99 protein-coding genes (2 of these 99 cut by a window edge) are annotated in these 115343 nt (G+C 68.5%); 52 read left to right on the top strand and 47 right to left on the bottom strand.

What is annotated here, in order from left to right; genetic code table 11:
- The 5 genes from queC to AC1D2O_RS10210 all read right to left on the bottom strand — a co-directional run.
- On the bottom strand, window positions 1-641 hold the 5' portion of the coding sequence (gene queC, locus AC1D2O_RS10190) for a 7-cyano-7-deazaguanine synthase QueC (RefSeq protein ID WP_478085699.1). The gene continues 61 nt to the left of window position 1, outside the view; the window shows 641 of its 702 coding nt (coding positions 1-641); it begins with the start codon at window positions 639-641; its stop codon lies off the left edge, out of view.
- 4 nt (window positions 642-645) lie between these two features.
- On the bottom strand, window positions 646-1083 hold the full coding sequence (locus AC1D2O_RS10195; RefSeq protein ID WP_478156892.1) for a TA system VapC family ribonuclease toxin: 438 nt from the start codon (window positions 1081-1083) through the stop codon (window positions 646-648).
- Window positions 1080-1307 carry a hypothetical protein gene (locus tag AC1D2O_RS10200; RefSeq protein WP_478085702.1) on the bottom strand — a complete coding sequence of 76 codons (228 nt, stop codon included), beginning with the start codon at window positions 1305-1307 and terminating at the stop codon, window positions 1080-1082. The genes AC1D2O_RS10195 and AC1D2O_RS10200 overlap by 4 nt, the downstream gene beginning before the upstream one ends.
- Window positions 1308-1379: 72 nt before the next feature.
- Window positions 1380-1844 (bottom strand): cyanophycin metabolism-associated DUF1854 family protein, encoded by a 465-nt coding sequence (locus AC1D2O_RS10205; RefSeq protein WP_478085703.1) that lies wholly within the window; start codon window positions 1842-1844, stop codon window positions 1380-1382.
- Window positions 1841-4120 carry a cyanophycin metabolism-associated ABC transporter gene (locus AC1D2O_RS10210; RefSeq protein WP_478156894.1) on the bottom strand — a complete coding sequence of 760 codons (2280 nt, stop codon included), beginning with the start codon at window positions 4118-4120 and terminating at the stop codon, window positions 1841-1843. Before AC1D2O_RS10210 ends, AC1D2O_RS10205 begins: the two co-directional genes overlap by 4 nt.
- 127 nt (window positions 4121-4247) lie before the next feature.
- Between AC1D2O_RS10210 and AC1D2O_RS10215 the strand changes: the two genes are divergently transcribed.
- From AC1D2O_RS10215 to AC1D2O_RS10250, 8 genes are all read left to right on the top strand, one after another.
- A complete protein-coding gene (locus AC1D2O_RS10215) occupies window positions 4248-6488 on the top strand; it encodes a cyanophycin synthetase (RefSeq protein ID WP_478156896.1) in 2241 nt (746 codons plus the stop codon).
- Window positions 6489-6523: 35 nt separating this feature from the next.
- Window positions 6524-9091, top strand: a complete 2568-nt coding sequence (gene cphA, locus AC1D2O_RS10220; protein ID WP_478085707.1) for a cyanophycin synthetase — start codon at window positions 6524-6526, stop codon at window positions 9089-9091.
- Between the two features lie 420 nt (window positions 9092-9511).
- On the top strand, window positions 9512-9871 hold the full coding sequence (locus tag AC1D2O_RS10225; protein WP_478085709.1) for a hypothetical protein: 360 nt from the start codon (window positions 9512-9514) through the stop codon (window positions 9869-9871).
- A 109-nt stretch (window positions 9872-9980) separates the two neighbouring features.
- Window positions 9981-10232 (top strand): hypothetical protein, encoded by a 252-nt coding sequence (locus AC1D2O_RS10230; protein WP_442286149.1) that lies wholly within the window; start codon window positions 9981-9983, stop codon window positions 10230-10232.
- Window positions 10233-10270: 38 nt separating this feature from the next.
- Window positions 10271-11767 (top strand): CYTH and CHAD domain-containing protein, encoded by a 1497-nt coding sequence (locus AC1D2O_RS10235; protein WP_478156898.1) that lies wholly within the window; start codon window positions 10271-10273, stop codon window positions 11765-11767.
- A 233-nt stretch (window positions 11768-12000) separates the two neighbouring features.
- Window positions 12001-12351 carry an alpha/beta hydrolase gene (locus tag AC1D2O_RS10240; protein WP_478085714.1) on the top strand — a complete coding sequence of 117 codons (351 nt, stop codon included), beginning with the start codon at window positions 12001-12003 and terminating at the stop codon, window positions 12349-12351.
- 260 nt (window positions 12352-12611) lie between these two features.
- Window positions 12612-13265: a response regulator transcription factor gene (locus AC1D2O_RS10245; protein WP_478085716.1), complete on the top strand. Its 654-nt coding sequence runs from the start codon at window positions 12612-12614 to the stop codon at window positions 13263-13265.
- A 126-nt stretch (window positions 13266-13391) separates the two neighbouring features.
- Window positions 13392-14357, top strand: coding sequence for a formylglycine-generating enzyme family protein (locus AC1D2O_RS10250; RefSeq protein ID WP_478085718.1), 966 nt, complete (start codon window positions 13392-13394; stop codon window positions 14355-14357).
- Between the two features lie 55 nt (window positions 14358-14412).
- Here AC1D2O_RS10250 and AC1D2O_RS10255 read toward each other — a convergent pair whose 3' ends face one another.
- The 4 genes from AC1D2O_RS10255 to AC1D2O_RS10270 are packed head-to-tail and all read right to left on the bottom strand — an operon-like array spanning window position 14413 to window position 16148.
- Window positions 14413-14853, bottom strand: coding sequence for an outer membrane lipoprotein (locus AC1D2O_RS10255; RefSeq protein ID WP_478085720.1), 441 nt, complete (start codon window positions 14851-14853; stop codon window positions 14413-14415).
- Between the two features lie 16 nt (window positions 14854-14869).
- Window positions 14870-15436, bottom strand: coding sequence for a hypothetical protein (locus AC1D2O_RS10260; RefSeq protein WP_478085721.1), 567 nt, complete (start codon window positions 15434-15436; stop codon window positions 14870-14872).
- Window positions 15437-15483: 47 nt separating this feature from the next.
- The gene (locus AC1D2O_RS10265; protein ID WP_478085722.1) at window positions 15484-15879 is read right to left on the bottom strand and encodes a hypothetical protein; all 396 of its coding nucleotides are present in this window, start codon (window positions 15877-15879) and stop codon (window positions 15484-15486) included.
- A gap of 11 nt (window positions 15880-15890) precedes the next feature.
- Complete coding sequence (locus tag AC1D2O_RS10270) at window positions 15891-16148, bottom strand: hypothetical protein (protein WP_478085723.1); 258 nt, start codon at window positions 16146-16148, stop codon at window positions 15891-15893.
- 247 nt (window positions 16149-16395) lie between these two features.
- On the opposite strand from AC1D2O_RS10270, the gene AC1D2O_RS10275 reads away from it, so the two are divergent.
- A complete protein-coding gene (locus AC1D2O_RS10275) occupies window positions 16396-16785 on the top strand; it encodes a hypothetical protein (protein ID WP_478085725.1) in 390 nt (129 codons plus the stop codon).
- 4 nt (window positions 16786-16789) lie between these two features.
- Here the strand turns inward: AC1D2O_RS10275 and AC1D2O_RS10280 are convergent, their stop codons facing one another.
- From AC1D2O_RS10280 to AC1D2O_RS10370, 19 genes are all read right to left on the bottom strand, one after another.
- Complete coding sequence (locus tag AC1D2O_RS10280) at window positions 16790-17668, bottom strand: hypothetical protein (protein WP_478085726.1); 879 nt, start codon at window positions 17666-17668, stop codon at window positions 16790-16792.
- A gap of 251 nt (window positions 17669-17919) precedes the next feature.
- Entirely contained in the window at window positions 17920-19365 is a 1446-nt protein-coding gene (locus tag AC1D2O_RS10285; protein ID WP_478085727.1) for an NAD-dependent succinate-semialdehyde dehydrogenase, read from the bottom strand.
- 57 nt (window positions 19366-19422) lie between these two features.
- Window positions 19423-20043, bottom strand: coding sequence for a hypothetical protein (locus AC1D2O_RS10290; RefSeq protein ID WP_478085728.1), 621 nt, complete (start codon window positions 20041-20043; stop codon window positions 19423-19425).
- Window positions 20044-20556: 513 nt separating this feature from the next.
- Window positions 20557-21603 (bottom strand): AI-2E family transporter, encoded by a 1047-nt coding sequence (locus AC1D2O_RS10295; RefSeq protein WP_478085730.1) that lies wholly within the window; start codon window positions 21601-21603, stop codon window positions 20557-20559.
- Between the two features lie 10 nt (window positions 21604-21613).
- Window positions 21614-23065, bottom strand: coding sequence for an efflux transporter outer membrane subunit (locus tag AC1D2O_RS10300; RefSeq protein ID WP_478156900.1), 1452 nt, complete (start codon window positions 23063-23065; stop codon window positions 21614-21616).
- A gap of 11 nt (window positions 23066-23076) precedes the next feature.
- Window positions 23077-24741 (bottom strand): proton-conducting transporter transmembrane domain-containing protein, encoded by a 1665-nt coding sequence (locus AC1D2O_RS10305; protein WP_478085732.1) that lies wholly within the window; start codon window positions 24739-24741, stop codon window positions 23077-23079.
- A complete protein-coding gene (locus AC1D2O_RS10310) occupies window positions 24738-26258 on the bottom strand; it encodes a complex I subunit 5 family protein (RefSeq protein ID WP_478085734.1) in 1521 nt (506 codons plus the stop codon). The genes AC1D2O_RS10305 and AC1D2O_RS10310 overlap by 4 nt, the downstream gene beginning before the upstream one ends.
- A 12-nt stretch (window positions 26259-26270) precedes the next feature.
- Window positions 26271-26615: an NADH-quinone oxidoreductase subunit K gene (locus tag AC1D2O_RS10315; protein WP_478085735.1), complete on the bottom strand. Its 345-nt coding sequence runs from the start codon at window positions 26613-26615 to the stop codon at window positions 26271-26273.
- The gene (locus AC1D2O_RS10320; RefSeq protein ID WP_478085737.1) at window positions 26612-27544 is read right to left on the bottom strand and encodes a hydrogenase subunit MbhD domain-containing protein; all 933 of its coding nucleotides are present in this window, start codon (window positions 27542-27544) and stop codon (window positions 26612-26614) included. The genes AC1D2O_RS10315 and AC1D2O_RS10320 overlap by 4 nt, the downstream gene beginning before the upstream one ends.
- Window positions 27541-27834, bottom strand: coding sequence for a cation:proton antiporter (locus AC1D2O_RS10325; protein ID WP_478085739.1), 294 nt, complete (start codon window positions 27832-27834; stop codon window positions 27541-27543). Before AC1D2O_RS10325 ends, AC1D2O_RS10320 begins: the two co-directional genes overlap by 4 nt.
- Window positions 27831-28115 (bottom strand): MrpF/PhaF family protein, encoded by a 285-nt coding sequence (locus AC1D2O_RS10330; RefSeq protein WP_478085740.1) that lies wholly within the window; start codon window positions 28113-28115, stop codon window positions 27831-27833. Before AC1D2O_RS10330 ends, AC1D2O_RS10325 begins: the two co-directional genes overlap by 4 nt.
- Window positions 28108-28617 carry a Na+/H+ antiporter subunit E gene (locus AC1D2O_RS10335; RefSeq protein WP_478085742.1) on the bottom strand — a complete coding sequence of 170 codons (510 nt, stop codon included), beginning with the start codon at window positions 28615-28617 and terminating at the stop codon, window positions 28108-28110. The genes AC1D2O_RS10330 and AC1D2O_RS10335 overlap by 8 nt, the downstream gene beginning before the upstream one ends.
- Window positions 28614-29189 (bottom strand): hypothetical protein, encoded by a 576-nt coding sequence (locus AC1D2O_RS10340; protein ID WP_478085743.1) that lies wholly within the window; start codon window positions 29187-29189, stop codon window positions 28614-28616. Before AC1D2O_RS10340 ends, AC1D2O_RS10335 begins: the two co-directional genes overlap by 4 nt.
- A 31-nt stretch (window positions 29190-29220) precedes the next feature.
- Window positions 29221-32286, bottom strand: coding sequence for an efflux RND transporter permease subunit (locus tag AC1D2O_RS10345; protein WP_478085745.1), 3066 nt, complete (start codon window positions 32284-32286; stop codon window positions 29221-29223).
- The gene (locus tag AC1D2O_RS10350; RefSeq protein ID WP_478085747.1) at window positions 32283-33386 is read right to left on the bottom strand and encodes an efflux RND transporter periplasmic adaptor subunit; all 1104 of its coding nucleotides are present in this window, start codon (window positions 33384-33386) and stop codon (window positions 32283-32285) included. The genes AC1D2O_RS10345 and AC1D2O_RS10350 overlap by 4 nt, the downstream gene beginning before the upstream one ends.
- Before the next feature lie 87 nt (window positions 33387-33473).
- A complete protein-coding gene (locus AC1D2O_RS10355) occupies window positions 33474-34733 on the bottom strand; it encodes an arginine deiminase (RefSeq protein WP_478156902.1) in 1260 nt (419 codons plus the stop codon).
- Between the two features lie 50 nt (window positions 34734-34783).
- Complete coding sequence (locus AC1D2O_RS10360; protein ID WP_478156903.1) at window positions 34784-36205, bottom strand: basic amino acid/polyamine antiporter; 1422 nt, start codon at window positions 36203-36205, stop codon at window positions 34784-34786.
- 223 nt (window positions 36206-36428) lie between these two features.
- Window positions 36429-37628: a tetratricopeptide repeat protein gene (locus tag AC1D2O_RS10365; RefSeq protein ID WP_478090101.1), complete on the bottom strand. Its 1200-nt coding sequence runs from the start codon at window positions 37626-37628 to the stop codon at window positions 36429-36431.
- Window positions 37629-37818: 190 nt separating this feature from the next.
- Window positions 37819-38301, bottom strand: a complete 483-nt coding sequence (locus AC1D2O_RS10370; RefSeq protein ID WP_478090100.1) for an Lrp/AsnC family transcriptional regulator — start codon at window positions 38299-38301, stop codon at window positions 37819-37821.
- 140 nt (window positions 38302-38441) lie between these two features.
- On the opposite strand from AC1D2O_RS10370, the gene AC1D2O_RS10375 reads away from it, so the two are divergent.
- On the top strand, window positions 38442-39638 hold the full coding sequence (locus AC1D2O_RS10375) for an amino acid aminotransferase (RefSeq protein ID WP_478090104.1): 1197 nt from the start codon (window positions 38442-38444) through the stop codon (window positions 39636-39638).
- The gene (locus AC1D2O_RS10380) at window positions 39635-40009 is read left to right on the top strand and encodes a RidA family protein (protein WP_478090099.1); all 375 of its coding nucleotides are present in this window, start codon (window positions 39635-39637) and stop codon (window positions 40007-40009) included. The genes AC1D2O_RS10375 and AC1D2O_RS10380 overlap by 4 nt, the downstream gene beginning before the upstream one ends.
- A gap of 7 nt (window positions 40010-40016) precedes the next feature.
- On the opposite strand, the gene AC1D2O_RS10385 is transcribed toward AC1D2O_RS10380, so the two are convergent.
- A complete protein-coding gene (locus AC1D2O_RS10385) occupies window positions 40017-40415 on the bottom strand; it encodes a tautomerase family protein (protein ID WP_478090098.1) in 399 nt (132 codons plus the stop codon).
- Window positions 40416-40523: 108 nt separating this feature from the next.
- On the opposite strand from AC1D2O_RS10385, the gene AC1D2O_RS10390 reads away from it, so the two are divergent.
- Window positions 40524-41393: a LysR substrate-binding domain-containing protein gene (locus AC1D2O_RS10390; RefSeq protein WP_478090097.1), complete on the top strand. Its 870-nt coding sequence runs from the start codon at window positions 40524-40526 to the stop codon at window positions 41391-41393.
- A gap of 54 nt (window positions 41394-41447) precedes the next feature.
- Here AC1D2O_RS10390 and AC1D2O_RS10395 read toward each other — a convergent pair whose 3' ends face one another.
- Window positions 41448-41654, bottom strand: a complete 207-nt coding sequence (locus tag AC1D2O_RS10395) for a hypothetical protein (RefSeq protein ID WP_478090096.1) — start codon at window positions 41652-41654, stop codon at window positions 41448-41450.
- Window positions 41655-41742: 88 nt separating this feature from the next.
- Here AC1D2O_RS10395 and AC1D2O_RS10400 point away from each other — a divergent pair, with 88 nt between their 5' ends.
- From AC1D2O_RS10400 to AC1D2O_RS10415, 4 genes are all read left to right on the top strand, one after another.
- Window positions 41743-42117 carry a murein hydrolase activator EnvC family protein gene (locus tag AC1D2O_RS10400; protein ID WP_478090095.1) on the top strand — a complete coding sequence of 125 codons (375 nt, stop codon included), beginning with the start codon at window positions 41743-41745 and terminating at the stop codon, window positions 42115-42117.
- Between the two features lie 138 nt (window positions 42118-42255).
- The gene (locus AC1D2O_RS10405; protein WP_478156905.1) at window positions 42256-42783 is read left to right on the top strand and encodes a DedA family protein; all 528 of its coding nucleotides are present in this window, start codon (window positions 42256-42258) and stop codon (window positions 42781-42783) included.
- Window positions 42784-43032: 249 nt separating this feature from the next.
- Window positions 43033-44496, top strand: a complete 1464-nt coding sequence (locus tag AC1D2O_RS10410; RefSeq protein ID WP_478090093.1) for a DUF1254 domain-containing protein — start codon at window positions 43033-43035, stop codon at window positions 44494-44496.
- Window positions 44463-45923: a DUF1214 domain-containing protein gene (locus tag AC1D2O_RS10415; protein WP_478090092.1), complete on the top strand. Its 1461-nt coding sequence runs from the start codon at window positions 44463-44465 to the stop codon at window positions 45921-45923. The genes AC1D2O_RS10410 and AC1D2O_RS10415 overlap by 34 nt, the downstream gene beginning before the upstream one ends.
- Before the next feature lie 65 nt (window positions 45924-45988).
- Here AC1D2O_RS10415 and glmS read toward each other — a convergent pair whose 3' ends face one another.
- Complete coding sequence (glmS, locus tag AC1D2O_RS10420) at window positions 45989-47869, bottom strand: glutamine--fructose-6-phosphate transaminase (isomerizing) (RefSeq protein ID WP_478156906.1); 1881 nt, start codon at window positions 47867-47869, stop codon at window positions 45989-45991.
- 133 nt (window positions 47870-48002) lie between these two features.
- Here glmS and AC1D2O_RS10425 point away from each other — a divergent pair, with 133 nt between their 5' ends.
- The gene (locus tag AC1D2O_RS10425) at window positions 48003-48482 is read left to right on the top strand and encodes an Lrp/AsnC family transcriptional regulator (protein ID WP_478156908.1); all 480 of its coding nucleotides are present in this window, start codon (window positions 48003-48005) and stop codon (window positions 48480-48482) included.
- 43 nt (window positions 48483-48525) lie between these two features.
- On the opposite strand, the gene glmU is transcribed toward AC1D2O_RS10425, so the two are convergent.
- Window positions 48526-49962, bottom strand: a complete 1437-nt coding sequence (gene glmU / locus AC1D2O_RS10430; protein WP_478156910.1) for a bifunctional UDP-N-acetylglucosamine diphosphorylase/glucosamine-1-phosphate N-acetyltransferase GlmU — start codon at window positions 49960-49962, stop codon at window positions 48526-48528.
- Here glmU and AC1D2O_RS10435 point away from each other — a divergent pair.
- The gene (locus tag AC1D2O_RS10435; protein ID WP_478090305.1) at window positions 49961-50845 is read left to right on the top strand and encodes a DUF6279 family lipoprotein; all 885 of its coding nucleotides are present in this window, start codon (window positions 49961-49963) and stop codon (window positions 50843-50845) included. The two genes, glmU and AC1D2O_RS10435, sit on opposite strands and share 2 nt — an antisense overlap.
- 24 nt (window positions 50846-50869) lie before the next feature.
- Here the strand turns inward: AC1D2O_RS10435 and AC1D2O_RS10440 are convergent, their stop codons facing one another.
- The 4 genes from AC1D2O_RS10440 to AC1D2O_RS10455 all read right to left on the bottom strand — a co-directional run bounded on the left by AC1D2O_RS10440 (window position 50870) and on the right by AC1D2O_RS10455 (window position 54132).
- Window positions 50870-51421: an acyltransferase gene (locus AC1D2O_RS10440; RefSeq protein WP_478090306.1), complete on the bottom strand. Its 552-nt coding sequence runs from the start codon at window positions 51419-51421 to the stop codon at window positions 50870-50872.
- A 30-nt stretch (window positions 51422-51451) separates the two neighbouring features.
- Window positions 51452-52264, bottom strand: a complete 813-nt coding sequence (locus AC1D2O_RS10445; RefSeq protein WP_478090307.1) for a glycosyltransferase family 2 protein — start codon at window positions 52262-52264, stop codon at window positions 51452-51454.
- Window positions 52261-53562, bottom strand: a complete 1302-nt coding sequence (locus tag AC1D2O_RS10450) for an MATE family efflux transporter (protein WP_478156912.1) — start codon at window positions 53560-53562, stop codon at window positions 52261-52263. The genes AC1D2O_RS10445 and AC1D2O_RS10450 overlap by 4 nt, the downstream gene beginning before the upstream one ends.
- A 255-nt stretch (window positions 53563-53817) precedes the next feature.
- A complete protein-coding gene (locus AC1D2O_RS10455) occupies window positions 53818-54132 on the bottom strand; it encodes a DUF2917 domain-containing protein (protein WP_478090309.1) in 315 nt (104 codons plus the stop codon).
- 148 nt (window positions 54133-54280) lie between these two features.
- Between AC1D2O_RS10455 and AC1D2O_RS10460 the strand changes: the two genes are divergently transcribed.
- Window positions 54281-55264: a LysR substrate-binding domain-containing protein gene (locus AC1D2O_RS10460; RefSeq protein WP_478090310.1), complete on the top strand. Its 984-nt coding sequence runs from the start codon at window positions 54281-54283 to the stop codon at window positions 55262-55264.
- 129 nt (window positions 55265-55393) lie between these two features.
- Here AC1D2O_RS10460 and AC1D2O_RS10465 read toward each other — a convergent pair whose 3' ends face one another.
- Window positions 55394-56011, bottom strand: a complete 618-nt coding sequence (locus AC1D2O_RS10465) for a 5-formyltetrahydrofolate cyclo-ligase (RefSeq protein ID WP_478090311.1) — start codon at window positions 56009-56011, stop codon at window positions 55394-55396.
- Window positions 56012-56020: 9 nt separating this feature from the next.
- Here AC1D2O_RS10465 and AC1D2O_RS10470 point away from each other — a divergent pair, with 9 nt between their 5' ends.
- The 7 genes from AC1D2O_RS10470 (at window position 56021) to otsA (ending at window position 64893) form a co-directional block, all read left to right on the top strand.
- On the top strand, window positions 56021-58042 hold the full coding sequence (locus tag AC1D2O_RS10470; protein ID WP_478090312.1) for a lytic transglycosylase domain-containing protein: 2022 nt from the start codon (window positions 56021-56023) through the stop codon (window positions 58040-58042).
- Between the two features lie 8 nt (window positions 58043-58050).
- Window positions 58051-58683, top strand: coding sequence for a mechanosensitive ion channel domain-containing protein (locus AC1D2O_RS10475; protein ID WP_478090313.1), 633 nt, complete (start codon window positions 58051-58053; stop codon window positions 58681-58683).
- An 85-nt stretch (window positions 58684-58768) separates the two neighbouring features.
- Window positions 58769-59452, top strand: coding sequence for a glutathione S-transferase family protein (locus AC1D2O_RS10480; protein ID WP_478090314.1), 684 nt, complete (start codon window positions 58769-58771; stop codon window positions 59450-59452).
- A 30-nt stretch (window positions 59453-59482) separates the two neighbouring features.
- On the top strand, window positions 59483-60745 hold the full coding sequence (locus AC1D2O_RS10485) for a multifunctional CCA addition/repair protein (RefSeq protein ID WP_478156913.1): 1263 nt from the start codon (window positions 59483-59485) through the stop codon (window positions 60743-60745).
- A 145-nt stretch (window positions 60746-60890) separates the two neighbouring features.
- Window positions 60891-61655, top strand: a complete 765-nt coding sequence (otsB, locus tag AC1D2O_RS10490; RefSeq protein ID WP_478088960.1) for a trehalose-phosphatase — start codon at window positions 60891-60893, stop codon at window positions 61653-61655.
- Window positions 61652-63511: a glycoside hydrolase family 15 protein gene (locus tag AC1D2O_RS10495; RefSeq protein WP_478156915.1), complete on the top strand. Its 1860-nt coding sequence runs from the start codon at window positions 61652-61654 to the stop codon at window positions 63509-63511. The genes otsB and AC1D2O_RS10495 overlap by 4 nt, the downstream gene beginning before the upstream one ends.
- The gene (otsA, locus tag AC1D2O_RS10500; RefSeq protein ID WP_478088962.1) at window positions 63508-64893 is read left to right on the top strand and encodes an alpha,alpha-trehalose-phosphate synthase (UDP-forming); all 1386 of its coding nucleotides are present in this window, start codon (window positions 63508-63510) and stop codon (window positions 64891-64893) included. The genes AC1D2O_RS10495 and otsA overlap by 4 nt, the downstream gene beginning before the upstream one ends.
- A 16-nt stretch (window positions 64894-64909) precedes the next feature.
- Here the strand turns inward: otsA and AC1D2O_RS10505 are convergent, their stop codons facing one another.
- A complete protein-coding gene (locus AC1D2O_RS10505; RefSeq protein WP_478088963.1) occupies window positions 64910-65239 on the bottom strand; it encodes a hypothetical protein in 330 nt (109 codons plus the stop codon).
- Between the two features lie 182 nt (window positions 65240-65421).
- Here AC1D2O_RS10505 and AC1D2O_RS10510 point away from each other — a divergent pair, with 182 nt between their 5' ends.
- A complete protein-coding gene (locus AC1D2O_RS10510; protein WP_478088964.1) occupies window positions 65422-66891 on the top strand; it encodes an aminotransferase-like domain-containing protein in 1470 nt (489 codons plus the stop codon).
- Window positions 66892-66969: 78 nt separating this feature from the next.
- Here the strand turns inward: AC1D2O_RS10510 and AC1D2O_RS10515 are convergent, their stop codons facing one another.
- From AC1D2O_RS10515 to AC1D2O_RS10530, 4 genes are all read right to left on the bottom strand, one after another.
- Window positions 66970-67896 (bottom strand): ROK family protein, encoded by a 927-nt coding sequence (locus tag AC1D2O_RS10515; RefSeq protein WP_478088965.1) that lies wholly within the window; start codon window positions 67894-67896, stop codon window positions 66970-66972.
- 66 nt (window positions 67897-67962) lie between these two features.
- A complete protein-coding gene (locus tag AC1D2O_RS10520) occupies window positions 67963-68157 on the bottom strand; it encodes a DUF2905 domain-containing protein (protein ID WP_478088966.1) in 195 nt (64 codons plus the stop codon).
- Window positions 68158-68166: 9 nt separating this feature from the next.
- The gene (gene hisN, locus AC1D2O_RS10525; RefSeq protein ID WP_478088967.1) at window positions 68167-68949 is read right to left on the bottom strand and encodes a histidinol-phosphatase; all 783 of its coding nucleotides are present in this window, start codon (window positions 68947-68949) and stop codon (window positions 68167-68169) included.
- Between the two features lie 35 nt (window positions 68950-68984).
- Window positions 68985-70076: a class I SAM-dependent methyltransferase gene (locus AC1D2O_RS10530; RefSeq protein ID WP_478088974.1), complete on the bottom strand. Its 1092-nt coding sequence runs from the start codon at window positions 70074-70076 to the stop codon at window positions 68985-68987.
- 23 nt (window positions 70077-70099) lie between these two features.
- On the opposite strand from AC1D2O_RS10530, the gene AC1D2O_RS10535 reads away from it, so the two are divergent.
- The 10 genes from AC1D2O_RS10535 to AC1D2O_RS10580 all read left to right on the top strand — a co-directional run bounded on the left by AC1D2O_RS10535 (window position 70100) and on the right by AC1D2O_RS10580 (window position 88804).
- A complete protein-coding gene (locus AC1D2O_RS10535; protein WP_478088968.1) occupies window positions 70100-70897 on the top strand; it encodes an SDR family oxidoreductase in 798 nt (265 codons plus the stop codon).
- The gene (locus AC1D2O_RS10540) at window positions 70894-71283 is read left to right on the top strand and encodes a dihydroneopterin aldolase (protein ID WP_478088969.1); all 390 of its coding nucleotides are present in this window, start codon (window positions 70894-70896) and stop codon (window positions 71281-71283) included. Before AC1D2O_RS10535 ends, AC1D2O_RS10540 begins: the two co-directional genes overlap by 4 nt.
- Window positions 71284-71518: 235 nt before the next feature.
- Window positions 71519-72442, top strand: coding sequence for a tRNA 2-thiocytidine(32) synthetase TtcA (gene ttcA / locus AC1D2O_RS10545; protein WP_478088970.1), 924 nt, complete (start codon window positions 71519-71521; stop codon window positions 72440-72442).
- Window positions 72443-72449: 7 nt separating this feature from the next.
- Window positions 72450-73079 carry a DUF4136 domain-containing protein gene (locus AC1D2O_RS10550; RefSeq protein WP_478156917.1) on the top strand — a complete coding sequence of 210 codons (630 nt, stop codon included), beginning with the start codon at window positions 72450-72452 and terminating at the stop codon, window positions 73077-73079.
- 31 nt (window positions 73080-73110) lie between these two features.
- Entirely contained in the window at window positions 73111-73746 is a 636-nt protein-coding gene (locus AC1D2O_RS10555; protein WP_478088972.1) for a histidine phosphatase family protein, read from the top strand.
- A gap of 362 nt (window positions 73747-74108) precedes the next feature.
- On the top strand, window positions 74109-81299 hold the full coding sequence (locus AC1D2O_RS10560) for an amino acid adenylation domain-containing protein (protein ID WP_478156919.1): 7191 nt from the start codon (window positions 74109-74111) through the stop codon (window positions 81297-81299).
- The gene (locus AC1D2O_RS10565) at window positions 81296-86299 is read left to right on the top strand and encodes an amino acid adenylation domain-containing protein (RefSeq protein WP_478156921.1); all 5004 of its coding nucleotides are present in this window, start codon (window positions 81296-81298) and stop codon (window positions 86297-86299) included. The genes AC1D2O_RS10560 and AC1D2O_RS10565 overlap by 4 nt, the downstream gene beginning before the upstream one ends.
- Before the next feature lie 6 nt (window positions 86300-86305).
- The gene (locus AC1D2O_RS10570) at window positions 86306-87028 is read left to right on the top strand and encodes a 4'-phosphopantetheinyl transferase family protein (RefSeq protein ID WP_478089840.1); all 723 of its coding nucleotides are present in this window, start codon (window positions 86306-86308) and stop codon (window positions 87026-87028) included.
- Window positions 87025-87831, top strand: coding sequence for an alpha/beta fold hydrolase (locus AC1D2O_RS10575; protein ID WP_478089841.1), 807 nt, complete (start codon window positions 87025-87027; stop codon window positions 87829-87831). The genes AC1D2O_RS10570 and AC1D2O_RS10575 overlap by 4 nt, the downstream gene beginning before the upstream one ends.
- A 25-nt stretch (window positions 87832-87856) precedes the next feature.
- Window positions 87857-88804, top strand: coding sequence for an alpha/beta fold hydrolase (locus AC1D2O_RS10580; RefSeq protein WP_478089842.1), 948 nt, complete (start codon window positions 87857-87859; stop codon window positions 88802-88804).
- An 18-nt stretch (window positions 88805-88822) separates the two neighbouring features.
- On the opposite strand, the gene AC1D2O_RS10585 is transcribed toward AC1D2O_RS10580, so the two are convergent.
- Both AC1D2O_RS10585 and AC1D2O_RS10590 read right to left on the bottom strand, forming a co-directional pair.
- Complete coding sequence (locus AC1D2O_RS10585) at window positions 88823-91969, bottom strand: efflux RND transporter permease subunit (RefSeq protein ID WP_478156923.1); 3147 nt, start codon at window positions 91967-91969, stop codon at window positions 88823-88825.
- Entirely contained in the window at window positions 91966-93195 is a 1230-nt protein-coding gene (locus tag AC1D2O_RS10590; RefSeq protein ID WP_478090122.1) for an efflux RND transporter periplasmic adaptor subunit, read from the bottom strand. Before AC1D2O_RS10590 ends, AC1D2O_RS10585 begins: the two co-directional genes overlap by 4 nt.
- Before the next feature lie 216 nt (window positions 93196-93411).
- Between AC1D2O_RS10590 and AC1D2O_RS10595 the strand changes: the two genes are divergently transcribed.
- The 7 genes from AC1D2O_RS10595 (at window position 93412) to mdoH (ending at window position 101335) form a co-directional block, all read left to right on the top strand.
- Window positions 93412-93909: a hypothetical protein gene (locus AC1D2O_RS10595; RefSeq protein WP_478090121.1), complete on the top strand. Its 498-nt coding sequence runs from the start codon at window positions 93412-93414 to the stop codon at window positions 93907-93909.
- A gap of 142 nt (window positions 93910-94051) precedes the next feature.
- Window positions 94052-95389, top strand: a complete 1338-nt coding sequence (gene miaB, locus AC1D2O_RS10600; RefSeq protein WP_478090120.1) for a tRNA (N6-isopentenyl adenosine(37)-C2)-methylthiotransferase MiaB — start codon at window positions 94052-94054, stop codon at window positions 95387-95389.
- Window positions 95389-96816 (top strand): sensor histidine kinase, encoded by a 1428-nt coding sequence (locus tag AC1D2O_RS10605; protein ID WP_478090119.1) that lies wholly within the window; start codon window positions 95389-95391, stop codon window positions 96814-96816. The genes miaB and AC1D2O_RS10605 overlap by 1 nt, the downstream gene beginning before the upstream one ends.
- Before the next feature lie 32 nt (window positions 96817-96848).
- Window positions 96849-97493 (top strand): hypothetical protein, encoded by a 645-nt coding sequence (locus AC1D2O_RS10610; protein WP_478156925.1) that lies wholly within the window; start codon window positions 96849-96851, stop codon window positions 97491-97493.
- Window positions 97494-97582: 89 nt separating this feature from the next.
- Window positions 97583-98920: a sigma 54-interacting transcriptional regulator gene (locus tag AC1D2O_RS10615; protein ID WP_478156948.1), complete on the top strand. Its 1338-nt coding sequence runs from the start codon at window positions 97583-97585 to the stop codon at window positions 98918-98920.
- 196 nt (window positions 98921-99116) lie between these two features.
- Complete coding sequence (locus AC1D2O_RS10620) at window positions 99117-99320, top strand: hypothetical protein (protein ID WP_478090117.1); 204 nt, start codon at window positions 99117-99119, stop codon at window positions 99318-99320.
- A gap of 5 nt (window positions 99321-99325) precedes the next feature.
- Window positions 99326-101335 (top strand): glucans biosynthesis glucosyltransferase MdoH, encoded by a 2010-nt coding sequence (mdoH, locus tag AC1D2O_RS10625; protein WP_478090116.1) that lies wholly within the window; start codon window positions 99326-99328, stop codon window positions 101333-101335.
- 64 nt (window positions 101336-101399) lie between these two features.
- Here the strand turns inward: mdoH and ffh are convergent, their stop codons facing one another.
- Entirely contained in the window at window positions 101400-102785 is a 1386-nt protein-coding gene (gene ffh / locus AC1D2O_RS10630; protein WP_478156927.1) for a signal recognition particle protein, read from the bottom strand.
- Between the two features lie 81 nt (window positions 102786-102866).
- Here ffh and AC1D2O_RS10635 point away from each other — a divergent pair, with 81 nt between their 5' ends.
- The 8 genes from AC1D2O_RS10635 (at window position 102867) to AC1D2O_RS10670 (ending at window position 113260) form a co-directional block, all read left to right on the top strand.
- Window positions 102867-103676, top strand: a complete 810-nt coding sequence (locus tag AC1D2O_RS10635; RefSeq protein ID WP_478090114.1) for a cytochrome C assembly family protein — start codon at window positions 102867-102869, stop codon at window positions 103674-103676.
- The gene (locus AC1D2O_RS10640) at window positions 103673-103909 is read left to right on the top strand and encodes a PP0621 family protein (RefSeq protein WP_478090113.1); all 237 of its coding nucleotides are present in this window, start codon (window positions 103673-103675) and stop codon (window positions 103907-103909) included. The genes AC1D2O_RS10635 and AC1D2O_RS10640 overlap by 4 nt, the downstream gene beginning before the upstream one ends.
- Window positions 103910-103931: 22 nt before the next feature.
- Window positions 103932-105620, top strand: a complete 1689-nt coding sequence (locus AC1D2O_RS10645; protein ID WP_478156929.1) for a sensor histidine kinase — start codon at window positions 103932-103934, stop codon at window positions 105618-105620.
- Window positions 105621-105624: 4 nt separating this feature from the next.
- Complete coding sequence (locus tag AC1D2O_RS10650; protein ID WP_478092579.1) at window positions 105625-107148, top strand: sigma-54-dependent transcriptional regulator; 1524 nt, start codon at window positions 105625-105627, stop codon at window positions 107146-107148.
- A gap of 151 nt (window positions 107149-107299) precedes the next feature.
- Window positions 107300-107896 carry a 1,6-anhydro-N-acetylmuramyl-L-alanine amidase AmpD gene (ampD, locus tag AC1D2O_RS10655; RefSeq protein WP_478092584.1) on the top strand — a complete coding sequence of 199 codons (597 nt, stop codon included), beginning with the start codon at window positions 107300-107302 and terminating at the stop codon, window positions 107894-107896.
- A gap of 357 nt (window positions 107897-108253) precedes the next feature.
- Complete coding sequence (locus AC1D2O_RS10660; RefSeq protein ID WP_478156931.1) at window positions 108254-111178, top strand: ribonucleoside-diphosphate reductase subunit alpha; 2925 nt, start codon at window positions 108254-108256, stop codon at window positions 111176-111178.
- A 149-nt stretch (window positions 111179-111327) separates the two neighbouring features.
- Entirely contained in the window at window positions 111328-112554 is a 1227-nt protein-coding gene (locus AC1D2O_RS10665; RefSeq protein ID WP_478094427.1) for a ribonucleotide-diphosphate reductase subunit beta, read from the top strand.
- Between the two features lie 199 nt (window positions 112555-112753).
- Window positions 112754-113260: a histone H1-like DNA-binding protein gene (locus AC1D2O_RS10670; RefSeq protein WP_442284989.1), complete on the top strand. Its 507-nt coding sequence runs from the start codon at window positions 112754-112756 to the stop codon at window positions 113258-113260.
- A 119-nt stretch (window positions 113261-113379) separates the two neighbouring features.
- Here the strand turns inward: AC1D2O_RS10670 and AC1D2O_RS10675 are convergent, their stop codons facing one another.
- Together AC1D2O_RS10675 and AC1D2O_RS10680 are read right to left on the bottom strand one after the other, a co-directional pair.
- Window positions 113380-114288, bottom strand: a complete 909-nt coding sequence (locus AC1D2O_RS10675) for a carbohydrate kinase family protein (protein ID WP_478156933.1) — start codon at window positions 114286-114288, stop codon at window positions 113380-113382.
- Between the two features lie 43 nt (window positions 114289-114331).
- A protein-coding gene (locus AC1D2O_RS10680) for a zinc-ribbon and DUF3426 domain-containing protein (RefSeq protein WP_478094430.1) crosses the window boundary here: on the bottom strand, window positions 114332-115343 show its 3' portion. Its footprint extends 218 nt past the window's final position; the window shows 1012 of its 1230 coding nt (coding positions 219-1230); its start codon lies off the right edge, out of view; its stop codon occupies window positions 114332-114334.

Consider the following 115343-nt stretch of genomic DNA (forward strand, 5'->3'; position numbering starts at 1 on the left):
GCGCCGCAGCCGTAGCCCCAGTCGTGGCGTTGCGTGCGGTCGCCGAGGTAGCAGGTGTGGGTGTCTTCGACGATCAGCTCGACGAGGGCATTGCCGCCCAGCCGATGCGCCAGGCCCCAAGTCGCCGCCTTGTCGATCCACATCAGCGGCGTCTCGATCACGAAACGCCGGTCCATGCCGAGCGAGAGCGCGATCTGCATCGCCTTCATGGTGTCGTCGCGGCAATCGGGGTAGCCCGAAAAATCCGTCTCGCAGACGCCGGTGACGATCACCTCGAGGCCGCGCCGGTAGGCGAGCGCGCCGGCCAGCGTGACGAACAGCAGGTTGCGCCCCGGCACGAAGGTATTGGGCAGGCCATTGGCCTGCATCTCGAAGGCGATGTCCTGCGTCAGCGAGGAGGCGCTGACCTGGCCCAGCACGTCGACCGTGAGCATGTGGTCGTCGCCGAGCCGCGGCGCCCACTGGGGGAAGCGCTCGCGCAGGCGCGCCAGGACCGTGAGGCGCGCATCGAGTTCGACGCGATGGCGCTGGCCGTAGTCGAAGCCGATGGTCTCCACGCGTTCGTACTTGGCAAGCGCATCGGCCAGGCAGGTGGTGGAGTCCTGGCCACCGGAGAAGAGGACGAGGGCGGTGGTGTGCATGGGGTCAGTCCGGAATCCTGATGTGGCGTTGCCGCTCGGCGGCGGTGGCGAGCAGCTGCGAGATGCCGCCGTCGAAGGTGATCAGCCTCACGCCATGGCGCATGGCCAGCGTGAGGAGCCAGGCATCGGTGATCTGCCGATGCCCGCGCAGGCCGCCGGTGCAACTGCCCAGCACCTGCTCGATGCCGAAATCCAGCGCGAGGAAGCGATGCTTCGGATGCGCGGTGTTGCGCAGCATGACTTCGGCGATCTCGCTGATTGAAATGGCCTGCCCCGAGAACGCCGGCTGCGAGATCACGCGCACGAAAGCGGCCTGCGTCAGCGCGGTGGTGGCCCAGCCGTCGCGCGCATGGCGCTGGAACCAGCGAATCATGCGCTCGTGGTGCTCGTGCGCCGGCCAACCCAATGCGATCAATGCATTGGCGTCCAGCAGCCAGCTCAAGGTGCGTCTTCCAGCAGGTCCTTGACCTGTCGGCTCGTGACACGGGGGGCATCCGGCGACAGGTCGAACACCCAGACGCCCGCCTTCTTGCGCACCGGCAGGCGTTCGCCGCCGCCGCGCCGGATCAGCTCGGAGATGGCTTGTCCGAGCTTCAGGGCACGTGCCTGCGCATAGGCCTGGGCCATTTCGAAGGCGTCGTCTTCCAGCGTGACTGTGGTGCGCATGGCTGATGCACTTTCAGGGATTTGATGCACTTCATTCTATTTGATGCACCCCAAAGCCACGCGTCGATGCCCCTACAGGAACCGCTCCAGCAACTTGCGCGATCCGCGGTCCAGCGTCTTCACGTCGGGAATGCGGAACTGCACCCCGTGCGCGCTGGCGATCAGCAGCGCACCGTCTTCGAGCCGGCGGATGTCCTCCTCGGCCTTCAGCACGAAGCGGGTCTCGCCGCGGTCGGTGTCGACGGTCCAGGTGCTGGGCACGCCGAAGCTCGACACCTTGTGCAGCTTCAGCAGCGTGGGCGCGAAGTCCCGGGCCGCGAGCTCGTGGCCGAGCAGCTCGCGCGTGGCTTCGGGCAGCCGGTCGAGGCGATCGATCCAGACCAGCTCGCGGCCGTCGAGACCGACCAGCGAGATGCCGTCGTCGGGCGCGGTCAGCGGGAAGGCCCGCACCGGCAGCACGCCGTCATGGCGCATGCCGCTGTCGTCCGTCAGCACCAGCCGGCCGAAGGCGTCGCGTTCGAGTTGAAAGTTGCTCATGCGTCCCCCGCCGGATGTGCCGCGTGCCCGCCCAGCGCCATTGCCACCGAGGCGCGCTCGGCCGCCGCCCCCGCGCTCTCGTCGTCGGCGTGCCGAAGCTGGGCCTGGTAGAGCCGCCAGTAGGCGCCCTGCTTCTCCATCAGCGCGTCGTGCGGCCCGACCTCGACGATCTCGCCGCGGTCCATCACGACCAGCCGATCGGCCTTGCGCAGTGTCGAGAGCCGGTGCGCGATCGCGATCGTGGTGCGTCCCTGCACCAGGTTGTCGAGCGCCTTCTGGATCTCCTTCTCGGTCTCGGTGTCGACCGCGGAGGTGGCCTCGTCGAGGATCAGGATGCGCGGGTCGATCAGCAAGGCACGCGCGATGCTGATGCGCTGCCGCTCGCCGCCCGAGAGCCCCTGGCCGCGCTCGCCGACCAGCGAGTCGTAGCCGTGCGCGAGCCGCAGGATGAAGTCGTGCGCATGGGCTGCGCGGGCCGCGGCCACGATCTCCTCGCGCGTCGCGTCGGGCTTGCCGTAGGCGATGTTCTGCGCGATGGTGCCGAAGAACAGGAACGGCTCCTGCAGCACCAGCCCGACGTGGCGCCGGTAATCGGCCACCGCGAAGCGGCGGATGTCGGTGCCGTCGACCTTGATGGCGCCGTCGGTGACGTCGTAGAAGCGGCAGATCAGGTTCACCAGCGTGCTCTTGCCCGAGCCGCTGTGGCCCACCAGGCCGATCATCTCGCCGGGCTCGATCACCAGGTCCAGGTCGCGGATCACCGCCCGGCTGCCGTAGCGGAAGCCCACGTCGGCCATCTCGATGCGCCCCTGCACGCGCTCCACCTTCACCGGGTTCGCGGGCTCCGGCACGTTGCTCACATGGTCCAGGATGTCGAAGATGCGCTTGGCGCCGGCGGCCGCCTTCTGCGTCACCGAGACGATCCGGCTCATCGAATCGAGCCGGGTGTAGAAGCGCCCGATGTAGGCGATGAAGGCGGTCAGCACGCCGACCGTGATGCGCCCGCGCGCCACCTGCCAGATGCCGAAGCCCCAGACCACCAGCAGGCCGATCTCGGTCAGCAGCGAGACGCTGGGCGTGAACAGCGACCAGGTCTTGTTGAGCTTGTCGTTGACCTGCAGGTTGTAGACGTTGGCGGCGTGGAAGCGCTTCGCCTCGCGCCGCTCCTGCGCGAAGGCCTTGACCACGCGGATGCCCGGAATGGTGTCCGCCAGCACGTTGGTGACCTCGCTCCAGACCCGGTCGATCTTCTCGAAGCCGGTGCGCAGCCGGTCGCGCACCACGTGGATCATCCAGGCGATGAACGGCAGCGGCACCAGCGTGACCACCGCCAGCAGCGGATTGATCGAGAACAGGATCACGGCGGTCATCGTGATCATCAGCACGTCGGTCAGGAAGTCGAGCGCGTGCAGCGACAGGAAGACGTTGATGCGGTCGGTCTCGGAGCCGATGCGCGCCATCAGGTCGCCGGTGCGCTTGCCGCCGAAGTAATCGAGCGGCAAGGTCAGCAAGTGTTCGTAGGTGGTGGTCCGCAGGTCGGCGCCGATGCGTTCCGACACCAGCGCCAGCAGGTAGGTGCGGGCCCAGCCCAGCGCCCAGCCGACCAGTGCCGCGGCCAGCAGCGCGCTGAGGAACATCACGACCTTGGCGACCGCGATCTGCTGCCCGTTCTGGAACGGGATCAGGATGTCGTCCATCAGCGGGATGGTCAGGTAGGGCGGCACCAGGGTCGCGGCGGTCGATGCCAGGGTCAGTAGAAACCCGGTGATCAGCTGCTTGCGGTAGGGCTTGGCGAAGCGGCCCAGGCGCAACAGCACCCAGGTCGAGGGCGGGGCCTGGAGCTCCGGTTCGCCGAGCGCCGCATCGTCCGCGTCGGCACCCGAAGGTGTCGCCTGCGCGACATCTTCAATCCTCGCCTCGAACAGTTTCTGCAGCCGCAGCGCTGCCGGCTGCTGGGCCAGGGTGTAGCGCCAGCGCGCCAGCCGGCCCCGGTCGTCCAGCAGATCGAGCGTCCCGACGCCGGCATGGTCGCCAAACTGGAGCTCCAGGCCCCCCGGCGAGGGAATCGGCCATTCGGTCCAGATTCCCCCGGCGCTGCAGGCCAACAGGCGGCGATCGGTCAGCGCCAGCAGGCCGGACTTAAACCGAAGTTCCTCATCGAGGTCAACCGGGAGGGTCGCCAGAACGTTTTCCGCGACTGAGAGCCGACTTTTCAGAGCGTCTGAGGCCTCCCCTGCTTCGCCCCCCGGGGCTCCGAATGGATCTTGATGTTGCATTGTGTTTCTGTACTTCCGGCCCTCCGACGGACCCTTTCTGGCGCACGTCGGGCGCCGATTCTGACTGATCGCCATGGGCGCGCTTGAAAGCGCCGTGGTGCTCGGCCAAAGCACATCGAACGTTTTCATGACCCGTTTCGACGACATCCGTCTGCTGCGCATCAACTATTTGCGCGGCCCGAACCTCTGGACCTACCGCCCCGTGCTCGAAGTCTGGCTCGACCTCGGCGCGCTCGAGGACCATCCTTCCAACACGATTCCCGGCTTCACCGAGCGCCTGACCACGCTGCTTCCGGCCCTGATCGAGCACCATTGCGGCGTCGGCGAGCGCGGCGGCTTCATCCAGCGCCTGACCGAAGGCACTTGGGCCGGCCACGTGCTGGAGCACGTCGTGATCGAGCTGCTGAACCTGGCCGGCATGCCGACCGGCTTCGGTCAGACCCGCAGCACCTCGCAGCACGGCGTCTACCGCATGGTGTTCAGGGCCCGCGACGAGCAGGTCGCCCGGGTGGCGCTGGCCGAGGGCCACCGCCTCCTCATGGCGGCGATCAACGGCGACCCGTTCGGCAGCGCCGACGTGCAGCGCGCGGTCGATGCGGTCAAGGCCAAGGTCGAGGACTGCTACCTCGGCCCGAGCACTGCCTGCATCGTGGGCGCCGCCACCGACCGCGGCATCCCGCATCTCAGGCTCAACAGCGGCAACCTGGTCCAGCTCGGCTACGGCGCCAACCAGCAACGCATCTGGACCGCCGAGACCGACTACACCAGCGCCATCGGCGAATCGATCGCCAGCGACAAGGAGCTCACCAAGTCGCTGCTCGCGAGTTGCGGCGTGCCGGTGCCCGAAGGCCAGGTGGTGGCCAATGCCGAGGAAGCCTGGGAAGCCGCCGAGGACATCGGGCTGCCGGTGGCGGTCAAGCCCTCGGACGCCAACCATGGCCGCGGCGTTTCGCTCGAACTCCACACGCGCGAGGAAGTCATCGCCGCCTTCGCGATCGCCGAGCCCGAAGGCAGCGACGTGATGGTCGAGCGCTTCATCCGCGGCTACGAGCACCGCCTGCTGGTGGTCGGCGGCCAGGTGGTCGCGGCCGCGCGCGGCGAGGTCATCACCGTCACCGGCGACGGCAGTTCGACCGTGGCCCAGCTGATCGACAGCCAGCTCAACAGCGACCCGCGGCGTGGTGCCGAGGAGGAATTCCCGCTCGATGTGATCGTGGTCGACACCGACGCCAAGCTGCAGCTCGAGCTCAAGCGCCAGGACCTGGACGCCGCGGCCGTGCCCGCCGCGGGCCGGGTGGTCACGATCCAGCGCAACGGCAACATGGCGATCGACTGCACCGACCAGGTGCATTCCGACGTCGCCCATGCGGCCGTGCTGGCCGCCCGCGTGGTCGGCCTGGACATCGCCGGCGTCGACCTGGTGGCGGAGGACATCTCCCGACCCCTCGGACCGCAGGGCGGCGCGATCGTCGAGGTCAACGCCGGCCCCGGCCTGCTGATGCACCTGAAGCCGGCCGTCGGCTCGCCGCGGCCCGTGGGCCGCGCGATCTGCGACCACCTGTTCCCGGACGACGCGCCCGGCCGCATCCCCGTGGTCGGCGTCGCCGGCTCGCAGGACACCGCCGTGCTCTCGCGCCTGGTGGCCTGGCTGATCGGCCTCGGCGGCCGCCACACCGGCCTGGCCTGCCGGGACGGCCTGTTCCTCGAGCGGCGCCGGGTCGATGCCCGCGACAGCGCCCACTGGGAAGCCGGCCACCGGCTGCTCGTGAACCGTGCCGTGCAGGCGGTGGTGATCGAGAACGGCGCCGAAACCATCCTGCGCGACGGCCTGGCCTACGACCGCTGCGAAGTCGGCATCGTGACCGACCTCGAAGGCGCCGAAGCGCTGGGCGAATTCGACATCACGGCCAGCGACCAGATGGTCAGGGTGCTGCGCACCCAGGTCGACGTGGTGCTGCCCGAAGGCACCGCGGTGCTCAACGCCGCCGATCCGCGGGTGGCCGGCCTGGCGCCGCTGTGCGATGGCGACGTGATCCTCTACTGCGCCGACCCGCAGGCCGCGGCGCTGGTCAAGCACCAGGCCGAAGGCGGCAAGGCGGTGCTCGTGCGCCAGGACCGCGTGGTGCTGGCCAACGGCAGCAGCGAATCCTTCCTGCCCGGCCTCGGCCGGCTGACCATCTGGCGTGCCACGCATGCCGGCGTCAGCCTCGACAGCCTGCTCGCCGCGGTCGCCGCGGCCTGGGCGCTGGGCATCCCGCTGAACCTGATCGGTGCCGGCGTCGAAGCCTTCGAAGCCGACCTGCAGGCGGCGCTCGCGTCGCTGCAGCTGTCCCAGACCCTTGTCTCGCCCGAACAACAATTTGCCTGACCGGCCGGACCCCTGGTCCGCCGGCACCCCACGCCATGGAAGTCACCCGCATCCGCGCCTTGCGCGGGCCCAATCTCTGGAGCCGCCACACCTGCATCGAGGCGATCGTCCGCTGCACGGGCGATGACACCGCGATCGAACGCCTGCCGGGCTTCGAGGACCGCCTGCGCGCGCTGTTCCCGACCATCGGCGAGTTGCACCCGATCGTGCTGGGCCAGCCGCTGGCGCTGGCCCACGTGCTCGAGAACGCCGCCATCGCCCTGCAGGCGCAGGCCGGCTGCCCGGTGAATTTCGGCCACACCTCGCGCACCCTCGAGGACGGCGTCTTCCAGGTCGCCTTCCAGTACAGCGAGGAGGCCGTCGGACGGCGCGCGCTCGAGCTGGCCAGGGCCCTGATCGACGCCGCCCACGCCGGCACCGAATTCGACGCCAACGCCGCCATCACCGAGCTTCGCGACCTCGACGAATCCGAGCGCCTCGGGCCGAGCACCGGCTCCATCGTGGATGCGGCGGTGGCACGCGGCATTCCGTACCGCCGCCTCACGCGCGGCAGCCTGGTCCAGTTCGGCTGGGGCTCGAAGCAGCGCCGCATCCAGGCCGCCGAGGTCGACAGCACCAGCGGCGTGGCCGAGGCAATCGCCCAGGACAAGGAACTCACCAAGCAGCTCCTCAATGCGGCCGGCGTGCCGGTGCCGCTGGGCCGGCCGGTGGCGGACGCCGCCGACGGCTGGGCCGCGGCGCTCGAAATCGGCCTGCCTGTGGTGGTCAAGCCGCAGGACGGCAACCAGGGCAAGGGCGTCACGGTCAACATCACGACCCAGGAGCAACTGCTCGCCGCCTACGACTCGGCCGCGGTCTACGGCGAGGTCATGGTCGAGAAGTTCCTGCCCGGCTTCGACTTCCGCCTGCTGGTGGTGGGCGACCGGCTGGTGGCCGCGGCCCGCCGCGATCCGCCGCAGGTGATCGGCGATGGCGTGAAGTCGGTCCGCGAACTGGTCGAAGGGGTCAACCAGGACCCGCGCCGCGGCGAAGGTCACGCGACCTCGCTGACCAAGATCCGGCTCGACGACATCGCCATCGGCCGCCTCGAGTCGCAGGGCCTGAAGCCCGACAGCGTGCCGACGCTCGGCCAGCGCGTGGTGCTGCGCAACAACGCGAATCTCTCCACCGGCGGCACCGCCACCGACGTGACCGACACCGTGCACCCGGAAGTGGCGGCACGCGCGATCGATGCGGCCCAGATGGTCGGCCTGCACATCTGCGGCGTCGACATGGTCTGCGAGAACGTGCTGCGTCCGCTCGAGGAACAGCACGGCGGCGTGGTCGAGGTCAATGCCGCGCCCGGCCTGCGGATGCACATCTCGCCTTCTTTCGGCCGCGGGCGCGCGGTCGGCGAGGCGGTGATGGACACGCTGTTCGCGCACGGCGACGACGGCCGCATCCCGGTGGTCGCCGTGACCGGCACCAACGGCAAGACCACCACCGCGCGCCTCATCAACCATTTGCTCGCCGGCAGCGGATTGCGCACCGGCATGACCAACACCGATGGCGTCTACGTCGACGGCCGGCAGACCGACAGCGGCGACTGCAGCGGCCCGAAGAGCGCGCGCAACGTGCTGCTGCATCCGGACGTCGATGCCGCGGTGTTCGAAGTCGCGCGCGGCGGCGTGCTGCGCGAAGGCCTGGGCTTCGACCGCTGCCAGGTGGCGGTGGTGACCAATATCGGCAGCGGCGACCACCTCGGCCTGAACTACATCACGACCGTCGAAGACCTGGCCGTGCTCAAGCGCGTGATCGTGCGCAACGTGGCGCCTGGCGGCTACGCGGTGCTCAACGCCACCGACCCCAACGTGGCCGCGATGGCGACCACCTGTCCCGGCAGCGTGATCTTCTTCGCTGCCGACCGCACGCATCCGGTGATGGCCACGCACCGCGCCCAGGGCAAGCGCACCGTCTACGTCGACCAGGACGCGGTGGTGGCCGCCGAAGGCTCCTGGCGCGAACGCATTCCGCTGCGCGACGTGCAGATCACGCGCAACGGCACCATCGGCTTCCAGGTCGACAACGTGATGGCCTCGGTGGCCGCGGCCTGGGCCGTAGGCCTGGACTGGGACACGATCCGCAGCGGCCTCGCGAGCTTCAAGAACGACGCCGCCGGCGTGCCCGGCCGCTTCAACGTGATGGACTACCGCGGCGCCACCGTGATCGCCGACTACGGCCACAACACCGACGCCATGCGTGCGCTGGTCGCCGCGGTCGACACCATGCCGGCGAAGAAGCGCTCGGTCGTGATCAGCGGCGCCGGCGACCGGCGCGACTGCGACATCCGCGACCAGACCGCGATCCTCGGCCAGGCCTTCGACGACGTGATCCTCTACCAGGATGCGGCGCAACGCGGCCGCGCCGACGGCGAGGTCATGGCGCTGCTGCGGCAGGGGCTGGAGGGCGCGGAGCGCACCCGCTTCATCGACGAGATTCGCGGCGAATTCATCGCCATCGACGCGGCCCTGGCCCGGCTGCAGCCCGGCGACCTGTCGCTGATCCTGGTCGACCAGGTCGAGGAAGCGCTGGCGCACCTGTCGAAACGGATCGCTGCAGGGTAATTGGCCCCCACGCTCCCCCACTGCGTGTGGGTCGCTGCCCCCCGAGGGGGCCGCAGGCCGCCTTGGGGCGGCCCGGCGCCGGCCTGGATGGCCCCCACGCTCCCCCACTTCGTGTGGGTCGCTGCCCCCCGAGGGGGCCGCAGGCCGCCTCGGGGCGGCCCGGCGCCGGCCTGGATGGCCCCCACGCTCCCCCACTTCGTGTGGGTCGCTGCCCCCCCGAGGGGGCCGCAGGCCGCCTTGGGGCGGCCCGGCGCCGGCCTGAGCCCCTGGTCCGGCAGCGGTCGGCTCTGTCCGACAGCAAGGTGCGCCTTCGTGCGCTCGCGCCCGGCCCTTCCGTCCCACACGCTTCCTTCTCCATCGGGCCACAGACTGAGGGCCTGGAGTGGCGCGAGTCCGCGCCACCATGGACAAGGAGTCACCATGAACACCGCACTGCATTCCTGTGTCGCCGCCCTGCTGGCCGCCGGCAGCCTCGCCGGCGCATCGGCCGCCTTCGCCGCCGGATCGCCTCCCGGCTCGCTGCCCTGCGACGGCATGCTGCAGGACAAGGCCGCGTGCCTGCGTGAACGAGGCGCAGCAGCCGAGACGGCCCGCCGAGGCGGCTTCCCCGCGCCCGATGCGGCCACTCTGCAGCAGAACGCGCTCGCGCGCTGCGCCCGGCAGCCGGAGAGCGACCACGAGGCCTGCGAGGCCCGGGTCATGGGAGGCGCTTCGACCACCCTGACCGGCAGCGTGCTGGGCGGCGGCGTGATTCGCCAGGCCGAAACGCCGGTTCGCTGAGGGCACAATGGCAGGGCAGGCCGCCCCATGCCTGCCATGAGACTGTCACAAAGCACCTGCAGACGCTGGCTATAGTCAGGGGAATGTACTAAAGGAGGAAGGTTTCCCTATGAACGCCATCAAGGTCGCCCGCCGATTCATCGAAACGGACCCGGCCAACGCGTCTGCAAAGATCCTCGCCCGATTGGTGCTGGCACTCGAATCCGAGGCCAGCTTCGAGCTGGTCACGCTCTATGAACTCGACTACAAGAGCTTCCAGCTGGCGATGGACATCCTCAGGGAATGGCGCCTCGACCGCTACTACGCCAGCAAGTCCAAGCTGTACGATCTGTCGCTGCAGGTCAGCGAACTGAAGGAGTGAAACCGGCGCCATCCGCGTTGAGGTCACCGAGTGGCCCAGTGACAGAGTTCGAGCTCAAATTCCAGGTCGACGCGCCCAACCGGGCCGCGGTGGAAGCGGCTGTCGCGCGGGGACGTTCCCACCGCGCGCGGCTGCGTGCCCGCTACTACGACACGGCGGACGGCGCACTGGCCGCCCGGCACATCGTGCTGCGCGTGCGCAAGGAAGACGGCGCCTGGATGCAGACCGCCAAGGCTCCGGGTGCGAGCCCGGTCGAGCGTCTGGAGCACAACGTCGAGCTGCCGCCCGTGCGGGCCAGCGAGGTGCCGCTGCCGCTGATCGGTCGGCACGACGGGACGCCGGTCGGCGAGCGGATCGCCCAGGCCCTGCGACAGGCCGGGCACGACCCGGCCGAGGCCGAGCTGATGCCGCTGTACGGCACCGACGTCTGGCGCACCACGCGCGAAATGCGCAGCGGCGACGCGCTGGTCGAACTGGCCTTCGATGTCGGTGAAGTGCGCAGCGGCGACCGCTCGCGGCCCCTGTGCGAACTCGAGATCGAGCTCAAGCTCGGCAGCGCTTCGTCGATGCTCGAGCTGGCCCGCCGCTGGCGCGGCCGCTACGGACTCTGGCTCGACACCGTGTCCAAGTCCGAGCATGGCGAGCGGCTGGCGCGAGGCCAGGCCTACGGCCCGCCGACCAAGGCCCGGGCGCCCCAGCTGGACGCCGATGCCGATGGGCCGCAGGTGTTTCGCGCCGTGCTCGACAGCTGCCTGGCGCAGATGCTTCCGAACGCCAGCGAGGTCGCGGCCGGCAGTCCCGATCCCGAGCACGTGCATCAATTGCGGGTCGGCATCCGGCGGCTGCGCACCGCGCTGCGAGAGATGGCCGACTTCGCGCCGGCCATCGACCCGGCATGGGAGCCCGTGCTGGCCGATACCTTCCGCGCGCTCGGCCGCCAGCGCGATCGCGACCACCTGCTGCGGGTGGTGCAGCCGCAGATGCTGGCGCACGGGGCACCGCCCTTCGAGTTCGAGGAGGCGTCCGGCGAGATCCCAGAATCGAAGACCGTGGTCCGGGCGCCGAGCTTCCAGGCGGTCCTGATGGACCTGATCGCCGCCGCCCTTCCGAGCGGCGCCGAGGGCGAGCCTGCGAAGAAAGGCACACCCGCACGCAAGGCGCTCCGGCTCCGGCTTTCGACGCTGCATCGGCAGGTGCTGCGAGACGGCAAGCGCTTCGACAGCCTCGAGCCGGCCAAGCAGCACCGCGTGCGCAAGCGCCTGAAGCGGCTGCGCTACCTGGGCGAGTTCGCGGCCTCCTTGTTCGGACGGCGCGCCGCGCAGCGCTTTCTGGAACAACTGGAACCGGCGCAGGATGCGCTCGGCGCGCACAACGACGCCCAGATGGCGATGACCGCCTGCCGCGACGGCGCCGCCTACGACGGCGCAGCCTGGTTCGCGGTCGGCTGGCTGGCGGCGAACCAGCCCGCCAGCGCCGCGCAGTGCCGCAAGGCGCTCGCCAAGGTCGCGGATCTGCGCCCGTTCTGGACGCGCTGAGCGGGGGGACCTCCGCGCCCCAGCGCAGCACCCGCAGCGGCCGCGATTGGCGGTAGTACGCGAAAGCCCCCGCTTTTCGGCGGCTACGCGCCGAAATTTCTTCTCATTGTTTCGACTTTGGCAACAGTGCGATTCTTTTTTATGCGGGTTTTTACCTATGTGCCAGGCTAGACTTGCCCGCACGGATCGCAAGAACGGTCCGGCCCGTTCAACCAAAGCCAGAAAGAAATCCAATGAAGACCTCGAAGATCCTCGCCGCCGCCGCCCTTTCGCTGCTCGCCGCCGCCGGTGCCCATGCCGAAATCTATGAAGGCGTGCACGCCCTGACCTCTGCCAGCAGCCGCGCCGAAGTGAGCGCCCAGGCCGCGGTCGCTGCCCGCAACGCCAATCCCTACGCCGAAGGCTATTCCAGCGGCGTGACCACCATCGCCAGCACCCGCGACCGCGCGTCGGTGCGCGAGGAAGCCGTTGCCGCCGCCCATGCCCCGAACCAGAACGTGCGCCGCGAATCCTTCGCCGGCAGCGTGATTCCGTCGCAATTCGGCGGTGCCCGCATCCGCACGACGCGTCAAGCCGCCCTGTAATTCGCGGCTCGCAGAAACAACCGGCCCGGCGAAAGCGGGGCCGGCTTTTTTTCGCCTTATGGTTCGGAATTCACAATTTCGTAAAGCGAATTAACTACATTCATAATCATTGAAGGTTCACTTACACCAAAGGGCAGCTTGTCACGCCCCTTGGCTCCGTGTTCAATGCACCTTCGCCGTCGGCGAATCGGGCCCCGCCGATGGAGCGAGAGCGCGGTGAACGTGGAGCGGCCTCTGGAGGTTTAGGAATGGGCAAGTTGATGGTTTCGGATACTGACGGTGAAACTCCCACGATTCGGCTGATCGACGATGACGTCTCGTTTCGGCGCGCGCTGCAGCGGCTCCTGCGCGAGGCTGGCCATCAGGTGGCCGAGTACGGCTCGGTCGGCGAGATGCTCCTCGAGGGCATCGGCAGCGCACCCGGCTGCCTGGTGCTGGACATCCACATGCCCGGTCCCAGCGGGCTCGATCTGCAGGAGATGATCGCCAGCCAGCCCGAACCCCTGCCCGTGATCTTCGTGACCGCCGAGGCCACGGTGCATGAAACGCTGCGCGCGATGAAGGCCGGCGCCGCGGATTTTCTTTTCAAGCCGGTGGACGGCGAGACCCTGCTGTCGGTCATCGGCAAGGCCATACAGGACGATGCCGCCCGGCGCCAGGCGCGGCGACGGCTGTGCGCGCTGCAGACCCGCTACTCCCGGCTCAGTCCGCGCGAACGGCAGGTCATGGAAATGGTGGTCAACGGTTCGCTCAACAAGCAGATCAGCGCCCAGCTCGGCGCCGCGGAGCGCACCGTCAAGGCCCATCGCGCGCACGTCATGGAAAAGATGGAGGTGAGTTCGCTGGCCGACCTCGTCCGGGCCGTGGGGCAGCTGGGCATGTCACCCGGCGACGCCAGCCACGCCGGCGCCTGAAAGCGAAGACCCGCCACCCACCTGCGCGGAACTTGGACCCACTTGCCCCGAAGGGCACCCGGGCATCTCCTTGGCTCGATGGCCAATGCCGGCAGACGACTCCTTTAATCTTCAGCCATGCCGCCCATGTCCGATTCCTCCGCCGCCCCCAAGACCGCCCCGCATCCCGCCATGGCGTGGATCCCCGACGGCAGTTTCCTGATGGGATCTGACCGGCACTATCCCGAGGAAGCGCCGGTGCACAAGGTGGCGGTGAAGGGGTTCTGGATCGACACCCACACCATGACCAACGCCGAGTTCAAGCGCTTCGTCGATGCGACCGGCCACGTCACGCTGGCCGAGCGTCCGGCCCGGGCCGAAGACTACCCCGGCGCCGACCCCGAACTGCTCGCGCCCTCCTCGGTGGTCTTCCAGAAGACCGCGGGACCGGTGGACATGGGCAACCCGCACAACTGGTGGACTTATCAACGGGGCGCCAACTGGCGCCATCCGCGCGGACCCGGCAGTTCGCTGCAGGGCCTGTGGAAGCATCCGGTGGTGCATGTCGCCTTCGAGGACGCCGAGGCCTACGCGGTCTGGGCCGGCAAGTCGCTGCCGACCGAGGCCGAGTGGGAGTTCGCGGCCCGCGGCGGGCTCGAGGGCGCCGAATACTGCTGGGGCGACGAATTCAAGGTGCGCGGCCGGTCGATGGCCAACACCTGGCAAGGCCAGTTTCCATGGCAGAACCTGCTCGAGGACGGCTACGAGTGGACCGCGCCGGTCGGCGCCTTCGCGCCCAACGGCTACGGTCTCTACGACATGGCGGGCAACGTCTGGGAATGGACCACCGACTGGTACCAGGAACACGGCCGCATCACCCACGCCTGCTGCACGCTGGACAACCCGCGCGGCGGCCCGGTCGAGGGCAGCTACGACCCGCGAACGCCCGGAGTGCGCATCCCGCGGCGCGTCATGAAGGGCGGGTCGCACCTGTGCGCACCGAACTACTGCCACCGCTACCGGCCGGCGGCCCGCATGGCACAGCCGATCGACACCTCGACCTGCCACCTGGGTTTCCGCTGCGTCGTGCGCGCCGAGCAGGCGCAATCCTGAAAGAGGACGGAGCTGATGAAGACCGTTCCGCCCACCCTGCCCTTGCCCTGAGCGGCTACTGGGGCAGGACGCGGGCGCCCTCGCCGCTGCCTTCGATGTAGACCCGCTGCCCGACGCGCAGCACCGGACCCGTCGGCTGCGTCACCGAGACCAGCACGCCGCTGTTGGTGCGCACCACGATCTGCTGGCCGGCGATCGGCTGCGAGTACCGGTTCGCGACCTCCGCGCCGGCGATGGTGCCGCCGATGGCGCCTGCAACCATCGCCACATCGCGTCCGGTGCCGCCGCCGATCAGGCTGCCGATGCCCAGGCCCGCGAGGCCGCCGACGACCGCGCCCACGCCGGTATGTTGCGAACTCTGGATCTGCGTCGGCGTGATCTGCTCGATGACGCCCTGGCGGATCGTCATCGATCCGGACTGCGAGCCGGGCGCGGCGCAGGCCGCCAGCGTCAGGACCAGGACGAAAGCCGCGATACGGGACAGAAAAGTCTTCATGATCTACCTCGCTCCTTCAAGTGATGGACTGGGGATTCTTCAGCCGAAAGCCGGTCACCAGCAAGGACAGGCCCACCGCCAGCGCAAAGGCGCCGATCAGCAGGCGGCGCCCGTCGGCGGTTCCGAAGCCGAACAGCAGGCCGATGCCCAACAGCAGCGTGCAGGCGCTCACGACCAGCACGGGCACGACCCCGCCGCCGCGCGGGGCCAACGACACTCGCCGGCCTGCCAGCGCGTAGGCCAGCCCGGCCGCGCCGAGCGCGATGCAGGCAGTGATGATGCCGCCGAAGAAGGCGACCGAGCCCAGGATGCGGCCCTCGATGTCCGGATAGGCGAGGGCCACCGCGCCGATCGCCAGGCGGATCAGCGCATCGACCAGCACCAGCACGAAGAGCCAGTTGAAGCGCGGCACCTTGGAGAGCGCGAAGGCCACTGCCAGCGCGAGAAGCCCGTCGACCAGAGCGAAGGTGCCGTTGCGCCCGAGCATCTGCGCCATCGACGATACCGGCGCCAACAGCATGACCAGCGCGAACATCGCGCCGAACGCGCCCCGAAGCAAAAGCAGGACCCGCAGCAAAGGCATGAACGCTACTCCTTATTCATATCCGACGACAGGATGTCGCCCGCAGATCAGCCGCCCGTCCATGGCTCCACCAGTTCCCACGGCGGCGTCTTGGACTTGGTGTTCTTGCAGAAGATGTAGCCGCCCGCGCCGAGCATCGTCTTGTGACGGTTCTCGATATGCGCCAGCCGGCACCCGGCGCGGCCCTTCGGATCCTCGGCCGGCGTGATGCTGCCGCTGTTGGAGGTGGCCGGGTTGTCCCAGCTGACCTTGACGCCGTCCGCACCCGTGTTCAGCGTGCCGTAGATGGTCTTCTTCATCAGATCCATGTCGGCCTTTCCGAACTTGGTGATCGGCGTGTCGCGCATCGAGTTGTAGATGCTCAACGGGGTGGCCGCTGCCGAGGCTGCGGCGGCCACCGCCACGGCCATCGCCAGCCCTTTCAATGTGTCGCTCGTTCGCATGACGAAAGTCCTTACTTGGGGAGAACGAAGTTGATCTGGAACCGGACGAACCAGTCGGAGGCATTGTCAGGCCGAATCACGTTGTAGCCGGCGCCGACAACGAAGTTCATCGGCACGAAGCCTTCGGGCCGGACCCGCAGCGTGACGATGTCGGCGATCGGGTTCGAGAGCTTCTTCTGCAGGTTCGAGTCGTCCTGCGCCCAGGCCCCACAGGCTGCCAACGATGCCGCCGCCATGGCAACCCGGATCGGGCGCTCCGCGATCAACATTTCGGTATCCTCATGAAGGCCGGCATGGCACTGTAGGCGACGAACCGATCTTGGGTGCGTCCGCAAAAGCTGCAAATTGGCCCAACGGGCAACGCCTGCTGCCCTTTCGGGCAATCGGGGTTTTCGCCGAAGTTTCAATTCTTGTGAGCACTTCCCGCAACGGCACCTATTGCCGATAAGACAGCAGGCCGGCGCCGCCGTACCATGAAGCGTGAGACAGATGCATTTCCAGCCAGCAGGGGGACTTATGAAGACACAACAACTCGAACTCGCAGCCATGCTGGCAGCCGTCGTCATGGCCGTGCCCCTGGCGGCAAGCGCCCAGCAGGCCGCGGACGCCGTGGTGCCGATCTCCGGCGAGCAGCAGGAGGCGGACTATCGCGTGATCGCCGCGCGTTGCGGCTCACCGGCCTTCGAGAAGGCCTTCTACAAGCAGTCCAGGGCCGCGGTCTCAGCAGGGCTGGTCACCAAGCACCGCGACCCGGTACAGGTCGAGAAGACCGTCACGGCGCTGCGACGCAGCCCCGTCGTGCTGGTCGCGACCCAGGCGGACTGCGCCGCCGAACTCAAGCGGTTGGCGGAACTGCAGAAGAGCCGCGGCGAGATGCTCAGGAGCGGGCGCGGACCAAGAAAATGATCCCCTACTGGGTCTTCATTCGCTTGTATTCATTGCGCTTCATGTCGAGGTAGTCGCTGCGCTCCACCTCGTGCAACTGGCGCGCATAGCGCTCGGTGCTGTCGAACCACTGCGCCAGGCGCGTCTGCAACTGGGCCTCGGCCGGCGCGTCGAGGTAGGAGTCGATCGCGAGGTAGTAGCGCATGGTGTTGCGCTCCACCACGCCGCGCACGCCGCCGACCAGTTCCGGCTGACCCGATCCGTCCTTGTCCTTCGTACTGAAGCCGACCTTGTCGCTGCCGATCGTCGCGAGGTAGCCCTGCATCGCGATCCGCGCCGCCGTGCCGTAGGCATAGGCGTAGGCCATGTGGATGAACGTCTTGCCGTTGGGCAGGGGCGTCGCCTCGAACTCGATGCGGTAGTCGCGGGTCGACAGCGGCCCCTTGTCGGCGCTCAGGCGCACGCTGAGGTAGTCCGCGGATACGGTCGCAGGTTGCCAGACGAAGTCGATGCGCTGCGCGTCCCCCAGCGGCTGGTCGAACTTTCGACCAACCGAGACCGCCAGGGTGGTCGCCGCCCCACCGCCGCGCACGGCGCAATGCTTGGTGTTCAGATGCAGCATCAGCACATCGCACCACACCGCCGGCTTGCTGAGCGAGGCGCTGACCTGCTCGAAGGGATGATCGACGAGCGCGAAGATGTCGCCGCTCAACTGGCCCGAGGCCTCGCTCGATTCGAGCACCAGCGGCCGCCCGAACACGTTCTTGTCGAACTGCGACTGGACGGCGCTGAACTTGGCCTGCAGCGCCGCGGCGCTGCCGAGCTGCTGTGACCAGGCCACGGCGGGCAGGAGCAGCAGCAGGCAAAGACACAGAACGACCCGGCGAAGCAAAGCGTTTTGCATGATGCCCGCCATTGTGTCCCCGTCCGGCCAGGAAAGAAATGCCGCTCGTCAACGTGGCCGGCGCAGCCAGGCCCGTCGGTGAAACACCGCGGAACCGGCTTCGCCGGGCCGCTGGTGTTGCCCCTGGTCGGGGGCTGAGGGCCGCGGCTCCAAGCCTGCCCGCGCAGGCTTGGACGGCCCGAAGAGCCGCTGCCTCTGGCAGCGACTCGAGGCGCCCGGACACGAAGTGCCGGGCAACCTGGGGGCGAGCCCTATACCGCCATGATGGAAACGGCTTTGGTGTTCAGGTAGTTTTCCATCGCCTCCGGTCCGCCCTCGGATCCGTAGCCGGAATCCTTGATGCCGCCGAAAGGCATTTCGGGCGAAGGCGCGGCCGGCTGATTGATCCACAGCATGCCCACTTCCATGCGCTGCGACAGCAGGTGCGCGTTCTTGATCGACTGCGTGAACGCGTAGCCGGCCAGGCCGAAAGGCAGGCGGTTGGCCTCGGTGATCGCCTCGTCAAGCGAGTCGAAGCCGCGGATGGCCGCGATCGGGCCGAAGGGCTCGTTGTTGAAGACGTCGGCCTCGAGCGACACATCGGTCAGCACGGTCGGCGCGAAGAAATTGCCGCTGCTGCCGACGCGCTCGCCACCGGTGGCGACCTTGGCGCCGGTGGCGCGGGCGTCTTCGAGCACTTTGGCCATGGCACTCAGGCGGCGCGCATTGGCCAGCGGGCCGAGCGTCGTGCCTTCGGCCAGGCCGTCCCCGAGCTTCAGGCTCTCGGCATGCTTCACCATCGCCTGGGCGAAGGCGTCGCGGATGCTGTTGTGCACCAGGAAGCGGGTCGGCGAGATGCAGACCTGCCCGGCATTGCGGAACTTGGCACCGCCCGAGGCCTTCACGGCCAGTTCGACGTCGGCGTCGGCCGCCACGATCACCGGGGCATGGCCGCCGAGCTCCATGGTGGCGCGCTTCATGTGCAGGCCGGCCAGGGCCGCGAGCTGCTTGCCCACCGGGGTCGACCCCGTGAAGGTGACCTTGCGGATGATCGGATGCGGGATCAAATAGCTCGAGATCTCGGCCGGATCGCCGAACACCAGGCCGACCACGCCCTTGGGCACGCCGGCATCGACGAAGGCCTGCAGCAGCGCGGCCGGCGAGGCCGGCGTTTCTTCCGGTGCCTTGACCAGGAAAGAGCAGCCGCTGGCCAGCGCCGCGCCGAGCTTGCGCACGATCTGGTTGATCGGGAAGTTCCAGGGCGTGAAAGCGGCCACGGGGCCCAGCGGCTCCTTCATGACCAGCTGTTGCGCCGCCAGGTTGCGCGAAGGCACGATGCGGCCATAGACGCGGCGGCCTTCGTCGGCGAACCATTCGATGATGTCGGCACCGGCGAGCACCTCGCCACGCGCTTCGACGAAAGGCTTGCCCTGCTCCTGCGTGAGGATGCGGGCGATCTCGGGTGCGCGCTCGCGCACCAGTGCGGCGGCGCGGCGCATGGTGACCGCGCGTTCGTTGGCCGGGATCCGGCGCCAGGCCTCGAAGCCCCGCTGGGCGGCGTCGAGGGCGCGGTCGAGGTCGGCGATCGCCGCAAAGGCGACCTTGCCAATCGGCTTGCCGGTGGCCGGGTTGATCACGTCCTGGGTCTTGCCGCTCGCGGCGTCACACCATTCGCCATCGATCAGCAGGCGGGTGTCGGGGTAGCTGGGGGTGGTCATGCGGAGTCCTTGAATTGCGAGGCCGCCTGGAAGCAGGGGGGCGGCCGCCGATCCTACCTAACTCCGCGGTCGCCGCGATTGCAGCGCCGGGTTGTTCGCGCGCACCCAATAGAACTGCTTTGCCACGGCCGCCGGCTCGATCCGCAGCCGCCGCACCGGCGTTGCGCCGATGAGGCCGTCGACCGAGCAATAGAGCGGCTGGCCCTCGGCGAGGTTTCGATGGGCATCGAGCATCGATCGCAGCGAGATCGCCGTGCTGTTGCGCCCGGTCTCGACCGAGCGCACGAAGAAGCGTTCGCGGGTCGCGACCAGTTGGCTGCGGGAGGTCGGATCGTCGCCGGCGCCGGCAAACCGGACACCCGTCCATGACGCCTCGACGTCGAAGGCCAGCATCACCGCATCGGGCGTGTCGATGCCCTTCAGCGATCCGCTCTGGGCGGCGGCCAGCCAGCCCAGCAGTTGCGGCGTGAGTTCGAAGCAGACCGAATCGGGGGCCGCGCCGGGCAGTCCGGGCACGTCGACGAAGACGCTCCTGCAACTGCGGCTCGCGCTTTCGATCCGTCGCGCCTGCTGCCGGCGCCGTCTCGCGCGCACGTGGGCGACGGCCGCGAATCCGGCCACCGGCGCGGCGACGGCGAGGACCTTGAAGGCATCGTAGCCATAGCCGGTCAAGGTCATCCCCGCCCCTTCCTCAGGCACGTGCCGCGGCTGTCGTACTCCGACCTGGGATTCACGCTGGCTCCTCGTCGCGACCTGCCGCCCCGACCGACACGGCGGGTGGCATGCGCTGACCGTATATCGGCGGCGCAGCGGAAAACTTGAAGGGCCGGCGTTGCACGGGCGTGACGCCGGCGTCCATTTCAGCGCGCCGATCCGCTCGCCTGCTGCAGGTTCACGATATTCTGAAAGCTGGCGCAATAGGCTCGCCCCCAGGTTGCCCGGCACTTCGTGTCCGGGCGCCCACCCCCTACCGGGGGCAACACCAGCGGACTGGCAAAGCCAGATCCGCGGTGTTTCACCAACGGGCCTGGCTGCGCCGGCCAATCAAACTCCATCGTGGTGCTTCTTTTCGGCTGCGCGGAGCGCGCCCCTTCGGGGGCAGCCGCGGAACCGGCTTCGCCGGGCCGCCGGCTGCGCCCCCGGAAGGGGGTGGGCGTCCCGACACGAAGTGCGGGACAACCTGGGGGAGAGCTAAGGCCTGCCGTTCTGCGATAGCAGGACGGCGATGGGACGGGTGCCGGGGAACTCCGAGAAGATGATGGTCATCATGGCGGTGATCGGCACCGCGAGGAAGGCGCCGGGCACGCCCCACAGGGCGACCCAGACGGCGAGGCTCACGAGGATCGCAAACGGACTCAGGTTGAGCGAGTTCCCCATCATGTAGGGGTCCAGGAAGTTGCCGATCAGGAACTGGACCACGGCCAGCATCATCATGATCTGGATGGCCTCGCCGGCGCCGCCGAACTGGGCCACGGCCATCAGCCCCGGCAGCACCACGCTCAGGAACGAGCCGATGTACGGAACATAGTTCAGCAAGGCGATCATCACCGCCCAGAAGCCGGCGAATTCAAGGCCGGCCAGGCGCATGATCACGTAGCTCAGCGCGCCGAGCAGCACGCCGAGGAAGGTTTTGAGCGCCAGATACATGCCTACCCGTGAATTGATGTCGGCGATGACCTGCTTGATGCGCTGCGCATGCTGCGGGCTGCGCGCGATGGCCGAGATCTTCACGTCGAGACGGCCGCGCTCGACCAGCAGGAAGCAGGCATACAGCGCGACCACGATCACGGTGGCGAACAGCGACGACAGCGACGACAGCGCCGAGCCGACCACCCGCTGCAGGCTCACCTGCGCCAGCAGGTCGCGCCGGAGCGTGGTCCATGTCGGCTCCGCCTCGACACGCATCAGCACCGCCACCCGCTGCACCGCCGCCAGCAGCGATTCCTGGTAGCGCGGCGCCATGGCGATCACGCTGTCCTTGTTGGCCAGGATGGTGTAGACCACCAGCCCCAGGCCGAGCGCGATGATCAGCACCGACAGGATCGAGATCACCAGCTGCGGCAAGGCCGGCCCCAGCAGCGGCACCCCGCCGATCAGGCGCGCCAGGCCGAGGATCACGTAGACCACGAAGACGCTGAACATGATCGGCACGAACACGTTGCGCCCGATGTAGAACACCCAGCCGATCATCAGCGCGATCGCGGTGCCGTAGACGAGCGTCTGGAATCGTTCGTTCATGCCGATGCCGTCAGCGCGTGCGCCTGTCCGCCATGTCGACCGGACGCGGCGTCTGCGAATCCGCGACATCCACCCAGCCGCCGCCCATCGCCTGGTACACGCCGATCGCCTGCGTATAGCGATTGGCCTGCAAGGTCACGAAGGCGAGTTCGGCAGCGAACAGTTCGTTGTCGGCCACCAGCACCTCGAGATAGCCGACCAGGCCGTTCTCGAACTTGAGCCTGGACAGCCGCGCGAATTCGCGCAGCGCCTTGACGCGCCCGCGCTGGAACTCGACCCCCTCGATGCTCTTCTGCGTGCCGATCAGCGCATTGTTGGTGTCGCGCAAGGCGCCCAGGACGGTCTGCTGGTAGACCAGCTCGGCCTGCGCCTTCTGTGCCTCGGCCGAGCGGACCTGCCCCTCGATGGCGCCGAAGGTGAAGATCGGACCGGTCAGGCCCGCGACCACCGACCACGCGGTGGCCGGACCGGTCAGGAAGTTGCTGAAGGAGGTGCTGGTGGAGCCCAGGGCGCCGGTCAACGAGAGGCTCGGATAGTAGAGCGAGCGAGCGACGCCGATGCTGGCGTTCGCGGCCACCAGGTTCTGCTCGGCCGCCAGGATGTCCGGACGCCGCTGCAGCAGGTCGGAAGGCAGGCCTGCCGGGATCAGCGGCGCAAGCAGTTCGTCGATGGTCCGCCCGCGCGGGATCGACGCCGGATCACGGCCCAGCAGGATCGAGATCTGGTTCTCCAGCGTCGCGATCTGCTGCTCGAAGGTGGGGATCGCGGTGAGCGCCTGCTGGTACTGGGAGCGCACCTGCATCACCTCGGTCTGCGACACCAGGCCGGACTTGAAGCGCAGCTCGAAGATGCGCGCGGTCTCGCCGAAGTTGGCGGCGGTGGACTTCGCGATCTCGAGTTGGCGGTCGAGTGCGCGCAGCGCGATATAGCTGGTCGCCACGCCTGTGACGAGCGTGAGCACGACGCCGCGCTGGGCCTGCTCGCTGGCATAGACCTGGGCCTGGGCGGCTTCGCTCATGCGCCGCACGCGGCCGAAGAGATCGATCTGCCAGGTTGCGTTCAGGCTCGCCTGATACAGCGAGAAATAGTTGCTGACGGGCTCCGGGATCGGCGGCTGGCCTTCGCGGCTGGCCCGCGTGCGGGCGGCCCCGGCGCCATAGCCGAGCTGCGGATAGGCCTGCGAATCGGTGGTGGTCAGGGCGCCGAGGAACTGGTCGATGCGTGCCGCCGCGACGCGAACGTCCAGGTTGTCGCGCAGCGCCGTCTCGATCAGCTGGTTCAGGGCGGGGTCGCCGAACTGCTCCCACCATTTCGTGTTGGCGACCTCGGCCGCCTTCGGGTAGTCGATCCGCCATGCGGTCGGCGACTGCACCGACGGCCGCACGAAGTCCGGCCCGACGGTGCAACCCGCAAGACCGACCAGGACCGCGGCGCAAACCGCTGCGAGCGTTAACTTCCTCATCTCGTTCTCCTTCAGCCGAGCGCCATCAGCGCGTAGCCGAACAGCAGTGACACTACCAGCAATGCGATGCTCGCCACGGCCCAGCGCCGCGCGAAAGTGTCGATCATTTCAAATGCACGGCCTCCCGCCGTGACGCCGCCGCCGAGCCGGCCCAGCGCGACGCCGACATCGCCCGCCGGAATGCGCGGCAGGTGTCGGCCGAGGCTGTCCAGGCCGAGCGCGATGGCGCCGCCGATCAGAACCGGCCACAGGGCCGCCCACAACGCGGACGGCGCCAGCGCCTGGGGCAGCGCGCCGAGCGGCAGTGCCAGGCACAGCGCCCACGGCAGCGCCACCGAGGCCAGCGCCATCGCCAGCCAGGCCCCGACCAGCACGGCCGGCGCGCGTGCGCCCGGGTCGATGGCGGTGTCCGCACTCAGCCGTCGCAGGAAATGGACCATCAGCAGCGTGGTGGCGATCGACGACACGACCGCCACGGTGGCGGCCAGGCCGCTGCCCATGAGGTCCTTGGCCGCGTACTTGGCCAGCGCGCCACCGGTCAGCGGCAGGCCGCCGAGCCCCAGGGCGATCACCGCGGCCGGCAGCAGCATCGGCCACAGGTGCCGGCGGCCGGTCAGCATGACCACGCCGACGGCGAGAAACAGCGCGCCCTTCACGAGCAGGTGGTGTGCGGCATAGAAGGCTGCGGCCAGCGCGGTGCCCGGGTCTCCGGCGGCCAGGCCCATGCCGATCACCGCCACCAGGAAGCCCATCTGGCTGACGCTGGAGTAGGCAAGAATCAGCTTGGGCTGGGTTTGCGTGAGGCCGATCGCGACGCCGTAAAGGGCGCCGAAGAGGCCGACCGCCGCCAGCGGCAGGCCGAAGTCCGGCAGCGCGACGTCCAGCGGCAGGAAGCGGATCAGGGCGATGATGCTGGCCTTGACCACCGCGCCACTCATCACCGCGGCGGCCGGGATCGGCGCGGCGCCGTAGGCGATCGGCATCCAGAAATGCAGCGGCACCAGGCCGGCCTTCATGCCGAGGCCGACGATCAGCAGCAGCAGCGTGAGATCGCGCCAGGGCGAGCCGGGCAGCGCCGCCGCGGCGTCGCGGATCAGCAGGCTGCCGTCGGGCGTGGCCTGGGCGAGCAGCAGCAAGCCGGCGAGCAGGAAGGCCTCGGCCAGCAGGGCGAGCCCGAGATAGAGAGCGCTGGCGCGCCAGGCATCGGGCCCGTCGCCCTGAAGCACGAGGCCGCTGGCGCCGACGCTCAGCACCGCGAGCAGGAAATAGAAGCCGATCAGGTCGGCCGCCAGGAAGACGCCGACACAGCCGGTCAGGGTCATCAGCCAGCAGACGATGACGCCATCGCGGTCGGGCCGGTCGCGCAGCCAGCGCGCGGCATAGGCGCCCGCGAAGATCCACAGCAGCGAAGCGACGGCCAGCAGCATCGCGCCCGGCACATCGAGCGCGAAGGTCAATGCGAAGAAGGCATTGCCCAGCACCAGCTCGGGCTCACTGCCGGCCAGCAAGGCCGCGGCCAGGGCCGGCACCGGTGCCAGCACGAACAGCGCCGGCAGGCGCCGCCGCAGCCGCGGGAACGCGCATGCGAGCAGCAACAGCAGCGGCACGCCGAGCGCCAGCGGCAACAGCACCGGTACCTCGAACACCACGGCGGCAAGCGTGACGGAACCGATCATCGCGCCCCCATCGACAGCCCGCCGGTGCGGCCGATCTGGGCCACGTCGACCGGCAGCAGCGCCGCCACGCCGAGCAGGAACGAGCACAGCGCGAGCGCCAGCACCGCCGCCTGCTGGTAGCGCGGAACGCGCGCCTTCGGCACCCAGCCGAGCGCGGCCGGCGCCATCGCGCGCACCACCACCATGAACACGTAGGCGCTGGTCAGCAGGCCGCCCGCCAGCATCACGACGACCCACCACCACTGGGCCGTGGCGATCGCGGCCGACAGCAGCAGCCACTTGGCGAGGAAGCCGCCCGAAGGCGGCAGCCCGATCAGCGAGGCGCCCGCCAGCGCGAAGGCCACCATGGTCATCGGCAGGGCCCGCCCGGCGCCGCGCAGGTCGGCGACGCGGTCATGGCCGAGCGTGCTGTAGATGAGTCCGGCCGCCATGAACATCGCGGCCTTGGCGGTCGCATGGGAGATCGCCTGCAGCAAGCCACCGGTGACCGCGACAGCGCTGTCGATCTGCGCGGCGTCGAGGCCCGCGACCAGCGGGAACATCAGGAACAGGTAGCCGATCTGGGCCACGGTCGAGTAGGCGATCAGCAGCTTCAGGCGGGCCTGGCGCAGGGCCACGACGTTGCCCACCAGGATCGCCGAGGCGCCCAGCGCCGCGAGCAGCTGCGCCGAGGGCAGCGTCACGACGCCGGCGAAGACGTCGACCCACAGGCGCACCACCAGGAACCAGGCGCCCTTGATCACCAGCGCGGACAACAGCGCGCTGGCCGCCGCGGGAGCGCCTGCATGCGCGGGCGGCAGCCACAGGTGAAGCGGAAAGAGCGCGGTCTTGGCCAGCAGCCCGGCGGTCATCAGCGCCGCGGCGGCCCACGCCACCGGTTCGGGTCCGACCCGGGCGGCCAGCAGCGAGATGTCGAGCGTGCCGTAGGCGCCGTAGAGCAGGAAGGCGCCGAGCAGATAGAACATCGAGCCGAGCAGCGCGTACAGAAGGTAGCGCAGTGCCGCCTGCAAGGTCTCGCCGCGGCCGTCGAGGCTGACCAATGGAACGCCGGCGAAGGTGAGCAATTCGAGCGCCACGTACAGAGTGAACACATCGCCGCTGACGAACACCAGATTGAGCGCGCCCCAGACGGCCAGCAGCAGCAGCCAGAAGGTCAGCGGGCCGCGCTTCTCGCGCACGCCGGCCGGCGTTGCGAAGTCGCCCCCCGCATAGACGCCGATGGCCGCGATCACCAGCGCCACGACCACCATCATGCAGACCGACAGTCCGTCCGCGCGCAGCGCCACGCCAAGGGGCGGCGCCCAGCCGCCGAGCAGGTAGACCAGCGCGTCGCCGGAGCTGATCAACGCATCGGCGATCAGGACCACCACGCCGATCCCGACGGCGATGGTCGCCCAGGCCACCCGCTGCGCATGGCGGCCGCCGAGCACCAGCCCGAGCATCACGCCGGCAAAGGGCAGCAGCACTGCCAGCACCAGCAGCAGGCCGCCGGGCGTCGTCGTCAAATCCACAGGCATCGAAAGCGGCACTCAGGGCTCTCCGTCCACAGGCTTCGCCGCGGCTGCACCGCCCTCGGCCGACAGCGAGCCGGAGCCCGTTTCCTCGAACAGGCGCAGCAGCAGCGCGACCGCCAGTGCCGAAGCTGCGAAAGCCACCACGATGGCGGTGATCAACAGCGCCTGCGGCACCGGGTCGCCGCCCATCCCGGCGGCCGCACCCCGGCGCGCGATGACCGCGCAGACCAGGAAGATGCCGTTGCCGATCAGGTTGAAGGCGAGCACCTTGCGCAGCGGCTGCGGGTTCACGATCAGGCCATAGAGCCCGAGGCCCACCAGCACGGCGGCACAAAGACCGAAGAGAGTCGTCGTGTTCATGGTCTTCGCGGCGCCCCGGTCAGCAGCAAGGCCAGCGTCACCGCCAGCGAGGGCATCAGCGCGGCCTCGATCACGATGATCAGCGGCTTCGCCAGACCTCCCGGATAGGCCAGGAAGGCGCCGGCGCTCCACGCGCCCAACAGGCCGATCGCGATGAACACCGCCGGCCCGCCGACCAGCGCCACGCGCAGCCAGGTCCCGCTGACCGCGGGCGCGTCCCGCAAGCCCGCCATCATGACGAGCAGCCACATCGCGGCCAGCACCGTGGCGCCCTGAAACTTGCCGCCCGGATGATCGGCACCGACCCACAGGATGTAGACCCCGACCACGATGCCGATCGGCGGCAGCACGCGCGCCAGCCAGGCCAGGATGCCGTTCGGGTCGGCGACCGGCGCCGGGCCCGGGCGTCCGCCCCAGAAGCGGTCGGGCGCCAGCGACCAGATGCCGATCAGGGCGAACAGCAGCACCACGGCCTCGAGCAGCGTGTCCATGGCGCGGAAGGCCAGCAGCACCGCGGTGATCGGGTTGCCGACACCCGTCGAGGCAATGTTCTGCACCACCTCGGGCGCCAGCGTGGGCCCGGGATCGGGCAGCAACAGCACGCAAGCGGCGATCACCGCGGCGACGGCCGCGGCCAGGATCGCGGCCAGCACGCGCGTGAGAAGGCCCGGCCGCTCGGCGCGGGCTGCCGCTTCGGTCTTGCGCAGCCGCGATGCGGCGCCGATCAGCAGCGCGCCGGTGAGGCCGGCACCGATCGCGGCCTCGGTCATCGCGACGTCGATCGCCGACAGCTGCAGCCACACCAGCGTGAGCAGCAGGCCATAAGGGATGAAGCCGGCCACGGCCGCGAAGGTGTCGCGCGCCACGATGGTCCAGAGCGCGAGCGACAGGAACAGGATCGCCAGCGCGATGTTGAGAGCAAGGCTCATGGCTTCGCTCCGCCGCGCGGCACGGCGCGCGCAATGAGCTGCGAGACCACCGCCGAAGCCAGCAGCACCAGCAGCCAGATCAGGATCAGCTTGATCGCCGCGCCCACGCTGCCGGCCTGCGGCAGCAAGCCCAGCACCACCAGGCCCAGCCCGAGGTTGTCGGCCTTGGTCAATGCGTGCAGCCGGGTGAAGGTGTCGGGAAAGCGCAGCAGGCCGACCGTGCCGGCCAGAAAGAAGAAGGCGCCGGCGGACACGGCCACGACGGTGAAGATATCGGCGGCCAGGTTCACGGACGGTCCTCGGCGTCGGTCGGCTCCGCAGCCGAGCCGGCCTTGACGAAGGCGATGGCGGCGAAGCCCGCCAGCAGCGCCAGGATCAGGGCCACGTCGATGACCGCGCCGACGTCGGCGGTCGCCGCGCCCAGCAGCAGGAAGGCGGCGATGCCGCCGGTTCCGAACAGCTGTGCCGCCATCATGCGATCGACATTGCCCGGCCCGCGCAGCACGCAAACCAAGCCGAGCGCGACCATCGCCAGCACGAAGGCAGTGGCGCCGAGCAGGAAGCTATGCATGGCTCCTCCCCGCGACCAGCACCTTCTCGAGCAGCGCTTCTTCCTCGGCCATCTGCTCGGCGACCGGTTCGCCAATGTCCAGGCAGTGATAGAGAACGCCGCCCTCGACGTCCCCGGCCGGCACCGAGCCCGGCAGCAGGCTGGTGATCGACGTGAATTCATTGCGCGCCAGGCCCGGCGGAAACTTGATCGCACAGACCACGAAGCCCGGCCGCAGCGGCATCCGCGGATGGAGCGCCCGGCGGGCGACGTCGACACCGGCCAGCACCGACTGCCACAGGAAATGCGGCACGAAACCGAGCAGCGCGCCGAGCCGCACATGGCCCGCCTCGGGCGGCAGCAGCCGCAGGCTGGCGAAGGTGCCGGCGACGACCGCAACCAGCCCGACCCCGAGGTCGGCCGGCTTGACGCTGGGCATCAGCACCAGCCAGAGCAGGAGAAACAGCAGGCCGCGAACCAGCGCCGTGGTGCGCCGCGCGTGCGCTGCGAAAGCGGGCTTCATGCGGTCGACCTCGTGCCGCCGCCGGCGCAGACCAGGCGGACGTCGAGTTCGCTCAGGCGCTCGTAGAGCCGGGCCTCGGCGCGCACCGGCCACCAGTCGTAGAGGAAGATCTCCATCGGCCGCCACAGCGCGACCCAGGCGCCGATCACCAGGCTGTCGTGGATCAGCGTCGCGTAGCGCCCCTTGCTGACGAAGCTGGCGATCGACTCGCCGACGATGGCGGCCGTGCCGACGAACAGCACGCCGATCAGGAGGCTGATGCGGCCGGTGCGGAACATCTTGCGCAAGCCGCGCCACGTGGCCAGCGCACGCTGGCGGAAGTACTCGTCGACGGCCTCCTTCAGCATCGCGGCATCGGCCGGCGTGACGCTCTCGGCATCGACGTGCACGACCAAGTCCAGCGGCCGGCCGGCCGGGACCTCCTGCGCCCACTCGACGATGTAGGCCTGCGCCTTGGGATCGAGGTCGCGCTTGCGGAAAGGCGCGGGATCCATCGAGTTGAACAGTTGCCTCAGCTCGGCCACATGCAGGTCGAGCACCACGGGCTTGGGAGGTGTTGCGGCTACCTGCATGGAGATCGACCGATGAGCCGGAGCCGCCCGCTCACGCCGGCTCGACCGCGCCCGCTGGCGGCATGGGTTTCTCGTTGCCGAACGCCAGCATGTACAGCGTCGGCAGGAAGACCAGCGTCAGCACGGTGGCGACCAGCAGCCCGCCCATGATCGCGAAGGCCATCGAGCCCCAGAACACCGTGGGCGCGATCGGGATCAGGCCGAGCACGGTCGAGATCGAGGTCAGCATCATGGGCCGCATCCGCGAGGTGGCCGCAGACACCACCGCGTCGAGCACGCCCTGCCCCTCCGCGCGGTTGGTCTCGATCTGGACGATCAGGATCACGCCGTTCTTGGCGATCATGCCGATCAGCGCCAGGATGCCCAGGATGGCGACGAAGCCCAGCGGCCGATTGAAGACCAGCAGCGTGATGACCACGCCGATCAGGCCCAGCGGCATCACGCAGACCACCATGGCGAGGCGCCGGAAACTCACCAGCAGCACCATCATGCTCAGCAGCATGAGCACGATCATCAGCGGCACCACGGCGAACACCGAGGCGCTCGACTCGGCGCTTTCCTCGGACAGGCCGCCGGTCTCGATCTTGTAGCCCTTGGGCAGCTTGGCGTTGAGTTCGACGATCTTGGGCGCCAGCGCCTCGACCACGGTGTCGGGCAACGCGCCGTGGATGACGTCGGCGCGCACCGTGAGCGTCGGCACCCGGTTGCGGCGCCAGACCAGCGGCGATTCCTGCTCTTCGGAGAAGGTCGCGAACTGGCTCAGCGGCACCATCCGGCCGCTGGCGGTGGGCACCTGCAGCGTGCTCAGGGTCTGCAGCGACAGGCGCTGCTCGGCGCTGGCCCGGGCCACCACGTTGACCAGGTAGATGTCGTCGCGCACCTGCGTGACCGGGGTGCCGGTCACGGTGGCGTTCATGATGCCGGCCAGCGCGGCGGAGCTGATGCCGAGCTGGCGCGCCTCGTCCTGGTTGATCCGGATCTGGATCTGCCGCGCGGGCTCCATCCAGTCGAAGTTGACATGCCGGGCTTGCGGATGCGACCCGAGGAGGCCGGCCAGCTCGAGCGAGATCCTGCGGACCTCGTCCTTGTCGGGCCCCATCACGCGGTACTGCAGCGGCCAGCCCACCGGCGGCCCGAGCTCCAGCGGCGAGATGCGCGCGACGAGGTCCGGGAACTGCTCGGCCAGCGCCTTCTCGAGCTTGAGCTGCAGCCGGTCGCGCGCCTCGAGGTCCTTGGCGACCACGATCACCTGGGCGAAGAAGGGGTTGGCCAGCTGCGCGTTGAGCGTGAGGATGAAGCGCACCGCGCCACGGCCCACGTAGGTGCTGAAGTGGTCGACGTCCGGGTCGTCCTTGAGCAGGGCCTCGAAGCGCTTGGCCTGCTCCTCGGTCGCATAGATCGAGGCGTTCTGGCGCAAGGTCAGGTCGACCGTGAGCTCGGGCCGGTCGGAGGCCGGGAAGAACTGCTGCGGCACGAAGCGCACCAGGAACATCGACGCCACGAAGGCCGCGAGCGTGAGCCCGATGGTCAGCCACTTGGCCCGGATCGCGCCCTTCAGGAAGCCGCTGAAGGCATTCAGGAACTTGCTGGGCTTGACCACCGCATCGGCCTTGGGCGTCTTGAGCAGCGCCTTGCCGACCAGCGGCGCGAAGATCACGGCGCCGAGCCAGGAGACGATCAGCGCGATCGCCACCACGGCGAAGATCGAGAAGGTGTACTCGCCCGCCGAGCTGCGCGCGAAGCCGATCGGCACGAAGCTCGAGATCGACACCAGCGTGCCGATCAGCATCGGCGCGGCCAGCGTTCGGTAGGCGAAGGTCGCGGCCTGGTCCTTGGTGTCGCCGGCCGCGAGCCGGTTCAGCATGGCGTCGACCGTAGTCATGGCGTCGTCGACCAGCAGCGTCAGCGCGATGATCAGCGCCCCGAGCGAGACCCGGTGCAGGTCGATGTGCACCAGGTCCATGACCGCGAACACGATCGCCAGCGTCAGCGGGATCGACAGCGCCACCACCGCCCCCGGGCGCATGCCCAAGCTCACGAAGCTGCACACCAGGATGATCGCGATGGCCTGCCACAGCGAGGCCATGAAGTCGTTGATCGCGACGTCGACCGTGACGGCCTGGTCGGCCACCAGCGTGGGCTCGATGCCGTGCGGCAGGTTGGCCGTGATGTCCGCCATCTCGGCCTTGATGTTGCGGCCCAGCGCCAGGATGTCGCCGGCGTCGCGCATCGCGATCGCGAGGCCGATGGCCGGCTTGCCGTTGACGCGGAACATCGGCTGCGGCGGATCGGTGAAGCCGCGCCGCACGGTCGCGATATCGCCCAGGCGGATGTTGCGCCCGCCCAGCACCAGATTGACCGCCTCGATGTCGCGCTCGGAATCGAAGGCGCCCGTGACGCGCATGAACATGCGCTCCTGCTCGGTGTGCAGGGTGCCGGCCGGGCGGATCACGTTCTGCTGCTGCAGTGCCGCCACGATCGCGCCGTAATCCAGCCGCAGGCCCGCGAGCCGCTCGGTCGAGAACTCGATGAAGATCTGCTCGTCCTGGGCGCCGAGCACCTCGATCTTCGAGACGTCGGGCACCTGCAGCAGGCGCGAGCGCGCCGACTCCACCTGGTCGCGCAGCTCGCGGAAGGTGTAGCCGTCGGCCGTGAAGGCATAGATGATGCCGAAGGTGCTGCCGAAGTCGTCGTTGAAGAAGGGGCCGACCACGCCCGAGGGCAGGGTCTGGCGCATGTCGCCGATGTTCTTGCGCACCTGGTACCAGATGTCGGCCACCTCGCCGGGCGGCGTCGACTGCTTCAGGTCGACGAAGATCGTGGTCTGGCCGGCCGTCGTGTAGCTGCGCACGCGGTCGAGGTGATGGGTTTCCTGCAGCGTGCGCTCGAGCCGCTCGGTGACCTGCGACAGGGTCTCGTCGACCGTGGCGCCGGGCCAGCCCGCGGCCACGATCATGGTGCGGAAGGTGAAGGTCGGGTCTTCGCCGCGACCCAGCTTCAGGAACGAAAAGGTGCCCGCGACGACCGCGATGATCATCAGGAACACCACCAGCGAGCGCTTCGAGAGCGCCCACTCCGACAGGTTCGGGCCGATCACTTCGCGGCCTCGAGCCAGCGGACCTTCTGCCCCGGCCGCAGCGCCTGCGCGCCGGCCGTGACGATCACGTCGCCCGGTGCGAGCCCCTTCGTGACCTGGACGCGGGACGCGTCATAGGCGCGGACCTCGACATTGCGCGCCGACACCGTGCCGGCCTTGGTATCGACGATCCAGACGGCGGTCTGCCCGCCGCTGCGCGTGAGCGCACTGGCCGGGATGTCGAGCGCCGCCTCGGTGTTGAGCTTCATGCGCCCCGTGACGGTGCTTCCCAGGCGCATGGCCGCGGGCGGATTGATCAGGCGGACCCGGACCGCGAAGGTGCCGGTGACCGGGTCGGCGCGCGGCGAGACCTCGCGCACCTTGCCGACCGCCGTGACGCTCGGGTCGCCGCCGAGCGCGACCGTGATGTCGGGATTGCTCGGCGCGATGTCCTTGATCTGCGCCGGCACGTCGAAGACGGCGTCGATCGCGCCCTCGCGCGCGACCTGCACCACCATCCGGCCGGCCCCCACCACTTCGCCGGGCTCCGCGCCGCGCGCCGTCACGACGCCGGCCACGTCGGAGAGCAGGCGGGTGTAGCTCAGGCGGTTCTGCGCGATGTCGACCAGCGACTGCGCCGAATTGATCTGCGACTGCGTGACCTTGAGCATCGCCTCGGATTGCTCGAAGGACGCGCGCGAGACCGCGTTCTCGGCCAGCAGGTCGCGCATCCGGTTGAACATGTTGCGCGCCTCCGCGCCCTGGGCCTGCGCCGCGGCCAGCTGGGCCCGTGCGGATTGCAGGCTGCTGTCCTCGTTCATCTGGTCGAGCCGGGCCAGCAGCTGGCCGGGCCTGACCCGGTCGCCGATGTCCACGTTGCGCTCGATCAGCCGGCCGTCGATCCGGAAGGACTGGTTGACCTCGCTCTGCGCCTGCACGCGTCCGGTCAGGGACACCGAGTCGCCGACCGTGCGGCGCTCGATCGTCATCGCCCGGACCGGCCGGATCTCGGGGGCCGGGGCCTCTTCGGCACGCCGGCAGGCCGACAACGACACCACGGCCGCGAGCGCGAGCAGCGCCGTGGTGCTCGGCAATTTACGAATGCGTTGGGCAGCAGACACGTGCTGTCTTCCTCTCTCTGTTGATCGATCGTCCGGGCGCCTCGCGGCAGCCCGTGTGTTCCCGCCGGCCTCGCGACCGGCCTTCCCTCAGAAGTCGACCGGATCGCGAATGATCGGGCAGGTCATGCAATGGCCGCCTCCGCGTCCACGACCCAGTTCGGCGCCCACGATCGTGACCACCTCGATGCCCTGCTTGCGCAGCAGCGTGTTGGTGTAGGTGTTGCGGTCGTATGCATAAACCACGCCCGGCGAGGCGCAGACCAGGTTCGCGCCGCTGTCCCACTGGGTGCGCTCGCGCTGGTAGTCGCTGCCGCCGGCCTCGACCACGCGCAGCTTCTTGAAGCCCAGCGCCTGGGCCACGACGTCCACGAAGGGCTTGTTCTCGGCATGCAGCTCGACGCCGCTCGGATGGCTGCTCGGGCGATAGGAGTAGGTGCGGGTCTGGTTCATGAAGTCCGGCGCCAGCAGCACGCAATCGCGGTCGGCGAAGGTGAACACGGTGTCCAGGTGCATCGCGGCGCGGATCTTCGGCATTGCCGCGACGATCACGCGTTCGGCCGCGCCCTTCTTGAACAGCGTGGCCGCCAGCTGGCTGATGGCCTGGCGCGAGGTGCGCTCGCTCATGCCGATCAGCACGTTGCCCTTGCCGATCGGCATCACGTCGCCGCCCTCGAGCGTCGCGAGGCCGTGGTCCTCGGTCGGGTCGCCCCACCAGACGTTGACCTTGCCGGCGAAGTCGGGGTGGAACTTGTAGATCGCGGTCGTGAGGATGGTCTCCTCGTGGCGCGCCGGCCAGTACAGCGGATTGAGCGTCACGCCGCCGTAGATCCAGCAGGTGGTGTCGCGCGTGTAGAGCGTGTTGGGCAGCGGCGGCAGCAGATACTCGGTGGCACCGGCGGCCTCGCGCACGACTGCGAGCGCCTTGCCGCCGACCGACTCGGGAAAGTCGTTGGTCGACAAGCCACCGATCAGCGTCTCGGCCAACGTGCGGTGGTCCAGCCCTTCGAGATAGCTGCGCAGTTCGTCGATGAAGCCGAGCCCGACCTGGTTGGGCACGACCTGGTTGTCGAGGATCCACTTCTTGCCCTCGGGCACCGCCACCGTCTCGGCCAGCAGGTTGTGCATCTCGACCACCTCGATGCCACGGTCGCGCATCTTGGTGACGAAGTCGAAGTGATCGCGCTTGGCGTTCTCGACCCACAGCACGTCGTCGAACAGCAGCTGGTCGCAGTTGCTCGGCGTCAGGCGCGAATGGGCCAGGCCCGGCGCGCACACCATCACCTTGCGCAGCTGCCCGACTTCCGAGTGCACGCCAAACTTTGTCTCTTTCACTTCCGTAGTCGCCATGATGACCTCCAAAAATTCGATGTCTGAAACGGTGTATCCAGTTGGTGTGACTAGATGGTGATGCTGCCGGTCGCGAGCCCGTGGATGCCCACCACGGCACCGATGATCGCGACGATGAAGATGGCCCACTCGACCGCCGAAAAGACGGTCAGCTTCTGTTCGCGCCGGGCCCAGATGTACAGCAGCGTGCCGGGCGCGTAAAGCACCGCCGACAGCAGGATGAACTTGAGGCCGCCGGCGTAGATCATGAAGATCGTGTAGACCACCGCGACCAAGGCCAGGATCAGGTCGCGCTTGCGCTCCTCGGGGCGCAGCTGGTAGCTCTCGCCGCGCTTGGAGATCATGAAGCCGTAGGCCGCCACGAACAGGTACGGGATCAACGACATCGCGCTGGTGAGGTTCAGCATCAGCGCGAAGGCGTCGGTCGAGAAGTAGGTGCTGATCACGAACAGCTGGATGATGATGTTGGTCAGCCACAACGCGTTGGCCGGCACCTTGTTCTTGTTCTCCTTGGCGAAGACCGCCGGCATGTCCTTGGTCTTGGCCGCGGTGAACAGCACCTCGGCGCAGATCAGCGACCAGGCCAGGTAGGCGCCGAGCACCGAGACGATCAGGCCGATGCTGATGAAGATCGCGCCCCAGGGCCCGACGACAGCCTCGAGCACACTGGCCATCGACGGCTGGCGCATGCCCGCGATGTCGGCGCGCTGCAATACGGCATAAGGCAGCATCGACACCAGCACCATCAGGCCGGTGACGCCGATGAAGCCGAGGATGGTGGCCTTGCCGACGTCCGTGCGCTCCTTGGCGAATCGCGAATAGACGCTCGCGCCCTCGATGCCGAGGAAGACGAACACCGTCACCAGCATGGTGGCCCGCACCTGCTCGAAGATCCCGCCCTCCAGGCCGCCCCCGTACAGGTTGGCGCTGAACAGGTCCATCTTGAAGGCGAAGATCAGGATCACGATGAACACCAGGATCGGGATGATCTTGGCCACCGTGACGATGCTGTTGATGAAGGCGGCCTGCTGCACGCCGCGCAGGATCATGAAGTGGAACAGCCAGATGCCGATCGACGCGACCCCGATCGCCATCACGGTGTTGCCGTCACCGAACACCGGGAAGAAGGCGCCGAGCGTGGACTTGATCAGCACCCAGTAGGAGACGTTGCCGATGCAGCTGCCGATCCAGTAGCCGAAGGCCGACAGGAAGCCCGGATAGTCGCCGAAGCCGGCCTTGGCATAGGCGAAGACGCCGGCGTCGAGGTTGGGCTTGCGCTCGGCGAGGGACTGGAACACCCGCGCCAGCATGTACATGCCGGTGCCCGCGATGAGCCATGCGATGACGGCGCCCAGCGGCCCGGTCGCGTTGGCGAAGGTCCGCGGGAGGGAAAAGATCCCCGCCCCCACCATGCCGCCCACCACCATCGCGGTGAGCTGCATGCGTGACATCTTTTGCTCGGTCGAAGCCATACCTACTCCTTGTTATTTCTTTTCGATCGATTCGACGCGTCTTCTGTTTTTCACACGAATTGAACGAGCCGCCCGATGGTTGGCGCCCATTAAATGTCGTCTCCGTGACAAAACAAACCGACCATCTTGCGATGAGGTGCGCTTGAGATTGCAAGCTGGAACTAGGATCAATGCGCTTATAGAGTTTGTCAAGGCGCACAAATCCAGGTCGAACATTGGCAAATCAGAAGCCCTTTCGGACGTTGAGCCAGAACTCGGTCGCGCTGTAATTGAAGCCGACCGAGTTGCTCTGATCGCGGATCCACAGGATCTCGGGCCGAAGCGTCCAGCTCGGCGCGAACTCCCAGACCAGATAGGCACCCACCTCGTAGAGGTTGTCCTTGCGCCGCAGCACGACGCTGTTGTCGAGCGTGTCCGGATGGAAATGCACCCGGTCGACGTTGTAGGCGTCGCGCTCCCACCAGGCGAAGGTGCCCCAGCCCAGCTTGTTGTTGATCGTGAAGTCCAACGCGGCCGTGGCGCCGTAGAAGCTGGAGTTGCCGTCCGGCCGGTCGGTCGCGAAGTGCTGACCGCCGTGCGCCGTGACCGTCAGGCTGCCGCTGCCGTCCAGCAGCGAGTGAACCCACCCGGCCGAGGCGTCCGCACTGGTGCGGTTTCGATCGCGCAAGCGGCCTTCGGGATATCGGCGCCGGCGGTACTCGGCGCCCAGCGTGAGCTGGTTGTCGGGGTCGATCCGGTAGCGGTAATCCGTGAAGAGCCCGGCATCATTGCGGTAGTCGCCATCGCCGCGATAGCTGGTGCGCCCCCTGACTCCGACCGCCAGATTGCTCTCGCCGAAGGAGCGGCTGCCCGCCAGGCGCCAGCGCAGGTCGGAGTCGTCCCGGCTGTCCGGGTTGTCGTAGTAGCGGAATCGATAGTCGAGGCTGCCATCGATCGCATAGCCGTTCTGCAGCGCGTAGTTGAGGCCGCCGCCCACGCGGGCGTTGTAGAAGGTGTCGCGGCGATCTCCGCCGCCGAGCGCGTCGGTGCCGCGCGTCGAGTTGACACGGTAGCGCCCGACGCCGGTCTCGGCATAGCCGAAACCCGTGAGTGCGCGTTTCTCGTCCAGCGCCTGATGCGCTGCCTGGTTGTAGATCTCGACCTGGCTCAAGAGGTCCTGCGGCAAGTTGTCGAAGCGCAACACCGTTTCGAACTCGATCTTGGCTTCCGCGTACTGCCCGAGCACGAAATAGGCGCGGCCGAGTTCCAGGTGCGCGGCGACGGTGTCGGGCGCCTGGGTCTCGGCGGCCTGAACGATCTCGCGGGCGCGTGCCGGATCCGGCTCGGCCGCAAACGCCACGGCGGCGCCCAGCAGCGCCATCGTGCCCATCAACACGCGCAGCGCGCTTTTGCCTGCTCCCTCCAGCCTCCTGCTTCGGCTCATTCACTCTTCTCCCAAGGCCCTTTGCCCCTTTTTTGGGCATTAAACACGGCCTCTTCTGCATGAGCAATTCAAACGAACAGAACAATTGCATATTGACAATTTGGCGGATACCTGCAATTGAGGGGTCTCGCCCTTATGCAAATGATTGCCGAACTAGACAGGGTTCCGACGCTGTGATTTGCCGCGAAAACTAGGCTGACTCGGGTGCGGGAATCGGCAAATCGTCGAAGCGCCGGAATTCCTGCAGCGAGAAGCTGCTTTGCACCTGGCGGACGCCCGGCAGGCGGTGCAGCTTGTTCGTCAACAGGTTCGAGTAAGCGTCCAGGTCCTCGGCGACCACCATCAGCAGGAAGTCCGCTGTGCCCGTGATGCCGTGGAACATCACGACCTGCGGGATCGCCAGCACCGCCTCGACGAACTCGGTCGAGCGCGACTCGTTCTGGAAGTCGATGCTGATGCTCACGAAGGCCACCACGCCGTAGCCGAGCGCTCGGCGATTGAGGCGCGCGTGGTAGCCGTCGATCAGCCCCGACTCCTCCATGCGCTTGATGCGGCGCCAGCACGGCGACTGCGACAAGCCCGTCATCTGCGCCAGCTCGCTGGTGGTCAGCCGTGCGTTCTGCTGCAGGGCCGCGAGCAGCCGCCGGTCGGCGTCGTCGGACTCGATGCGCATAAATGAACCTCCAAATTATAAAAAGTAGACAAAATTATGTGCCCTCAAGAATGAGCTTGGCATGACACTCCTCCATATGAAGAATTCGGGGTTCCCCCACGCCTCTTCAGGAAACTCCCATGCCCGCCTCTTCGTCGTCGCTGTTCAGCCATGTCCCGCCCTACGAGGGCGACCCCATCCTGTCGTTGATGGAGGCCTTCCAGACCGACCCGCGCCCGCACAAGGTCAGCCTGAGCATCGGGGTCTATTTCGACGACGAAGGGCGCCTGCCCGTGCTGCCCTCGGTGCGGCAGGCCGAGACCGCGCTGCTGCAGGAGATCAGCCCGCGCCCCTACCTGCCGATCGAGGGCATGGCCGACTACCGCTGCGCGGTCCAGCGCCTGCTCTTCGGCGCCGGGCACGAGGCCGTGACCAGCGGCCGAATCGCCACGCTTCAGACCCCCGGCGGCTCCGGCGGCCTCAAGGTCGGCGCCGACTTCCTGCGCCGCTACTTTCCCGCGTCCGGCCTCTGGATCAGCGACCCGACCTGGGACAACCACCGGGCCATCTTCGAAGGCGCCGGGCTCGCAGTCCGCACCTATCCGTACTACGACCCGGCCAGCGGCGGCCTCTGCTTCGACCGGATGCTGGCCAGCCTCGACGCGCTGCCGCGCCACAGCATCGTGCTGCTGCACGCGAGCTGCCACAACCCGACCGGCGTCGACCTCTCGCAGGCGCAGTGGGAAGCGCTGATCCCGGTGCTGCGCGAACGCGAACTGATCCCCTTCGTCGACATCGCCTACCAGGGCTTTGGCGACGGCCTCGACGAGGACGCCTTCGCGCTGCGCGCGCTGGCGGAGGCCGGCATCCAGTTCTTCGCCGCCAATTCGTTCTCGAAGAACTTCTCGATGTACGGCGAGCGCTGCGGCGGCCTCAGCGTGGTCTGCAACGACCGCGCGGCGGCCGAGACCGTGCTGGGCCAGTTGAAGGCGACCGTGCGCCGCAACTACTCGACGCCGCCCACGCACGGCGCGCGCGTGATCGCCCGCGTGCTGAACGACCCCGCGCTGTTCGCGCTCTGGACCGAGGAGACGGCCGCGATGCGCAAGCGCATCCGCGCCATGCGCGAACGCCTGCTCGCGGTGCTCGACGAGAAGTTCCAGGGACGGCGCGACTTCGGCTACCTGGTCACGCAGCGCGGCATGTTCAGCTACACCGGCCTGAGCGAGGCGCAGGTCGGGCAACTGCGCGACGAACACGCGGTCTACCTGGTGCGCTCGGGCCGGATGTGCCTGTCCGGACTGACCACCGGCAACGTGGACCACGTGGCGGCGTCGATGGCGGCCGTCCTGTCATGAAGCAGATCGTCGACACCGGCCTGCCGCCGCTCGCGCAGCCCTTCTCGTGGGCGGTGAAGGCCTCGGGCCTGCTGTTCACGGCCCACGGGCCGGTGCGCGCCGATGGCAGCATCGACACCGGCCGCATCGAGGACCAGGCGCGCCTGACCTTCGCCAACCTGCGGCGCGCCGTGGAAGCGGCCGGCGGCGGCCTCGACGACGTCACCCAGGTGCTGATCTACATGACCGACGTGAAGGACATGCCCCGGATCGACGGCGTGTACCGCGAGTTCTTCGCCGCGCCCTACCCGAGCCGCTCGAGCATGGGCGTCTCGGGGCTCGTGGTGCCGGGCATGAAGATCGAGATCGTCGCGTACGCGGTCATTGCTTAGCGGGCACTCAGACCCCTGCCTGCTGGTGACGGAATTCCTGGCTCTTGCCGCCGTACCCATAGGCGGCGGCACGGGCGTCGATCAGGTGCACGTACGACACCTCGTGAAGGTTGTCCCGGAGCTCGGCCATCGCGGCGTGGATCTCGCGCAGGTAGCGCGCCTTCTCGGCCTTGGTGTTGGTCTCGTCGGTGATGCTGATGTCGAGATGAAAGGCCGACTGGCCCAGCTCCGCGAGCGACCGGCCGCCGATGAACCAGGTGTCGGCCGGGATGTACTGCACCGTGATCGCGATCACGGGCAGCTTCTTGTCGAGCACGGACTGGGTCAGCTCGGCCACCTTGTTGACGACCTTGCGAGTCAGCTTTTGATCGGGCTGGCCGGACAGATAAATGACGATGTGGGGCATGGTGCGTGGCCTCCTTCAATGAATGAAGCCTCATTGTCGGAACCGGGATTCCATCTGAATAGCAGGAAGATATGATGCATATCATCTGTTTTTTGAATGGATATTTCCATGCAGCCACTCGATCTCGAGCAATTGAGGACCCTGGTCGCGGTGGCCGATGCAGGCAGCCTCACCGCGGCCGCACCGACGGTCTTCCTCTCGCAGTCCGCCGTCAGCGAGCAGATGCGCAAGCTCGAGGAACGGGTCGGCCACTCGCTGCTGAACCGCAGCAAGGCCGGCGTGACACCGACGCCCGCGGGCTTGCGCCTGCTCGGCCATGCGCGACACCTGCTCGCCGCGAGCGACGAGGCCCTGCGCGACCTGCACGGCGAGACATTGCAGGGCGAGCTGAGGCTCGCGGTCACGGACTACTTCAGGCCCGGCGAGTTGAGCCGGCTGCTGAGCCGGCTCGGCGAAAGCTATCCGCAGCTTCGCCTGCACGTGAGCATCCTGCAGGGCAGCGCCATGGAGGCGGCCCACGGGCGCGGCGACATCGACATCGGCCTGGCGATGCGGATCAACCCACCCTCCACCCGGGCCGGCGCCCCGGCGCCGGCTTCGCCTCTGCGCCGCGAACCGCTCGCCTGGGTCGGCGCCGAAGGCCGGCGCATCGTGCGCGGCGAGCCGGTGCGGCTGCTGGTGCTGCCCGAGAGCTGCTCGCTGCACCAGTTCACGATCCGCCTGCTGCGCGAGCGGCGCGTGCCGTACGCGGTCGCCCACGTCGCGTCCGGCGTGGCGGGCCTGCAATCGGCTCTTGCGGCCGGGCTGGGCGTGGCCTGCCTCAACGAATCGGCGCTGTGCGCCGGCGTGGCCCGGCTGCCGCCCCCGCATGGACTGCCGGCGCTGCCGCGGGTGGCCTTCCAGTTCCTGCCGGCGCGGCGCGGCGAACCCGAGCTGGTGACGCGGGTGCGCGAGCTGCTGGCGTCGCACCTGGTCTGAGCCCCGGCACCGTCGCTGCGTGTGGGCGCTGCCTTACAGTCGACGCATGACAGGTCAGTACAAGACAAGCCTCGGCCGTGCCGCGTCGGGCCTCGCCTGCGCGATGGCGTGCACCGTGCTCATCGGCTGCGCAACGAAGCCATCGCCGCCGCCGAAGAGCGAAGCGCCAGCGGCCGCCGCCTCGACGGCGCGTCCGGGCACCCGTTCCGAGCCCTCGACGCAGCAGGCGACGCGCACCGCCAAGGCCTCCAAATCGTCCAAGTCATCCAAGCCGAAGAAGGCCGCCCCACGCGCCGGGTCCGACAAAGCGGTAGCCGCGGCCAAGGTTGACCGGACTTTTCTTCGGCCCGTGAACGGCGCCGTCGTGGCGCGCTACGACGGCGGGACGAACAAGGGCGTGGACTTCGGCGGATCGAAGGGCGATCCCGTGCGCGCCGCCGGCGACGGCAAGGTGGTCTTCTCGGCGGCCACGCTGCGCGGCTACGGCCGGCTGGTCATGGTCAAGCACGACGCCACCTACATGTCGGCCTACGCGCACAACAGCGAACTGCTCGTGAAGGAAGGACAGACCGTCAAGCGCGGCCAGGTCATCGCCCGCATGGGGAACACGGAGACCGATTCGGTCAAGCTGCACTTCGAGCTGCGAAGGAACGGCAGCGCGGTCAACCCGCTGCCGTACTTCGCTGCCGGTGGAGCCGACGCGCAGGCACCAGCCGACGACTGAGGACGCTGGGAGGGCGGCGCCTTCGTGGGAGACTCTCGGCGCTCGGCCGGTGAGTCGAAGCCTGCCGAATCGCTGGCAATTCGCGCTTCCGCGAAGTCCTTCCATTCCCGGCCAGACTCAGAACTCGCAAATTCTCCAATGACTCTTGACGACATCACTCGAGCGACGATCGAAGTCATCCAGGACCACGAGGCCTGGGGCGTTCCCATCGTGCTGGCCCTCGCGTTCGGCGAGTCCCTGGCGTTCATTTCGCTGCTGCTGCCCGCCACCGTGATCTTGCTGGGGGTCGGCTTTCTCATCGGCGGGAGCGGCATTGCGTTCTGGCCGCTCTGGTGCGCCGCGGTCGTCGGGGCCTTCCTGGGAGACTGGCTGTCCTTCTGGATAGGCGGACGGCTGAAGGGCAACGCCGGCCACTATTGGCCCCTGTCTCGCCATCCCGACCTGATCCCGCGCGGTCACAGGTTCTTCGAGCGATGGGGAACGGCCGGCGTCTTCTTCGGGCGCTTCTTCGGCCCCTTGCGCGCATCCGTGCCGTTGGCGGCGGGCATCTGCGAAATGCCGGCGCTGACCTTTCAGCTCGCCAACGTCTCATCAGCGATCGTGTGGGCGACGGGCATCCTGGCGCCCGGCGCGTTCGGCCTCAAGTGGGTGCAGGCGTGGATCTGAGGCATTCGCGGCTGCGGCGTCGTTAAGTTTGCGGGCCCACGCTCAGGCGCCTCTCTTCGACTCGCCTTGCTGCGAACAGCGTGCCTCGCCCCCCGGCCATCCGCGTAGCGCAGGCGCGTGCGGGTGGGGGGTGGGGGTGGGGGACCTACTGCCCGAACGGGCAACCGAACATGCCCCTCAGGGTGTTCGGCCGGCCTCCGAATCTGCGCTACGCTGCACCGATTGACATCGCGCCCAGTGGAGCAAACCGTGAGATTTCGTAGTGTCCTGTCCCCGTTCAACCTGGCGCTGCCCGCGCTGGCAGCCTCGCTGCTGGTCGTGCCCCTGGCCGCGCCCGCCGCGGATGCCGCATCGGCCAGCCAGGCGACAGCCCTCGTGAAGATGCCCGACAGCTACCTCGAGATGGCGGCCAAGGACGTCTATTTCTGGGCCTGGCCGATGACGAACATCTACAACCGGCGCATCAAGTTCAAGGACCTGCCGCACGCCGGACTGATGGGCGGGACCGTCCCGGTCGGACCACCCAATCAGCTCTCGATGCTGAGCGACTACATCACGCCTGACGAGCGACAGGTGGCCTGCCCCAATCAGGACGTCGTCTATGGATTCATGCTGTTGGCGTTGGACCAGAGTCCGGTCGTCGTGCAGGTCCCCGAATTCGGCAGCCGGTTCTGGGTCTACCAGGCCGTGGACCTTCGCACGGACGGTTTTGCCGACTTCGGGAAGATGTACGGAACGAAGCCCGGCTTCTACCTGCTGGTCGGGCCGGACTGGAAGGGCACGGTGCCCAAGGGCATCACCAAGGTGTTCCGGGCCAAGAGCAACACCGGCGTTCTCATTCCGCGCGTGTACCAGGACGACACGCCGCAGGACAAGAAAGACGTGCAGACGGCGTTGTCCGGGGTCAATGCCTATCCGCTCTCCGAGTACACCGGCAAGACGCAGCTGCGCGACTGGGCAAAGTCGCCGAGGTTCCCCGCGGAGGCCGGCGGCGACACCGAGACCAAATGGGTCGTGCCCGACAAATTCTGGGACACCCTCGGCGCCATCCTCAAGGATGCCAAGCCGCTGCCCGGCGAAGAGGCCATCTACGCCCGCGCCAGCGCCCTGGTCGCAGCCGGCGCGGCCGACCCGCGCGTGAAGGAAGTGCTGGTGAAGGCCGCGGCCGACGCCGACAAGCAGGTCGTCGACCCGCTGTTCCAGTTTCGCAACTACGGCCTGCAGTTGCCCGCGAACTGGAGCACCGTGAACAACGGCGCGCAGTTCGGCAGCGACTACTTCACGCGCACGGCGGCCGCCAAGTCGAACATCTTCATCAACAAGGTCAACGAGACCAAGTACTTCTACCAGGATCTGGACGCAGAGGGCGCGAGGCTGAACGGGGCCAACAAGTACGCGGTGACCTTCCCGAAAGGCGCCTTGCCGCCGGTGCACGGCTTCTGGTCGCTGACGCTCTACAACCAGCACCACTTCTTTGCCGACAACGCGCTCAAGCGCTACTCGCTCGGCACCAAGAACAAGAACCTCAAGCCGAATGCGGACGGCTCATTGACGCTTTACGTGCAATCCGATTCGCCGGGCGCAGACAAGGAGAGCAACTGGTTGCCCGCGCCGAAGGGCGAGGACTTCTCGCTCTACATCCGGACGTACTGGCCGCAGGAACAGGTGCTCTCGGGTGCATGGACGCCGCCGTCGGTCAGCAAGGTGCAATGAGCATGCGGACCAGAGCCACAGGCATCGCCTGCATGCCGCGACTATCGAAGGAATTCATGCACTACAAGCATCGCATCAAGGCCGTACCCTCACTCGTCGTCATGGTCGCGGCGAGCTTGGCCGGTTGTCAGTCGGCCAAGGCCCCGGAGGCGTCCATCACGACGGCCGCGCCTGCCGCCGTCAGCCAGGTTTCCGACCTGGACATCGTTGACGCCTGGTCGTACCTCTATGGCCGTTACCTTGTTCTTCAGCAGGAGAACCGCGACATCAACGTCGACAAGGTCGGCTACAACCGCATCAAGTACAACCCTCTCGGCTCCGCGGAGTTCGTGAATCCGAACATGGATGTCGCGTATCTGGAGTCGTGGATTGCGGTTGACGAGACCCATGCGGTCATTCTCAACGTCCCCAAGGTGACGGGGCGGTACTACACGGCGCAGCTGGTCGACGGATGGGGCGAGGTCATCGCCAACATCAACCAGCGCACCTACCCGCAGCATCCGTACGGCAAGTTCGCACTGGTCTTGAAGGGGACCCATCCGCCCATCCCCGAGGGCGCTGTCCGCGTCGAGCTCCCGGCCCGCAAGGCCAAGCTGCTTGCGCGCGTGGAGCTTCGGGGCAAGCCCGCGGAGGCGCAACGCCTTCAGAAACAGTTCACGCTGGACGTGTCGGACGGAATCGTCATCGAGCCGCCGCTGCCCGTGCCGCAATTCACGCCACAGGCACCCATCGGCGTCGCGATATTCGACAACCTCTCCAGCGTGCTGGCAAGCTACCCTGACCCGATGCCCAAGGGGCCGCAGTACCAGGCGACAGCGCACAGGGTGGCCACGTACATACAGACAGGCCAGACAGCCCGGGACCGCGTCGACGCCGTGGTGAAGAGCCAGGCCATTCCGGCCTTCCTCGCGCGCGCCAAGGGATTCGGCACGCAAAAAGGTGGCTGGTCGGTGGCTTACGTCGTCGGAAAGTTCGGCGACGACGTGGCCGCCCGGGATGTCATCAACTACGGCGGGCTGTGGGGAAACACTGCCAATGAAGCGATCTATTTCATCGGGCTGACCGACAGCGACAAGCAGCCGCTGAGTGGAAGCAAGACTTATGAAATCCGCTTCCCGAAGGGCGGGCTGCCGGACTCTCAGGTCCATGGCTTTTGGTCGGTCACGCTCTACACGACTCCGGACTATCGGGTGGCTCCCAACGCCCTCAACCGCTACAGCATCAACAACGTATCGCACATCAAGCCGAGTGCCGACGGGACGACCAGCATCTGGCTGGCGCCGACGCAGCCGAAGGGCGTGCCTTCAAGCAACTGGCTTCCGACCCCAGCGGGCAAGGACTATTCTCTGAACTTCCGGATGTATGTCGCCAAGCCCGATGTCCTGGGTGGACAGTGGTTCCCGCCACCGATACAGCAAACGCACTGACCTGTGACGCGGCTGACCGGGGCGCTTTGACCGCTTTGGGCGCGTGGCATCCGACCCGCCGCGCCCTACTCCACCGTCACACTCTTCGCCAGATTCCGAGGCTTGTCCACGTCGGTCCCACGCGCGCACGCCGTGTGATAGGCGAGCAGTTGCAGCGGCACCACGTGCAGCAGCGGCGACAGCGCGCCGTAGTGCCCCGGCATGCGGATCACGTGAATGCCTTCGCTGCTCTCGATCAGCGTGTCGCCGTCGGCCAGCACATACAGCACCCCGCCGCGCGCCCGCACTTCCTGCAGGTTGCTCTTGAGCTTCTCGAGCAGCGCGTCGTTGGGCGCCACGGTCACGACCGGCATTTCGCTGGTCACGAGCGCCAGCGGGCCGTGCTTGAGTTCGCCGGCCGCATAGGCCTCGGCATGGATGTAGGTTACTTCCTTGAGCTTGAGAGCGCCTTCGAGCGCGATCGGATAGTGCAGGCCGCGGCCGAGGAAGAGCGCGTTCTCCTTGCGCGCGAAGTCCTCCGCCCAGCTGATGATCTGCGGCTCCAGCGCCAGCACCGACTGCAGCGCCACCGGCAGGTGCCGCATTTCCTTCAGGTAGCGCGCCTCGTCCGCTGCGCTCAGGCGCTCCTGCGCCTGCGCCAGCGCCAGCGTGAGCAGGAAGAGCCCGGCGAGCTGCGTCGTGAAGGCCTTGGTCGAGGCCACGCCGATCTCGACGCCGGCGCGCGTGATGTAGGCCAGCTTGCACTCGCGCACCATGGCGCTGGTGGCGACGTTGCAGATGGTGAGGGTCTGCTCCATCCCCAGCGAGCGCGCGTGCCGCAGCGCCGCCAGCGTGTCGGCGGTCTCGCCCGACTGGCTGATGGTCACGACCAGGGTCTTCGGATCGGGCACCGAGTCGCGGTAGCGGTATTCGCTCGCGATCTCGACCTGGGTCGGGATCCTCGCGATGCCCTCGAGCCAGTACTTGGCGGTGCAGCCGCTGTAGTAGCTGGTGCCGCAGGCCAGGATCAGCACGCGGTCGATTTCCTTGAACACGCGCCAGGCGGCCGCGCCGGGCGCGCCATCCACGCCGGCACCGTCGAACAGCTCGGGCACGATGCCTTCCACGCCTTCGAGCGTGTCGGCGATCGCGCGCGGCTGCTCGAAGATTTCCTTCTGCATGTAGTGGCGATAGGGGCCGAGCTCGGCGGCGCCGCTGTGGGCCTGCACGGTGCGAACCGTGCGGGTCGCGGGCTTGTGGTCGCGGTCGGCGATCCAGTACTTGCCCAGCTGGATATCGACCACGTCGCCTTCCTCGAGATAGACGATCTGGTCGGTCACGCCGGCCAGCGCCATCGCGTCGCTGGCGAGGAAGTTCTCGCCGGCCTCCTGGCCCACGCCGAGAATCAGCGGCGAACCCGCACGCGCGCCAACCACCCGCTGCGGCTCGTCGCGACAGATCGCCGCGATGGCATAGGCGCCCTGGAGCTGCTTCACGCTGGTCTTCACGGCCTCGAACAGGTCGCCGTCGTAGTGGCTGTCGATCAGGTGGGCGATGACCTCGGTGTCGGTCTGGCTCGCGAACACGTAGCCCTTGGCCTGCAGCGCCGCGCGCAGCGCCTCGTGGTTCTCGATGATGCCGTTGTGCACCAGCGCCACGCGACCGGGGCGGGCCGCTTCGGCGTCGGCGCCCGGACCGTGGCTGAAATGCGGATGGGCGTTGTGCACCGCCGGCGCGCCGTGCGTGGCCCAGCGCGTGTGGGCGATGCCGGTGCTGCCCTCGATCCGGTCGTCGCGCACCTGCGCGAGCAGGTCGGCCACGCGCGACGTGGTGCGCGCGCGCTGCAGGCCGCCCGCATGGACCGCCACGCCGCAGGAGTCATAGCCGCGGTACTCGAGGCGCTGCAGCCCCTGCACGAGAACGGGAACGATATTGCGACCGGAAACGGCGCCGACGATGCCACACATTGAACTGCTCCTGCGATTGGATGCGCGATGGTAGGCCTGTTCATGTGAAATTTATCGACAAAATTTCATATGTAGTATCGATAACTTTCTTTATTTTCGTTTTCAGAAATTTTATTCCAATAGAATTGGAAAAATGAAATCAGAAGATCTAGACGACACGGACCTTCGATTGCTCGATGCCCTGCAGCGCGACGCGTCCCAAAGCAACCAGGCGCTGGCCGAGCGCTTCAGCATCTCGCCGCCGACCTGCCTCAGGCGCGTGCGGCGCCTGCGCGCGGGCGGATGGATCGCCAGCGAAGTCGCGATCCTCGACCCCGCGCGGATCGGCCCGCTGCTGACCGCGGTGGTCGAGGTCTCGCTGGACCGGCAGGACGCGGCCTCGCTCGACGCCTTCGAGCAACGCGTGGCACCCGACGACGCGGTGCAGCAGTGCTACCGCGTCTCGCCYGGCCCGGACTTCGTCCTCATCGTGACCACGCGCGACATGCCCGGCTATCAGGCGCTGGCGCAGCGCCTCTTCACGACCGATGCCAACGTGCGCAACGTCAAGGCCTTTTTCAGCGTCAAGCGGGCCAAGTTCGCACCACGCGTGCCGCTGCCCGGCGCAGCCTGAAGCGCGGGGACTTCGCCGCGGGAGGCGGCCCGGCGCCGGCCGCTCAGGCCTTCGGCGCTTTCTGCGGCCGCTTCCAGTCGGCAAAGCTCGTCTGCCTGGCGCGCGAGATCGTCAGGGCGCCCGGCTCGGTGCTCTTGGTCACGGTCGAGCCGCCGCCGATGGTGCCGCCGGCGCCGATCGTGAGCGGCGCCACCAGCACGCAGTTGCTGCCCACATGGACGTCGTCGCCGATGATCGTGCGGTGCTTGTTGGCGCCGTCGTAGTTGGCCGTGATGCTGCCGGCGCCGTAGTTGACGCGCTGCCCGACGGTGGCATCGCCCAGGTAGGCGAGGTGATTCGCCTTGGCACCCGCGCCGAGGGTCGAGTTCTTGATTTCCACGAAATTGCCGACGTGCACCTCGGCGCCCAGCCGGGCCCCGGGGCGCAGCCGCGCGAACGGGCCGATCCGCGAGCCCTCGCCCACGGTCACGCCGGCCTTATCGCCGTCGATGTGGGTGAACGGGTGAATCACCGATCCGGTCTCGATGCGCGCATTGGCGATCACGCAGTGGGCGCCGATGCGCACGTCGGCGCCCAGCGACACCGCCCCCTCGAAGACGCAATTGACGTCGATCTCGACATCCGACTCGCAGGCCAGGGTGCCGCGCAGGTCGAAGCGCGCCGGGTCGGCGAGGCGCACGCCCTGCGCCATCAGCGCGTCGGCCTGGCGCAGTTGATAGGCGCGCTCGAGCGCGGCCAGTTGCGCCGGGCTGTTGACGCCCGCCACCTGCAGCGCATCGTCGGTGCGATGCGCGACCACCGGCACGCCGTCCACGGTGGCGAAACCCACGATGTCCGTCAGGTAGTACTCGCCCTGCGCGTTCTTGTTGTCGAGCCGCGCCAGCCAGGCCTTGAGCAGCCGCGCCGGCACCGCCATCACGCCGCTGTAGACCTCGCGGATGGCGCGCTGCGCCTCGGTCGCGTCCTTCTCCTCGACCACGGACAGGACTTCGCCCTCGGCATCCGGCGCCCCCTGCACGCGCACGATGCGTCCGTATCCTTTCGGGTCGTCGACCCTGATGGTCAGCAGCGCGAGCCGCCGGCCCGCACTCTGGGCCGCCAGCGCGCGCAAGGTGTCGTCGCCGATCAGCGGCACGTCGCCCGACAGCACCACCACCGTGCCATCGTCAGGCAGCAGCGGCGCCGCCTGCTGCATGGCATGGCCGGTGCCGAGCTGAGGCACCTGGCGCGCGAACTGCGGCGTCGTACCGGCCGCTGCCCCTTCGAGCGCCGCCTCGACGTCGGTCGCGCCGTGACCGGTCACGACCACGATGTGGCGCCCGCCGATGCGCGTCGCGGTGTCGATCACATGGGCCACGAGCGCGCGCCCGGCCAAACGATGCAACACTTTGGGCAGACTGCTCTTCATGCGCGTGCCCTTGCCGGCCGCCATGATGACGACGTCGACCGGTCCCTCGTTGTCCTGCGGAGTCTGATTCATGCCACTTTCCAGAAAATGTTGCGCCAAGCTGGCACGAATTATCGGCGCGCTCGCCCTGGGCGCAGCGCTCGCCGCCTGCAGCACGGTCAAGCTGGCCTACAACAACCTGCCCGAAGTCGGCTACTGGTGGCTCGACGGCTACCTCGACTTCGACGACGCGCAATCGCCGCGCGTGCGCGACGAGCTGCGGCAGTTGCTGGCCTGGCATCGGCGCGACGAACTGCCGAAGATCGCCGACCTGCTGCAGCAGGCGCAGGCGCTGGCACCCGCCGACCTGACACCGGCCCAGGCCTGCGAGCTGTTCGACGCGCTGCGGCTGCGCCTGCTGGCGCTGGCCGAGAGGGCGGAGCCGGCGGGCACCGCTCTGGCCCTCAGCCTCAGCGAAGCGCAAGTGGAGCATCTCGCCCGCAAGTACGAAAGGATCAACGACGAATATAGAAAGGACTGGCTCGATCGAAGCCCCGCCAAGCAGCGCGACAAGCGATACGACCAGTTCCTCGATCGCAGCGAAGACTTCTACGGCCGGCTCGACGGCGGGCAGCGCGAACTGCTGCGGCTGCAACTCGAGCGCTCGGCCTTCGACCCGCGCGCATTCGACGCCGAACGAAAGAAGCGGCAGCAGGAGGTCCTGGCGCTGCTACGGCGCTTCAGTGTCGAGAAGACATCCCCGGCCGAGGCCCGGTCGGCGATCCAGGCCTATGTGGCGCGGATCGCCGAGCCTCCGCCCGGGCCGCTGCGCGATCGGCAACAGGCGGCGCAGCAGGAGTCCTGCCGGACCGTCGCGGCGCTTCACAACCGAACCAGCGACGCGCAGCGCGAAAAGGCCGTGCGGCGGCTGCGTGCCCATGAGGACGATCTGCGCCAGTTGACCAAGGCATCGTGACGAAGCCCGCTCACGGCGCCTGGGTCAATGGAAAAGCCTGCGATAGTCGGGCTCGTAGACCATCTCGGCGCTGCGCGTGCCGATCGGGCAAGCCGGAACGCCACCCACAATGACGTTCTCGGGCACGTCACCGGTCACCACCGCCCCCGCCGCCACCACCGCGCCGCGGTGGATATGAACCCCCGGCAAGATGACCGCGCGAGCACCGATCCACGCGTAGTCGTCGATGACCACGGGCGAACACACCGTGGCAAACACGGGCGACTGGACATCGTGCGTAGCCGTCAGGATCATGACCTCGGAACTGATGGAGACGTTGTTGCCGATCGTCAACTCCCCCCGATTGTCGAGCCGGCATTTCTCGTTGACGATCGAATGCCGGCCGATGCTTATTCCTCTTCGGGTGTCGAAGGTACTTCCCATGAGCAGACTGCTGTCGGGATGGATATCGAACCCCATGGCCCTCCGATACCACATTCGCCGAACGTAGTGCGAAGGAAACCGATTGACCCAGTGATTCGTCAGATAGATCAGAAACTCGACGCCGAAGTATCTTGCCTTATTGCCGATCATCATGACTGCAGATTTCCTGGAATCAGTCGGCACTCAAGCGTGCGCCGAGTTGCGCCGAGCCGAGCGCAGAATGAAGCGCTGATATAGGTATGGCGCCGTGAGCATGAATGGCCGGGTCAGCAGTCTTCCGTAGAATCGCCGCGGATTATTGGGTGCGGTTATTTTCCATTTGTCATTGGAAAAGTACTTGACCCAGCAGCGCTCCGATTCGACACCGCACACCTCCTGCATGGTCGAGGATTTGGATTCTGCATGGCAGCGGAACGCCCCGATGAAATCGGGAATCAGATGGAATTTCGCGCCCGCCACATACAGCCGGCTGAACCAGTCCAGGTCCATGGTGAAGCGCAACGAGGCATCCAGCGGTTCCTGCAACGCATTGGTTCGCCAGAACGCCGTTTCGCTCGCCACGTTGTAACCGTACTCGGCGGGATTGAACTCGCGCCCGCAGACCCAGCCGACCACGTGCGAATCGGCGTCGAGCATGAGGCGGTCGCCATGCACCACGCCAACCTCCGGGTGCTCGTCGAAGACGCGCAACACTTTCGCCAGTGCGCCTCGCAGGTAGACGTCGTCGCTGTTGAGCCAGCCGACGATATCCGCCCGGGCCTGCCGCAATCCCTTGTTGATGGCGTCGGTCTGCCCGCCGTCCCGCTCCGACACCAGTACGTCGATTTTGTTCGCGTATTTCTTCAATATATCGAGGGTCTGATCGGTGCTGCCGCCGTCCATCACGATCAACTGCAGGCCATCGATGCCCTGATCGAAGATGGACCGCAGGGTTTCCTCGATGTATTTGCCCTGGTTGTAGGACGGAATGATGATGCTTATTCTCGGCTTTTTCATGGCGTAAGGCCCTCGACAGCGGTTTGCGGCGCTCTTTTAAAATCGGGCCACCTTGAAATCAGTAACACGTATTGATAAAAGAAATGAGCAGCACTCGTGATGATGTTAAACCAGAGAATTGAAGAAAGTTCGTTGGCGCCGAATTTCCACAAATACAAACATTGCAAGGCGATGACGACCAGCACGCTGAATGCCTGCTTCTCGGTGAATCCCCGCACCGCGAGGGTGGAGAAGGCGAACCCAGCCCCGTTCAACAGGATGGAAGACAAGAACAGCATCCAGACATAGGGCACCATATTCTCGTATTTTTTCCCCAGCAGCAGAATCCAGTATTGCGGAAAGAAGACTGCACTCAGGAGCAGGCATATCATCGCCACCAAATAGATGGCATGGGCTCTGGAGATCATCGTCACGAGGCGCGCTCCTGCCGGTGCTCTCGCAATGGCCGGAAACAGGAGAATACCCGCCACCCGATCAAGCAGCACCAGCGCCAGTGCAAGCCTGCCAAAGGCGCCGATGTCGGCCACCATGTTCGCGGTGCCGAACAGGGAGGCCAGAAAGATGGTGACGACTCCCTGAACCTGAAAGAACACGGCCGACGGAATCAAGGGGATCACGATCTTCAGGATCTGGCTGTCGACGCGCTTCTCGTCCTGCGGACTCAGGCGCGATTCCTTGATGTTCCTGGCTTTGAACTCCCTGCGCAAGAGCACCAGGGCGAGGACTTCGGAACTCACGGTCGCAACCAGCAGGATCGCGATCGAATAGGGCGTCATGGGCAGCAGCAGGGCCGCCGACACGAGCGCGAAGCGCGCGGTGGTCACGCAGGCACCGATGCGGCTGAGCGCGTTCACGTACCCGAGGATCAACAGCACTGCGCCGGCATAGTGGCCCCACAACGTGATCAGGATCGAGGCGACGATCAGCACGGCAGCCAACACGTAGGCCCATTCGCTCCACCCATGCTGCAGGAAGGTATAGATGGCATAGGGCACCACGAAGGCGAAGCTGGCGACCAGGACCAGCGTGCGGCGGCTGAAGATCTGACGGCAGACGCCCACCACCCAGGGCACCTCGTTGTTCCGCTGGCCGACGATCGGCAGCGAGCACTTGCTCAGCCCCAGATCGGTCAGCCCCAGGATCAGCTGCATGCAGGTGATGAGGAAGGTGTAGACCGCGTACTGATCCTTGGGCAGCACGTTGACGATCAGCAAGCCCGCAATGCCACCGACCGCGACACCCAGAAACTCGACGCCGCTCACCATGGCGATCTGGCGCAGCCGGGAGAGCAGTTTCATGGATGGGACGGTGGGAGCAGGATTTCGCGCGAAGGCCCGAAGATACGCGATATCTAAAACGCGGACGCCGATTTCGCCACGCGCGGCGTGCGTTCGTGCTCACAACGACGGTATTTGAGTCGCGGCCCGCAGCCGGTCTGCGCCAAAGATGGCGGCCTGCCCCGACCACCCGGTTGCCGCTGAGGAACGACTGAGCAGCGACGCTGCCAGCTTCAACATCTCAGGCCAAGACCCGGGGCCCTGGCCTTGCGCAGCTCAGGCCACGGCGTCCCAGCTGTAGGTCGCGCCGGTGCCGTCCCACGGCTCCATCACGATGCGTTCGCCGGCGGCGACCGCCAGCGACTCGCCCGGGGCCAGCACGAGGTCCTCGCTGGCTGAGCGCGCCGTCGAGTCGCGGGTGACCCAGACCCGGCCCTGGCGGATCCGCAGCACGCTCGCGCTGGCGGCCCTGAGGCTCATCGCATGGCCGGCATCGAGTTGCCATGCACCGCGGCGAACGGCCGGCGGCACGGCCGCCGGACGGGCCAGCGCAACGGACGGAAGCGATGTAGAGGTGCAGACAGCGGACATGGTGGACTCCTGAGGATTTGCAGCACGCAATGGCGCGCTTCGGGAATGAATGATCGGCGCACGCTCGTTGGCAGTCCAATGAAAACGCGGTAGCCTACTGATTCCGGTTTCGCATCAATCCAACTTCCAGCTGAAGCCCCTCCCGCCCATGCTCCACTCCCAGACCCACCTGCGTTCACGGCCGATCGCGGCCGGTCATCTTCGCGCCTTCGAGGCCGTCGCCCGGCACCTGAACTTCCGCGCCGCCGCCGAGGAAATGGCGCTGACCCAGTCGGCCGTGAGCCGGCAGATCCAGTCGCTCGAGGAAGAGGTCGGCGTCGGCCTGTTCCTGCGCCACACGCGGGCGGTCGAGCTCACGGGCGCCGGCGCCCAGCTGCTGCTGGCGGTGCAGCAGTCGCTGCCGCGCATCGACGGCGCGGTGCGCCAGATCCGGCAGAACGCGGGGCGCAAGAGTGTCTCGCTCACCACCTTCGCCTCCTTCGCCTCGATGTGGCTGATCCCGCGGCTCGAGGCCTTCCAGCGCGACAACCCGGAAATCGACATCCGCATCGATGCCAGCGACGTGGCGCTCGACATGGACATCGCCGACGTCGACATCGCCCTGCGCTACGGTCCGCGCGAGAACATGCCGGCCGGGGCGCTGCGCCTCTTCGGCGAAACGATCACGCCGGTGGCGAGCCCCTGGCTGATCAAGAGCAACCCGGCGATCAAGGCGCCGGTGGACATCACGCGCTTCACGCTGATCGAGGCCGGCGACGCCCACCGCACGCACCTCGAATGGCTGACCTGGCGGCGCTGGTTCGAGGTCAACGACATGCCGCGCGCGCAGCCGCGGCGCTGGCTATATTTCAACTACGCCTATCAGATGGTGCAAGCCGCGCTGACCGGCCAGGGCGTGGTGCTGGCGCGCAGCTCGCTGATCGCCGAAAGCCTGGCCAACGGCGACCTGGTCGAGGTGCTGCCGCAGCACCGGATGGATTCACCGATGGCCTACTGGCTGATCACGGGCCCGCGCAGCGCGCCGCGCCCCGAGATCCAGGCCTTCTGTGAATGGCTGCAGGGCCAGGCCGCCACCACGCGCGAGACGATCGGCGAAGTACCGGACCCCGACACCATCGACCAGCTGGATTGACTTCCACCGGCCGGCGCAGCCAGGCCCGTTGGTGAAACACCGAGGAACCGGCTTTGCCGGGCCTCTGGTGTTGCCCCCGGCAGGGGGTGGGCGCCCGGACACGAAGTGCCGGGCAACCTGGGGGCGAGCTCAACCAATCGGCCAGACGACGCCGTTGTCGTTCAGGATCGCATCCAGGGGGAGGTCATGCGCCTCCGGCTCGAAATCGTCGATGAAGCCGTTTGCGAAGCCCAGCCCGACCGTGAACGGCCGTGGCTCCAGCGCCGCCAGCGTGCGATCGTAGAACCCGCCGCCGTAGCCCAGCCGGTAGCCGCCGGCGCTGTAGCCCAGGCAGGGCACGAACAGCAGCGTCGGGACGATCAGCTCGGTGTCCTTGGGTTTCGGGATGTCGAAGGCGTCGTTCTCCATCGGGCAGCCCGGATACCAGGCATGGAAGGTCAGCGTCTTGTGCACCCGGTCGACCACCGGCAGGCCGATGCGCCGGCGCTGCGGCTCGTCGAGCAGTTCGCCGTCCTCTTTCCAGCGGTGCAGGGCCGGCAAGGGGTCGAATTCGCCCTTGATCGGCCAGTAGGCGCCGATCACGGCGTCCGGCCGCCCCACCAGCCAGATCCGCATCACGCGCTGCAGCAGGTCAGCGCGCGCGAGGCGGTCGGGCATGGCGAGGCGCTGCTCGATCAGCGCCGCTCGCAGTTGTCCCTTGAGAAAAGTGGCCGTTTCCGAGGTGTCGGCACCCTTTGACTTGTCCATAATCCCCCGATGCAGTTCGCAAGCATTTTGGCATCCACTCGGCGCCCGGCCGCCACCTCTTTTTCCACCCTGGCCTTGTCGCTGCTGCTGGCCGCTGCGGCGATGCTGCAGCCGGCCCGCGCCCAAAGCGGCAGCGACGACGTCCTGCTGCAAATGAAACAGGCCGCGCAACGCGGCGACAAGGCCCGCCTGGCCGCCCTGCTGCCGCAGGCGCGCGGCCATGCGCTCGAACCCTGGGCCGCCTACTGGGAACTCAAGTCGCGGCTCGGAGAAGCCAGTGCGCAGGAGGTGCAGGACTTCCTGGCCCGCTATCCCGGGACCTACCAGGAAGACCGGATGCGCAACGACTGGCTGCTGCTGGCAGGCCAGCGCCGCGACTGGGACAGCTTCGGCGCGCTGCACCCGGCCTTCCGGATGAACGACGACGCCCAGGTGCGCTGCTACGCGATCCTGGTCGAGACGCTGCGCTCGGGCAGCGTGACCCAGGCCCAGGCCGACGAGGTGCGGCGCAACTGGTTCGCCCAGCGCGATCTCGATGACGGCTGCCTGACCGCGGCCGACCGGATGATCGGCGCCCGCCTGATGTCGCCCAACGACGCCTGGAAGAAGGCCCGGCTGGCGATCGAGGCCAATCGTCCGCAGGCCGCCCGCGCCGCGGTGCTCCTGGTCGCGCCGGATGCCATCGGGCTGTTCGACGACATGAACGCCAGCCCGGCCAGGTTCCTGGCCGGCCGCGCCACCGCGGTCGCCAAGTCGCGCCGCGAGCTGGTGGTGCTGGCCCTGATCAAGATGACGGTCGCCGACCCGGCCGTGGCCGCTTCCCAGCTCGAGGGCAAATGGGACACCACGCTGTCGACCGAGGAGCGCAACTGGCTCTGGGGCGCGATCGGGCGCCAGTTCGCCACCAAGCTCTCGCCGCTGGCCAACAGCTACTTCGCCAATGTCACCCGGCCCGGCGACCTGAGCGACGACATGCTCGCCTGGAAGGCGCGCGCGGCCCTGCGCAGCGGCAGCTGGAAGAACGTGCAGGCGGCGATCGACGCCATGAGCGAGGTCCAGCAGCAGGACCCGACCTGGGTCTACTGGAAGGGCCGCGCCCTGCTCGCGGGCGGCGGCGAGGAGCGCCACGGCCAGGCCCGCATCCTGTTCGAGACCATCGCCGGGACGCGCGGCTTCTACGAACTGCTGGCGCTCGAGGAACTGGGCCAGCGCGCCGCCGTGCCGACCAGGCCGGACCCGCTCACGGCCGAGGAGAAGAACGCGGCGCGCGGCAACGCCTCGCTCGGCCGCGCGCTCTACGCGATCGGGATCGGGCTGCGCCCCGAAGGCACGCGCGAGTGGAACTACGCCACCAACCTGCACGACAAGGGCGGAATGAGCGACCGCGAGCTGCTGGCCGCCGCCGACCTGGCCTGCCAGCGCGAGGTCTGGGACCGCTGCATCAACACCAGCGAACGCACCAAGGGCGTGATCGACATCGATCAGCGCTTCCCGATGCCGTTCCACGACACGGTGGTGCGCAAGAGCCGGGAGATCGGGCTCGACCCAGCCTATGTCTACGGCCTGATCCGGCAGGAAAGCCGCTTCATCATGGAGGCGCGCTCCGGTGTCGGTGCCTCGGGCCTGATGCAGGTGATGCCGGCCACCGCGCGCTGGACCGCGAAGAAGATCGGCATGGGCGAATTCACGCCGGGCCAGATCAACGACCGCGAGACCAACATCACCATCGGCACCAACTATCTGAAGCTCGCGCTCGACGATTTCGACGGCTCGATGGCGCTGGCCGCGGCCGCCTACAACGCCGGCCCGGGCCGGCCGCGCAGCTGGCGCAACGGGCCGCTGATGGAGGCGGCCATCTGGGCCGAGAACGTCCCCTTCAACGAGACCCGCGACTACGTCAAGAAGGTGCTCGCCAACACCACCAACTACGCGGCCCTGATCAGCGGCCAGCCGCAGTCGCTCAAGGCGCGGCTGGGCAGCGTGGGCCCGCGCAACGCCAGCGAACCCGAGCCGAACAAAGACCTGCCCTGAGGACGGGAGTGAACCGAACCCTGCAAAGCCTGCGCGCCCAGCTACCCGCCTGGGCCATCGAATGGCTGGAGATCCTCATCCCCATGGCGCAGGTGGCGCTGATCGTGCTGGCCGCCTGGCTGCTGTACCGCCTCGCACGCCGGGTGATCCTGCGCGTGACCACGAGCTACGCACTGCCCGGCAACGTGGCCCTGATCACGCGCCGCACGACCGGCTTCCTGATCTATGGCGGCGCCCTGCTGTGGGGCCTGGAGCGGCTGGGGGTCTCGGGCACCGTGCTGTGGACCGCCTTCACGAGCTTCGCCGCCGTCGGCGCGGTGGCCTTCTTCGCCGCCTGGAGCGTGTTGTCGAACATCTTCTGCGCGCTGTTGATCTTCACCACGCGCATGTTCTGGCCCGGCGACACGGTGGAGGTGCTGGAGAACGGCGAGAAGCCGGGCCTCAAGGGCCGCGTGCTGGACATCAACCTGGTCTTCACCACGCTGGAGGAAAGCGGCAGCGCGCAGGAGGGCACCACGCTGAAGATCCCCAACAGCATGTTCTTCCAGCGCGCCGTGCGCCGCTGGCACGGCAGCGCCCCCGCGCTGCCGCGGACGGTCGACCTGGCGCCGCCGCCCTCCCCGGACACCCCACCCGCCTGAGCATCAATACCGCGCGGCGATGGCATCAATCGGCGCGCGTGGCACGGCTAGCATCAAGGGCTTTGCACCACCCCGGAGAACCGCCATGACCCAGCTCTACATCGGCAACAAGAACTACTCGTCGTGGTCGATGCGACCCTGGGTGCTCATGAAGCAGGCCGGCATCCCGTTCGACGAAGTCATGCTGCGCTTCGATTCCTTCGGCGCCGACTCGAAGTTCAAGCACACGATCCTGCCGCTCAACCCGACCGGCACGGTGCCGGTCATGAAGGACGGCGACATCGTCGTCTACGACACGCTCGCCATCTGCGAATACCTCGCCGAGACGCATCCCGACAAGAAGCTCTGGCCCGCCGACCGCGCGCTGCGCGCGCAGGCGCGCAGCGCGTGCGCCGAGATGCACGCAGGCTTTCTCATGCTGCGCAGCCATTGCGGAATGAACATCGAGGCCGACTTTCGCCTGCAGGGCCAGATCATCCTTCGCGACCAGCCCGGCGTGCGGGCCGACCTCGATCGCATCGTGCAACTCTGGAGCGGCCTGCTCGAAGCGAGCGGCGGCCCCCTGCTGTTCGGCGAATTCAGCATTGCCGACGCCTACTTCGCGCCCGTGTGCATGCGCATCAAGTCCTTCGGGCTGCCCGTGCCCGCCGCGATCTCGGCCTACGTCGAGCGCATCCGCGCGCTGCCGGCCGTGAAGGCCTGGATCGACGAAGCGCTCGTGGAAAAGGACTTCGTCACCATCGACGAGCCGTACCGCCTGGCACGCTGAGCCGCTCGCGCGCCGCCCTACACTGCGCGCATGCAAACCTATCTCGTCGGCGGCGCGATCCGCGATGCGCTGCTCGGCCGCGACGGCAGCGACCACGACTGGGTCGTGGTCGGCGCGACGCCCGAAAAGATGGCCGCGCTCGGCTTCCTGCCGGTGGGGCGCGACTTCCCGGTCTTCCTGCATCCCGAGACGCGCGAGGAATACGCGCTGGCGCGCACCGAACGCAAGAGCGCCCCGGGCTACCGCGGCTTCGTCGTCCATGCGGCACCCGACGTCACGCTCGAAGAGGACCTGGCGCGGCGCGACCTGACCATCAACGCGATCGCGCTGCCGGCCGAGCGCATCGCCGCCGCCGACCGGCTGGACCTGGACCCGGCCGACCTGGTCGACCCCTTCCACGGCCAGCGCGACCTGCGGCACAAGTTGCTGCGCCATGTGACCGACGCCTTCCGCGAGGATCCGGTGCGCATCCTCCGGGTCGCTCGCTTCGCGGCCCGCTTCAGTGATTTCCAGGTCGCGCCGGACACCCTGGCGCTGATGCGCGAGATGGTCGAGGCCGGCGAAGTCGACGCCCTGGTGCCCGAGCGCGTCTGGCAGGAACTCTCGCGCGGCCTGATGGAGACCCGACCTTCGCGGATGTTCGAGCTGCTGCGCCGATGCGGCGCGCTCGCGGTGCTGCTGCCCGAGGTCGATCGCCTCTGGGGCGTGCCTCAGCCCGAGGCCCACCACCCCGAAGTCGACACCGGCGTGCACCTGATGATGGTGCTCGACATGGCGGCGCGGCTCTCGGCGCCGCTGGGCGTTCGCTTCGCCTGCCTGGTGCACGACCTCGGCAAGGGCACCACGCCCGCCGACGTACTGCCGCGCCATATCGGCCACGAGCAGCGCAGCGCCCGCCTGCTGCGCGCGGTCTGCGACCGCTGGCGAGTGCCGGTCGAGGTCCGGGAGCTGGCCGACGTGGTGGCGCGCGAGCACGGCAACATCCACCGCAGCGGCGGACTCGACGCCGCCGCGATCGTCCGCCTGCTGGAGCGCTGCGACGCCTTCAGGAAACCCGAGCGCTTCGCCGAGGTGCTGCTGGCCTGCGAATGCGATGCGCGCGGACGCCTCGGCCTGGAAGAAGAGGCGTATCCGCCGCGCGAGAGGCTGCGGGCCGCCCTGGCCACGGCCCAGGAAGTGGCCACGGCGCCGATTGCGCGCGAGGCGCTGGCACGCGGCGACCAGGGGCCGGAGATCGCGTCGGCGATTCGAGCCGCACGCGTCCGGGCGATTGCGGCCTCGCTGCACGCATAGGGTCCAGGCTGGCGCCGGGCCTCGCTTGCGCCACGCATGGACACATGGCCATCGGCCATTTCGCCTATCCCCGGTTCGCGCAGGGCAGAAATCGAGCGATTCGCCGACGCGCCGGGCGGTGCGAGTCTGCTATGGTTTTCCCTCCATGCAGAAGCCCCCCAGACTCACCGCCGAGGCGGCCCTCTTTCTCGACTTCGACGGCACCCTGGTCGACATCGCCGAGACGCCGGAGGCGATTCATGTGCCACCGGCCCTGGTCGCGCTGCTCGGCGACCTCCATGACCTGCTGGGCGGCGCCCTGGCGGTCGTCTCCGGCCGCCAGATCGACGTCATCGACCGATTCCTCGCGCCCCTGCGGCTGCCGGCCGCGGGCGAGCATGGCGTGCAGCGCCGCGACGCCGACGGCCGGATGCAGGAGCAGCGCGCGCTGGATCTCACGCTCGTGCTGGATGCCGCCAACGAACTGGCGCGCGTGCACGAGGGCCTGCTGGTCGAGCGCAAGCACGCCGCAATCGCCCTGCACTACCGGCTCGCGCCCCAGCTCGAAGCGGTCTGCCGCGACGCCATGGCGCGCGTGATCGGCGACCAGCCTCAGTTCGAACTGCTGCACGGCAAGTTCGTGTTCGAGGTCAAGCCCGCGGGCATCAACAAGGGCGTCGCGATCGATGCCTTCCTGCGCGAAGCGCCATTCGCCGGCCGGATGCCGGTATTCGCCGGCGACGACACCACCGACGAGAGCGGCTTCGCCATCGTTCAGCCGCGCGGCGGCGTCGCGATCAAGGTCGGCGCCGGTCCCAGCCAGGCGCTGTGCCGGCTCGACTCGCCGCGCGCGGTGTTCGAATGGCTGGTGGCGGCGCGGGACTTGCTCGCGTCACCCGGCAACAACCACAGCCCGAGGAAGCCTGAATGAAGACATCCGCCGAAGAGTTCGCCGCCACCGAAACCCGCGCCGATCCGGCCGCACGCCAGGGCTTCGGCCCGCCGGCCGCCGCCTCGCTCGATGTCGGTCTGATCGGCAACTGCGCCTACAGCGCGCTGGTCGATGCCCGCGGCCGCGTGGTCTGGTGCTGCCTGCCGCGCTTCGACGGCGACCCGGTGTTCAATGCGCTGCTGCACCCGGGCGAGGACGCCAGCGCCTGGGCCATCGAGATCGAGGACTTCGCCTCGTCGAAGCAGTGGTACGAGCCGAACACCGCGGTATTGCGGACCCGGCTATTCGACAGCGCCGGCCAGGGCATCGAGATCACCGACCTGGCACCGCGCTTCCACAGCCGCTCGCGCTACTTCCGGCCGCTCACGATGGTGCGCCGGGTGAAGCCGATCAACGGCACGCCACGCGTCCGCGTGTCGCTGGCGCCGCGCTTCCAATGGGGCGTTCAGGCACCCACCATCACGCGCGGCAGCAACCACATCCGCTATGTCGGCCCCGACTTCACGCTCAGGCTGACCACCGATGCCTCGGTCTCGCACATCCTCTCGCGCCAGCCCTTCGTGCTCTCGCGCGAGCACAATTTCGTGCTCGGCGCCGACGAAACGCTGACCGACGGCATCGCCGACACCGCGCGCCACTTCGAGCAGGAGACCATCGCCTACTGGCGCACCTGGACCAAGCGGCTGGCGATCCCGTTCGAGTACCAGGAGGCGGTGATCCGCGCCGCGATCACGCTCAAGCTCTCGCTCTACGAGGACACCGGCGCGATCGTCGCCGCGATGACCACCAGCATTCCCGAGGCGCCGGGAAGCCAGCGCAACTGGGACTACCGCTACTGCTGGCTGCGCGACGCCTTCTTCGTGGTGCGTGCGCTCAACAGCCTGTCGGAAGTCGGCACCATGGAGGACTACCTGCGCTGGCTGTCGAACGTGGTGATCGGCTCGCACGGCGAGCACATCCAGCCGCTCTATGGCATCGGCCTGGAGCGCGAGCTGCCCGAGTCCTTCGTCGAAGGGCTGGACGGCTACCGCGGCATGGGACCGGTTCGCGTGGGCAACCAGGCGCAGGAGCACTTCCAGCACGACGTCTACGGCAACATCGTGCTCGGCGCGTCGCAGTCCTTCCACGATCACCGGCTGCTGAGCCGCGCCGGCGTGGCCGAGTTCCCGCACCTGGAGGCGGTCGGCGAGCAGGCGATCCGGGTCTACGGCACGCCCGATGCCGGCATGTGGGAGCTGCGCACGCGCGCACGCATCCACACCAGCTCGGCGCTGATGAGCTGGGCCGCCTGCGACCGGCTCGCCAAGATCGCGCGCTCGCTGGGCCTCGTGGACCGGGCGGCCTACTGGCACGGGCACTCGTCCCGGATGCGGGAGGAGATCCTCGACAAGTCGTGGTGCGAGGAGCGCCAGGCCTTCGCCGAGAGCTTCGGCGGCCATGAGCTCGATGCCAGCGTGCTGCTGATGGTCGAGGTCGGACTCGTCGACGCCCGCGACCCGCGCTTCATCTCGACGGTCGAGGCGATGGAGAGGTCGCTCTGCGACGGCCCCTACATGCGCCGCTACGAGGCCGCCGACGACTTCGGCAAGCCCGAGACCGCCTTCAATATCTGCACCTTCTGGCGCATCGACGCACTGGTCAAGATCGGGCGCAAGGCCGAGGCTCGGCAGATCTTCGAGACCATGCTGGCGGCGCGCAATCCGCTCGGGCTGCTGTCCGAGGACACGCACCCGGTCACCGGCGAGATGTGGGGCAACTTCCCGCAGACCTATTCGATGGTGGGGATCATCAACGCGGCGGTGCGGCTGTCGGCGCCCTGGGATTCGTGCATATGAGTCGCTTAGTCGTGGTTTCCAACCGGGTCGCCGACCCGCGCAAGCCGGCCGCCGGCGGACTCGCGGTCGCGCTCGGCGAAAGCCTGCAGCAAAGCGGCGGCCTGTGGTTCGGCTGGAGCGGCGCCATCGTCGAGGAAGGCCCGACCGGCGAAGGCGAACTGCACCGGCAGCAGGCCGGCAAGGTGACGCTCGCCACCATCGACCTGAGCCGCGAGGACCACGACAGCTACTACCAGGGCTACAGCAACGACGTGCTGTGGCCGGTGTTCCACAACCGGCTCGACCTGGCGCATTTCGACGCCGGCTTCATCGGCGGCTACCGGCGCGTGAACCAGCTGTTCGCGCGCAAGCTGCTGCCGCTGCTGAAGGAAGACGACATCATCTGGGTGCACGACTACCACCTGATCCCGCTGGCGGACGAGCTGCGCGCGATGGGCTGCCGCCAGCGCATCGGTTTCTTCCTGCACATCCCGCTGCCGCCGCAGATCATCATCGCGGCGATCCCGCAGCACGAATGGCTGATGCGCTCGCTGTTCGCCTACGACCTGATCGGCTTCCAGGCCGAGCAGGACGTGCAGCATTTCGAGCACTACGTGAAGAACGAGGCGCACGGCGAAATCCTGGACAACCACATGGTCCGCGCCTTCGGCCAGAAGGTCCGCTGCAACGCCTTCCCGATCGGCATCGATGTCGACGAGTTCGCGGCGCTCACGCACGCCAGGGAGTCGCGCGACATGTACGAGACCATGAAGCGCGAGTATTCGAGCCGGCGCCTGCTGCTGGGCATCGACCGCCTCGACTACTCCAAGGGCATTCCGCAGCGCGTGCGCTCGTTCCGCGAACTGCTGGCCAACTATCCCGAGAACCGCCGCAGCGCGACCCTGATCCAGATCGCCTCGCCGACGCGCGAGACGGTCGACGCCTACGCCGACATCCGGCGCGAACTGGAGTCGCTGTGCGGCGCCATCAACGGCGACTTCGGCGAACTCGACTGGATGCCGGTGCGCTACATCCACCGCATGGTCGCCCGCAAGCGCGTGCCCGGCCTGTGCCGTGCCGCCGCGGTCGGCCTCGTCACGCCGCTGCGCGACGGCATGAACCTGGTGGCCAAGGAGTACATCGCGGCGCAGGACCCGGCCGACCCCGGCGTGCTGGTGCTGTCGCGCTTCGCCGGCGCGGCCGAGCAGCTCAAGGAGGCGCTGCTGGTGAATCCCTACGACACGCACGGCACCGCCGAGACCATGCAGCAGGCGCTGCAGATGCCGCTGGAGGAGCGGCGCGAGCGCCACCAGAAGCTGCTGGCGCGCATCCGCGAGCAGGATGTGCACTGGTGGCGAAACGGCTTCCTGACGGCGTTGCGCGAGGCGACGAGCGAGCACTAGACCGCCGGCGCGCCGCTCAGCGCCAGGCCGCGCCCGCGCCCAGCAATTGCAGCAGCCGCGCCACGCGCGACGCAGATGCCGCGGTGGGGGCCGCAGGCCGCGGCAGCGCCCCGACCCGGGCGGGCGACAGCGCCCGGATCTCGATCCATCCGCCGCGCTCCACCACATGGGCGTCACCCTCGTTCAGCGGCGTCTTCAGGTTGAACATGGTTTCGCCGAACCAGGTGGGCGGCGAGATCAGGTTCACGCAACCTTCCGCGACGAGCAGCGTGAAGCCGGCATCGACGGCCATGCGCAGCGTCTGGCCGGGCAGCAGGCGGGTGGATTCGGGAAGCTCGGTGGTCATCGCAGGGGCCTCGGTCGAAGAGTTGGCAATGACTTCATCGTAGGCAGTGGCCTGCCGGAAAAACAGGCACAGCAGCCGCCTTTGGCCGCCGCAACAGACGCATCGGAAGTTCATCTGTTATGGTTCCTTTCCCGCCAATCTGCATCTGTTTTCACCGCCCCGCCTGCGCGAGCATCGACCGCATGGAATCGCCACCGCTCTACCGCCAGCTGGCCACGCACTACCTGGACGCGATCCGCGCCGGGTCGCTCAAGCCGGGCGACAAGCTGCCCTCGCTGCGCAGCCTGATGCGCTTGCACGGCATCAGCCTGTCGACCGCGCTGCAGCTGTGCCGGACGATGGAGGGCGAAGGCTGGGTCGAGGCCCGCGACCGCTCGGGCTACTTCGTGCGGCGGCCGCGCCGGCTGGCGATCGCGACCATGGACGAGCCCGCCGCCCAGGGGGCGCCCGACCCGGCCCAGTACGTCGGCATCCATGCCAAGGTCTCGGATTTCGTGGCGCGCCGGCGCCAGCGCGAGGCGGTGGTCGATTTCTCCACGGCACGCGGCACGCCCGAGCTCTATCCGGCTCAGGCGCTGCGCACGATCATGGTCCGCATGCTGCGCCAGCGGCCCGAACTGCTGACCACCGCCGCGCCCTCGCGCAGCCTGACGCCGCTGCGCGAAGCGGCGGCGCGGCGCGGCTTGCGCGTGGGCATGACGCTGGCGCCCGACGAGGTGCTGGTCACCAACGGCTGCATCGAGGCACTGAACCTCGCGCTGCGCGCCGTGGCGCAGCCCGGCGACACGGTGGCGGTCGAGTCGCCGACCTTCTACGGCCTGCTGCAGGTGCTCGAAAGCCTGGGCATGCGCGCCCTCGAAATCCCCACCAGCCCGCAGACCGGGCTGTCGATCGAGGCCCTCGAGATGGCGGTCGAGGCCTACGGCCACATCAAGGCCGTGGTGGTGGTGCCGCACCTGCAGAACCCGCTGGGCAGCGTCATGCCCGACAGCCACAAGCAGCGCCTGGTCGCACTGTGCGAACGGCACGCCATCGCGCTGATCGAGGACGACACCTACAGCGAACTGCTCGACGCCGAATCGCCGCCGCGCGCCATCAAGTCATGGGACTGCACAGGCAACGTGATCCACTGCGCCTCGCTGCACAAGATCCTGGCGCCCGGGCTGCGGCTGGGCTGGATCTCGGCCGGCCGCTGGCACGGCCGGGTCGAGATGCTCAAGTACACCCAGACCCGCAGCAACGAAGAACTCGCCCAGTGCGCCGCCGGTGAATTCATGGGTACCGGCGCCTACGACCGGCACCTGCGGCGGCTGCGCGAGCGGCTCAAGCTGCAGCGCGAATCCACGGCCGATGCGATCGCCGCGCACTTTCCGGCCGGCACGCGGCTGAACCTGCCGCCGGGCGGCCTGCAGCTGTGGGTGGAACTGCCCGAGCGGCTATCGTCGGCGACGGTGTTCGATGCGGCGCTGCGCGAGCGGATCCTGATCGCACCGGGGACGCTGTTCTCGAACTCCTCGCGCTACGACCACTACCTGCGCATCAACTGCGGGGCGCCCTACGGCGAGAAGATCGATGCCGGGTTGCGGCGGCTTGGCCAGATCGTCGGCGAGTGCCTGGGCGCGAGCGCGGCGCCGTCGCGCTTGGCGGCGTGACCGCCGCGCGGGGTCAGCCCGGCGCCGGGCCGCCCCTCGGGGGCCAGCGACCACACGAAGCGAAGGGCGCGGGGACCCTCAGTCGACCAGAGCCAGCGCCGCGTAGTCGCCGACCCGGTCGCCGAGCCCGGCCGGCACCAGCAGCGCGCCGCGGGTCAGTGCGACCAGCTTGCCGTCGATCTGTGCCTGCAGGCGCGGCAGCAGCGCGTCGCGGTTGTTCCAGAACACGCTGCCCCCGAGGCTGATGCGCTGCAGGTCAAGGGTGGCGACCAGGTTGTAGAGCATGCGCCCCATCACGCGGCACAGCGCGTCGGTGGTGGCGATGGCCTGCGGCTCGCCGCGCGCGGCGGCGGCGAACAGTTCTTCCGCCGGCTGGCCGAAGCGCCGCGCGATCGCATTGCCCGCGCTCAAGCCCTCGACATCGCCGAGGTTGCCGCAGCCGCACAGCGCGGCGGCGTCGTCGTCGCTGACGAAACTGTGGCCCGCATGCCCGGCGTTGCCGTTCTTGCCGCGCAGCACGCGGCCGCCGACGCACAACCCGACGCCGACGCCGGTGCTCCAGGTCACGTAGGCGCAATGATCGGCGCCTTGCAGCGCGCCCCAGCGCCGCTCGGCCTCCAGCGCGGCCACCGCGTCGTTCTCGACCCGCACCCTGGCGAAGCGCTGGCGCAGCGGGGCCTCGATCGGCGCGGTCATCCAGTCGTTGGGCAGGCCGCGCGCCGGGCCGGCGATGCCGCCGCAGATGTTCGGCGTGGCGAGCTCGACCATGCCGTCGCGCAGTTCGAAGGGCCCGGCGGAAGACACGCCGACGCAATCCACCACGCCGGCCGCGATGCCGTGCTCGGCGCAGGCCTCGTCGATCAGTCGCAGGATCTGCCGCGCGACCGCATCGTTGCCGCCGGTCTTCGCGGTCGGCTCGCTGCGGCGGCCGAGCAGCGGCGAGGCGCTGTCGGGAGAAAGGCTCACGGCAACCTTGGTGCCGCCGATGTCGACGCAGGCTCTCACGAAACAACCTCCGTGCTTCGCACTGCGGTGCGAGCGCCTTCGGGCGGCCGGGCGGCGCTCATCGAACTAGACCCATCGCGCGACCAGGGCCGCGATCATGCTCAGCAGCACGGTGCTGGCAATCGGCAGCTGCCATTCGCGACCGAAGGCACGGAACTCGAAATCGCCGGGCAGGCGCCCGAAGCCGAAGCGCCGCAGCCAGGCCGTGAGGCCGCTCATCAGCAGCAGTGCCAGGACGACAACGATCAGCCAGCGAATCATGGATGCAGTTTAGGCCGCGAGCAGGTCCAGCGCCTGTCGGTGAAGTTCGCGCGTGGCGGCCGCGACCACGCGGCCGTTCGACTCGAGGCCCAGCGGCCGGCCCTGCCAGTCGGTGACGAGGCCGCCGGCGGCCTCGATCAGCCCGGTCGGGCCCAGGTAGTCGTAGGGTTGCAGGCCGGTCTCGACCACCAGGTCGATGGTGCCGCCGGCCAGCTGGGCGTAGCCGTAGCAGTCGCCACCGAAGCGCCGCATCGCGCAGCGGCGGCTCAAGGTGTCGAAGGCCTGCCAGTCGGCCGGGTTGAAGATGTCCGGCGAGGTGGTCACGATGCGGGCGTCGGCCAGCGCGCTGCACTGGCTCGCGCGCACCGGCTGGCCGTTGCGCGTCGCGCCGACGCCGGCCTGCCCGATCCAGCGCTCGCCGAGCACCGGCATGTCGACCACGCCGAGCTCGACCCGGCCGCCGCGCAGCAGCCCGATCAGGGTGCCCCACAGCGGCGATCCGGTGATGAAGCTGCGCGTGCCGTCGATCGGGTCCAGCACCCAGACGCGCTCGGCCCCGAGCCGTTCGCGGCCGTGCTCTTCGCCGAAGATCCCGTCGGCGGGCCGTTCGGCGCCGAGGATCTCGCGCATCGCGGTCTCGGCCGCGCGGTCGGCCTGGGTCACGGGGCTCTCGTCGGCCTTCGCGATGATGTCGAGCGGGGTGCGGAACAGGCGCAGCGAGTGCGAGGCCGCCGCATCGGCCAATGCATGGGCGACGCGCAGGTCGTCGGCCGGTGTGAAGGTGGAGCTCATGGGGAGATTAGACCCCACCGCCGGTCACCGATTCGTCACAGCGTGTGGCTGCGGTCGCCCTCGGCAAAGCCGAGCGCGTCCCAGGGCTCGCCGACGGCGAAGCCGATCACCTTGAACAGCTCGCCCATCTCGTGCTCGTGGATCAGCCGCGCGGCCATCGCGCGCTCGGCCAGCGAAGCCGCCTCCATCATCGGCAGGATGCCCGCGTTGAGCAGGAACCGCGCCTGGCTGCAGTAGCCGAGCACTTCGAGACCGGCGTCCTGCCCCGCCAGCGCCACCCCGGTGAAGTTCACGTGGGCCGTGATGTCCTTGGCGCCGACGTCGGCCAGCGGATCGCCGTCGGCCTGGTGCCCGCGGTGGCACATCACGGTGCCCATGTGGCGCTGCGGGTGGTAGTACTCGGCCTCGGGGAAGCCGTAGTCGATGAAGAAGGCCGCGCCCTGCCGCAGCCGGTCGGCCAGGGTGGCGATGAAGGCCTCGGCCTGGGGATGGATCTCGGTCAGGTAGTCGTGCGCGCCTTCCACCTCGACCGGCGGCCGCAGTTCGGTGGGCCGGTCGTCCCAGGCGAAGCCGTCGCCCTGGCGGACCACGCCGCGCTCGAACCATTGCTGCGCCTTGCGCGCCAGCAGTTGCACCGGCATGGCATCGAGCACCTCGTTGCCGACCACCACGCCGCGCATTTCCTCCGGCAGCTCGGCCAGCCACTCGACCTTGGCCGCATGCCCGGCCAGCGTCTGCTGCTGGCGCTCGCGCAGCGTGCCCGACAGATCGACGATGCGGTAGCGCGCGATGCGCTCGCCCAGCGTGTCGAGCAATTGCAGCGCCAGCGCGCCCGAACCGGCACCGAACTCCCAGACTTCCTGCGTGCCGGTCCGCACCAGCGCCTCATCGACCTGGCGGGCCAGCGTGCGGCCGAACAGCGGCGTGAGTTCGGGCGCCGTCACGAAGTCGCTGCCCGAGTTCGGCATCCGGCCGAACTTGCGGCTCGCATTGGCGTAGTAGCCCAGTCCGGGTGCATACAAGGCCAGCGCCATGAAGCGGTCAAAGGGCAGCCAGCCGCCGGCGCGCTGCAGCGCGGCGTCGATAATCCGGGTCAGGGGGGTGGCGCGTTCGGCGCCTTGCTCCATGTTCATACGGGAAATTTATCAGGATGGCTGAATCGACCCCACGCCGCGGCGTGCTCGTGACCGGCGGCGGCCAGCGACTGGGCGCCGCGGTCTGCGAGGCCTTCGCGCGCGCGGGCTGGCAGGTGTGGTGCCAGTACCGCGCCTCGCGAGAGCAGGCGCAGGCATTGTGCGCGCGCCTCGGGGACGAAGGCCATGCGGCGACCGCGATCGAAGCCGACATCGGCAGCGAAGCAGGCCGGCGCGCGCTGATCGAACAGGCTTCGGCCCAAGGGCCCCTGGCCTGCGTCGTCAACAACGCTTCGGCCTTCGAGCCCGACACCGGGCTGGACTTCGACAGCGACGCTGCATTGCGCCAGCTCGGCGTGAATCTGGTCGCGCCGCTGTCCCTGGCGCGGCTGCTCGCGCAAAGCGCCACGGCCGGCGACGGCATCGACCGCTCGGCGATCCATGTGCTGGACCAGAAGGTCTACAACCTGAACCCCGACTATTTTTCCTACACCGTGTCCAAGCTGGCGCTGGAGCGCGCCGTGTCGCTGCAGGCGCAGGCGCTGGCGCCCGCGCTGCGGGTGTGCGGCGTGGCCCCGGGCATCCTCTACCGCAGCGGCCCGCAGACCGAGGCCAACTTCGCCCGCGCCGCGCGCGGCAACCTGATGCGCCGGCCGATCGACCCGGCCGACGTCGCCAGCAGCTGCGTCTTCCTCGCCGCCACGCCCAGCGTGACCGGCACCACCCTTTGCGTCGACAACGGCCAGCACCTCGTGCCGCTCGAGCGCGACATCATGTTCGTCGTCGACAACCTGCTGAAAGCCTCCAATTCATGACCACCGCTGCCCTCGACCCCTTGCTGCTCTCGTGCCGACGCGTCTTCCTGCGCGACTACGAAGTGTGGATCAACATCGGCGTGCATGAATTCGAGAAGCGCGCCGAGCAGCGCGTGATCATCAACGTCGACCTCTACGTGCCGCTCGAGCTTTCGACGCCGAAGGCGGACGAGCTCGACGAGGTGGTCGACTACGACTTCATCCGCCGCACCGTGGCCACTCGGCTGAGCAAGGGCCACATCCACTTGCAGGAAACGCTGTGCGACGACATCCTGACGCAGGTGCTGGCCCACCCGAAGGTGCAGGCCGCGCGGGTGTCGACCGCGAAACCGGACGTGTACCCCGACTGCGACGCAGTCGGCGTGGAAGTATTCAGGAGTAAATGATGCTCGCCCCCAGGTTGCCCGGCACTGCGTGTCCGGGCGCCTCGAGTCGCTGCCAGAGGCAGCGGCTCTTCGGAGCCGTCCAAGCCTGCACAGGCAGGCTTGGAGCCGCGGCCCCTCAGCCCCCWGCCGGGGGCAACACCAGCGGCCCGGCGAAGCCGGTTCCGCGGTGTTTCACGAACGGGCCTCGCTTCGCTTGCCATGATGGGTGGCGCGGATCGCTGCGAAAGGAATTGAGATGAGTGTTGTCTGGACTGAACAAGAGCAAGCGGCGGCCGGCTCCGGTGCGCTGAAGATCGAGCGCGAGGCCCACAAGCTCGAGAAGCGGCTGTGCCGCGAGGTCGGCCGCGCGATCGTGGACTACAACATGATCGAGGAAGGCGACAAGGTCATGGTCTGCGTCTCGGGCGGTAAGGACAGCTATGCGCTGCTCGACATCCTGCTGAAGCTGCGGGCCCGGGCGCCGATCCACTTCGACATCGTGGCGGTCAACCTCGACCAGAAGCAGCCGGGCTTCCCGGAAGACGTGCTGCCGGGCTACCTGAAAGCGCTCGGCGTGCCCTTCCACATCGAGGAGCAGGACACCTACTCGATCGTCAAGCGCGTGATCCCCGAAGGCAAGACCACCTGCGGCCTGTGCAGCCGGCTGCGCCGCGGCATCCTGTACCGCGTCGCCGACGAGCTCGGCGCCACCAAGGTGGCGCTGGGCCACCACCGCGACGACATGTTGCAGACCTTCTTCCTCAACATGTTCTTCGCCGCCAAGCTCAAGTCGATGCCGCCCAAGCTGGTGAGCGACGACGGCAAGCACATCGTGATCCGGCCACTGGCCTACGTGGCCGAGAAAGACCTGATCCGCTGGGCGCAGCACCGCGAATTCCCGATCATTCCGTGCACGCTGTGCGGCAGCCAGGAGAACCTCCAGCGCAAGCAGGTCGGCGAGATGCTGCGCGAGTGGGAGCGCAAGCACCCGGGCCGGATCGAGAACATGTTCGGTGCGATGCAGAGCATCGTGCCCTCGCACCTGCTCGACGGCAAGGCCTTCGACTTCAAGGGCCTGAAGGCGACCGGCGTGGCCGACGAAGACGGCGACAAGGCCTTCGACGCCCCGGAATTCCCTGCGTCGCCGGCGCCGTCGGCCCTGCGCATCGTGCAGCTCTGACACCTGCATGAAGGCCGTCCTCTCCACCCTCCTGCTGGCCTTCAGCCTGACAGGCTGCGCCACGCGCTGGGTGGTCGACAGCGACGTGCGCAGTTTCGCGAACATGGGGGACGTACCGGCCGGCGCGAGCTACCGCTTCGAGCGCCTGCCCTCCCAGCAGATCGACGAGGCGGCGCAGCAACAGCTGGAGGCGATGGCGGGCGCCGCGCTCGACGGCGTGGGCCTGCGGCGCGACGACGCCGCTCCCCAGCTGAGCGCCCTGGTCGGCGCCCGCGTGACGACCGAGCTGTCGCCCTGGGCCGATCCCTGGCTGGTCGGCGGTCCCTGGCCCGGGCCGGGCTGGGGCTACGGCGGCGGCTGGGGCGGCTGGGGCCCCCGCGGCTGGTACGGCGGCGGCTGGTATGGGCCGGCGTTCGGGCCGCCGGCCAGCCCCTGGTTCGCACGCGAGGTCAGCATCGTGCTGCGCGAGCTGCCGTCGAATCGGGTGGTGTACGAGACGCATGCGCGCAACGACGGCCCCTACAGCAACAGCGCCGACATCCTGCCCGTGATGTTCCAGGCGGCACTGCAGGGATTCCCGAATCCGCCGCCGGGCGAGCGCCGGGTCGACATCGAGATCCCGCGCGCGGCCCGATGAACCCAAGGGTTTATCCCTAGAATTCTCGGCCATGGAGCCCACACGAGTCATCGCCGTTCGCCACGGCGAAACCGCCTGGAATGTGGACACCCGCATGCAGGGCCAGCTCGACATCGGGCTCAACGACACCGGCCTCTGGCAAGCCGGTCGGGTGGCTCAGGCGCTCGAGGAGGAGCCGATCGCGGCCATCTATGCCAGCGACCTGTCGCGCGCCTGGCAGACCGCACAGGCCATCGGACAGACGCGCGGCATCGCAGTGGTGGCCGAACCCGGGCTGCGCGAACGGGCGTTCGGCCTCTTCGAAGGCCGCACCTTCGCCGACATCGACGCCAGCCTGCCTGCCCAGGCACGGCTCTGGCGCACCCGGGATCCAGAATTTGCACCCGAAGGTGGAGAGTCGCTGCTCACTTTCAGGCATCGGGTCACGGTCACTGCGTCCAGCCTGGCGGCGCTGCATCCGGGCGAGCTGGTGGTCCTGGTCGCGCATGGTGGCGTGATGGACGTGCTCTACCGCGCGGCCACGGGCCAGGAACTGCAGGCGCCCCGGACCTGGGAACTGGCCAATGCGGCGATCAACCGCCTGCTCTGGACACCGCAGGGCTTCACGCTGGTCGGCTGGGCCGACACCGGCCACCTCGACGGCACGCTGGACGAAGCGTCGGCTTGACCGGCCCGAAGAAATAGAACTTTTCTATCAGTTCTTGCTGCCAACTTGGCGTTTCCTTTACTCCATTTGTATTCAATTTGTAAAAATGGAGGCAAAATCGTCACTGCAAGGGCGCTTCGTCAGTGCACGAGTGGCAACCAAATGCATCGAGTGTTGCAGGATTTCCAAACGGCATAGGCTGGTCCACATGGCTTTCGTCGGGTGGTGCGGCAAGCGTCCAGAGGGCAACATCGGCCTTGATATCAATGTGATTACTTTGTGACTACCGATTGGGTCGGATACATGTATTGCGAACTTGTGGGCGCTGACACAAAAACGAATTCTTGAAGGCATCGGATTTTTCACAGCGGAGGCACCAGTTCATGGCGCAAGGACTTCAACCCGGTTCCCAGCTCTCGGCCGAGGCGACGCTGTCGCTGGGCGACCTGTTCGTCCCTTGCCCCGGCACGCAGGGCCAGCCTGCCCAGGCGGCCAGCCTCGACATCCCCGCAGCCCTCGCCATGCGCTGGGCAGAGCAGGCCCGCACGTTCAGCTTCCTGCCGGACACGCTCTTCGCCGCATCATGGACGCTGCTTCAATCCCGCTGGCTGGGCACTTCCCTGGGCGTCGGCGACAACGTCGCCGCACGGCAATGGCTGTCCGCAGTTGACCGCGTGCGCCGCGAGGGCGTCGACGCCGGCGACGCGGCCTTGCTGCAGGTGGACTTCCAGGCCTTTGCCGACCGGCCCGGCACGCTGCGCCTGACCGGCGCCTCGTCCTTGATGGACCGCGCTTGCGAGTTGGGCCTTCTGCTGGCCATCGCCGACACCGCCACCGACCTGCTCGACCGGCCGTCGGCGAGCCTGCACGAGATCCGCACCCTGCCCGCGGTCGATCGCCAGCGCCAGCTCGACACCTGGAACTCGCCGCCATCCCCCTATGACGCCATGCTGACCGTGCATGCGATGTTCGATCGCCAGGCCGCCGCGCACGGCGACGCGGTCGCGCTCATTGGCGAGGAGGGCGCATTGCGCTACAGCGAGCTGGCGGATCGCGCCGAGCTCGTCGCCCGCCGCCTGCAGGCGCAGGGGGTCCGCGCCGGCGACACCGTCGGCGTGATGCTCGACCGGTCGMGCGCCGCGGTGATCGCGCTGCTCGGCATCCTGAAGGCCGGCGCCGCCTATGTGCCGGTGCAGCCCGACTTCCCGGCCGAGCGCATCGCGTTCATGTTCTCGCATTCCGACGTCCGCCTGGTGCTGACCCAGGCCGCCTACAAGGCGCTGGTGCCGAGCGACCGGCCGCTGCTGTGCATCGACGAGGAAATGGCCGGCGAGGCTTCGCTGCCCCCGTTCGAGAGCGTCGCGGCCGACGGCGAATCCGTGGCCTACGTGATGTACACCTCGGGCTCGACCGGCACGCCCAAGGGCATCGAGATCTGCCATCGCGCCATCCTGCGCCTGGTGGTCGATGCCCGCTACGTGGCGCTGGCGGCCGGCGAAGCGATGCTGCATGCGGCGCCGCTGGGCTTCGACGCCTCGACGCTGGAGATCTGGGGTCCGCTGCTCAACGGCGGCGTCTGCGTGGTGCACGACGAGCAGGTGCCCACCGGCGCCGGCCTCGCGTGCACGATCGCGCAGCACGCGGTGCAGACCGCCTGGCTCACGGCCGCCCTCTTCAACGCCGTGGTCGACGACGAGCCGGCGCAACTCGCCGGCCTGCGCCAGTTGCTGATCGGGGGCGAGGCGCTGTCGGTGCCGCACGTGCGGCGCGCGCTCGCTGCGATGCCTTCGCTCACGCTGATCAACGGCTACGGCCCGACCGAGTGCACGACCTTCGCGGCGACCCACCGCATCCCGCACGACCTGCCGGCCGACGCCCGATCGGTGCCCATCGGCCGCCCGATCAACGACACCGCGCTGCGCATTCTGAGCCCCTCGATGGCGATGCTGCCCGCCGGCCTGGTCGGCGAGCTGTGCATCGGCGGCCGCGGGCTGGCGCGCGGCTACCTGCAGCGCCCCGACCTGAGCGCCGAACGCTTCGTCGACGACCCCTTTGGCGCCCCCGGAGAGCGCCTCTACCGCACCGGCGACCGGGCGCGCTGGCTGGCCGACGGCAGCATCGAGTACCTCGGCCGCATCGACGGCCAGGTGAAGATCCGCGGCCACCGCATCGAGACCGGCGAGGTCGAGGCGGCGCTGCTCGCGCATCCCGGCATCAAGTCCTGCGCGGTCGTGCCGCGCGAGGACGAGGCGGGCCATCTGCGCCTGGTCGCCTACCTCGTGGCTCGCGGTCCGGAGATCGCGTGGACGGCGCTTCGCACGCACCTGGCCGAGCGCCTGCCCGAGGCCATGGTGCCGGCCGCGCAGGTCTGGCTGGCCCAACTGCCGGTGACGACCAACGGCAAGCTCGACCGCCGCGCGCTGCCGGAGCCCGCACGGCAGCGGCCCGAGCTGGCGCAGACCTTCGAGGAGCCGCGCAACGACGCGGAACACCGCGTCTGCGCAGCCTTCGCGCGCGCCCTCCATATCGACGCGGTGGGCCGCAGCGACAACTTCTTCGACCTCGGCGGCGATTCGCTGCTGGTGCTCAAGGTGCTGCGCGAGCTGCAGCAAGGCAGCGAGCGCCGCCTGTCGGCCAACCTCTTCTTCCGCCAACCGACGCCCGCGGCGCTGGCCGCCAGCCTGCAGGACGACGCGCCTGCTGCAGCGCCGCAGCGCACCGCAGCCGCCGGACCGGCGACCCATGTCGACGCCGAGCCCGTGGCGCTGGTCGCCATGGCCGGCCGCTTCCCGGGCGCCGCCGACGTCGAGCAGTTCTGGGACAACCTGATGGCCGGTCGCGAGTCGATCAGCTTCTTCGACGACGCGACGCTGGACGCCGGCGTCAGCGCCGCCTTGCGCGCCGACCCACTCTACGTGCGCGCACGCGGCGTCATCGACGACATCGACCAGTTCGATGCCGCCTTCTTCGGCATCAACCCGAAGGAAGCCGAACTGATGGACCCGCAGCAGCGCGTGTTCCTCGAGATCTGCTGGGAGTGCCTCGAGCGCGCCGGCTACGTGCCCGACCAGGCGCCCGGCCCGGTCGGCGTCTTCGGCGGCATGTACAACGCGAGCTACTTCCAGCGGCATGTCGCGACGCGGCCCGACCTGATCGAGATGGTGGGCGACTTCCAGGTGATGCTGGCCAACGAGAAGGACTACATCACGACGCGCGTGGCCAACAGGCTGAACCTGACCGGCCCCGCGGTCAGCGTGCACACCGCCTGCTCGACCTCGCTGGTGGCGATCGCCCAGGCCTTCTTCGCGCTGCGTACCGGCCAGTGCCGCATGGCACTCGCCGGCGGCGCCTCGGTCACCTGCCCGCCACGCAGCGGCTATCTCTACAACGAAGGCTCGATGCTGTCGCCCGACGGCCACACGCGCAGCTTCGACGCCGGCGCCAAGGGCACGGTCTTCAGCGACGGCGCGGCGGTCGTCCTGCTCAAGCGGCTCTCCGACGCGATCGCCGATGGCGACACGATCTATGCCGTGCTGCGCGGCGCGGCCGTCAACAACGACGGCGGCGCCAAGGCCAGCTTCACGGCGCCGAGCGTGGACGGCCAGGCCGCGGTGATCGAGGCCGCGCTGGTCTCGGCCGGCGTCGACCCGCGCAGCATCTCCTATGTCGAGACGCACGGCACGGCGACGCCGATGGGCGACCCGATCGAGGTCGAGGGACTCACGCGCGCCTATGCAGCGCACACCAGCGACACCGGCTTCTGCACCATCGGATCGGTGAAGAGCAACGTCGGCCACATGGTGACCGCCGCGGGTGCGGCGGGCATGATCAAGGCCGCGCTCGCGATGCACTTCGAAGCCATTCCAGCCAGCCTGCACTACGAGGCGCCGAACCCGGCCATCGATTTCGACGCCACGCCTTTCCGCGTCAACAGTCAATTGCGCCCGTGGCGACGTGAAGACGCGCCGCGCCGGGCCGGCGTCAGCGCCTTCGGTGTCGGCGGCACGAACGCCCACGTGGTGATCGAGGAAGCGCCGCTGCGCGCACCTTCCGATCCCGCCACCGGCGCGCAGTTGCTCACGCTGTCGGCGCGCTCGCCGGCGGCGCTCGCCGCCGCGGCCGCGCGCCTGGCCGACCACCTCGATGCGCACCGCGCGCTGTCGCTGGCCGACGTCGCCTACACGCTGCGCGTCGGACGCAAACAGTTCGCACAGCGCGCCGTCGTGGCCGCGGAATCGGTCGAGGAGGCGATCGCCGCCTTGCGCAGCGCCGACTCGCCCATGCGCGCCGCCGCATCGCTCAACGCCTGGCTGCCGCAGCCGGTCTTCATGTTCCCGGGCCAGGGCGCGCAGTACGCCGGCATGGGCCGCACGCTGCATGCCGAGGACCCGGTCTTCCGCGCCGCCTTCGACGACTGCATCCGGTGCTTCGACGGCCTGCTCGATTTCGACCTGCGCGAGCGCATGTTCACGGACGATGCCGCCGCGCTGGCCCCGACCTCCGTCACGCAGCCCGCCACTTTCGCGCTCGAATATGCGCTTGCCCGCCAGCTGATGGCGCTCGGCGTCAAGCCTGCCGCGATGATCGGGCACAGCGTCGGCGAGTTCGCTGCCGCGGTGCTGGCCGGCGTGATGCGGCTGGACGACGCGGCACGGCTGGTCGCCCGGCGCGGCGCGCTGATGCAGGCGCTGCCCGCGGGCACCATGCTCTCGGTGCGCATGGCCGCCGCCGAGCTGCTGCCGCTGCTGCCTGACAACATCTCGCTGGCGGCGGACAACGGCCCCGCCGTCTGCGTCGCAGCCGGCCCGAGCGATGCGATCGAAGCACTGCGCGCCGCGCTCGAAGCCAAGGGCATCGTCGCCAAGACGCTGCAGACCTCGCACGCCTTCCACTCCGCGATGATGGATGCGGCGGTTGCGCCCTTCGAGGCGCTGGTGCGCGAAACCCCGCTCGCCGCCCCGGGCCTGCCGATCTACTCCACGCTCACCGGCCGCCTGCTGAGTGCCGAGGAAGCCACCGACCCACGCTACTGGGCACGCCACCTGCGCGAGACAGTTCGCTTCTCGCCCGCCGTGCGCGAAGCGCAGGCACAACTCGCGCACCCGCTGTTCATCGAGATCGGCCCGCGCAACACGCTCGCGACGCTGGTGCGCCAGCATGCGACCAAGGTGCAGCCCGCTGCAGCCGCCGCGCTGCTGGCCGACCAGCCGGCCGGCGAAAGCGCCGCCTGGCGCCTCGGCGCCGGACGGCTCTGGACGCAAGGCGTCGAGATCGACCTCGGCGCCCTCGACACACGCGGCCGCAGGCAGCGCGTGCGCCTGCCCACCTATCCCTTCGAGCGCAAGCGCTTCTGGGTCGACATTGCCGCCGCGCCCACGGCACCGGCGCTCGTGTCGCTTGCTTCCCCTTCCGTGCCACCGCCCCCCTCGATTCCGGAGTTGACCATGACAGCCGCCGCCACTTCCGCACCTCCCGCACGCCGCGCTGCGCTCGTCATGCAACTGCGCGACCTTTTCGAGAACCTCTCGGGCATCGAGATGGCGGATGTCGAGGGCGCCGCGCCCTTCGTCGAGATCGGCCTGGATTCGCTCACGCTCACGCAGGCGGCGATGCAGGTCAAGAAGACCTTCAAGGTCAACCTGAGCTTCCGGCAGCTGATGGAGAGCTATCGCAGCTTCGACGCGCTGGCCGAATTCCTCGATGCCACGCTGCCGCCCGACCCGGTCGCAGCGCCCGTGATCACCGCGGCGCCGGTCGCAGCCATGCAGCCCGCACTGGCGCAGCAACAGCCAGCGGTTGCCGCCATGGCATTGCCGGCGATGCAGCCCGCGGCGGGTGGCAGCCTCGTGCAGCAGGTGATCGCGCAGCAGATGCAATTGATGCAACAGCAACTCGCATTGCTGTCGGCGGCGCCAATGGTTCCGGTCAGCCCCGTGCTGCCGGTGCCGGCGGTGGAGCAACCCACGCCCATGGCCACCGCCGCGGCCACGGCGTCCAATCCCGAGCCCGAGGAGGCCGTCGTCACGCCCAAGTACGACGTCAAGAAGGCCTTCGGCGCGATCGCGCGCATCCACACGCAGAGCAAGGAACCGACCGAGCGCCAGAAGGCGCGTCTGGCCGCCTTCATGCGCCGCTACGTGGAACGCACCCGCAAGAGCAAGGCCTTCACCGAGCAGAACCGGCCCCACATGGCCGACCCGCGGGTGGTCAACGGCTTCCGTCCGGCGACGAAGGAGATCACCTACCAGATCGTGATCGAGCGCTCCAAGGGCTCGCGCATGTGGGACATCGACGGCAACGAGTACGTCGATACCCTCAACGGCTTCGGCATGAACCTCTTCGGCTGGACGCCGGACTTCATCAACGACGCGGTGAAGAGGCAGCTCGACCTGGGCTACGAGATCGGCCCGCAGCATCCGCTGGCCGCCGACGTCACCCGGCTGCTGTGCGAGCTCACCGGCTTCGACCGCGCCGCCCTCTGCAACACCGGCTCGGAAGCGGTGATGGCGGCCATCCGCATCGCCCGCACCGTCACCGGCCGAAGCACCGTGGTGGTGTTCTCGGGCTCCTACCACGGCACCTTCGACGAGGTGCTGGTGCGCGCCGGCCGCAACCACAAGGGCATGTCGGCGGCACCGGGCGTGCTGCAGGGCATGTTCGGCGACATCCGGGTGCTCGACTACGGCACGCCCGAGGCGCTGGAGTTCATCCGCGCCAACGCCGACGACCTGGCCGCCGTGCTGGCCGAGCCGGTGCAGAGCCGCCGGCCCGACTTCCAGCCGCGCGAATTCCTGCGCGAGGTGCGCGCCATCACCGAGAAGTCCGAGACCTGCCTGATCTTCGACGAGGTCATCACCGGCTTCCGCTCGCACCTGGGCGGCGCCCAGGCGGTGTTCGGCATCCGCGCCGACCTGGCCACTTACGGCAAGGTGCTCGGCGGCGGCTTTCCGGTCGGCGTGATTGCCGGCAAGCGCGCCTACATGGACGCGCTCGACGGCGGCGCCTGGCAGTACGGCGACGACTCCGTGCCGACGGTGGGCGTCACCTACTTCGCCGGCACCTTCGTGCGGCATCCGCTCGCGCTGGCTGCGGCCAAGGCGGCGCTCGAACACCTGAAGCAGGACAACAACAAGCTGCAGACCCAGCTCAACCTGCACACGGCGGCCATGGCCGACGAGCTCAGCTCCTTCTGCCGCGAGGTGGGCGCACCGATCGAGATCCGCTACTTCTCGTCGCTGTGGCGCGTGAGCTGGCAGGAGGACCATCCGCTGCAGGATCTGCTGTTTGCCATGATGCGCAGCCGCGGCGTCCACATCCTGGACAACTTCCCCTGCTTCATGACCACCGCGCACACGCAGCAGGACATCGCGACCATCAAGTCCGCCTTCAAGGAATCGGTGGCCGAAATGCAGGAAGCCGAACTGCTGCCGCGGCGCGCCGTGGCCAAGCCGGACTTCGACCCGTCACAGCCGCCCGTACCGAACGCCCGGCTGGGCCGCGACCGGGACGGACAACCCGCCTGGTTCGTGCCGGACCCGGCCGCCCAAGGCAAATACACCAGGTTCCAAGCATGAGCGAAGCCGTCCTTTCCCCCTCCGCCGCCGGTGCGGATGCCGCCGACGAGTTCGATCCGTTCGCGGCGGGCCTGATCGAGCAGGTCATCCCGACCACGGAGGCCCAGCGCGAAGTCTGGCTCGGCGACCAGTTGAGCCCGCAAGCATCGCTGGCCTACAACGAGTCGCTGCGGCTTCAGCTCAAGGGGCCGCTCGACACGCGCGCGTTGGTCGAGGCGCTCGACCGCCTGGTCGCGCGGCACGAATCCTTGCGCTCCACCATTTCGCCCGACGGCACGCAGCTGCTGATCGGCGAGGCCATGCCGCTCCAGCTCGCCGAGCACGACCTGAGCGCGCTGGACCCGGCGGCCCGGCACCTCAGCCTCGACGATGGCGCCCTGGCCGCGGTGCTCGAACCGTTCCAGCTCGAGACGGGCCCGCTGTTCAGGGCCGCGCTCTACCGGTTGTCGGCCAGCGACCACGTATTGCTGATGACCGCGCACCACGCGATCTGCGACGGCTGGTCCTGGGGCGTCATCAGCCAGGATCTGGGACGTCTGTACGCCGAGCAGATCGGCGCCGGCCCGGGACTCGAGCCGCCCGCCCGGTACTCCGACTACGCGGCCTGGGAAGCCGCGGAGTCGGCCGGCCCCGACATGCAGGGCCACATCGACTACTGGCTGTCGCGATTCACGGGCAGCAGCCTGCCGGCGCTGGAACTCCCGCTCGATCACCCACGGCCGGCCGTGCGCACCTTCAATGCGCGGCGCATCGACCGCGTGCTGGGCCAGGACCTGATCGACGCCCTGCGCAAGACCGGCGCCGCCGCGGGGATCAGCCTGTTCGCCACGATGTTCAGCGCCTTCGCCGCGACCCTGCACCGCCTGACCGCGCAGGACGACCTGGTGGTCGGCATCGCGGCGGCGGGCCAGATGCCGAGCGAGATGCCCTCGCTGGTCGGGCATTGCGTGAACCTGCTGCCCATCCGCGTGGCCGTCGACGGCCAAACGCCCTTCGTGACCCTGGCACGCCAGTCGGCCAGCGCCCTGCTCGACGCCTTCGAGCACCAGACCCTGACCTACGGCTCGCTGCTCAAGAAGCTGCCGGTGCCGCGCGACCCCAGCCGGCTGCCGCTGGTGAACGTGCTGTTCAACGTCGATCGCGACGCCACGCCCGACGACGGCAACTTCCCCGATCTGCGGCTCGCCCAGAGCACCATCGGACGTCGCTACGAGAACTTCGAGCTGTTCCTCAACGTGACGCCGGTGGCCGGCGGCATGCAGATGGAGGCCCAGTACAACACCGACCTGTACGACGATGCCACCGTGCGCCGCTGGCTGGACATGTACGAATGCCTGCTGCGCGCCGTGGTGCGTGATCCGAGACAACCGGTCGGCCGGCTCGAGCTGCTGTCGGCCGACGAGGCGCGTGCGGTGCTGGCCCTGCAGCCGATCCCGACGCCTCTGGAAGGCGCCCCGCTGATGCATGCGGGCTTCGCGGCGCATGCCGCCCTGCAGCCCGACCGGCCGGCGCTGCGCGACGGCACGCTGCGCATGAACTACGGCGAACTTGACCAACGCTCGAATCGCCTGGCGCACGCGCTGCGTGCCCGCGGCATCGGTCGCGGCCAGCGCGTGGGACTGTGTCTGGAGCGCGGCACGGACATGTTCGTGGCCCTGCTCGCCATTCTGAAAAGCGGCGCCGCCTATGTGCCGCTGGACCCCGCGTTTCCCCCCTCCCGCCTCGACTACTACGCCGAGGATGCGCGGCTGGGCCTGCTGCTGACGGGTTCATCGATCGCCGTCGCGCCCCGAAGCTGGTGCGCCGACGCGGAACAGCGGGTGCTTCTGCTCGACCGCGAGAGCGGCTGGCTCGACCAGCCGGCGACGCCGCTCGAGGCCGGCCCGCAGGATCCCCAGGCCGAAGACACGGCCTATGTGATCTACACCTCCGGCTCCACCGGCCAGCCCAAGGGCGTGTGCGTGCCGCACCGCGCGGTCGCCAACCTGATGCAGACCATGCAGCGCGAGCCCGGCATCACGGCCGGCGATCGCCTGGCCGCCGTCACCACCCTGTCTTTCGACATGGCGATCCCCGAGGTCATGCTGCCGCTCGCGGCGGGCGCCGAGATCGTGATCGTGCAGCGAGACGCCGCGATGGACGGCTTCCGGCTGTCCGAGCTGCTGGCGTCGGAATCCATCACCATCCTGCAGGCGACGCCCGGTATGTGGCGGTTGCTGCTCGATGCGAAGTGGTCGGGGCCGCCCGGTTTCCGCGCCTGGATCGGCGCCGAGCCGGTGCCTGCAGACCTGTCGCTCGACCTGCTCGGGCGCTGCGACGAACTCTGGAACCTCTATGGCCCGACCGAGACCACGGTGTGGTCGACCGTCTGGCGCATGGACCGGGCGCGCATCGCGGCGAACGGCGTCTCGATCGGCCGCCCGATGGCCAACACCGGCGTCTGGATCCTGGACAACAACCTGCAGCCCTGCCCCGTCGGCGTGCCGGGCGAGATCTGCATCAGCGGAATGGGCGTGACCTCGGGCTACCTCGACCGGCCCGAACTGACGTCTGAGCGCTTCGTCACCACGCCTATCGACGGTGTCGACACGCTGATCTACCGCAGCGGCGACCGTGGCCGCTGGCGCAACGACGGCCTGCTGGAACACATGGGCCGCTTCGACTTCCAGGTCAAGGTGCGCGGCTACCGGATCGAACTCGGCGAGATCGAGGCGCGCTGCGAGGAGGCGCCCGGCGTATCGCGCAGCGTGGTGCTGGCGCGCGAGGACACCCCCGGCGATGTCCGGCTGGTCGCCTATCTCGCGATGGAGTCCGGGGCGGTTTGCGATCAGGACGCGCTGCGCGAGAGGCTGCGCTCGCGGCTGCCGCAGTACATGCTGCCGCAGCACATCGTGGCGCTGCCCGCGCTGCCGCTGCTGCCCAACGGCAAGGTGGATCGCAAGGCGCTGCCCCGACCGGTCGAGACACGCACGGGATCCGGCGAACGGCTGGCACCGCGCAACGAGCGCGAGCAGGTGGTGCTGGCGACGATGGAGCGCGTGCTCAACCTGCCCGGCCTCGGCATCCGCGACGACTTTTTTGCGCTCGGCGGTCATTCGCTGTTGGCCGCGCGCCTGGCGACGCTGCTCAGCGGCGAGTTCGACATCAAGGTGCCGATGCGCGCGCTGTTCGAGGCACCCACCGCCGAACAACTGGCAGCGTTCATCGAGGCACTGCGCATCGACGGTGCACCGCGCGCCGAACCGATCCCGCACAACGCGCAACGGCGCAGCGCGCCCTTGATCCCGATGCAGGATCGCGTCCGCTTCCTCGAGGAGCTGCATCCGGGCCGCTCGACCTACAACGCGCCTTCGGCGCACCGCTTCGGCGGCCCGCTGGACGTCGCGAAGTTCCAGGCCACCCTGCGCGCCATCATCGCGCGACAACCGTCGCTGCGCACCTCGATCGGCCAGGATCCCGCCACCGGCGTGCCGGCTGCGCTGATCGCGCCGAGCATCGACTACGAGCTGCCCGTCGTCGATCTGGGCCGTCTCGCCGCCGACGACCGCGAGGCGGCGCTGTCGGCGCAGATGCGCGAGCTGGCCGATCGCCCCATCGACATCCATCGCGCGCCGATGTTCCACGCGGCGCTCTTCCGGATGGCGGACGACGACCATGTCTTCGTGTTCGTGCCCCACCACCTGGTCTGGGACGGCTGGTCCTTCGACATCCTGCAAAGCGAGCTGTCGACGATCTACGGCGCACTGGTCCGGGGCCAGCCCGACGGACTGCCGGCGCTCGAAGTGACCCATGGCGACTATGCCGAGTGGTTTTCGGGATGGCTGGAAACACCCGAGTCCGAGGCGCAGCTGCAGTTCTGGAAGGACCGCTTCGCGCGCGCCCCGATGCCGAAGGCCGCGCGCACCGACATGCCGCGCCGCGCGGGCATGAGCGGCCAGGGCAGCTCGCACGGGATCCGTCTCGACCGGGACCTGACCGAGCGGCTGCGCGAACTGGGCCGCCGCCACGACGTGACGCTCAGCATGCTCACGCTCGGCGTGTTCGCCCTCATGATGAGCAGCATCGTCCAGAGCCGGTCGATCGTGATCGCGACGCCTGTGCGCGGGCGCGAAGCACCGGAGCTGCAGTCGGTGATGGGCTACTTCAACAACTTGCTGCCGCTGTCTTTCCAGATCGACAAGTCGCTGTCCGTCGGCGCGTTCATGGGCTACGTGAAGGCCGAACTCGTCGCGGTGATGGGCTATCAGCAGATCCCCTTCGAGCGACTGGCCAGCGAACCCGAATTCGCCGAGCGGAATCAGGGCGCCGGGCTGTACCAGGCGCTGTTCTCCTTCCAGGATGCACGTGAGCGGCCGCTCACGATGGGCGGTCTTGCCGACCGCCAGTTGTACCTGACGCAGAACGGTGCCACCGACGACCTCGGCATCTGGTTGATGGACAAGCCCGACGGCCTCGAAGGCGCCGTGGTCTACAACGCCGACATCTACCTGAGCGAAACCGGTGCCGCCTTCAAGGAACGCTACGTCGAACTGCTGCGGCGCCTGGCCGATGAGCCGGAGCAGACGCTGGAGGCGATCTCCACCCTCGCCGGCTCGCCCAGCGCGCAGTACCTGCAGCGCCTGGCCGCCAGCGACGCGCCGGCCGCGGCGCCCCAGCCCGTGCGCGCCGCGCACGATCAGGAGCTCCTGCTGCCCGAGCAGGCACGTCTCGCCCAGATCTGGGGCAGCGCGCTCAACATCGACGTCAACGAGATCAGGGCGAACGACAGCTTCTTCGACCTGGGCGGCGATTCGCTGCTCGCGATGCGCGTGATCCAGCAGGCCGAGCCGGTGATGGGCTTCCGCGTCGAGCCGCGCCGCTACGTCTTCGAGACGCTCGGGCAACTGGCCGCCGCCGCCGCGGGCACCGCCATCGACATGGCCGCCGCGGCGCCGGCGGCGAGCGAATCGCGCCCTGGCTTTCTGGGGCGCGTGTTCTCGGGCTGGGGCCGCAAAGGCTGAAGCGCCATGTCCCTCGTGCAGCTTCCCTCGATATCGCACTGCCAGTTGTGGTGCGCCGATCTCGACAGTGCCCCGATGCCGCAGGCCGTTGCCTGCCTGTCGGACGACGAATGGGCGCGCGCGCGCCGCTTCGTCTTCGCACGCGACAGGCATCGCTTCGTCGCCGCGCATGCCGCGCTGCGCAGCACGCTGTCCCAGCAGACCGGCATCCCGGGCGCCTTGCTGGAATTCACGCTCGGCGCCTTCGGCAAGCCCGCGCTGACCGAGCCGGCCAATGTTCATTTCAACCTCAGTCACAGTCAATCGGTGGCGTTGATCGCGACCAGCGAGAGTGCCGAGATCGGCGTCGACGTCGAGTTGCTGCGGCCCATGCCGGATGCGGATGCGCTGGCCGCCAACTACTTCACGGCAGCGGAACAGCGTGCGCTGGCGGCCGTCCCGCCGGAGCGGCGCGAACGAGCCTTCCTGGTGTGCTGGACGCGCAAGGAGGCCTGCCTCAAGGCCACCGGCATAGGGCTCGGCGTCGACACGCGCAGCTTCGAAGCAGGTCTGGACGAGGATGCGCGCGAAGTCCGAATCCACCTCGACGGGACGGTGACGCGGCTCGCGCTGCACTCATTCGACGGCGCCGAGGGCGTGGTGTGCGCGATCGCCCGGATACTCGAGCCCGAGGTCGTCGAGGTCGACGCACCACGCCTCACCTGCCAAGACAACGAGTTTTACGCATGACCCCGATGCTTTTCGGACCGCCCTCGCGCCGCCTGTTCGGTCTCTTTCATCCGCCTGAACGCGAGAGCGACATCGCGGTCCTGATCTGCGCGCCGTTCGGGCAGGAAATGATCCGCACCCACCGCTTGTTCCGGGTCCTCTCCGACCGGCTCGCGCGACTTGGCGTCGCGGTGCTGCGCTTCGATTGCCACGGCACCGGCGATTCATCCGGCAACGACACCGATGGTGACCTCGAGGGTTGGCGGCGCGATGTCTGTACCGCGCACGAGGAACTGCATCGGCTGACCGCCCCGCGGCGCATCGTGTGGCTCGGATCGCGCCTGGGCGCCACCCTGGCCGTGCTGGCGGCACGCAGCGGCCGCAGCGATCCGTCGCGGCTCCTCCTGTGGGACCCGGTCGTGGACGGCACGCGCTACCTCGATGCACTGAGGGAAAGGCACGTCTCGGCACTCGAGGCCTCCTACTGGATTCCCGATCGTGCGTGGCGTCGTCGCCTGACGACGGACAACGACGCCTTCACCGACGAGTTGCTCGGCTTCGGTGTCTCGACCGCACTCCGGGGCCAGCTGCGCGCGCTCACCCCACAGACTCTCCAATTGACGGCGTCGCACGAGACCGTGGTGCTGGCCAGCGCCCAGGACGATCTCGCCAACCGGTGGGCGCGCGCGGAAGCCGAGCGCCAGATTCCGGTCAGGCTGTCGCCGTTCCAGCATTCGCTGGTCTGGACGTCCGACCCTTTCAGCGACAGCGCCATGGTTCCGACCGAGGCGCTGCAACGCCTGCTGGCAGAAATCAATGAGTGATTACACAGAATACAAAGAAACCCCCGTGCAGTTCGGGCCGGACGGCTCGCTGATCGGCATCATCACGACGCCCGGCGATGGCCGGAAGGCCCCCGTCGCCTGCCTGATGCTCAACATGGGAGCGATCCACCGCATCGGCCCGCGGCGCTGCAACGTGAAGCTGGCACGGCAGATGGCGGCGCGCGGCGTCAGCAGCATTCGCATCGATCTCGCCGGACTCGGCGACAGCCGCCCAGCCAGCACTACGGCGCACTTTCGAACGCAGGCGATGCTTGACCTTCAGGCGGCGATGGACCTGATCGGCACCACGCTCGGCATCCACCGCTTCGTTGTGATCGGCCTGTGCTCCGGCGCCCACAACGGCCTGTGCCTCGGGGTCGCGGACCCCCGCGTGGTCGGGCTCCTGATGTTCGACGGCGCCGGCTTCCCTGGACGCCGGGCGCGCCTGGAACGCAGCGCGCGCCGAGCGCTCGCCGATCCCAGTCTCGGAGCTTTCCTCGGTCGCGTGTCGCACTGGTTCCAGCGCAAGCTGTTGTCGAAGCCGCAGGTCGCAAGCGCTCAGGACATTTTCGAACCTACCGCGCCGGACCAAACGCCCGAGTTCTTCTGCCGCGCAATGAACCAGCTGGCCGACCGCAACGTGGCCATGATGCTTCTCTATACCGGCTCCGTCCACGTGAAGGATCGGAACCTCGACCAGCTCGGGCCTTTCGTCAATGAACCGTTCGCCCACAAGGTGGAATACCGGTTCATTCGCGAAATCGACCACAGCCTGACCTCGCAGGCGTCCCAACAGATCTTCATGGCATTGGCGTGCGACTGGGTCGAGCGAGTGATCGACGGGGACAGCCGCCCGGCAGCACCGGCACGGCCCCTCGCAGACAGCGACCCGTTCGGCCGCAAAGAGCCGTTCAGCCGCAGCACGCCGCCCTCCGCCATCACCGCAAGGCTGGAACGCACGACTCCGCCCTGACCCGGGGGCAGGGGTGGCTCAAGTCGACGCGCCCCCCGCGTGCGCGATCTGCTCGCTCGGCAGTTCCTGCAGCGGTCCGCTGCCGCTGTAGCGATCGAGCGCGAGATAGATCGCCGGCGTGATGTAGAGCGTGATCACCTGCGAGAAGATCAGGCCGCCGACCACTGCCACGCCGAGCGGCTGGCGCAGCTCGGCACCGGCACCGAGGCCCAGTGCGAGCGGCAGCGCGCCCATCATGGCGGCCAGCGTGGTCATCAGGATCGGCCGGAAGCGCAGCCGGCAGGCCTCGCGGATGGCGTCCTCGGGCTTCATGCCCTCGCTGCGCTGGGCGGCGAGCGCGAAGTCGATCATCATGATGGCGTTCTTCTTCACGATGCCGATCAAGAGCAGGATGCCGATCGTCGCGATCAAGGTCAGGTCGAAGCCGAACAGTTTGAGCGAAAGCAGCGCGCCCACCGCCGCCGAGGGCAATCCGGCCAGGATGGTCAGCGGATGGATGTAGCTCTCGTAGAGCACCCCGAGCAGCACGTAGATCACCAGGATCGCCAGCACCAGCAGCACCGCCTGGCTCGACTGCGAGCTCTGGAACACGGCCGCGTCGCCACCGTAGCTGGTGATGATCGATTCGGGCATCTTCAGCTCGGCCTTGAACTGATCGATCTTCGCGGTGGCATTGCCCAGCGGCACGTCGGGCGCCAGGTTGAACGACACCGTGACCGCCTGCAGCTGGCCCTGGTGGTTGACTGCGGTCGGTCCCACGGTGCGCTTGACGGTCGAGAACGCCGACAGCGGCACCAGCTGGCCGGCCTTGTTGCGCACCGACAGCCGCGACATGTCCTCCTCGAACCGGCGGTCGTCGTCGGCCGCCGACAGGATCACCTGGTAGGTGTTGCTGTCGCCGTAGATGCTGCCGATCTGGCGGTCGCCATAGGCGTTGTAGAGCGCGGTGCGCAGGTCGCCGACCGCGACGCCGAGCACCCCGGCCTTGTCGCGGTCGATGTCGAGCGTGGCCTGCAGGCCGCGGTTCTGCGAGTCGCTCGTGACGTCGCGGAACACCGGGTCGGCGCGCATCTTCTCCATCAGCCGGTCGGCCCAGACCCCCATCGTGCCGGCGTTGACGCTCTGCAGCGTGTACTGGAAACGCGCCTTGCTCTGGCGGCCGCCCAGGCGCAGGTTCTGCACCGGCTGCATGTAGACCGCGATGCCCGGGATCTCGCGGAAGCGCTTGCGCAGCGACTCCAGCACCTGCGGCATCGGCGGGCGCTCGCTGCGCGCTTTCAGCACCGCGAACAGGCGGCCCGAGTTCTGGGTCGCGGTCGGCCCGCCGACGCCGATGAAGGAGTTGATATAGGCCACGCTCGGATCCTCCTGCAGCGCCACGGCCACGCGGTCCTGCAGCGCCTTCATGGCCGGGAAGGAGATGTCCTCGGCGGCCTCGGTCGTGATCTGGATCTGGCCGATGTCCTCCTCGGGGAAGAAGCCCTTCGGAATGGTGATGAACATCCAGGCCGTGAGCGCGAAGGTCGAGGCCGCGACGATCAGCATCAGCGGACGATGGGCGAGCGTCCAGTCGAGCGAGCGCATGTAGCCACCATGCACCCGGCGATAGCCGCGCTCGAAGGCCCGCCCGATCGCCGTGCCCGGCTCGGGATGCGCTTCTTCGTGATCGGGCGTGCCGCCGTGCGGCGTGTGCTTGAGAAGGCGGCTCGCGAGCATCGGCACCAGCGTCAGCGAGACCACCGCCGAGACCATCACCGCGAGCCCCACCACCACCGCGAATTCGTGGAACAGCAGCCCGATCACGCCCGGCATGAAGAAGATCGGGATGAACACCGCCACCAGCGAGATCGAGATCGAGATGATCGTGAAGCCGACCTCGCGGGCGCCTCGCAGCGCGGCGGCGAAAGGCTCCATGCCCTTCTCGACGTAGCGCATGATGTTCTCGAGCACCACGATGGCGTCGTCCACCACCAGCCCCACGGCCAGCGTGATGCCCAGCAGCGAGACGTTGTCCAGGCTGTAGCCGAAGGCATAGAGCAGCGCCACCGCGCCGACCAGCGAGATCGGGATCGTCAGCGCCGGGATCAGCGTCGCCACCAGGCGGTGCAGGAACAGGAAGATCACCAGCACCACCAGCAAGATGGTGCCCAGCAGCGTCAGCTGGACGTCGTGCACGGCTTCGCGGATCGACAGCGAACGATCGTTGACCATGTTGATCTCGACCGATTGCGGCAGCTCCTCCTTGAAGCGCGGCATCAGCGCGCGCACCGCATCGACCACCTGCACCGTGTTGGCGTTCGGCTGGCGCTGCACCGCCAGCGAGATCGAACTCTGGCCGTTGAAGCTGCTCGCGGTCTTGACCGACTCGAAGCTGTCCTCGATGGTCGCCACCTCGTCGAGGCGCACCGGCGCGCCGTTGCGCTGGCCGACGATCAGCTTGGCGAAGTCGGCGGCCTTGAGCATCTGCGCGTTGGCCTGGATCGTGAGCGTCTGGCGCGGGCCGTCGAGCACGCCGACCGGCGTGTTGGCGTTGGCCAGGCGCACCGCATTGGCAAGTTCGTCGAGCGTGATGTTGCGCGCGTTGAGCAGGTCGGCGTCGGCCTTGATGCGGACCGCGAAGCGCTTCTGTCCGTAGACCGCCACCTGCGCCACGCCGTCGATGGTCGACAGCGTCGGCGAGATCAGGTTCTCGGCATAGTCGTTGAGCTCGGCCGGCGTCATCGAGTTCGACACCATCGCGATGAACAGCACCGGCGCATCGGCCGGGTTGACCTTGCGATAGGAAGGCAGCTGGGTCAGTTCGGCCGGCAGTTGCCGCTGGGCTCGCAGCAAGGCGGCCTGGACGTCGACCGCGGCGGCGTCGATGTCGCGCGTGCTGACGAACTCGAGCGTGACCGAGGTCACGCCCTGGGTGTTGACCGAGCTGATGGTCTGCAGGCCCGGGATGGTGGAGAACTGCTTCTCGAGCGGCAGCGCGACCGACGAGGCCATGGTCTCGGGGCTGGCGCCCGGCAGCTGCGCCGAGACGTTGATGATCGGCGTGTTGTAGCTCGGCAGCGCCGCGACCGGGATCTGGAAATAGGCAAAGATGCCGACCACCACCACCGCGGCGGAGAGCAGCACCGTCATCGCAGGACGACGGATGCACAGCTCGGAGATGTTCATGTGCGCTCCCGGTCCGCGACGACGCTGGCGCTGGACGGCGCGACCGAGGCCGCACTGCCCGGCGAGGGCCCGGGCGCCGCGTTGCCGGGCTGCTGTTTCTGCTGCGGGGCCGGCGGCGCGTCGACCCGCACCTTGCCGCCGGGCCGCACGTTCTGCTTGCCCTCGATCACCACCTGCTCGCCCGGCTCGACGCCGCGGACCACGACCTGGGTGCCGAAGTTGTAGACGGCCTCGACCTTGCGCCGCGCGGCCTTGCGCTCGGCATCGACGACATAGACCGAGCTGCCGTCGGCCAGCATCATGAGCGCCGAGGCCGGCAGCACGGTCGCATTCTCGATCGTGCGCACCGTCACCCGGGTCTCGACGAACTGGCCGGGCCAGAGCGCCTGGTCGGCGTTGTCGAACACCGCCTTGGCACGCACCGTGCCGATCAATGGGTCGACCGTGTTGTCGACGAAGCTGAGCGTGCCCGACAGCGGTGCCTTGCGCCCGGCCACCAGCGCCTCGACCGGCGTGTGCTCGCGCGCCGCCGTCAGCAGATCCTGCAGCTTGCCTTCAGGCACCGGGAAGCTCACCGCGATCGGGTCGAGCTGGGTGATCGTGACCAGCGACAGGCTGGGCTGCACCAGCGTACCCGGATAGATGTTGACCGCGCCGATGCGCCCGGCGATCGGCGCGCGCAGCGTCGCGTAGCCAAGCGCCACCTGGGCCGACTGCACCGCCGCCCGGTCGGCCGCCACGGCGGCGCGTTGCGCCTCCAGCTGCGACAGCGTCGCATCGGCGGCGCTCTTGGCGATGAAGGCCTGCGCCACCAGGTCCTGGCTGCGCTTGTACTGGCGTTCCAGGTCGGCCAGCATGGCCTCGTCGCGCTGCTGCTGGGCGCGCGCCTTGGCGAGGTTGGCCTGGTCGGGGCGGTCGTCGAGCGTGAACAGCAGCTGGCCGGCCTTGACGAACTGGCCTTCCTTCACGTGCACCTCGCGCACCGTGTTCGTCACTTGCGGCCGCAGGTCCACGCTGTTGAGGGACACCACGCTGCCGTTGACCTGCACCGTGACCGGGACGTTCTGCCGCTGCGCGGCCGCCAGGGTGACCAGGGCCGGGGCGCCGGGGGCGGCGGCCTGGGTGGCCGCGGCGCTGCGCGTCTTGGCGCCCGACCACCACCAGGTGCCCGCCGCGGCGGCGACGACCAGCACACCCGACAGGGCGAGAACGAGATTCTTCTTCATGGGGTTCCAGGTGGCATCTGATGGATCGTGGGGCCGGCGGCTCGCACTTTTCTGGCGGCGGCAACTATTGGAGCAGCGGCGCGCAGAAAGAGCCCACATCTGCCGTAAAGAAATGTAAAGCGGCCAGGCAGAATGGCACGGTCGGTGGCTTCCGGTGGCTGCTCTTGGCGCCCGTGGCCGCTAGAATTCGCGCTCCACAGCCTCTGGATATACCCCATGAATCGCTGCACATCGCCCCGAACATCGCCCATTCTGATCGCACTGGCCGCCCTGCTGATCGCGCCCGCCGTCGCCCTCTTCGGCGGCCACGCCTCGGCCCAGCTCGTCGAGCCTTCGGCGACCCAGAACGAGGCCGCGAACGGCGGACGCAATTTTCCCCCGGGCACCCTGCGCGGCCGCTTCATGGTCGTGAATGCGCCCGAGATCCAGCTCGATGGCCAGCCCGAACGGCTGTCGCCCGGCGCCCGCATCCGCAGCGCCGACCGCATGCTGGTGATGCCGGCCTCGATCACCGGCCAGAACCTGCTGGTGAACTACACCCGCGACGCCGCAGGCCTGGTGCGCGAAGTCTGGATCCTGTCGCCAGACGAGGCCCGGGCCAAGCGGGCCTCGGCCGAAAAGCCGCTGCTCAATTTCTGGCCCTTCGTGGCCGACAGCGGCCCGCGCGACGACGGCAAGACGCCGTTCGACCAGTTGCCCAGATACGGGCAGTAGACAGCTCACCCCCAGGTTGGCTCACTTCGTGTAGCCGCCCCCCTCGCCGGGGGCGACACCAGCGGCCTGGCGGAGCCAGTTCCGCGGTGTCCCGCGAGCGTCCGGCGGAGTCAGTGACATTCTTATCTCGAGGGAGATCCCCATGACCCCCAAAGTTTTCATCAAGACCTTCGGCTGCCAGATGAACGAGTACGACTCGGACAAGATGGCCGACGTGCTGCGCGCCGCCGAAGGCTACGAACCGACCACCAACGTGGACGAGGCCGACCTGATCCTCTTCAACACCTGCTCGGTGCGCGAGAAGGCGCAGGAAAAGGTGTTCTCCGACCTCGGCCGCGTCAAGCACCTGAAGGCCAAGGGCGTGAAGATCGGCGTCGGCGGCTGCGTCGCCAGCCAGGAGGGCGCGGCGATCATCGCGCGTGCGCCCTATGTCGACGTGGTCTTCGGGCCCCAGACCCTGCACCGGCTGCCCGAGATGCTGAGCCAGCGCGAGCGCGAGGGCCGGCCGCAAGTGGACATCAGCTTCCCCGAGATCGAGAAATTCGACCACCTGCCGCCGGCGCGTGTCGACGGCGTCACCGCCTTCGTCTCGATCATGGAAGGCTGCTCGAAGTACTGCAGCTACTGCGTGGTCCCCTACACCCGCGGCGAGGAGATCAACCGGCCGCTGGACGATGTGCTGGTCGAGGTCGCCGGACTGGTCGAGCAGGGCGTGCGCGAGGTCACCTTGCTGGGGCAGAACGTGAATGCCTACCGCGGCCGGATGGGCGACACGGCGGAGATCGCCGACTTCGCCACCCTGATCGAGTACATCGCCGAGATCCCGGGCATCGAGCGCATCCGCTACACCACCAGCCACCCCAACGAGTTCACCGCGCGGCTGATCGACGCCTATGCGCGCGTGCCGCAGCTCGTGAGCCACCTGCACCTGCCGGTGCAGCACGGCAGCGACCGCATCCTGATGGCGATGAAGCGCGGCTACACCGCCATGGAATACAAGAGCACGGTGCGCAAGCTGCGCGCGATCCGCCCCGATCTCGCGCTCAGCAGCGACTTCATCGTCGGCTTCCCGGGCGAGACCGACGAGGACTTCGGCAAGATGATGAAGCTGATCGACGACCTCGAATTCGACGCCAGCTTCAGCTTCATCTTCAGCCCGCGGCCCGGCACGCCGGCGGCGGCGCTGCACGATGACACGCCGCATGCGGTCAAGCTGGCGCGGCTGCAGCAGCTGCAGGCCGTGATCGACGGCAACGTCCGGCGCTTCGGCGAAAGCCGGGTCGCCAGCGTGCAGCGGGTGCTGGTCGAAGGCGCCTCGCGCAAGGATGCGCACGAGCTCATGGGCCGCACCGAGTGCAACCGGGTGGTCAACTTCGAGGGCGACGCCCGGCTGGTCGGGCAGATGATCGATGTGCGCATCACGCGCTCGCTGGCCTACACGCTGCGCGGCGAGGTCGTGACGGCCGAATCGGTCGCCTGATGGCGAAACTGACTTCGGCGCGCGGCTCTTTCCAGCAGTTGCTGCTGTTCGCGTTCCTGCTGATCACCGCGCTGCTGGTGGGCGTGGCCCTGCGCGCCGTGTTCCAGTACGACGTGCTGATGACCCAGAGCCGCGATGCCGCGGCGCGCGCGCTCACGCTGTCGGGCGCCGCCCAGTCGCTGGCCGAGCGCAGCGCCGCGATGGAGCGCGCCGGCCGCCAGTCGCTGGTGCTCAACGACGCCGTGCTGCGGCGCCGCTTCGAGGACGCCGCGCGCGACGCCCGCCAGGTGCTGGGCCGGCTCGGCAGCAACGGCCTCGGTCCCGACGGCCCCGACAAGTGGCGCGAGCAGTTCGACGTCATCCAGGGCCTGATGAGCGGCGCCCCCGAGACCTCGCTGGCACGCGAGAGTTCGATGGCGGTGCAGTTCCGGGAGCTCGACGCCCTCAACACCCAGATCGCGCAGCAGGCGCAGTTCCTGATCGAGACCCAGAACAACGAGCTGGCCCAGCGCATCGAGACCGCGCGCAAGCGCCTGATGCGGCTCGTGATCGCCGCCAGCGCGCTGGCCGTTTCGCTGGCGCTGGCCTTCGGCATCTGGCTGGCGCGGCCATTCAAGCGGCTCGAGCGCGCGATCGTCGGCCTCGGCGAGAACCGGCTCGACGTCCCGATCGACATCCAAGGACCGGCCGACGTCCGGCGGGTGTCGCAGCAGCTCGAGTGGCTGCGGCTGCGGCTGACCGAGCTCGACGCCGACAAGGCACGTTTCCTGCGACACGTCTCGCATGAACTCAAGACCCCGCTGGCCGCACTGCGCGAAGGCGTTTCGCTGCTGGAAGACGGCGTGACCGGCGCCCTCAACCCGGCCCAGCTCGAGGTGACGCAGATCCTGCAGCAGAACACGGTCGCGCTGCAGGGCCAGATCGAGGCCCTGCTGCGCTTCAACGCGGCCGCCTTCGAAGCCCGCGAGCTGCGCCGCGAGCGCACGCCGCTGCTGCCGCTGGTCGAGGAGCAGATCGAGACCCAGCGGCTGCAATGGCAGGCCAACGGCCTCACCGTGCGCGCCGAGGGCGAGCCGATCTCGGTGGTGGTCGACCCGGTCAAGCTCGGCACCGCGCTGGCCAACCTGCTGTCGAACGCGATCCGCTTCTCGGCCCGCGGCGGCACCATCACGATCACGGTGTCGAGCACCGCCGACACCGCGCAGATCGACATCGCCGACGCCGGCCCGGGTATCGCCGAGGGCGATCGCGACCGGGTCTTCGAGCCTTTCTACCGCGGCGAACGACAGCCCCAGCATTCGGTCAAGGGCACCGGCATCGGCCTTTCGATCGTGCAGGAGTACATTGCAGCCCATGGTGGCCGCGTCACGCTGCTGCCGGAGGGGCCGGGTGCGCGATTCCGCATCGCGCTGCCGCGCTCCGCCTGAAATCCATCGCCCACGCGCCTTTTCCTAGTTTCATGTTCTCTCCGATCTTTCGCAGATCCGCCGCCGCCATGACCTTCGTCGTGCCGCTGCTGCTGGCCGGCTGCGCCATCCCTCGCAAGCCGCCGGCCGAGGCGGTCGCGGTGGCCGTCACCCCGCCGCCTGCGCCGCCGGCGATCACCCCGGTCGAGGCCGAGCCGCTGGCGCCCGCGACGCAGCCCGCGGGCCTTTTCACCCAATGGACCCAGGGCCCGGTGGGCGCGATCCTGGCCTACGCCGACAAGGTGCGTCCGCTCGGCCCACCCGAACTCGCGGCCGAGCTCAACCGGCTCGGCGATCTGGTCGAGACACCCACGGTCCAGATGCAGATGGCGATCGTGCTGGCCCAGACCCGCTCGTCGGCCGACCTTGCGCGCGCCAGCGGGCTGCTGCAGCGCGTGATCGCCAATCCCTCGGCCGACGCCCAGCCGCTTCAGCCGCTGGCCCGTACCCTGTCGGCGCGCTATGCGGAGCAGCGCAAGGTCGAGGACGAGCGCGACAAGCAGGCGCAGCAACTGCGCGACAGCCAGCGGCGCATCGACCAGCTCAACGACCGGATCGAGGCGCTGCGGGCGATCGAACGCAGCTTTGCGCGTCCGGCGCCGGCCACGGCCCCGACGATGCCGAAAGCCGCCCCGTGAGCAGCGCGCCATCGTCGTCGCTCCCGAAGCTGCCGCCCGACGCGCCGGCGCGCGGCGCCCGCCTGCTGGTGGTCGACGACGACGCCGACATGCTGCGCCTGCTGTCGATGCGGCTCACCTCCGCCGGCTACCAGGTCACGGCCGTGACCTCGGCCGAATCGGCGCTGACCCAGCTCGAGATCGAGCATCCCCAGCTGGTGCTCAGCGACGTCCGGCTGCCGGGCCGCGACGGCCTGGCGCTGTTCGACGAGGTCCGCAAGCGCCATCCGACCTTGCCCGTGATCCTGCTGACCGCGCACGGCACCATTCCCGACGCCGTCGAGGCCACGGCGCGCGGCGTCTTCACCTACCTCACCAAGCCCTACGACGCCCGCGAGCTGCTCGAGAAGATCGGCCAGGCGCTGGCCCTGGGCGCGCCGGCCGCCACGCCCGGCAAGGCCGGCGACGAAAGCTGGCGCGCCGAGATCGTGAGCCGCAGCAACCGCATGGCCGAGCTGCTGGCCGAGGCCAGAATGGTCGCCAAGTCGGATGCCAGCGTGCTGCTGCGCGGCGACAGCGGCGCCGGCAAGGAGGTGCTGGCGCGCGCCATCCACCGCGCCAGCGCGCGCGCCGACAAGCCCTTCGTGGCGGTCAATTGCGGCGCCATCCCCGAAGCGCTGCTGGAATCCGAGCTGTTCGGCCACATGAAGGGCGCCTTCACCGACGCGGTCGCCAACCACAAGGGCCTGTTCCAGCAGGCCGACGGCGGCACCCTGCTCCTGGACGAGATCGGGGACATGCCGCCGGCGCTGCAGGTCAAGCTGCTGCGGGTGCTGCAGGAGCGCGCGGTGCGGCCGCTCGGCGCCAGCCAGTCGATCGCGGTCGACGTCCGGATCATCTCGGCCACCCACCGCGACCTCGATGCCGCGATGGAGGCCGGACAGTTCCGCGAAGACCTGTACTACCGCCTCAATGTCGTGACACTGAGCCTGCCGCCGCTGTCGGCGCGGCGCGAGGACATTCCGTTGCTGGCCAACCACTTCCTGCAGCGGCTGTCGACCAAGTACAACAAGCGCCTGTCGGGCTTCGCGCCGGAGGCGCTGAAGGCGCTGACCACCGCCTCCTGGCCCGGCAACGTGCGGCAGCTGTTCAACGTCGTCGAGCAGGTCTGCGCCCTCTCGAGCTCGCCGCTGATCCCGCTGGCCCTGGTGCAGCGCGCCCTGCGGGTGCCGAGCGTCGAGGTCCAGACCTACGCCGAGGCCAAGCAGCGCTTCGAGCGCGACTACCTGGTCGGCCTGCTCAAGCTGACCGACGGCAATGTCGCCGACGCGGCCCGCCTCGCGGACCGCAACCGGACCGAGTTCTACCGCCTGCTGCAGAAGCACGAACTCACGCCGGGACACTTCAAGGCCGACGCCGCGTCGCCGGGCAGCGAAAACGGTCGCTGACCAGCGACACGCCAAGTTGTTGATTTGATTGGGTTTTGTCAGTCAGGCTCGGTGGCTGTCGGGTCCAGGCGACAAATTCGGGGGGTTTGGCCGCGGTTCTGGCCGCCCACCCCCCCTGAAAAACCGAAAAATCAGTCCAAGCAATTGATTTCAAAGGGTTTTTCCGGGCTGGCACAGGGTTTGCCCCTGTAGAGGCATGACAGCACTCACCAGCCCCACTTTCGCACTGCGTCCGCAGCGCGACGGCCTGCGTCAAAAGCAGTTTTCCCTCTCGCGGCCCCGCGCCGCGGGTCATTCGCTGGCAGCCCTGGCGGGCGCCGGCAGCATCGCGCCCGAAAGCGTGTTCAAGCGCTTTCCGGCAATCGGCGACACGCCCTCCCTCGACCGGCAACGGGGCTGAACCGCGTGAAGCCCCATCTGTACGTCCAGCCGAAGCTGCTGGCGGAAGCTGATTTCTCGCACCGCAGCCCGCTGCGCGAGGAACGCCACCCCAATTCGGTGACGGCCCCCCCGATCAACCGGGGCTCGATGACGCCGCGCCCCTGGCGCGGCTTCTGGAACAGCATCGGCACCGCCCTGCTGGTCAAGCTCGGCGCCGGCAAGGCAGCCGCCCCCCGGGCCGCGACCGGCATCCAGCAGCCCTGGCAGCGCGCGGCCGCCCAGCGACGCTTCGCCTTCATGGCGCTGACGCTGCTGAGCACCGTGATCGCCGGCACGCTCTTCGCCCGCGTCCAGCCCGACTACGACAACCTGTGGCTCGAATACAGCCAAATCGCGCTCTACGCCGTCCTGTCGGGCTGGGTCGTGACCGGTTTCGTGACCGCGCTGATGGGCTTCTACGTCTCGGTGCGCGGTGACAAGCACGCGCTGTCGGGCAAGCAGGTGGCCGACCACCCGATGAACCCCGAAGCGCGCACGGCGATCATCATGCCGATCTGCAACGAGGACGTGTCGACGGTGTTCGCCGGCCTGCGCGCGACCTGCGAATCGGTGGCCGCCACCGGCCACGCACAGCAGTTCGACGTCTTCGTGCTGTCCGACAGCTACACGCCCGAGATCGCCGCCGCCGAGCGCGCCGCCTGGGAAGACCTGCGCGCCGCGCTGGCCCTCAACTACGCGAACAACCCGAGCCAGCCCCAGGTCGAGGTCTACTACCGCCTGCGCACCCGCCGCACGCACCGCAAGGCCGGCAACGTGGCCGACTTCTGCCGCCGCTGGGGCAAGGACTACCGCTACATGGTGGTGCTCGACGCCGACAGCGTCATGAGCGGCGACTGCCTGACCTCGATGGTCAAGCTGATGGAAGCCAACCCGACGGCCGGGATCATCCAGACCGCGACCCAGGCCATCGGCCATGTCACGCTGCACGCCCGCGCCCAGCAGTTCGCCTCGCGCATGACGGGCCGCCTGTTCACGCTAGGCATGCAGTTCTGGCAGCTCGGCGAGTCGCACTACTGGGGCCACAACGCGATCATCCGCGTCCAGCCCTTCATGGAGCACTGCGCGCTGGCGCCGATCAAGGGCTCCGGCGGCATGTCGGGCGGCATCATGTCGCACGACTTCGTCGAGGCCGCGCTGATGCGCCGTGCCGGCTATCACGTGTGGCTGGTGGCCGACCTGGTCGGCAGCTACGAGCAGCAGCCGCCGGACCTGCTGTCCGAACTGCAGCGCGACCGCCGCTGGTGCCAGGGCAACCTGCAGAACGCCCGCCTGATGGCCGAACCCGGCCTGCATCCGGTGCACCGCGCGATGTTCGTCACCGGCACCATGGCCTATGCCTCGGCACCGCTGTGGCTGGCCTTCCTGACCCTGGGCACCGCCCTGTGGCTCAGCGGCTCGAGCGTGGTCGAGCACTGGCTCGCGATGCCGATGGAGCTGGCCGGCCTCTGGCTGTGGACCCTGTGCCTGCTGTTCCTGCCGCGCGTGCTGGGCATCGTGGCGGTGGTGCTGCGCGGCGAGCAGCGCCAGTTCGGCGGCATCGGCGGCCTGCTCAAGAGCGCCCTGCTCGAAAGCGCGCTGGCCATCGTGCAGGCGCCGGTGCGGATGCTCGCGCACTCGCTGTTCGTCGTCGTCGCCATGACCGGCCTCAAGCTCGACTGGAAGTCGCCCCCGCGCGAAGCGGCCGCCGTGCCGTGGCGCATCGCGCTGCAGCAGCTGGCGCCGATGACCCTGGTGATCGCCGCGCTGGCGGTCGGCATCGCGCTGATCGATGCCAGCGCGCTGACCTGGCTGATGCCGGTCGGCCTGCCGCTGCTGCTGGCGATCCCGCTGACGGTGCTGACCAGCCAGATCGCGCTCGGCAATGCGCTGCGCGACCGCGGCTTCCTGCTGATCCCCGAGGAGTCGCGCTCGCCGGCCGTGCTGCGCAGGGCCTGGATGCACGCGTTGCGGCTGGCCCGCCCGGCGGCAGTCTGAGCCTCTCGTCCCCCCATGAAAAAACCGCCCTCGGGCGGTTTTTTCATGGTCGAAACGATCGTGCTCAGAAGCGCGGCATCCCGCCGCCTCCGCCCATCGGCGGCATCCCCTTCATGCCGCCCATGCGCTTCATCATCTTCATGAGGCCGCCGCCCTTCATCTTCTTCATCATCCCCTGCATCTGCTCGAACTCGTTGAGCAGCCGGTTCACTTCCTGGACCTGGACGCCGGCGCCGGCCGCGATGCGGCGCTTGCGCGTGGCCTTGAGCAGTTCGGGCTTGCGGCGCTCCAGCGGCGTCATGCTGTTGATGATCCCCTCCTTGCGCCGGATGTCGCGCTCGGCCCGGGTCATGTCGGCCTCGGTCGCCTTGGCCGCCATCTGGGCCGGCAGCTTGTCGAGGATGCTCGACAGCCCGCCCATCTGCTTCATCTGCTGCAGCTGGCCGAGGAAGTCGTTGAGGTCGAAGCCGGCACCGCTCTTCACCTTGGCCGCCAGCTTCTGCGCCGCCGCGACGTCGACGCCGGCCGTGACCTGCTCGACCAGCGCGACGATGTCGCCCATGCCCAGGATGCGGCCGGCATGGCGCTCGGCGTCGAACACCTCGAGGCCGTCGATCTTCTCGCTGACGCCGGCGAACTTGATCGGCACGCCCGTGACCTGGCGCACCGACAGCGCGGCGCCGCCGCGCGAGTCGCCGTCGGTCTTGGTCAGGATGATGCCGGTCAGCGGCAGCGCCTCCTTGAAGGCGCGGGCGGTGTTGATCGCGTCCTGGCCCTGCATCGCGTCGACCACGAACAGCGTCTCGACCGGATCGAGCGCCGCATGCAGCTGCTGGATCTCGGTCATCAGGACCTCGTCGATCGCCAGCCGGCCGGCGGTGTCGACCAGCAGCACGTCGAAGAAGTGGCGCTTGGCGTGATCGAGCGCGGCGCGCGCGATGTCGAGCGGCTTCTGGTCCGGCGTGCTCGGAAACCACTCGGCGCCGGCCTGCTTGGTCACGGTTTTGAGCTGCTCGATCGCGGCCGGCCGGTAGACGTCGCCCGACACCGTCAGCACCTTCTTCTTGCGCTTCTCGATCAGGTGCTTGGCCAGCTTGGCGGTGGTGGTGGTCTTGCCGGCGCCCTGCAGGCCGGCCATCAGGATCACGGCCGGCGGCTGGGCCGCCAGGTTGATGTCGGCCACGCCCTCGCCCATGGTGGCGGCCAGCTCGCGGTTCACGATACCGACCAGCGCCTGGCCCGGCTTCAGCGAACCGAGCACTTCCTGGCCGAGCGCCTTTTCCTTCACGCGGGCGACGAAATCGCGCACGACGGGCAAGGCGACGTCGGCCTCGAGCAGGGCCATGCGCACCTCGCGCAGCATGTCCTGGACATTGCTTTCGGTGATGCGGGCCTGGCCGCTGACCTGTTTGACGAGGCGGGTGAATTTTTCGGTGAGGGCGCTGGCCATGGATGCTTCCCGCTGGACGGGACCGGTATGAAGACGGGAGCAGCGGGCTTCCGCAGAAGGCGAGAAGCTAAACTCCAGCCGATGATTTTAGCGATCCCCTCCCCGCTCGGCGTGGCACTGGGCATCGCCACCGCCGCCGCCTATGGCGTCACCGCCGCCGCCGCCTCCCGGCTCAGCCGTTCCTCGACCCAGTGGATGCTGGTGCTGGCCTGGCTGCTGCACGCCTTGACGCTGGGCGCCGGGCTGGTCGGCGGAGGCCCGCGCTTCGGCTTTGCCCCGGCCATTTCGGTCACGGCCTGGCTGGTGCTGACGGTCTACGCCATCGAAAGCAGCCTCTATCCGCAGCTCAAGGTCCGGCGCGCGCTCGCGGCGCTGGGCGCGGCCGCGGTGCTGCTGGCGGTGCTGTTCCCCGGCACGCCGCTGCATGTTTCGGCCTCGCCATGGCTGCCGCTGCACCTCGCGCTCGGCATTGCTTCGTACGGCCTGTTCGGTGCCGCAGTGGTCCATGCCTGGCTCATGACGCGGGCCGAGAAGCAGATCCGGCTCGCCGCCGAGCCGCAGGGCGGCGTGCCGCTGCTGACCATGGAGCGGCTCACCTTCCGTTTCGTGACCGCGGGCTTCGTCCTGCTGTCGGCCACGCTGCTGGCCGGGCTGCTGTTCAGCGAGACGCTGTACGGCGGCACGGCGCGCGGCTGGAAGTGGGACCACAAGACCGTGTTCTCGGTGCTGGCCTGGCTCACCTTCGCGATCCTCCTGACCGGCCGCGCACGCTTCGGCTGGCGCGGCCGCACCGCACGGCGCGTGCTTTACGCGGGCTCGGCATTGCTGCTGCTGGCCTACGTCGGCTCGCGCTTCGTGCTTGAAGTCGTGCTGACGCGCGCAACCCCATGAAATACCTGCTCGTCTTCGCGGTGGTCTTCATCGCGATCTGGCTCTGGCGCAAGAACCGGCGCGAGGAAATGCAGTCGCGTCCGCCGCCGCGCAAGCCCCCGGCCGTCGGTGCGCCGCAGGCCATGGTGCGCTGCGCGCACTGCGGCCTCCACCTGCCCGCCGCCGATGCGATCAGCGGCCCCGATGGCGCCGTCTACTGCAGCCCGGCGCATCGCCAAGCCGGCAAGAAATGAACTCCCGCCCGGCGCGCCAGGCATGACCGCGTTCCTGCGCGCCCGGGGCGAACCGGCGACCGACTGGAGTTCGCTCGAACGATTCAGCGGCCAAAGTACCGCGCTGCTGCGCCTGTGGCGCGGCTTCGTGGCCGCGCGCTGCTTCGTGGCCGCGGTGCTGCTGCTGCTGCAGGCCGTGGCCCTGGCGCTCGGGCAGACGCCGCAACCGGTGGCGGTCGCGCTGTGCACGGGCTACCTGGTGGCGGCGCTGCTGGCCGCGCGCTTTGCGCCGTTCCAGCTGCTGCGCGGCCTGGGCCGCGCCTGGTTCTCCACCATCGGCGTCGACCTGGTCATCTTCACCGCGCTGCAGGTGCTCCAGGTGGGGAGCATCAACTACTCGCCGCTGTTCGCGCTGCCGGTCCTGATGGGCGCCGTGCTGGGCACCGGTGCCGTCGGGCTCGGCACCACCGCGGCGGCCACGCTGCTGCTGCTGGGCCATGCGGCCTGGTACTGGCTGGAGCAGCCGTCCGACACCTCGCCGCGCTTCGTGCAGGCGGCGCTGACCGGCACCGGCCTGTTCGTGGTCGCGTTGCTCGCCCACGAGATGGCGCGCCGGCTCACGCGCGAAGAGGCGCTGGCCCAGCACAGCCGCAGCGCGGCGCAGATGCACGCGCTGGTCAACGACCTGGTGATCGAGACCCTCAGCGAAGGCGTTCTGGTGCTCGATTCGCAGGGCCAGGTCCACGCAGCCAATCCGGCCGCCGACGCGATCCTGGGCCAGGGCCTGGCCGACCTCGAGGTGCCTTTCACGCTCAGCGCCCATCCGGCCTGGGTCTCCCTGGCCGAGCTGGCGCGCCAGACGTTCGCACGGCGCACGCCGCAGTCGAAGGAGATCCCCGTCGCCCAGGCCCAGGGCGCCGCGCGCGAGGTCCGCGTGCGCACGCGGCTGACCCGCTCGCCCGACCCCCAGTCCGAGGGCCTCTGCGTGATGTTCCTGCAGGACCTGCGCGAACTCGAGGCCCGCATCCGCACCGAAAAGCTGGCCGCCATGGGCCGCATGTCGGCCGCAGTGGCGCACGAGATCCGCAATCCGCTGGCCGCCATCACCCAGGCCAGCGCCCTGCTGGCCGAGGACCTGGTCGACCCGGGGCACCGCCAGCTGACGACCATGGTGCAGCAGAACGCCCAGCGCCTGTCGCGCATCGTCGACGACGTGCTCGATGTCGCGCGGGCGCGGCAGCAGCGCGTGCTGCCGCTCGGCGAACAGGTGGCGCTCGATCCGACGGTCCGCGCGCTGGCCGAAGAATGGGTGCTGCAGGCGCAGCGCCAGGGCGTCCTGCTGGCGCTCGATGCCCCGGACAGCGCCGTGCGCTTCGATGTCGAGCATCTGCGCCGCATCCTCGTCAACCTGCTCGACAATGCGGCGCGCTATGCGGGAGACCGCGACGGCTCGATCCAGGTGGCCACCCGGCTCAGTCCCACCGGCCGGGCCACGCTGCAGATCTGGAGCGACGGCGCGCCGCTCGAGCCGGCGGTGCAGCGCCACCTGTTCGAGCCATTCTTCTCGTCCGAAAGCCGCTCGAGCGGCCTGGGTCTGTTCCTGTGCCGGGAGCTGTGCGAGCGGCACGGCGCGACGATCGGCTACGAACGCCGCGCACTGTCGCCGGGCGGCCCCGAGGGCAACGAGTTCTCCATTGCGTTTGCCGCCGCCGAGACCCGGCTGACACAATAGCGGCGTGAGCACCCCGCACCCGTCCGCCCCGCGCCCCGCCCAGATCCTCGTCGTCGACGACGAGCCCGATCTGCGCACGCTCTACGAACTCACGCTGCTGCGCGAGGGCTACCGCGTGCAGGCCGCGGGCAGTGTCGCCGAGGCTTCGCAGCACCTGGAAGCCGGCCGCTTCGATGCCGTGATCACCGACATGCGCCTGCCCGACGGACTCGGCATGGAGATCCTGCTGCGCATTCAGCAGGACCAGCGCGGCGAGCGCTGCGTCGTGATGACGGCCTACGGCTCGGCCGAGAACGCGGTCGAGGCCCTCAAGGCGGGCGCCTTCGACTACCTGACGAAGCCGGTCGACCTGAAGCAGTTCCGGGCCGTGGTGGCTTCCGCGGTGCAGGCCACGGCGCAGCTCGCGAGCGCCCGCGCGGTGCGCCCCGTCGACGAGCGGGCGGACGACGGCGCCAAGATCGCGAGCACGGTCGGCAGCGGCGGCGCGGCCGCGCTCGAGCGCCTGGTGGGCGACTCGGAGCCGATGCGCGTCGTCAAGGCGCGCATCGCCAAGGTGGCCCGCGGCATGGCGCCGGTGCTGGTCCGCGGCGAATCCGGAACCGGCAAGGAACTGGTCGCGCGGGCCGTGCACGCCTGCAGCCAGCGCAGCGACGGCCCCTTCGTCGCGGTCAATTGCGGCGCCATCCCGGAGAACCTGCTCGAGGCCGAATTCTTCGGCGCCCGCAAGGGCTCCTACACCGGCTCCTCCCAGGACCGCGACGGCTACTTCCAGGCCGCGCGCGGCGGCACGCTGTTCCTCGACGAGATCGGCGACCTGCCGCTGGCGATGCAGTCCAAGCTGCTGCGCGCGATCCAGGAGCGCAGCGTGCGCCCGATCGGCTCGACCCAGGAAGACGCGGTCGACGTCCGCATCGTGAGCGCCACCCACAAGGACCTGCACGCGGAGGTGCAGGCCGGACGTTTCCGGCAGGACCTGTTCTACCGCCTCAATGTGATCGAGATCGCGGTGCCGGCCCTGCGCGAACGGCGCGGCGACCTGCCGGCGCTGTGCAAGGCCTTGCTGGCACGCATCGGGCGCGACGCCGACATGCCGGTGCCGACGCTGTCGGCCGAGGTGCTGCTGCGGCTCGCCGAGCATCCGCTCAACGGCAACGTGCGCGAACTCGAGAACCTGCTGCACCGCGCGGTGGCGCTGAGCGACGGCGACATGCTGCACCTCGATTTCGTCGACAGCACGGCGCTGCTGGCCGAACCGTTGCTGTCGGAACCGGCGCCGCCGGCGTACGCGGCAGCCCCCGCCGCCGCAACGGCGTCGAGAGCCGCGCCCGCGGTGCCGAACGACCTGCAGAGCTACCTCGACCAGCAGGAGCGCGAGATCCTGGTCCGCGCGCTGCAGGAGACCGGATTCAACCGCACCGCCGCGGCCAACCGGCTCGGGCTCAGCCTGCGGCAGATCCGCTACCGGATCGCGCGCCTGGGCATCGCGACACCGAACGGCGACGACGCCAATGCCCTCGGTGATGACTGAGCCCCCACGCTCCCCCACTGCGAGTGGGTCGCTGCCCCCCGAGGGGGACGCTGCAGGCCGCCCGTCCGTGCGAAGCGCGGACTTCGCCGCTCTGGCGGCCCGGCGCCGGCCTGAGACTGAGCCCCCACGCTCCCCCACTGCGTGTGGGTCGCTGCCTGAGCCCGAAGCGGCCACCGGTCTCTGGCGGGACGGCTGGTATCAATTCGCGCGGCAATTGCGCTCGCCCAACTTCGGGCCGCGTCCGGCCGGCGCCCACATCGACCTGATCGTGCTGCATTCGATCAGCCTGCCACCGGGACGCTACGGCGGCGACGAAGTCCAGCAACTGTTCACCAACCGCCTCGATTGGGATGCGCACCCCTATTTCGACAGCATCCGCGGTCTCGAGGTCTCGGCGCACTTCTATGTGCGGCGCAACGGCGAGCTGTGGCAGTTCGTCGGCTGCGACGACCGCGCCTGGCACGCCGGCGCATCCTGGTGGCGCGGCCGCGCGAACTGCAACGACGATTCGATCGGCATCGAGCTCGAGGGCATCGAAGGCGGCCCGTTCGAAAGCGCCCAGTACGAAACGTTGACCAGCCTGTGCCCGGCGATCGCGCAGCGCCATGCCATCGGCTTCATCGCCGGCCACGAACACATCGCGCCGGGCCGCAAGGAAGACCCGGGCGCCGGCTTCGACTGGCACCTGCTGCAGCGCCAACTCGGCTGGAATCGGGCGATGTTTCCCCCCGCCGCGATGGCCCGCTAGTTTTTTTCAATCGGGTGGCGGGGTGCGATGCGTCGTCGATGCGACTCGACATCGGCACCCACGCAACCGCTCAAGCTCAGCAACCATGCGGTTTCCAAGCCCAAATGCGGCTGAAACGCCCGGCTGTCGCGGACTGCGATAACGTCTTTCACTGGCCATGGGGCAGACGCGCGATCCGACGCCTGCTCGCCCTGGTTCACAATCATTGAAAATTGTCGAAAACACTACATCTAGTGGGTTGTAGCCCCACGAGACCCTAGATATAGTGTGCCCTGCCCGGCGCCCGACGCCCGACGCCCAAAACCATGGCCGCGCTGGCACCGCCGCCCCAACAAGAATTGCCAACCGAGGATTCGCATGCAAACTGCCCTGAACACCCCCTCCGCCCCCCGCGCCTCCCACGCTGCTTCCTCGACGCCGCAGCAGCGCGACGTCGCCGGCTCGCCCGCCGGCGATGCGCTGGCCCACTACCAGATCATTCGCCGCAACGGTGCGGTCGTTCCCTTCGAGCCGAACAAGATCGCGATCGCGATGATGAAGGCCTTCCTTGCGGTGCACGGCACCCAGGGCGCGGCCTCGGCCAGCGTGCGCGAGACGGTCGACACCCTGACCCAGGCCGTGGTGCGCGCGATGGTGCGCTCGCGTCCGGGCGGCGGCACCTTCCACATCGAGGACGTGCAGGACCAGGTCGAGCTCGGCCTGATGCGCGGCGGCCACCACGAGATCGCGCGCGCCTACGTGCTCTACCGCGAACGCCGCTCCCAGGAGCGCAGCAAGCAGGGCGAGCAGGACGCGCCGATCGCGGTGTCCACGCTGCACGTGCTCGACCGCGGCGAGCGCGTCGCGCTCGACCTCAACGAGCTCAAGAGCCTGATCGAGTCCGCCTGCACCAACTTGGGCGACAGCATCACTTCCGGCCCGATCGTGGCCGAGACCATGCGCAACCTCTACGACGGTGTGCCGCTGGACGAGGTCTACAAGGCCTCGATCCTGGCCGCCCGCACGCTGATCGAGAAGGACCCCGACTACACCTTCGCCACCGCCCGCCTGCTGCTGCACACGATCTTCAAGGAAGTGATCGGCCGCGAAGTGCCGCTGGCCGAACGGGCCCAGGCCTACGCCGACTACTTCCCGCAGTTCATCAAGAAGGGCGTCGACAACGAGCTGCTCGACGAGAAGCTGCAGCAGTTCGACCTCGCCCGCCTGGGCGCTGCGCTCAAGCCCGAGCGCGACCTGCAGTTCGACTACCTCGGCCTGCAGACCCTCTACGACCGCTACTTCCTGCACGTGCGCAAGTCGCGCATCGAGCTGCCGCAGGCCTTCTTCATGCGCGTCGCGATGGGCCTCTCGCTCAACGAGATCGACCGCGAAGCCCGCGCCATCGAGTTCTACGAGGTGATGTCCTCGTTCGACTTCATGTCGAGCACCCCGACCCTGTTCAACAGCGGCACCCTGCGCTCGCAGCTGTCGAGCTGCTACCTGACGACCGTGCCCGACGACCTCGACGGCATCTACGAGTCGATCAAGGAAAACGCGCTGCTGTCGAAGTTCGCCGGCGGCCTGGGCAACGACTGGACCCGCGTGCGCGCGCTCGGCAGCCACATCAAGGGCACCAACGGCGAATCGCAGGGCGTGGTGCCTTTCCTCAAGGTGGTCAACGACACCGCTGTGGCGGTCAACCAGGGCGGCAAGCGCAAGGGCGCGGTCTGCACCTACCTGGAAAGCTGGCATCTCGACATCGAGGAATTCCTCGAGCTGCGCAAGAACACCGGCGACGACCGCCGCCGCACCCACGACATGAACACGGCCAACTGGATCCCCGACCTGTTCATGCGCCGCGTGATGGAAAAGGGCACCTGGACCCTGTTCTCGCCGTCGAACGTGCCCGACCTGCACGACAAGTTCGGCCTCGACTTCGAGACCGCCTACGTGGCCTACGAAGAAAAGGCCGCGCGCGGCGAGATCACGCCCAGCCGCACGCTGCAGGCCTCGGACCTCTGGCGCAAGATGCTCACGATGCTGTTCGAGACCGGCCATCCCTGGATCACCTTCAAGGACGCGTGCAACGTGCGCTCGCCGCAGCAGCATGCCGGCGTGGTCCATTCGTCGAACCTCTGCACCGAGATCACGCTCAACACCAGCGACACCGAAACCGCGGTCTGCAACCTCGGCTCGGTCAACCTGCTGCAGCATCTGAAGGACGGCAAGGTCGACCAGGCCAAGCTCCAGCGCACCATCTCGACCGCGATGCGCATGCTCGACAACGTGATCGACATCAACTACTACGCGGTCAAGAAGGCGCGCGACTCCAACCTGCGCCACCGCCCGGTCGGCCTCGGCCTGATGGGCTTCCAGGACGCGCTCTATGAGCTGCGCATCCCCTACGCCTCGCAGGAAGCGGTTCAGTTCGCCGACGAATCGATGGAAGCGATCTGCTACCACGCCTACTGGGCCTCGACCGACCTGGCGCGCGAGCGCGGCAAGTACTCGAGCTACAAGGGCTCGCTGTGGGACAAGGGCATCCTGCCGCCCGACACCCTCGACCTGCTCGAGAAGGCCCGTGGCGGCTACGTCGAGGTCGACCGCTCGGCCACGCTCGACTGGGACGCGCTGCGCCAGAAGATCAAGGCCGACGGCATGCGCAACTCCAACTGCGTGGCCATCGCACCGACCGCGACCATCTCCAACATCATCGGCGTCGACGCCTCGATCGAGCCCTGCTTCGGCAACCTCTCGGTCAAGTCGAACCTGTCGGGCGAGTTCACGGTCATCAACCACTACCTGGTGCGCGACCTCAAGCGCCTGGGCCTGTGGGACGACGTGATGGTGATGGACCTGAAGCATTTCGACGGTTCGCTGCGGCCGATCGACCGCGTGCCGCAGGACGTCAAGGCGCTCTACGCCACCGCCTTCGAGATCGAGACCACCTGGCTGGTCGAAGCGGCCTCGCGGCGCCAGAAGTGGATCGACCAGGCGCAGTCGCTCAACATCTACATGGCCGGCGCATCGGGCAAGAAGCTCGACGACACCTACAAGCTGGCCTGGCTGCGCGGCCTCAAGACCACCTACTACCTGCGTACGCAGAGCGCGACGCACGCCGAGAAATCGACCGTGCAATCGGGCCGCCTCAACGCGGTGTCCTCGGGCGGCAGCGATGCGCCGTCGGGCATGAGCGCGCTCGAAGCCGCGGCGCTCGCAGCGCAAGCGCAACTGAGTTCGATGCCCGCCACCGACATCGCGTTCTGCGGCGTCGACGATCCGACCTGCGAAGCTTGCCAGTGATGTCGGCGTGAAGTTGTGGTGGTTCGCGGCATCGACCGACAAATTGCGATGCATGCGAACAACATAACGACCACATAATTGAAGCGCGACGTGAGGAGCACTTTGCAACTCACATCGTTGCTCACATAATTTGAGCATTGGATTTTTCTATGTTGACCTGGGACGAAGAAGTCAAGCCCTCCTTGCCAAAGGATCTGCAGCAAGGACTGCGGCACCCATCGAACAGCGGCGCGCCAGTCGCCGGCTCGTCGGAGTTCCCGACTTCGCAAATTGCCCCTCAAGCGCCCCTCGCCGCACGCACGCTCGATGACGGCGCGGCGGTGCGTCCGGCTCCGGCCACGCAAGCTGCACCCGCGACGCATCGCGTCAAGGCCGCCGACAAGCGCATCATCAACGGCCAGACCGACGTCAACCAGCTGGTGCCGTTCAAGTACAAGTGGGCCTGGGAAAAATACCTCGCCACCTGCGCCAACCACTGGATGCCGCAGGAAGTGAACATGACGCGCGACATCGCGCTCTGGAAAGACCCGAACGGCCTGACCGAGGACGAGCGCCGCATCGTCAAGCGCAACCTCGGCTTCTTCGTCACCGCCGACTCGCTGGCCGCCAACAACATCGTGCTGGGCACCTACCGCCACATCACGGCGCCCGAATGCCGCCAGTTCCTGCTGCGCCAGGCCTTCGAGGAAGCGATCCACACGCACGCCTACCAGTACATCGTCGAATCGCTCGGCCTGGACGAGAGCGAGATCTTCAACGCCTACAACGAAGTGGCCTCGATCCGCGAGAAGGACCAGTTCCTGATCCCGTTCATCGACGCCATCAGCGATCCGAACTTCAAGACCGGCACGCACGAGACCGACCAGACCCTGCTCAAGTCGCTGATCGTCTTCGCCTGCCTGATGGAAGGCCTGTTCTTCTACGTCGGCTTCACGCAGATCCTGGCGCTGGGCCGGCAGAACAAGATGACCGGCGCCGCCGAGCAGTACCAGTACATCCTGCGCGACGAGTCGATGCACTGCAATTTCGGCATCGACCTGATCAACCAGCTGAAGCTCGAGAACCCGAATCTCTGGACGGCCGAGTTCAAGGCCGAGATCAAGGCCCTCTTCATGAAGGCCGTCGAGCTCGAATACAAGTACGCCGAGGACACCATGCCGCGCGGCGTGCTCGGCATGAACGCCTCCATGTTCAAGGGCTACCTGCGCTACATCGCCAACCGGCGCGCGCAGCAGATCGGCCTCGAAACGCTCTTCCCGAACGAGGAAAACCCGTTCCCCTGGATGAGCGAGATGATCGACCTCAAGAAGGAGCGCAACTTCTTCGAAACCCGCGTGATCGAGTACCAGTCGGGCGGTGCGCTCTCCTGGGATTGAATCTCTTCCGATAAAAAACAAAGTGCATCCAGAAATAACTCTCATCGACACACCGCACCGGAGAGTGCGGCATCGCTGAGGGTGCAGGTGTTCATGGTGCTGGAAACCGTTCCAACGCCATGAATCGCTTCACGCTGACCAACATGCGTGGAGTGCTTCAAAAGGTTGATTTTTTCAACTTGATCAAGGAGAAATAGAAATGGCAACTGCAAAGAAAGCGCCGGCTAAGAAAGCCGCTGCAAAGAAGGCCCCGGCAAAGAAGGCTCCCGCCAAGAAGGTCGTAGCCAAGAAGGCGCCGGCAAAGAAGGTCGCGGCCAAGAAGGCTCCGGCGAAGAAGGTAGCGGCCAAGAAGGTCGCCGCCAAGAAGGCACCGGCGAAGAAGGCTCCTGCCAAGAAGGTAGTGGCGAAGAAGGCCCCGGCGAAGAAGGCTCCTGCCAAGAAGGCAGCCGCCAAGAAGGCGCCGGCCAAGAAGGCCGCTGCGAAGAAGGCCCCCGCCAAGAAGGCGCCGGCGAAAAAGGCTGCGGCAAAGAAGCCCGCTGCCAAGAAAGCCGCGAAGAAGCCCGCTGCCAAGCCTGCCGCCAAGAAGCCTGCTGCCAAGAAGGCCGCAAAGGCGCCTGCCAAGGCTGCCGTAGCGCCTGCCCCTGCTGCGCAGACGACGCTGAACCCGCAGGCTGCGTGGCCGTTCCCGACGGCCAGCAAGCCCTGAGTTTTTCAGCGGCCTTGAAGGCAAAAGCCCGACACCGCAAGGTGTCGGGCTTTTTCATTGGGCCTCCCGACACCGCGTCGGGTGTCGGGCTCTTCTTTTGGGCGCCGGATTGGCCTTGCTCAGGCCGCCAGGCCCAGGGCCTTGCGGTCCACCTGGTAGTTCTGCGGGCCGCGTTGCGCGATCTTGAGCGCACCCAGGTGATTGCCGAGCGCCGCGCAGCGTGCCAGCGACCAGCCTTGCTCGAGGCCGAACAGCAGCGCGCCGCGCCAGGCATCGCCGCAGCCGGTGGGCTCGATCACCGCCGCCGGCTTCACCGCCGGCACGTGCTCGCGCTCGCCCCCGATCCAGACCTCGCAGCCTTCGGCGGCCAGCGTCACGACCAGGCCTCGCACCCGCTTCGAGATCTCGGCCAGGCTCCAGCCGGTGCGCTGCGACAGCATCTTGCCTTCGTAGTCGTTGACCACGACCCAGCTCGCCAGCTCGACGAAATGCGCCAGCTCCTTGCCGTCGAACATCGGCAGGCCCTGGCCCGGATCGAAGACGAAGGGGATGTCGGCCGCCTTGAACTGCTCGGCGTGCTGCAGCATGGCCTCGCGGCCGTCGGGCGCCACGATGCCGAGCCGGATATCCTCGCGCGCGGCAATGCGCGTGATGTGGGCCTGCTGCATCGCGCCCGGATGGAAGGCCGTGATCTGGTTGTTGTCCCGGTCGTTCATGATCATGGCCTGGGCCGTGAAGGTGTCCTCAACCTGCCGCACGAACTCGGTGCTGATGCCCAGCGTGCGCAGGCGCTCGAGGTAATCGGCACCGTCACTGCCGACGGTTGCCATCGGCAGCGCCGTGCCGCCCAGCGCGTTGAGGCTGTAGGCGATGTTGCCGGCGCAGCCGCCGAAATCGCGCCGCAGGCCGGGCACCAGGAAGGATACGTTCAGGATATGCAACTGGTCCGGAAGGATCTGGTCCGCGAACCGCCCTTCGAAAGTCATGATGGTGTCGAACGCGAGGGAACCGCAAATCACTGCTGCCATGGATGAGCCACTGGTTGGGTAAAAGAAACTGAAGGGTGATCGCTCAGGGATAGAGCGCCTCGATGCGAAAGCCGGCGACCGGCGGCATCGATGCGGCTTCGGCGCCGCCGAGCTCGAGCGACAGCGAGGCCGCGCGCTCGGCACGTGCAGGCAGCACCGCCGGCGCGCCGAACTCGGAAGGCATGAGCACGCGCCGCACCACGGCCCGCTCCTGCGTGTCGAGCAGCGACAGCTCGACCGCGGGCATCGCGAGCGGCACGGCGGCGGCGTTGCGCAGCGTGAAGTTGAGCTGGAAACCGTCGCCGCTCTTCTCGCGCGCAAACGAGGCGCCGTCGAGCTTGATGTCGTTGATCTGCCGCAGCGCCGAAAGCTCGCAGCCGGTCACACGGCACAGCGTCTCGAGCAGCGGGCGCAAGGCGGGCTGACGCGCGGCGATCAGGTCGCGCTCGTGGTGCAGCACCTGGACGAGCAGAAGCAGGGCCGCCAACACGGCCGTGGCGAACAGCGAGCGCCGGACTGCGGCGCGGCGCCACCAGGAGGAGGCTTCGTCGACGCCGAAGAAGGTCGGCGCGGGCTCGGGCGGCACCGCCGCAGCAGCGGTCGGCTCGGACTCGCTCGCGGCCAGCACCATCGGCGCAACATCGGCCGCGGCGTCCCCTTGCGCCCTGGCCTTCGCCTTGGCGATCTTGGCGGACTTGACGCGCGCGCGGCGCAACGCCTTTTGCATCTGGGCATGCCCGGAGTCGTCGGACTGCGGCGCGGCATCGCCGGCCGGCATCGCGGGCCGCGAGGGCAGCGTCAGGTCGATGTCCGGGAACGACAGCGGCGGCGGCACGGGAGGGCGCACCGCGATGCGGCCTTCGTCGCCGAGCAGCAGGGAGTCCGGATCGGGCCACGACACGTCGGCGACCACGCCGGTGAAGGCCGCAGGCTCGGCGAGCGGTGCCGGGCCCGACTCCTGTTCGTCGTCAAAAAAGTCCGCGTCGGCAATGCCGGGCTTGTCTTCATCGGCAGCGTCGAGCGGGGCCGTTGGCTCGGGCTCGGGCTCGGCCTGC

It is taken from the genome of Variovorax sp. P1_G12 (assembly GCF_056405555.1).

Coding starts and splice junctions, on each gene's coding strand:
- AC1D2O_RS10570 (WP_478089840.1), top strand. CDS start 86,306: ATGTCCCTCGTGCAGCTTCCCTCGATATCGCACTGCCAGTTGTGGTGC.
- AC1D2O_RS10615 (WP_478156948.1), top strand. CDS start 97,583: ATGCTGCGCCTGCTGTCGATGCGGCTCACCTCCGCCGGCTACCAGGTC.
- AC1D2O_RS10465 (WP_478090311.1), bottom strand. CDS start 56,011: ATGGACAAGTCAAAGGGTGCCGACACCTCGGAAACGGCCACTTTTCTC.
- AC1D2O_RS10315 (WP_478085735.1), bottom strand. CDS start 26,615: ATGAACACGACGACTCTCTTCGGTCTTTGTGCCGCCGTGCTGGTGGGC.
- AC1D2O_RS10540 (WP_478088969.1), top strand. CDS start 70,894: ATGACCACCGCTGCCCTCGACCCCTTGCTGCTCTCGTGCCGACGCGTC.
- AC1D2O_RS10635 (WP_478090114.1), top strand. CDS start 102,867: ATGATTTTAGCGATCCCCTCCCCGCTCGGCGTGGCACTGGGCATCGCC.
- AC1D2O_RS10445 (WP_478090307.1), bottom strand. CDS start 52,264: ATGAAAAAGCCGAGAATAAGCATCATCATTCCGTCCTACAACCAGGGC.
- ttcA (WP_478088970.1), top strand. CDS start 71,519: ATGAGTGTTGTCTGGACTGAACAAGAGCAAGCGGCGGCCGGCTCCGGT.
- AC1D2O_RS10485 (WP_478156913.1), top strand. CDS start 59,483: ATGCAAACCTATCTCGTCGGCGGCGCGATCCGCGATGCGCTGCTCGGC.
- AC1D2O_RS10645 (WP_478156929.1), top strand. CDS start 103,932: ATGACCGCGTTCCTGCGCGCCCGGGGCGAACCGGCGACCGACTGGAGT.
- AC1D2O_RS10340 (WP_478085743.1), bottom strand. CDS start 29,189: ATGCAGGTAGCCGCAACACCTCCCAAGCCCGTGGTGCTCGACCTGCAT.
- AC1D2O_RS10305 (WP_478085732.1), bottom strand. CDS start 24,741: ATGATCGGTTCCGTCACGCTTGCCGCCGTGGTGTTCGAGGTACCGGTG.
- AC1D2O_RS10455 (WP_478090309.1), bottom strand. CDS start 54,132: ATGTCCGCTGTCTGCACCTCTACATCGCTTCCGTCCGTTGCGCTGGCC.
- AC1D2O_RS10470 (WP_478090312.1), top strand. CDS start 56,021: ATGCAGTTCGCAAGCATTTTGGCATCCACTCGGCGCCCGGCCGCCACC.
- glmS (WP_478156906.1), bottom strand. CDS start 47,869: ATGTGTGGCATCGTCGGCGCCGTTTCCGGTCGCAATATCGTTCCCGTT.
- AC1D2O_RS10640 (WP_478090113.1), top strand. CDS start 103,673: ATGAAATACCTGCTCGTCTTCGCGGTGGTCTTCATCGCGATCTGGCTC.
- AC1D2O_RS10275 (WP_478085725.1), top strand. CDS start 16,396: ATGAAGACACAACAACTCGAACTCGCAGCCATGCTGGCAGCCGTCGTC.
- AC1D2O_RS10245 (WP_478085716.1), top strand. CDS start 12,612: ATGGTTTCGGATACTGACGGTGAAACTCCCACGATTCGGCTGATCGAC.
- AC1D2O_RS10310 (WP_478085734.1), bottom strand. CDS start 26,258: ATGCCTGTGGATTTGACGACGACGCCCGGCGGCCTGCTGCTGGTGCTG.
- AC1D2O_RS10675 (WP_478156933.1), bottom strand. CDS start 114,288: ATGGCAGCAGTGATTTGCGGTTCCCTCGCGTTCGACACCATCATGACT.
- AC1D2O_RS10260 (WP_478085721.1), bottom strand. CDS start 15,436: ATGCCTTTGCTGCGGGTCCTGCTTTTGCTTCGGGGCGCGTTCGGCGCG.
- AC1D2O_RS10555 (WP_478088972.1), top strand. CDS start 73,111: ATGGAGCCCACACGAGTCATCGCCGTTCGCCACGGCGAAACCGCCTGG.
- AC1D2O_RS10360 (WP_478156903.1), bottom strand. CDS start 36,205: ATGGCTTCGACCGAGCAAAAGATGTCACGCATGCAGCTCACCGCGATG.
- cphA (WP_478085707.1), top strand. CDS start 6,524: ATGGAAGTCACCCGCATCCGCGCCTTGCGCGGGCCCAATCTCTGGAGC.
- AC1D2O_RS10505 (WP_478088963.1), bottom strand. CDS start 65,239: ATGACCACCGAGCTTCCCGAATCCACCCGCCTGCTGCCCGGCCAGACG.
- AC1D2O_RS10450 (WP_478156912.1), bottom strand. CDS start 53,562: ATGAAACTGCTCTCCCGGCTGCGCCAGATCGCCATGGTGAGCGGCGTC.
- AC1D2O_RS10240 (WP_478085714.1), top strand. CDS start 12,001: ATGAAGACCTCGAAGATCCTCGCCGCCGCCGCCCTTTCGCTGCTCGCC.
- AC1D2O_RS10595 (WP_478090121.1), top strand. CDS start 93,412: ATGAATCGCTGCACATCGCCCCGAACATCGCCCATTCTGATCGCACTG.
- AC1D2O_RS10385 (WP_478090098.1), bottom strand. CDS start 40,415: ATGCCCCACATCGTCATTTATCTGTCCGGCCAGCCCGATCAAAAGCTG.
- AC1D2O_RS10335 (WP_478085742.1), bottom strand. CDS start 28,617: ATGAAGCCCGCTTTCGCAGCGCACGCGCGGCGCACCACGGCGCTGGTT.
- AC1D2O_RS10590 (WP_478090122.1), bottom strand. CDS start 93,195: ATGAAGAAGAATCTCGTTCTCGCCCTGTCGGGTGTGCTGGTCGTCGCC.
- AC1D2O_RS10495 (WP_478156915.1), top strand. CDS start 61,652: ATGAAGACATCCGCCGAAGAGTTCGCCGCCACCGAAACCCGCGCCGAT.
- AC1D2O_RS10435 (WP_478090305.1), top strand. CDS start 49,961: ATGCCACTTTCCAGAAAATGTTGCGCCAAGCTGGCACGAATTATCGGC.
- AC1D2O_RS10605 (WP_478090119.1), top strand. CDS start 95,389: ATGGCGAAACTGACTTCGGCGCGCGGCTCTTTCCAGCAGTTGCTGCTG.
- AC1D2O_RS10300 (WP_478156900.1), bottom strand. CDS start 23,065: ATGAGGAAGTTAACGCTCGCAGCGGTTTGCGCCGCGGTCCTGGTCGGT.
- ffh (WP_478156927.1), bottom strand. CDS start 102,785: ATGGCCAGCGCCCTCACCGAAAAATTCACCCGCCTCGTCAAACAGGTC.
- AC1D2O_RS10380 (WP_478090099.1), top strand. CDS start 39,635: ATGAAGCAGATCGTCGACACCGGCCTGCCGCCGCTCGCGCAGCCCTTC.
- AC1D2O_RS10670 (WP_442284989.1), top strand. CDS start 112,754: ATGGCAACTGCAAAGAAAGCGCCGGCTAAGAAAGCCGCTGCAAAGAAG.
- AC1D2O_RS10480 (WP_478090314.1), top strand. CDS start 58,769: ATGACCCAGCTCTACATCGGCAACAAGAACTACTCGTCGTGGTCGATG.
- AC1D2O_RS10390 (WP_478090097.1), top strand. CDS start 40,524: ATGCAGCCACTCGATCTCGAGCAATTGAGGACCCTGGTCGCGGTGGCC.
- AC1D2O_RS10620 (WP_478090117.1), top strand. CDS start 99,117: ATGACAGCACTCACCAGCCCCACTTTCGCACTGCGTCCGCAGCGCGAC.
- AC1D2O_RS10320 (WP_478085737.1), bottom strand. CDS start 27,544: ATGAGCCTTGCTCTCAACATCGCGCTGGCGATCCTGTTCCTGTCGCTC.
- AC1D2O_RS10610 (WP_478156925.1), top strand. CDS start 96,849: ATGTTCTCTCCGATCTTTCGCAGATCCGCCGCCGCCATGACCTTCGTC.
- AC1D2O_RS10280 (WP_478085726.1), bottom strand. CDS start 17,668: ATGCAAAACGCTTTGCTTCGCCGGGTCGTTCTGTGTCTTTGCCTGCTG.
- AC1D2O_RS10205 (WP_478085703.1), bottom strand. CDS start 1,844: ATGAGCAACTTTCAACTCGAACGCGACGCCTTCGGCCGGCTGGTGCTG.
- AC1D2O_RS10440 (WP_478090306.1), bottom strand. CDS start 51,421: ATGATGATCGGCAATAAGGCAAGATACTTCGGCGTCGAGTTTCTGATC.
- AC1D2O_RS10250 (WP_478085718.1), top strand. CDS start 13,392: ATGTCCGATTCCTCCGCCGCCCCCAAGACCGCCCCGCATCCCGCCATG.
- AC1D2O_RS10210 (WP_478156894.1), bottom strand. CDS start 4,120: ATGCAACATCAAGATCCATTCGGAGCCCCGGGGGGCGAAGCAGGGGAG.
- AC1D2O_RS10660 (WP_478156931.1), top strand. CDS start 108,254: ATGCAAACTGCCCTGAACACCCCCTCCGCCCCCCGCGCCTCCCACGCT.
- AC1D2O_RS10535 (WP_478088968.1), top strand. CDS start 70,100: ATGGCTGAATCGACCCCACGCCGCGGCGTGCTCGTGACCGGCGGCGGC.
- AC1D2O_RS10460 (WP_478090310.1), top strand. CDS start 54,281: ATGCTCCACTCCCAGACCCACCTGCGTTCACGGCCGATCGCGGCCGGT.
- AC1D2O_RS10665 (WP_478094427.1), top strand. CDS start 111,328: ATGTTGACCTGGGACGAAGAAGTCAAGCCCTCCTTGCCAAAGGATCTG.
- AC1D2O_RS10565 (WP_478156921.1), top strand. CDS start 81,296: ATGAGCGAAGCCGTCCTTTCCCCCTCCGCCGCCGGTGCGGATGCCGCC.
- AC1D2O_RS10270 (WP_478085723.1), bottom strand. CDS start 16,148: ATGTTGATCGCGGAGCGCCCGATCCGGGTTGCCATGGCGGCGGCATCG.
- AC1D2O_RS10255 (WP_478085720.1), bottom strand. CDS start 14,853: ATGAAGACTTTTCTGTCCCGTATCGCGGCTTTCGTCCTGGTCCTGACG.
- AC1D2O_RS10550 (WP_478156917.1), top strand. CDS start 72,450: ATGAAGGCCGTCCTCTCCACCCTCCTGCTGGCCTTCAGCCTGACAGGC.
- AC1D2O_RS10575 (WP_478089841.1), top strand. CDS start 87,025: ATGACCCCGATGCTTTTCGGACCGCCCTCGCGCCGCCTGTTCGGTCTC.
- AC1D2O_RS10530 (WP_478088974.1), bottom strand. CDS start 70,076: ATGGAGCAAGGCGCCGAACGCGCCACCCCCCTGACCCGGATTATCGAC.
- AC1D2O_RS10265 (WP_478085722.1), bottom strand. CDS start 15,879: ATGCGAACGAGCGACACATTGAAAGGGCTGGCGATGGCCGTGGCGGTG.
- AC1D2O_RS10365 (WP_478090101.1), bottom strand. CDS start 37,628: ATGAGCCGAAGCAGGAGGCTGGAGGGAGCAGGCAAAAGCGCGCTGCGC.
- otsB (WP_478088960.1), top strand. CDS start 60,891: ATGCAGAAGCCCCCCAGACTCACCGCCGAGGCGGCCCTCTTTCTCGAC.
- AC1D2O_RS10355 (WP_478156902.1), bottom strand. CDS start 34,733: ATGGCGACTACGGAAGTGAAAGAGACAAAGTTTGGCGTGCACTCGGAA.
- AC1D2O_RS10585 (WP_478156923.1), bottom strand. CDS start 91,969: ATGAACATCTCCGAGCTGTGCATCCGTCGTCCTGCGATGACGGTGCTG.
- hisN (WP_478088967.1), bottom strand. CDS start 68,949: ATGAGCTCCACCTTCACACCGGCCGACGACCTGCGCGTCGCCCATGCA.
- glmU (WP_478156910.1), bottom strand. CDS start 49,962: ATGAATCAGACTCCGCAGGACAACGAGGGACCGGTCGACGTCGTCATC.
- AC1D2O_RS10225 (WP_478085709.1), top strand. CDS start 9,512: ATGAACACCGCACTGCATTCCTGTGTCGCCGCCCTGCTGGCCGCCGGC.
- miaB (WP_478090120.1), top strand. CDS start 94,052: ATGACCCCCAAAGTTTTCATCAAGACCTTCGGCTGCCAGATGAACGAG.
- AC1D2O_RS10330 (WP_478085740.1), bottom strand. CDS start 28,115: ATGCATAGCTTCCTGCTCGGCGCCACTGCCTTCGTGCTGGCGATGGTC.
- AC1D2O_RS10415 (WP_478090092.1), top strand. CDS start 44,463: ATGGACGCCGCCGTCGGTCAGCAAGGTGCAATGAGCATGCGGACCAGA.
- AC1D2O_RS10285 (WP_478085727.1), bottom strand. CDS start 19,365: ATGACCACCCCCAGCTACCCCGACACCCGCCTGCTGATCGATGGCGAA.
- otsA (WP_478088962.1), top strand. CDS start 63,508: ATGAGTCGCTTAGTCGTGGTTTCCAACCGGGTCGCCGACCCGCGCAAG.
- AC1D2O_RS10230 (WP_442286149.1), top strand. CDS start 9,981: ATGAACGCCATCAAGGTCGCCCGCCGATTCATCGAAACGGACCCGGCC.
- AC1D2O_RS10295 (WP_478085730.1), bottom strand. CDS start 21,603: ATGAACGAACGATTCCAGACGCTCGTCTACGGCACCGCGATCGCGCTG.
- AC1D2O_RS10200 (WP_478085702.1), bottom strand. CDS start 1,307: ATGCGCACCACAGTCACGCTGGAAGACGACGCCTTCGAAATGGCCCAG.
- AC1D2O_RS10370 (WP_478090100.1), bottom strand. CDS start 38,301: ATGCGCATCGAGTCCGACGACGCCGACCGGCGGCTGCTCGCGGCCCTG.
- AC1D2O_RS10215 (WP_478156896.1), top strand. CDS start 4,248: ATGACCCGTTTCGACGACATCCGTCTGCTGCGCATCAACTATTTGCGC.
- AC1D2O_RS10290 (WP_478085728.1), bottom strand. CDS start 20,043: ATGACCTTGACCGGCTATGGCTACGATGCCTTCAAGGTCCTCGCCGTC.
- AC1D2O_RS10520 (WP_478088966.1), bottom strand. CDS start 68,157: ATGATTCGCTGGCTGATCGTTGTCGTCCTGGCACTGCTGCTGATGAGC.
- AC1D2O_RS10405 (WP_478156905.1), top strand. CDS start 42,256: ATGACTCTTGACGACATCACTCGAGCGACGATCGAAGTCATCCAGGAC.
- AC1D2O_RS10510 (WP_478088964.1), top strand. CDS start 65,422: ATGGAATCGCCACCGCTCTACCGCCAGCTGGCCACGCACTACCTGGAC.